The sequence below is a fragment of the Sediminibacterium salmoneum NBRC 103935 genome (assembly GCF_000511175.1).
Classification (GTDB): domain Bacteria; phylum Bacteroidota; class Bacteroidia; order Chitinophagales; family Chitinophagaceae; genus Sediminibacterium; species Sediminibacterium salmoneum.
Genome location: NZ_KI866530.1, coordinates 2,200,353 through 2,312,417, shown reverse-complemented (window position 1 = coordinate 2,312,417; position 112,065 = coordinate 2,200,353). Strand labels below are relative to the sequence as shown.

Below are 112,065 nucleotides of genomic sequence, written 5' to 3'. Positions count from 1 at the left end.
CTCAGCATCAAGTTTTTAACGCAACAATAGTTCTTTAAACTTTTCTTTTGGTGTTGACCAGTCAAGCGTTTTTCTGGGCCTTTCATTTAAGAGCTTTTGAACATGCTTGATTTCCTTCCTTGTAAACTTACTAAAATCAGTTTGTTTAGGGAAAAAGTCGCGGATCAACATATTAGTGTTTTCATTGGTTCCTCTTTGCCACGGGCTATGAGGATCACAGAAGTACACCTGCATATTTGTTTCTTTGGTAAAGAGTTTGTGTTCGCTCATTTCTTTACCTCGATCATAGGTTAATGTTACAGTCATTTGACTGGGTAATGTTTTTAGTTCTTTGGCAAATGCTTTTCTTACAGAAGGTGCATCCTTTGCTTTTAATGGTACAAGGATAACGGTTCTGGTAGTTCGTTCCACAATAGTCCCAATCGCACTTTTGTGATCTTTACCCATAATCAAATCGCCTTCCCAATGACCAGGTATGATTCTATCTTCTACTTCCTTTGGACGTTCATGGATACTAATCATATCAGCTATTTTACCCCTTGCGTCAGTTGCTAACTTGCGGTTCTTCCGTAAACGTTTCTTCTGTCTCAGATAGCTGATCAGCTCCTTGCGGAGTTCACCTTTGGGTAACATGTAGAGATAAGTGTAAATAGTTTCGTGACTGGCTTGCATATACTTCTTTGTTGGGTAACGCTTTTTTAACTCCATACTAATTTGCTGGGGTGACCAGCGGAGTTTCAGCTTCTCAACAATAAAGCTATACAGTTTTGGTGTTGTAGCAATCCTGCATTTATCATTCCTTCGCCGGGATAGATAATCCGCACAATGCTGAGCTAACCATGGCTTGTACCTACTTCCAATGTTGGTAAAATGCTTGACCTCTCGACTAATAGTGCTTACCTGTCGGTTTAAACTATTAGCTATGAATCGTAAACTTTTGCCCTGTGAAAGGTATTGGCCTATCATTTCCCTTTCATCGATACTTAACCTTTGATATTTATTCATTACAACAATTTAACTTAGTTAAACTGTTGCGTTAAAAACTTGATGCGAGTAACAATAGTTAATAAACAAACATAGAAAAATAAAATTATATATTAAAATTCTAATTTATTAGTGTAAACAAAAAATCTAGGTTTTTGCCTAATAAATGATTGAGATAAAAGGTACAATTTTATTTATTCAAAAATAAAAATGTACTGCTATGAAAAAATGGTCATATCTCACAGCTTTGTTAATTATACTTTTAGTTATTCATAATTCATGTTCCCCCAAAAAGGAATTAGATATACAGGAGAACTATGATCAAATAATTGATAGGTGGATTACTTTCGAAAAGAAAAAACTTAATTCAATAGAAAGTAATAACGTTGATGAAATAAAGAATAATATATCTTTTGATGGGGTTAAAAAAATTGTAACTAAAAATGATGTACATCTTTATATTTTTTACATAAATAAATTAAAAAATCAATTTTTAGTTTTACAAAAAAATGAAAAAGAGGTTACATTTCGAGGTATTTATTTAACAAATGAAATGGAAAACATTGAAAATGCACTCTGTTATGATAGTATTTCACCAAATACACAGTTAATCAAATTTGGACTCGATAGAAGACCAATAGAAGGTTGGTCAACTTATAAAAACAAAAAGATTAAATACTCTTCAACTAACTCACTTCAAAAATACCCCAAAGAGGCTATACAACGCGTATATAGAAATACAACCACGAATGATTGCAAGAACTTTTATTGGGTTACCTGGAATCAAGTGACTGGGGAAATTTTAAGTGTCCAATTTTTATATAATTCCTGTGATTATTTGCCTGTTATTGATTTTATAAATCCAGGAATCGGTATAGAATTAAGTGGAGGAAATTCTTTAGATGGAAGCATTTCTCAGCCTTGCATCGATGATTATAATGAATTAGTTCAAGATTTTCATAATGTTGTTGATAATTCTGTAACAACAAATAATTTTGAAAATATTTATACAGAAATCGCGACAGGAAGCTCACCAGATTTATTCCATTGGAACCCGAATCCTTGGACATGTTTTACTCCACCAATAGGGTCATGGAAACTCGTTTCTATTGAAAAAGGATTGACAAAAAGGATTGCTAATAATAAAAGAGCATTTCATTCACTCGAACATGTAGAAATTAGACTCGTGGGTTCAGAACCGCCTGCAATTGGAATTGAATTTTCTAGTGGGATTGGTACGCCAAGTTTCACACAACAATATGCAAATAATCATGAGGTAACATCTGCTGCAATGGAATTAAGCTTTAGTATTACCTTTACTTTTAAACCTGTTGGAAATTGTTTTATTATTAAAGATCTAGTTTCGGTCTTTGTAACACCTCGACACAAGAATATTATTGCATATGCTGGTTGGAATTTAAATAGTTTATAATATGAAACATCTTCAAATAGTTATAATAACAAGTATAATTTGTGTTTTATCATGTAATGCTAAAGACACAACCAATTATACATTGCAAATTATTAGTTCTTTTCCAGTAAATTTTGAGAAATCAGATACATTAATATCGGTAAAATATTTAAAGGATACTTTATTAATGCATTTTAATAATCATCATATTATGTATAGATTATCGGCAAATATGAAACTTGAAACTTTTGAGAATATAAATTATACTCAGCCTTATTTTATAAAGAGAGAAAATGAAAATATTGGCAAATATTATAAAAATGTAAATGCTCAAGACAATGGAATTACTTATAACGCAGATTCTCTATTATTAAACACAGGCTTTTATATTAAGCAAGGAAAAGAAGTGCCACTGCCAACAGAAAAAGATGGTTATCGTTTATTTGAAAATCGACTTAATTTTTCAAAAGACACGCTGACTAGTATTTATCTTTATGAAGAACAAGTAACAAACCCATCAATCCCAGACACAATCATGTTTGTTTATACTAATCGAATTCCTTCAATAAAAAACACATTATCTGAAAGAGTTAATGAGGAGTATAAGATGAATCTTCAAAGAATAAGTTTTTATTTCAAATCAATTTATTCAACTGAAATGAATGGGATAATTCCCCCCAGACAATTATTTATTGAACTTATTTACAAAGAAGCAGTCCTTTCACCCAACGAAAAATTGTTATTACAACATTATTTAAAACAAAATTAGTTATTCAACATCAAGGGCATCACCAGCATCAAAAGGTCTTCGCCTTCTGCCTGCTCAGTTGGTTTAATTAAACCAGCTTTGGTGGGCGTAGACAATTCCATTTTAACATCGTCGGTATCTGCTGCGTTCAGCATTTCAATTAAGAAACGCGCATTGAAAGCAATTTGTAAATCTTCGCCATCGTATTGACAGTTCATGCGCTCGTTACCTTCAAAGCTGAAGTCAACATCCTGCGCCGCCATCTGCAATTCTGCACCGGTAATATTCAAAGCCACCTGGTTGGTGCTCTTGTTAGAGAATACATTCACACGGCGCAGCGCATTCTGGAAAGAAGATTTGTTCACAATCAACTTATAAGGATTGTCTGCAGGAATCACCACTTTATAATCCGGGAATCTGGCATCAATCAAGCGACAAATCATATGAGTAGAACCATGCTTCACAAACAAATGATTGCTGTTATAGCTGATGGTTAGTTCGTCTTCATTATCAGGTAAAGCATTCTTCAATAAATTCAAAGGCTTCTTAGGCACAATGAATGAATCGGTTTTGGTAGCATGCGTATCGGTGCGCTTGTAACGAACCAGTCTGTGCGCATCTGTTGCCACAAACTGAACGCCGTCTTTACTCAACTCAAAAAATACACCTGTCATCGCAGGTCTTAAATCATCGTTGCTTACTGCAAATAAAGTTTTATTGATAGCTGTTAACAAAGCGCCGCTATGCATGCTAAAGCTGGTGGTATCATCTGCAGAGGGTTCTTTCGGAAAATTATCGGGGTTCTCTCCCATTACCTTGTATTTACCGTTGTCGCTGGTAATTTCTACGGCAAAGTTTTTATCAATGGTAAAAGTCAGGGGCTGGTCTGCAATATTCTTTAATGAATCCATTAGGATTTTTGCAGGAATACAAACCCGGCCATTGGCCTTGCTTTCTACATCCATCTGAACACGCATTACTGTTTCCAGATCGGTAGCCACTACATTTAATTTTTTATCTTCTATTTCAAACAAGAAATCTTCAAGAATCGGAAGTACGGTATTCGCATTAATTACACCACTGATCTGCTGCAAATGCTTTAACAGGGAAGAGGAAGAAACGATAAATTTCATATGAACGTTTTAATCTGGACAAACTTACTGTAAAGGGACGATATTTCACAAGCAATTTACACCCAAAATATCAGCCATTGTAGAAGTTGAGCCGGTCTATCAGCTCCTGGTATTTAATCTTGTTAATGGGCTTGACAATATAGTCGGTAACCCCGCTGTATTCCTTGGATCTCTGAATGTCGCAGTCGTCTACAGATGAACTTACCATATACACATAAATCGGCTTTTTAAACCGTTCCATTAACTTGTGGTATTCATCTAAAAACTGCCAACCATTCATGATAGGCATATTGATGTCTAAGAAAATCACATCCGGTAATTCCTGCTGACCACTTTCTACTTTCTCTTTAAAGAATCCAATGGCTTCACTCCCGTTATAAAAAGACAATATATTCTTGGCAAGTCCGGTGGACTCCAAAATTTTTCGTGAAGTAAACTGATAGATTTTATCGTCGTCTATCAAACAAACATTGTATTGTGTTACAGCCATTTTGTGCAGGACTTCAGTTTTACCGGGGGATATTTGGGGTCCTGAAACAAATATAATTACTTTACCTAAAAATACTAACAGTTGTTTTCAACGGACCCCAATAGCACCATCGAGAAAGCTTATATGAAGCTGAAGCACTACTGCGGCTACCAGGACCGTTGCCATCAGGAAGTAAAAGAAAAGCTGTACAGCCTGAAACTGAATAAAGCAACGGTTGAGCAACTGCTTTCCCGCTTAATTGAAGAGGATTATCTGAATGAGGAGCGATATGCCAAAGCCTTTGTGGGAGGACATTTCAGGCAAAAGCAATGGGGTAAAATAAAAATTGCCTATGCCCTGAAGCAGAAAAGAGTAAGCGAGTACAATATCAGAAAAGCCATGAGTGAAATTCCCGATGAGGATTACCTTTTGCTTGCCGAAAAACTGATAAAAACGAAATGGAATAGTTTAAAGAAAGACCAATACATACACAGGGTAGTTAAAACAAAAGCCTTTTTGCAGCAAAGGGGCTTTGAGCCTGCGTTGGTTCAATCCATTATTCAACAAATCCGATCTGCCCCATGAATCTTTATAAATTAATTGGACTGATTTTAATGATAGTAACGGGTACAAAGGCTCTGCAAGCGCAGTCAATAGGCCTGACTACAGAAAACGACGCCTATCTGTTAAAAAAAGAGGATGCCTATTATACCAACGGACTTTTTTTTCATTACAGTTATGCAAAGCCAGGGAAATTGACCTCCAGGCGCATTCACCAGTTTACCATCGGGCAAAAGATTTTCACCCCTTTGTTCAGAAATACCAGAACCCCCGCCGACATAGATCGTCCCTATGCCGGCTACAGTTTTGCTCAATTCAGCCAGACCCGTTTTTCAGGAGAAAAAACCGTATTTCAATGGTCGGGAACCCTTGGTATTATTGGTCCGGCATCAGGAGGTGAGGGCCTGCAAAACACCTATCACCGATGGTTGAATTTTGCCGAATTTAGGGGATGGAAGTATCAAATTAATAATCAGCTGGTATTAAACGCTGCGGCATTGTATGCATACCAAATGGTCAATACGCAGCTATTTAAGGGCATTCTTATTTCCGACGCACAATTAGGCACTGGTTTTGTGAGTGCGTCTATGGGAACCAAATGGGTGTACGGTTTGCTTAATTCGGCGCAGCAAAGTCAGCTTTGGAATGCAGCACAGGAAATCAAAGGCAATAACAAAAAAGAATTTTATATCTATTGGTATCCCAGGTTTACCTGGCAAGGTTATAATGCCACTATTTCCGGGGGGAGCAAAACTGCTGCGGATTCTTCTGTCAGGCTAACTCCGCATCGCTGGGTATTTCAGCATACCCTTGGCCTGGCATATAGCGCTGGCAGGTGGGCCGCACAACTGGAACTGGTGCATCAATCAAGGGAAACCCTGGAGCAGTTGAAAAAACATCGCTACCTGGGCCTGCAATTACAATATCGAATCCATTAACTTGCTGTTTCAAAACAGCCCTATGCATCCTTTATCTGTTACCCTGATACAAAGCAATTTACACTGGGAAAATAAAGAAGCAAACCTGAAGCAGTTTGCTGAAAAAATACAGCAAAAGACTGCGTCGGGACAGCTGGTGATCCTGCCCGAAATGTTCAGCACCGGATTTAGTATGAATCCTGCTCAACTGGCTGAAACCATGGAGGGTCCTACGGTTCAGTGGATGAAAGAAATGGCAGCTAAGCAGAAAATAATTCTGACTGGTTCGGTTATCATAACGGAAGAAGAAAAATTTTTTAACCGCCTTTTGTGGGTATTACCTAATGGAGTGGTTGCCTATTACAATAAAAGACATTTGTTTGCCTTCGCAGGTGAGGACCAGTTTTATGCTTCCGGAAATAAAAGATTCATTGCTTCTGTGAATGGCTGGAAAATTAATCTGCAAATCTGCTACGATCTGCGTTTTCCGGTTTGGGCAAGACAACAAATAACAGATACTCCTGAATATGATTTGCTGGTGTATGTGGCCAATTGGCCGGAGAGAAGAAACCATGCCTGGAAAACGCTGCTAACGGCAAGGGCTATCGAAAACCAGTGTTATGTAATTGGGGTAAACCGGGTGGGTGAAGATGCCAATGGCATTAATCATAGCGGTGACTCAATGATTGTGGATCCGCTGGGGCAGGTACTTTATCACAGTGCACAAGAGGAAGCCATTACTACGCACGTATTAAACCCGGATCATTTGCAGGATTGCAGAACCCGTTTTCCATTCTGGAAAGATGCGGATACATTTTCTATTTATCAACAAGATTTATGAAACAAATTGTAGCAGCAGAAAAATTATTTACGGGTACGGATTGGTTGTTGAATCATGCAATGGTGTTGGAAGATAATCAGGTTCATTCGATGGTGCCAATTGTATCGCTACCCGAAAAACCAGAAAAGGTATATCCTTATATTATTCCCGCACTGATTGATTTGCAGATTTATGGTGCAGGCGGACAGCTGCTAAGTGTTTTTCCAACAGAGAAAGCTTTGGCATTGTTGCAGGATTATTGCATCAAGGGCGGAGCAGCCTGGTTTCAGCCAACGGTTGCCACCAATAGTCATGAAGTAATTCATGCCTGTATTGATGCTGTAAGAAAGTTTAAGCAGACTCCCGGAAATCGTTGCATAGGATTACATGTAGAAGGTCCCTGGATCAATCCGGAAAAAAGAGGGGCACACTTAAGCGAATACATTTATCAACCCAATTTGGAACAGGTTGCTTCTTTGTTGGAGTATGGTAAAGGGGTTATTACCATGATTACGCTTGCTCCGGAAATGGTCAGTACCAATTTGGTTGATTATATACAATCCCGGGGCATTGTAGTTTCTGCAGGCCATAGCAATGCAGATTATGCAACGGCTACCCATGCTTTTAACCAGGGGATTACAACCGCTACTCACTTGTACAATGCTATGAGTGCACTACAACACCGCGCCCCCGGGATGGTGGGAGCCATTTTTAATCACCCCATGGTCAACTGCAGTATAGTACCGGATGGTTACCATGTAGATTTTGAAGCGATACAAATTGCTAAAAAGCAAATGGGCGAGCGATTATTCGCTATTACCGATGCAGTAACTGAAACCCAATCAGGTCCTTATCCGCATCAGTTGAATGGGGATAAATACGAAGCCAATGGTATTTTAAGTGGATCGGCCTTAACCATGCTGGCTTGCATGCAGAAATTACATTGGCGTGCGAATATTGAATTGGGAGAAGCCATCAGAATGTGTTCTTTGTATCCGGCGAGGGTAATTCAAAAAGAAGGTATTTCCGGAATGTTAAAGCAAGGCCAAAAAGCGGACTGGATTGCCCTTGATGCGCAATTGTCTTGTGTTAAAGCAGCAGAATAAACTAACTTTAGGTAGTAAATAAAACAACAAACATGAAAAAATTATTGGTACTGGCATTGGCTGCCATCTTCACTGTTAGTGCACATGCACAGGAAGCAAGTTGGAAACAAATGGAAGATTTTCACGGCGTTATGGGTAAAACCTTTCATGCTGCAGAAGAAGGTAATTTAAAACCCTTAAAGGAAAATGTTGCAACACTTGTGGCAAAAGCAAAAGCATGGGAGTCGGGTGCAGTACCTGCCGGATATGACGCAAAAGTAGCGAAGCCCATTTTGAAACAACTGGTTGCGAAATGCACAGCAGTGGAAGCAGCTGTTAAAGCAAAAAAATCTGATAAGGAATTAACTTCTTTAATTACTGCTACCCATGATGTATTTCATGAGATAAAAGAAAAATGCAAACCAGGAGAAAAACACTAATTGTTTTTTGATTGAATCATTTGCAGAATTGCCGCCATTTTCGGATCCCATCCTTCACGGATGGCAGTAGAGGATGGCGGTATTTTTATGTCCGGAACAATTCCGCTCCCCTTGGGACGGTTGCTATCTATTACCATTCTGTAAAGCGGTAACCGAACCCTGATATTGGTGTTGGGCAATGTGATATTAGGAATATGCATAGCCGAGTTTCCGTAATATCCACCACCGGATTCTTCCCCAACTACTTTAATATTATCCTGACCTTTCAATGCCCCTACAACCAGTGTGGCCGCACTAAATGTGTATCCGCCTTGTACCAGGTACACCTGACCTTTGAATGCATTATTGGTATTCGGTTGAAAATAGTGCCGCTCGAATCTACGGTAATGAATACTGCCGTCTTCTGCTTTATGTGCCCCCAGGTTCATGGCCAGCCAATACATCCAGCTATGCTGAATATGTTTTCCGTATTTTAATTTTCTATTGGTAGCCACAACAGAGTCGGCTACTTTAAATGGTTTGTTTGTCAGGTATCTGGTTAAATTGATACTGTTGCTGATTTTTCCCCCGCCGTTTTCTCTTAAGTCAATAATTAAGTGCTGAATATTTTCTTTCTTCAGTTTTTTAAAACTTCTTCTGAAAAAACTTTTGAGACTCCCTTTGCTAAAACTGGTAAGCCGCAGGTAAGCACTATGGGTAACTGTGTCGATACTTAATGAGCGAATGCTTAACAGCCGCATTTGTCTTTTTGAAATCTCTGGTCTTGCTATTGGTGGTTGAGGTCTTTTGATTAAACTGTCTCTGGGAACCGGCGAAAAGTTTCCCAATGATACGGTGTCGCTTTTTCCTTTTGAATCAAGAAATCCAATCAGGTAAGCACTGTCAAGTCCAAACACTTGTTTGTATAAATCCGGAAAACCATTGCTGATTACCTGATAGGAATGATTGACCGCATTGCCGTCATTGGAAATTTGTTGAAACAAACGGTTTCTGTACCAGGAAACGGGCAATCCATTGATTTGTTTGATAATGGTTCCCCTTTTAATGATGGAATCCTTAGTATATCCATTGCTTAAAACTACGGCACTGTCTTCCCAGAACTTTATCTGTAGCGGAAACCTGGGATAGCGGTATTGATTTAGATTTTTCAAAAAACTTTTGGAATACAATGTGCTGGTATGTCCGCATTTAATTTGTGCAACCCAGCCTGCAATCCTGTTTTTGAATGCTATTTCGTCGAGTGAATCGTTCAGGGAAATCAGCAGCCTGTTAAAACTACTGTCCAGTTCTTCTTTGGAAGTATGCCAATACAAACTCGGATGATTGGCTTCCAGAATTTTTTTTAACAGAATGGCATCTTCTTTTAATTCAGCAACAGGAAACTTGGATAAGGAACTAACTGATTTTTGGGCAATAACTGTTTGTGATGGAACAATTGTACGCATCAATAAAAGAAGCACCCATCCCATCCATAGCCGTCTGCTCATGTTTAAGAATTGAATGCATTCCAGCCCTGTGCTTTCAGATCAAAAGTATTACCCCCCTTGGTCAGCAATTTCACACCCTCCGTTATTTCAGTTGTGTAGCCGATTACACTGATTTCTTCGTTAAGTACAATTTTATCGTGATCTTCCTGGCGAATGGTAAAAATTAATTCATAATCTTCTCCGCCATTCAATGCACATACGGTTGGATCCAATCCGAATTTGAATGCTGCTTTTCTGCTGGCATCGGCAATGGGAAGTTTTTCTTCGTATATGCGCGCTCCTAAACCGGACTGTTTGCAGATATGCAATACTTCGCTACTGATTCCATCGCTTACATCCATCATGGCGGTTGGAACTATTTCATTTTTTCCAAAGAATTCAATGATGTCTTTTCTGGCTTCAGGTTTTAGTAAGCGACCCACTATATAACTCTCTCCTTCCAGGTCTGGTTGAATATTGGGATTCTCCTGGTAAATTTTCTTTTCTCTCTCCATAAGGGTTAAACCCAGATAAGCACCGCCCAGGTCCCCACTCACGCAAATTAAATCACCCTTTGATGCCGTACTTCTCTTGATGAATGTATCGGGTGCCACTTCACCAATGGCTGTAACAGAAATGATGAATCCTTTCTGTGAGGAAGAAGTATCCCCGCCAATTAAATCAACTCCGTATTTTTCACAGGCAAAATAAACGCCCTCATAAAATTCATTCAAGGCCTCTAAACTAAAACGATTGCTGATTCCGATACTCAGGGTTATCTGAGTTGGCGTTGCATTCATGGCATAAATATCGCTAAGGTTTACAACCACGGCTTTGTAACCCAGGTGCTTCAGCGGCGTATACATTAAATCGAAATGAATCCCTTCCAGTAATAGATCGGTGGTTACAACGGTTTGCTTACCAAAATGATCAATTACCGCCGCATCGTCCCCAACCCCTAAAATGGTAGAAGCATTCTGGGTTTCCGCATTTTTGGTAAGGTGTTCAATCAAACCAAATTCACCTAAACTCGCTATTTCTGTTCTTTGTTCCATACGTCTTTTTTATGATGACCTTTAATTTTCCTTTAGAATGCACCTCCATTCACTACTGCTACCAGCTCATCGTGAATTAAGCCGTTGGTTGCAATAATATGAGGCTGATAAGGAGAATAATAATTGCCTTTGAAGTCGGTTACTTTACCGCCCGCTTCTTCTACCATTAAAAATCCTGCAGCACTGTCCCAGGCCTGTAGTTTATGTTCATAAAATCCATCAAATCTTCCGGCCGCTACCCAGCATAAGTCGATGGCAGCACTTCCCAGTCTTCTTACCGGAACCCCCTTTCTGATTAATTTTTCAAAAACCTGCAAGGGTCCGTTAGGGGCATCCAGGTAGGTATAAGGGAATCCGGTAACCAGACAGCTTTTAATTAGTGTGGTCTTATTTCCTACCTGTATTTTTTTGTCATTTAAATAAGCACCTTGCCCTCTTTCGGCAAAGTAAAATTCATTCATAAATGGGTTGTAAACAGCGCCCAGTATCATTTCTCCGTCTTTTTCCACTCCAATGCTTACACAACAAATGGGTATGCCATTGGCAAAATTGACGGTTCCATCAATGGGGTCAATAATCCATTTATAGGTAGAATCCTGCTTTAACTCTCCGGACTCTTCACTTAAAATAAAATGATCTGGAAAAGCAGACTGAATGGAATCCATAATGGCTTTCTCTGCTGCATGATCAGCTTCTGTAACTAAATTATTGATGCCTTCTTTATTACTGATTACAAAACTTCCATTAAAAAATCTTCTGAGTTCAACAGCGCCCGCTTCCGTGGCTTTTAGTAAGGTTTCTTTAAGCATGAAGCAAAAGTAACCCAGATTCTGCATCTTTGAAATAATATTGTGTCTGCACTACTAACCATAATTATTGTAAACTATCGGGTATATCATCACCTGGATCATTGCCTTGCATCCATTCAGCGGTCTGGGCATTCTTTTCAGATTGATATTGTTGTGGTGGATAATGAGTACAGTCCGGAGGACCAGGCATTGCTTGCTGCAAAATATCCGGCTGTTCAATGGTTATCAGAAGCAACAAATATTGGTTTTGCCAAAGCTAACAATCGGGCTCTGCAACTGGTTAATACTGATTATGTTTTGTTTCTGAATCCGGATACCCTTCTTACTCCGGATGTTTTACAGCAATCCATTGAGTATTTACAGATTCATGTTGAAGTAGGGGCACTGGGTGTTCAAATGAAAAATATACAGGGAGCATTTTTACCGGAAAGTAAAAGAGAAATACCTACTATAAAAGGATCGGTTTTTAAATTAACCGGAATAGCTGATCGTTTTCCGGATTCACCCTTTTTTAACAGTTATGCATTGGGCCATTTGGATTCCGGTGGCGTGCACAAAGTGCCCGTACTGGCGGGTGCTTTCATGATGATGCCATCCGAAGTGGCCAAGCAGGCCGGGGGCTTTGATGAATCCTTTTTTATGTACGGCGAAGACATTGATATAAGCCTCAGAATTCTGGAACTGGGGAAAGAAAACCATTATCTGGGAACGGCTGTTATTACGCATATTAAAGGAGTCAGTTCAAAACAGAATCCCGATTATCTGAATCATTTTTATGGTTCTATGAAAATCTTTCTGGATAAATATCCGCATTTGTACGGAGGTAAATCAGGGATATGGCTACTTAAGATTTTTATTCAAACAATACTTATTGTTTCCCGCATAACTAAAAAGTATAAATAACCCTTTTCACAAAATATTTTATATAATTCATTTAGTTTAGCTTCGTAACTCAACTGTTAAAGAACGCATGCCAATCTTTGATCTCAAACTCCCCAATGCCATTTTGAGAGCCCTTCGGCTTCCTGAAAACAATCTCAGAAGAGAACAGTTAAGGGTATTGAAGAAGCTATTAAAAAAAGCCAGGTTTACTTCTTTCGGACAGCAGTATCGATTTGATGAAATATTATTGAGTAAACATCCGGGTAAAAAGTTTCAGGAGATTGTACCCACTTTTAATTACAATAAAATTTACAATGAGTGGTGGCATAAAACCATTGAGGGGCAATCGGATATCTGTTGGCCTGGCAAAATTAAATACTATGCCCTCAGCAGTGGCACCAGTGAATCTGCCAGTAAATATATTCCTATAACGAATGATTTATTAAGGGGCAATAAAATGGTGATGATTAAGCAGTTGCTAAGTCTTAGTAAATACGAAAATATTCCATACGCATCTATTGGTAAAGGATGGCTTACATTGGGCGGTAGTACTGAACTTCAAAAAGGACCCGGATATTTTGCCGGTGACCTGAGTGGTATTACTGCCAAGAAAGCGCCATTCTGGTTTCAGCCATTTTACAAACCCGGAAAAAAAATTGCCAAACAGAAAGACTGGAATAAAAAAATTGCGGAGATTGTTGATAAAGCTCCTCAGTGGGATATTGGTTTTTTAATTGGTGTTCCTGCATGGATTCAGATGTGTGTAGAACAAATTATTGAACGCTATAAACTCAATAACATTCACGAACTCTGGCCCAACCTGGCCTTCTTTGTACATGGCGGTGTAAGTTTTGAGCCCTATAAAAAAGGATTTGAGAAAATGCTGGGCAAGCCGATTACTTATATAGAAACTTATCTGGCCAGTGAGGGGTTTATTGCCTATCAGGATCGCCAGCATGCAAAGGGAATGCGACTGGTAACCAATGAACATATTTTTCATGAGTTCGTTCCTTTCGATGATAAAAACTTTACTGCAGACGGAGATATGATTGAAAATCCGGAAGCTTTAATGTTACACGAAGTGGAGGAAGGGAAAGATTATGCATTGTTAATCAGTACTACTGCCGGTACCTGGCGGTATTTGATTGGAGACACAGTTCGATTTGTAGATAAAGAAAGATCTGAAATTATTATTACAGGCAGAACCAAACATTTTCTGAGCCTGGTTGGGGAACACCTGAGTGTAGACAATATGAATAAGGCCGTGCAAATGGCATCTGACAAATTCAATATCAGCATTCCTGAATTTACGGTAGCTGGCGTGCCTTCCGGAAACTTTTTTGGCCATCACTGGTTTGTTGCCTGCAACGACAATGTAGACGTGAACTCTCTTTGTAATTTTATAGATGATTGTCTGAATGAATTAAACGACGATTATGCGGTTGAACGAAAAAGTGCACTCAGGGAAATAAAATTAACCGTACTGAAAGAAGATGCCTTTTTAAATTTCATGCTCAGCAAAGGTAAAATAGGAGGACAGCATAAATTCCCCAGGGTTTTAAAGGGTTCCATGTTACAGGACTGGTATCTGTTTTTAGAAAAGAACAACTAATGCGAAAAATTCTTATTGCCGCTTTATTCTTACTGAATCCAATATTCTTCCAGTTATCTTTTGCACAAAAGCAAAAAGAAAATTTATCTATTAAACACAAGGATCTTGTTGCTCCGGATACGGTGAATGTTTTGTTTACAACCACTCAGGGCAATTTTATTATTCAGGCATACCGAAACTGGGCGCCGCTGGCAGCAGACCGTTTTTACACTTTGGTCAAGCAACAGTTTTACACCAACAATTATATTTTCAGAGTAGAAAAAGACTATGTGGTTCAATTCGGTATTGCCGGCCGACCCAAGGAAGACAATAAATGGGATCAGCAGCGCTTGCCGGACGAACCAGTCAGAAAAAAACACCTCAAATCAATCGTTGCTTTTGCAAGAAGTGGTAAAAATACCAGAACTACACAACTGTTTGTGAATATGCAGGACAATCCAAAGTTGGATACAACCATGCGGGAAGGAGTTCACGGTTATCCCCCCTTTGGAAAAGTAATCAGGGGAATGGATGTTTTGTTTAAACTGAACGGGAAATACAGAAAGCAAATTCTACCGCTGCAGGATTCGGTTTATAAATGGGGAAACACCTATCTGGATAAAAAATTTCCGGGCCTGGATAAAATTATTAGCGCAACAATTATCCGCTGAAATAGCCCCAATCAGCTATTTTTGTAATTCAACTTTAATTGGTTTAGATGATTGCACCATTGATGAAGGGGCTGGTTTTAGGACTGATTCTGAGTATTTCAGTTGGCCCGGTTATTTTTGCCATCATCAAACAAAGCCTTGCAAACGGTCATAAAGCGGGTTATACTTTTGTTGCAGGGGTTTCAGCAAGCGATATCAGTCTGGTACTGGTTTGTAATTTGTTTACCAGCTTTTTCACAACGGCCTTGTCTCATAGCAATACCATTGCCATTGCAGGTAGTATTTTTTTAATTGGCGTAGGCATTTATACTTTTTTCTTTAAGAAGGTAATTGTTGATGAAGACAATAAAGTGGAAATAAAAAAATTCCGCAAAAGAGATCTGGCCGGAATTTTCTTGTCAGGATATTTTATGAATATGCTAAATCCTGCCGTCTTTCTTTTTTGGTTTGCGTGGACTGCGGCAATAACTGGTGATGCTGCGGGAACTCCTAATCCAACGCAATACAAATGGATTGTATTCATTACCTGCCTTGTTTTTGTTTTACTCGCAGATATTGCCAAAGTTGCCTTAGCAGGAAAATTAAGACAACGTTTGACACCTAAGAATCTTCACTTTATCAATAAACTTTCGGGGATTATCCTGATAGGATTTGGCGTTGCCCTTATTTGGGGTGTGCTTAATTTTGGGGACAAGTTGAAATAGGTTGTATCTTCCTCTTGAAAATATTTGTTGTGATTAAAAAAATCTGGAAGAAAACAAAACGCATCCTCTGGATACTCTTTCTGAGTTCACTTTTATATACCATTCTTTGCAGATGGGTTATGCCACCGGTTACCATGACCCAAATAGCCAATTCATTCGGATATGGACTCAAACGAGACTATGTTTCCTGGAATCAGATTAATCATTCGGTAAAGCTGGCCGCCATTGCCAGTGAAGACCAGGTATTTCCTGACCATAGTGGTTTCGACTGGGATGCCATTGAAAAGAGCATCAAGCCAAAAAAGAAAATAAAAAACCAGAATACCATTGGGTGGAGGCGCAAGTACCATTACTCAGCAAACAGCCAAGAATGTTTTTTTATGGCAGGGAGGATCCATCACCAAGTTTATTCGCAAAATACCAGAGCTGTATTTTACTGTATTAATAGAATGGGTCTGGGGTAAACAACGAATTCTTGAAGTATACCTGAATGTGATTGAAATGGGTCCGGGTATTTTCGGTATCCAGGCTGCATCCAGGCATTATTTTAAAAAAGATGCTTCTCAATTAACCCGTGCAGAAGCCGCTATGATCATAGCATCACTGCCCAATCCAAAAAAGTTTATCGTTAAACCTATGAGCCGCAGGGTAGCCTGGCGCTATCCGCAAATTCTGAAACAGATGAATAATATTGAGGGCGATGAAGATATCAAAGCCTTGCTACGATAATTGAAGGAAACGATTGGTTGCTTCAATTGCAGCAGCCGTTCTTTCTGCGTTTGTTCCACTGATCAAAGCCCAGGGCACTGGCTGGTTAATTAATAAGTCTTTGTAAATGGCAAACAATTCCTGTCTGGGTTTTTCGTCGGGATATTCTCTTAGTTCATCTTTTACCCAGGGCAGATCTGTATTGCATAGTAGATAGCCATCATATTTTCTTTTGATAATGGTATCCAGAATAAAAAAATCACAGGTACCGAAAACATATTCACTCCAGACCTTCATTACATACATATCTGTATCAACAAAAAGAAGTGAACCTTTATTTTCTTTCTGCACTTTTCGGGTATAGTTGTCTTCCAGTTCTAATTGACCCTTCGCAATCGTTAGTAAATCGGATGCACTGTAATCGGTTCCATTTTGCAATAGATATTCTCTTGCATATTCAGGGCACCACAATGTACGATAATGCTCAGCGAGTGCTTTGCTCAGTGTGCTTTTACCAGTACTCTCCGGACCTATGATAACTATTTTTTTAATTTCCTGCATGGCTGGCTTTTTTCTGCCAGCTAATTAAACCGGCAATCGCTAAAATGAGTAATACCACAAACTGTACACTGGTAAAAACATATCCTTTCGTAAAGTATAACGGAATAGAAGTAATATTTGTTGCTATCCACCAATACCAGCTCTCTACTTTTTTCCTTGCCATTAACCACATTCCGGTATAAGCTGTAGCACTGGCAAATGCGTCAGCCCACGGTATGGCTTCAGGCGCAAAGGAAACCTGCAGCTGTTGCAGAGAAAAAAACAATAAAACATAGAAGCCGCCAAAGAAAAATAGTTGTTCCGCCCACTCTTTGGACGAACTGAATTGAATCTTCAGCATTTTTTCTTGTGTCTGATTGTTTTTCTTCGTCCACAATATCCAGCCGTAAATACTCATGATGGTATAATACAAATTCACGCTAGCCTCGCCGTATAAATGCCCCTTTACGCTGAGATAGATATAAATAGTTGTGTTGATTAAACCAATAGGATAAACCCAGATATTTTCTTTTCTGCTAAACCATACACTGCCTATTCCTGCAAAAACAGCAATGAATTCCAACGGACCCGTTTGTTGTATCCCGGTAATAAAAGCATCGTAGACCTGGGGTATTGTCATTGCTGTTGATTTCTGGTAAAATAAAAAATGGAACCGTCTTTAAATTGCCATTCATTTGTTTGATGATAATGTTTGCGGATAAACGTATCGTCAATCAGGTCGTTGTTTTTTCCGTAGACAAACCAGACCAGATAGATATGGGGTGTTTTAAGGAAGTCGTTAATTTCTGAAGGAATATCTTTATGCGGCAAAGGATTGGCTTTTATATCAGCCAGAAAAAATACAGCATCGTTGGCATTGGAATAAATAGGTGCCTGGTATTGCTGATGATGACTTTTCATGAACTGTAATAGCGAAGAGCTTTTCCAGTGCATATCTGTGTAACCGGGTATACCAGCATAACCAATCCCCTCCCAATTAAAAGCATGTGTCTGATAATGATATTGGGCACCAGCTGTGTATCCACCTAAAAACACGGCTATTGACAGCCATTTTTTATACTGCGTGTTTTTGCTTATCCAGGAATAAAAAGAATGAGCAATCAGCATGATAATTGGAATGTATAAAGGAATTAATAACCGGCTGCTCAGGGTTTCGAAACGGGAAACACTTGCAATAAATAGCATGAACCCTCCATACACAAGAGTGAACAGGCTGATGATGGTAATCGGACTATTGTAAAACTGCTGCTGTATAAATCGGAAACCCAACAGTACAATAATCAGTAACAGCAAAAGGGTTCCGAAGATTATTAAAAGACTTTGATTTTCAGCATTGCCTAACGGGAACCAATATCCCAGCACATTTAAAAAATCTTCAAGGTTAGAAGTGAATGATTTAAGTGAAGTCTGACGTACCCCGGCAATGGTATCGGTAACCCAATAGTTTCTTAAGGTATTCAACAAGGGTAAGCTGGACCCTGTTATTCCAAAAACAAGGGCATGCTTTAATTTTAACTGCCAGTTCAATCTTGCATTAAACAGGATTAAAATGCCTCCTGTAATGATCCAGGTAACGCCCACGTAGCGAACCATGCAGGTGAAACTAACTATAAGAGCTGCCCATAGCAACCAGGACAGGGAATTGGTTTTCAGGTAGTGCAAAAAGGCAATCACAAAAAACAATCCCAAAACAAGAAATACTGTTTCGGACCATAACATCGAGTATACTTCCAGTATGCCGGGATTGCTCAGAATGAATAGTAGAATCAACAGTCTGAAACCACCTGATTGTATGCCGCATTCAGTTAGTAAAAAGCTGACTGCATAGAGTGCCGATGCAAGCAGGAAGGCGTTTAAACAGGGGGCTAAGATTAACAGGTTTGCACCCGACACCATTTTGATGCCTCCCAATAAAAAAGGATAACCCAATGGAAAATTCACCAGCGGGAGATTGTTGTAATCCGAAAAACGAAATGAACCGGCGAAATGATTAGCCGAACTTAAATAAGCTACCGAGTCTGGTGAAATACCAATTCCCCCTTTTGAAGTATAAAAAGCAATCCAAATGCAACCTATTGCAGATGCCAGCAAAGCATCCCAGTGACGGAGCAATAAAAATTGTATGGTCTGCTTCATGTAATGCAAGATAATGCACTACCGAGGTTTATTCAGCTTCAGCTACCACTTCTTTCACTTCAGGAATCATTCTCTTCATCATACCTTCAATACCTGCTTTCAGGGTAATCATAGAAGAGGGACAACCAGAGCAAGAACCTTGTAACATTAAGTTTACAACACCGTCGTTATAACTTTTAAACTGAATGGCACCACCATCCATTTCAACTGCAGGCTTTACATAGTTTTCAAGTAATTCCTTCACTCTCTTCACTATATCATCGTCGTCTGCACTTACAGTATTGCTGGCTTCCTGTTTTACCTTGGCTACTTCCTCCTCGTTTACAACGACCCCCCCGTTTTCCAGGTATTGTTTTAAAAACTCCTTGATGGTAGGTATAACATCCTGCCAGTCTTCTGTATCGGCTGTCTTGGTAAGGGTAATAAAATTACTAGCTATGAAAACGCTCCTGATAAAAGGAAAACTAAACAATTCCTTTGCCAGCGGCGAAGGTGCCGATAGGGTTTCATCTGCAAAATCAATGCTTTTTCCAGGATATAAAAGCTTGTTGGCTACAAACTTCATAGTCTCAGGGTTAGGCGTCATTTCTGTATAAATGCTGATGACAGGGTTGCCAGTCGTTATCATGGTATGCGTTTTTTAAATGTGAATCAGGTACAAATTTAAAACAAAAGGATGGGAGGGAAAGTTCAAAGCACCGAGTTTAACGGATTGTCCCTCTTATTTTTCGGATATCGTAAGTAAAGCCAATAAACAGACAAATTTTACGTTATCAGTAATGCATTTCGCCTTTTTTTAAGAGCAGCTAATGAAATAACCCATGCGAAACCTATTCTTTTTATGTATCTGGATGGTGTTTTCAAGCCAATTAAAGGCTCAGACCGATCCTTTTTTGCTTGGAATGACCCTGGGCGGGGGTGAAATCAATGAAAATCAATTGCCTGGCCACCTGAATGAACACTATCAGTATCCAACTGAGGAAGAGATAGATTATTATCATCAGAAAGGATTCAGGTTAATTACCATTCCATTTCGCTGGGAGCGGGTTCAAAAAAACCTGGGTGGAGATCTGGATTATGGTGAAATTGGGGAAATCCGTAAGGTAGTAACCTGGGCTTCGAACAGGAATATGCAGGTAATCCTTTCCATGTATAACAGTGGCAGGTACCGAAAATATGGAGTAGATTATATTGTAGGTTCTTATTCGGTAAGCAGGCAGGATTTTGCAGATTGCTGGAATAAAATTGCCAATGCCTTTGCCGGGTACCCCAATATATATGGATACAATTTAATGTCAGAGCCGCATGATATGCAGGCTTTCGATTGGCAAACTACGGCTCAATGGGCCATTAGTTCTATTCGACAGGCGGATCGGAGAAGCCGAATTATTATTTCCGGAAACAATTATGCAGCAGCTGAAAGCTGGCCCGATTATTCGGACGCCCTAAAATACCTGAATGACCCTCAGGACAAATTGGTGTACAATGCACATTGCTATTTCGATAACGACTTTACCGGAAAATATTTATTCTCCTACGATCAGAATCAGGCATGGGATTCTACCGGTATTCAGCGTGCAATGCCATTTGTGCAATGGTTAAAACAGAACAATAAAAGAGGAATGATTGGCCAGTTTGGGGTACCGGATACGGATGCACGCTGGTTAAATATCATGGATAAATTCCTTCAATATTTAAAATCAGAAAATGTAACTGCGCAGTACGGTTCATCCGGAAAAAAACTTTCGGGTAATCCGGTAAGCACTTATCCGTTGGCCAATGTAGAACGTCCACAGATAAAAGCACTGCAGTCTTTTCTGGATGCTTCCGCATTTTCCAATAAACCCTGGGTTGAAAAAACAGAAACGGTTTCCAATAACGATGCTGCAAAAAAAACAGAAGTGGAAACACCGCAGGAGCCACCCTCTTCCTTTTTGTTTTTACCTGGAACGGTTTTGCTGCCTCAGCCTAACGGTGGTTTATATAAACCAACCATTAAGTCGAATATCCGTGAAAAATCAGTAAGAACGGCGAAATACCGTAACCCTTAGTTCTCTCTTCAACGGCTTAGGAAACAATTCTAAGCTTAGCGTAATTCAACATGATTTTCTTTTCTCCGTTAACGCCAAAATCAATGGTCGCAACCGGATTATGAGCCGACCCTTCCATTGATTTTACAATACCAAAACCAAATTTCTGGTGTTCTACTTTTTGGCCGGCTTCTAAATTAGAAGTATCGCTGGGAGTAAAATCGGGTGATGGAATATGCGCCACTACTTTGGGTGCCAGCGGTTGAATGGGCATGTATTCAGGCTTGCTTCCTGCCGGTTTCTTAGCAGGTGGCGGACCATATTTCTGTGCAGCCTGTTGAGCAGAAGAGCCAAAACCCCTGTTCATTCTTTCAAAAGCCGATCCCCACTGTGAGGAGCCATGATTTCTGGCACCCCCGCCTGCATAGGATTTATCAATAGATTCTTCCGGCATTTCTTCTATAAAACGGCTGGGTTCATTTTGTACCAGTTGACCAAAACGATATCTTGAATTGGCATAGGTTAACCAAAGTCTTTCTTTTGCCCTGGTTACAGCTACATAAAACAATCTTCTTTCTTCTTCCAGTTCTTCCCTGGTATTAATGCTCATTGCACTTGGAAATAAAGTCTCTTCCACCCCACCCACAAATACACATCCGAACTCAAGACCCTTAGCTGCGTGAATGGTCATCAGTTTAACCACGTCATTATTTTCTTTGTCGTCATCTGCATCGGTTAACAGTGTAATCTGCTGCAGATAGGATCCCAATGATTTATCACCCAATTCTCCATCATCATTACTTGGACTTTCTGTCCATTCTTTGATAGAGTTGAACAACTCCTGCACGTTTTCGTATCTGGCAAGTCCTTCGGTGGTTTTATCATTGAAGAGTTCTTTTACCAGGTTCGTATGTTTGCCCACCTGTGTAGCCACATCAAAAGCATTATTATTGGTCAGCATACTTTGGAAATAGCGGATCATGGTAGCAAAATTTTGTAATGCTTCCAGTGTTCCTGCTCTAAAACCAAATTCACCTGCCCTTACAACCACATTAAATACCGGGATATTTTGTTCATTAGCAATGATGACTAATTTTTCAATCGTCGTTTTTCCAATACCTCTTACCGGATAATTGATGATTCTTTTTAGTGCTTCTTCATCATTGGTATTTACAATTACTCTTAAGTATGCAAGCAAATCTTTGATTTCCTTGCGTTGATAGAAACTTACACCACCGTAAATACGGTAGGCTATTCCCATTTTTCTCAGACTTTCTTCAAAAGATCGGCTCTGCGCATTGGTTCTGTAAAGAATGGCAAAGTCTTTATTGTAATAATGATTGCGGAGTTTTTGTTCCTGTATGGTATCAGCAACAAACTTCCCTTCTTCATTATCGGTTAGTGTTCGTACTAATTTTATTTTTTCACCTTCCTGGTTTTCAGTCCAGAGATTTTTAGGAATTTGTCCTTTGTTGTTTTTAATAACCTGATTGGCAACCTTTAAAATCTGCTGGCTGCTTCGGTAATTCTGTTCCAGTTTAACCACTTTAACATCGTCGTAGTCTTTCTGGAATTGTAAAATATTTTCAATCGTTGCACCCCGGAAACTATAGATGCTCTGTGCATCATCACCCACTACACAAATGTTTTCATGGGCAGCAGCCAACAGTTTACTGATCTGATACTGTACCGGATTCGTATCCTGGTACTCATCAATCAGCAGGTATTTAAATTTGTGCTGATACTTGTGCAATGCCTCTGGAAAATTATTCAGCAACTCATACATTTTCAACAAGAGATCATCAAAGTCCATTGCGCCATTCTTAAAACAACGTTTGGCATAAGCGGCATATACCTGAGCAATAGCAGGACGGTTGGCTCTGGCATCTTCCTGTTGAATAGCATAGTCTGTTGCATATTCTGCAGGTCCCACCAATGCGTTCTTTGCAGAAGAAATACGGTTGCCCACAATATTGGGCTTGTAATGTTTATCGTCTAAATGTAATTCGTTGATTACTGTTTTTAATACAGATCGGCTATCATCAGTATCGTAAATGGTGAAATTACTGGGGTACCCCAATTTCTGAGCTTCTGCCCTTAAAATACGTGCAAACACGCTGTGAAAAGTACCTACATAGAGGTTTCTGGCTTCTGAGTTACCAAGAATTTTTTCAATTCTTTCCTTCATTTCAGCAGCAGCCTTATTGGTAAATGTAAGCGCTAATATATTGAAAGCATCTACGCCATTTGCCATCAGATGAGCAATACGAGTAGTAAGTACTTTGGTTTTTCCGCTTCCTGCACCGGCCACAATCATCAGTGGTCCCTTAATATGAGTGACTGCTTCTCTTTGAGAGTCGTTTAATCCATTCAAATAATCCTGCATACAAATCAATTCAGGTGCAAGATACTCTCTTAACCTGTTTTATTAGGGTGAATTCCCGTATAATGAAGAATAAGTTTAAATAATTCTGAAGGGATAAAAGGTTTTACTACTATATCGTTAATGCCGGTATTTTTAATCCGGTCTTCTATTTCCCGTGGTAGGCTGGCAGTAAGGGCAATAATGGGAGTTTTTACTCCTCTTTCCCTTAAAATTCTGGTAGCTTCATACCCATCCATTATGGGCATATGCATATCCATTAGAACAATACTGTGTTTTTGTTCATCAAAAAGCTGAATAGCTTCCTGACCGTTTTGTGCAATGTCTATTGAAGCCCCCCATTTGCTTAAAAATGTTTTGGCAACCAGAATATTAACCTCGTTGTCTTCTACCAGTAAAACGGTTTTACCCTTTAATGGTTTCGTTTCTTCAGCTGGCATTTCATGAACAACTTCTTCTTGATGAACAACCTGAGTAGGTAAAATAGGGTAACTAATTTCAAAATAGAAACATGATCCCTTGTTGGGTTCACTTTTTAATTTTAGTTCCGCTCCTTGTAATGCCAGTAATTTTTTACTGATGGCCAGCCCAAGACCGGTGCCTCCAAAATTTCTGGAAGTACTATTATCAGCCTGCGTGAATTGCTCAAAAATCAATTGTTGTTTTTCCTGTGCAATTCCAATTCCGGTATCTTCTACTTCTATTAATAACCGGAGCCTCAATTCGTCTCTGCTGAGGACGGACATTTTCAAAGCCACATGCCCTCTCTTGGTAAATTTAATTGCGTTGTGAATCAGGTTTCCGATAATCTGGCTGGTTCTGGTAGGGTCTCCGATAACTTTTACATTCAGCCCATCGTCCAAGACCAGTTTCAAAGCAATGCCTTTCTCTTTTGCCAGTGTTCCAAATCCTGCAACCAGATTTTCAGAAATGGTTTTCAAATCCATTTCAATGGTTTCAAATCCTATTTTTCCCGCTTCAATTTTATTGAAATCCAGAATATCATTAACTATAGACAATAAGTTTTTGGCTGAAAACAGCAACACATTCAGTTGTTCTTTTTGTTCATCTGATGGCTTCTCCATGAGCATAATATTGGTCATACCCAGAATAGAATTCAAAGGAGTTCTTATTTCATGCGACATGGTGCTCAGGAAATCATTTTTTGCTTTCAGCCCCATCTCTGCCTGTTTTTTGGCTTCTTTTAAAGTAAAGGCAAACCGATGAGAAAGAATTAAAGACTGACAAAAGAAAAAACTGATATAACCTATGAAAAGCACAAATCTTGGCGGCTGAATAACATTGAAATATTTTAAATTAATCAGTATAAAAATGATTAATAAAATGGCTGTGCTCATCAACGCATATTTGGCACCCAGCTTTTTATTAAAATAGGCTTTGATATAAATATAAAAAGCATGGGCAATTACTGTAAACATGACAATCAGAAAGGGATTCAACAGTTGGGTAAATATGCCTGGTGGAAATAATAGTACTGTTAAACAAAGTAATCCGGCCATAATGGCTTCTATTCTGATTAACCATTTATTGGTCTCTTCCGGAAATAAGTACTTGGTATAAAACATAAAGAAAATCACACTGACAAATAAACTCAGGTATTCCAGATGAACCCCGATAATCCATGGATAATTGGGGAACAAACTGTGCAATACATAATTATCTGAACCAACAATCCGATAACTATAGGCGATACAGAATAATGAGAAATATAAAATGACCCGGTCGTGTTTTCCAAAGTAAAAAAGACCAATGAAAAAAAGCCCTCCCATTAAAATGGCACCCGCCAACAACAAATCAAATCCTTCTTCAGAAGCTTTTTCAGCCGTTAGTTGTGTTGTGCTACCAATAACAATGGGTTTATAGGGCCCTCCTTTGGAATGTCTGAAATTGGCAACCTGCAGAACCAGAGAAATCGTGTCTGTGATGGGCAAACTAATTACTTGTTCAACCCATTTTTCCACGGTAGTTTCCTTGGTTTTTCCCGGTTTCCCTGCTGCTGCAAAAGGTTTGCCATTAAGAAAAAGTTGAAAGGAACAATAGGTATCCGGAAGCTGAATGGAGAGATCTTTTTGTTTTTCAGGATCCAGTAAAATTTTCAGGGAATAGGTAGCAAACCCTTTTGCCGGCAGTGGCTGATTATTTAAAATGGTATTATCCCATCTTTCAGGAAAAAAAGTGAAGACCTTTGGTTGGGTTCTTATATCATCCGGGCTTAGCAATTGATTCCAGTAAAAGCCCCAGTTTCCGTTTAAAGCAAAAGGTTGTTCCTGTAAATCTTTTTTTCTTAAGTCAATAATTCCTTTGTCAATCGGTTGAGCCTGTGCATAAAAAAATAGAACTGAAAAAAAGAACAGCAGAGAAATTCTGTAGATATGTAATGGCTTCCTAGAGCTGCAAGACATGGATTTTAATTGACAATTCAATTTATGATTAAAATTTTACATAAAAAAAGCGCCGGAGAATCCTTTCCCCGGCGCCCATATAGTAATTTGTTAAAATTCTTATTTCTTTCTTTCCAGCAGTTTAAAGAACTGATCTAATTGAGGTAAGATAACAATTCTGGTTCTTCTGTTGGTGGCTCTTCCTTCAGCAGTTGTATTGTCTGTTAAAGGCACATACTGACTTCTTCCTGCTGCAGTCATGCGCTTGGGGTTCATACCGTAAGATTCCTGCAGGATTCTTACTACAGTTGTTGCTCTTTTAACACTCAGGTCCCAGTTATCAATCATTCCACCACCTTTAATCAATGGAATAGAATCTGTATGACCTTCTACCATGAATTCAATTTCAGGCTGAGCGTTTAGTACTTTGGCAACCTTACCAAGCACGTCTTTAGCACGGTCAGTTACATCATAACTACCACTTTTAAATAAAAGTTTATCGGAGATGTCTACATAAACAACCCCCTTATCTACTTTAATATTAATGTCCTTGTCGTCCATATTACCCAGTACCCCTTTCAGGTTCATCACCAGGGCCATATTTAAAGAGTCTTTTCTGGCAATGGAACCCTGTAAATCCTGAATATATAAGTCTTTGGCACCAATGTTTTCAAGTGATCTTCTGATGCTTTCAGCCTGAGCTCCGGTTACAACTGATAAATCTTTCAGTTGATTTAAAACCATGCTATTGGTTTGTTTTACATAATCCAATTGAGTATTGGTTGTACCCAGCTGTGCTTCAACAGATTGCTTCTGAGTTTGCAGATTACTAATCTGATTTTTGGCTTTGTTAAATTCCTCTTCCAGATTTCTGTATTTTCCCTGCAATTCTGCATATGCTCCATTTAATTCGCCATACCTGGCTTCGGCTTGTCTCAATTGTTTCGGGCTAACGCAGGCAAATAAGCTAACAGAGGCAAGAGCTGCTAAAGTGTAGAATTTCATTTTCATTGGTCTTACATATTATTGGTCAATTGTTGGTACAAACGGAATCTCATACCAATTATTGTGCCGTTACTAAATAAGTTAAACGGGTGCAAGTTACACAAAAACCACTTTGACCGATTCGTTATACCAATTGTTGTAGAAGTCTTTGAATGTTTCATCCAACACTTTGCGCTTGATTTTTAAAGTTGGTGTTAAAATTCCATTCTGAATCGTCCACTCTTCGGCCATAATAATCAATTTAGCCAACTGTTCATGGTGTTCCAGTTCTTTATTAATGCGCTCCAATAGCTGGTGCAGATGATCTTGTAAATTTGTTTGCGCCAGACTTTTGGCCTGCTCGGAAAGGGTGCACAAAAGCAAAGGAGCAGGCATTCCCCATCCCACCACACAGGCCTGAGCAATCATGGCATCGGTTAGTACTTTGGATTCAATGGGCGCTGGTGCCACATATTTACCCTTACTTGTTTTAAACTGGTCCTTGATTCTTCCTGTAATAGAAAGGTATCCCTCGTCATCTATACTTCCTTCATCGCCTGTTTTTAAAAACCCATCTTCAAACATTTCTTCAGATAAAACAGGCTCTTTGTAATATCCCAGCATATTGGCTTCGCTTTTTACCAAGACCTCTTTTTGTTCACTTAATTTAACCTCCACACCCGGATAGGACTGTCCTACTGTTCCGAATTTGCAGGCGCCTTTCCTGTTGGAATGAGACAAGGCAGAATTCTCTGTCATCCCATAAGCTTCCTGAATTTCCATTCCCAATGCCTTATACCAGCTGAGGACGGCAGGATTGATGGGAGATGCACCTGTGAACAAATGTTTGGCTCTTCCAAGGCCTAATTTTTTGCGGATCAGATTCTTAATCAATACCGAAACCAATGGTACTTTAAGTAATCTGCTCAGTTTTTGCTGAGGCATTTTGCGTAAGATCTCTTCCTGAATTTTTTCCCAGATTCTGGGTACTGCCAAAAAAATCGTGGGTTGGGAATATTGCAGATTTTTAGAAAAACTATCCATGGATTCTACAAAATGGATGCAGCTTCCTGTAAATATTGCCCCACATTCTACCAGCATTCTTTCCGCCACATGGCAAAGGGGCAGGTAAGAAAAAAACACTTCATTGGCCAATGGGGGTGTGCTTTCCAGAAATGAATAAACTGCAAAAGACATGGTATGATTGCTATGCATTACTCCTTTGGGAGCACCTGTAGTTCCTGAAGTATAAATAATACAGGAAAGATCTTTAGTGTCTTTTTTTACAGGCTCACCCAAAGGCTGGGTTGCTGCCACCAGATCGTTCCAGTTTAAACAACCTACATTAAAATAGAAAGGAAAACTGATTTGTGTTAATGTATCCGGAATGCCCATTCTGATGATTTCCGGATTGTCTAGCTTTCCTACAAAGATGGCTTTGGATTCACTATGCAAAAGAATTTCATTGACTGCATTGCTGGTGATATTCGGATACAGCGGAACGGAAACCATGCCTGCCATATTGATTGCCAGATCGGCCATAATCCAATGTGCACAGTTCTTGCTGAGAATAGCCACCTTATCACCTGGGTTCAATCCTGATTGCAATAGCCAGGCCGCCATTGATCTTATTTCTTTTCCCGCACTGGCCCATGAAAAATCCTGATAGACGCTTTTTACAGGTTCGGATAAAAAGAGTTTATTGGGCTGTACTTTTTCGTAATGGCAAAAACGGTCAATAATGGTAGGAAAAGGTTGACTCATATGGTTTAGGGGGATTAGTGATCTAAATGTTTCAGGCCGTATTCTGGTATCTTACCTTCCTTGTCGGCAAAAAAATGTATGATTTTTTTAAAGTCTTCTTCCATATTACCGGTTGGCAGGAAGGGTTCGCTGAAACTGATTTCTTTTCTACCGAAATCCAAACCGGCTAATACAATGGGTACACCTGCTTTTAGTGCAATATGATAAAAACCAGTTCTTAATTTATCTACTTTTTTTCTGGTACCCTCAGGGGATAATGCCAGAACAAACTGATCGCGGATCCTGAATTGTTCTGCAACCTGATCAACTACATTGTTATTGCTGAATCTATCAACGGGAAATCCCCCCATTTTTCTGAAGAAAAAGCCAAATCTTCCTTTGAATAATTCCGCCTTGCCCAGAAAATTAAGATGGTATAATTTGAGCTTACTTCTAACTGCTAGTCCAACTACAAAATCCCAGGCACTGGTATGAGGCCCTACGGCTATCACACATTTTTTCAGGTGATAGGGAAATTCACTACGAATTTTCCATCCCTGCATTTGCAGAAATAGGTTCCAGCATATACGCATAGCAATCGGTTGGGAAAATCAAGATAGAAAAAAAATAGAATTGTTCCTAAAATTTTAAGTGTCGGGCACTTGCATAAACCGAGTGGGTCATACTGTCCCAGCTGGCGAACCATTGCATGATGATGGTGGATCCATCCTTCTTCAACATTCTGTTCTCGAAGTCTTTTAATTCTATTCCGCGTTTTATCTGTGAAAAGGCTTCAAATGTTTTTCTTCTGTCGTCTTCCAGCACAAAATCTATAATATCTTTTCCCACTAACTCCCAGTCTTCGTATCCCCATAATTCTTCTACCTGTTTATTAATTCTTACAAATTCTCCCTTAATATTTAATACACACAAAATATCAAGTGAGGCATCCAGAATTTTTTTCAGGTCTCTCAAAGATTTTTCCAGTTCCAGTTCTTCAGCAACATTTTCGGTAATGTCGTTAATCAACGCATAAATTCCGGTTATTGCACCTTCTATTTTAATAGGAATATAGGTGATAATGCACGTTAATTGCTTATTCCTGACAGTTTGAACTTTGCATTTGAACTTTTGTGTTGTCCCTGATTTTACCAGGTTGAATATTCTAAAAACAGTACCCATTTCATCTTGAAGCAGAAATGGAAATATACTTTCACCGTTTAATTTAGTTTCAGGACATTCTAATAAAAGCGGCAGTTGATTGTTCATGGAAGTTATGTTTCCTTCTAAGTCTAACGAACAAACCGCGTAGGGGTTTTGATCAAAAAGTAAATAATAAGGTTGATCAGATTTCATAAAATTAATTTACCTCAATCAAGAACAACAAATCTCTTTTATAAAAAAGATGTTATTGTAACAAATCTAAACGATTTCTGCAAAATCAGTTTGCATATTGATTATAAAGAGCTGGGAGTTTAACAAAACCGTTTTTTATACAATATGTGATTAATTCTGATTTATTCTTTACTTCAAATTTTTCTAGAAAATAGGCAAGATATTTTTTGATAGACGGGAGACTTTTATTCATTATCAATGCAATTTCTGAGTAACTTAAATCAGCAGCATTCAATAACAAAAACTGGCGTTGTATTAAAGTAAGTTCTGGAATTTTTTTATCAATTATTTGATTTGTTGAACTTGATAGTTTTAATTCTTTCCCTTTATTAAAAAGCAAGTCGTCAATATATGTTGAATTTAAAATTGTATAATCTAAAGCCTCTCTGAAAACACTTCTATTTCCATAAGCTTGTTTATATATAGCTGAGTTAGGACTTGTAAAGTGCTTGCTAATAAAACTTCTGGCTCCTTCATTAAGAACTTCAGTAACTAGTGCTTTATTACTATGTGAGGATACACCAATTATCTTAATAGAGGGATAAGTTCGCGAAATATAACTTGTTAAAAGTAAACCATCTATTTTGGGTAGTTCAATATCTAATAGTAGTATATCTGGAAGTTTTTTGGCAAGGTTCAAATTTAGCAGCAACTCAAAACCATCAGAAGCATCAATAATTAGTTTTGAGTTTTTAACTTTACCGATCTCATTTTTAATCAATAGCCTATAGCGCTCATTGTCTTCTACTAAACCTATCTGTATCATAAAAGCTTATAAAGACCAAAAATAACATAAATAATTATTATATGTAAATTTTGCATATTCGATTATCCAAATGGATAAGTTTTTAAGCTACTAGAAGAAATATTCATTTGGATATATATAAAATAGATAGTACTATTTATTTTCATTTTCTACTAATAAAACAAATCGAATGATTTCAAAAAGGGTCTTTAAATCACTATTCTTTTTAACTATTGTATTATCTGTTGCATCTTGTATTAAACAAACATTCATGCCACAAGATGAATTTTATGTTGAAAAAACATGGATTAAAGAAAATGGGAAAAACTATAAAGAAGGAATTCTTTATATGTATACTAAAGAAAAAGTAAACAAGTGTTAACATTAGATTGGTCAACTACAAAAAAAGCAATCATTAATAATATTTCATATACAGAGGTAAAATTTGTAGAAGGTTTAAATCACGAGCATGATAAGGGCATTAAAAGTTCAAATAGTTCAGTTTCAACACAAATTCAATTTAGTCTTGTTTTTAGAAAAGTTAGTGATAAAATAGAGTCTGTTATTAAATATACTATTCCTAATGCAACCTTGGCTTTTTCAGATAGTGTTAGAAAGGGTACTATAGAAAGCTATCACACTTTTGACGGAAAAGTGTTAGATGTCTGGTTTACTGATTTTTCAACAAACAAAGTGATGAAGCGCAAAGAAATGCAAAATCAATCATTTTCAAACACTTCAATCCGTCAATTAGAACAAAAAATAAGGTCCAGAAATGTTAATGATCCAGAATCGTTGTGTTATAATACAACAGAAAGCCAGTATGTATATTCTTGTATCAGTTTAGGGGCAAGTGCTGCTGGAGATTATAACATTGAGTGTGGTTGGAGGTATATTGGAGAAGTTACATCTACATTTTGCTTTTCAGGGTCAGGAGGAACTGAAACTTGGCCACCTACAAGTGGTGGTGGAAGCGGAAATTCTAATGGATCTACAACTCCTTCTATCCCTCCAAAATCACCCTGCCCAACTTCTAAAGAGGCTTTAAAAAGTGCATTTCCAGCTGGTAATTAATGATGCTTCTTTGAATTCTTTAGCAAATCTTATAAATGAGTATGGCGGCAAGTTTGGTATAGACAATGAAAATAAACTACGTCATTTTTTGGCTCAAGCTGCAACTGAAACTGGCGGTTTTACTTCATTGCAAAGGTCAGAAAATCTAAATTATTCTTCTGCAACTCGTTTAGCTAATATTTATCCTAAGCACTTTTCATTTATTGATCCATTGAGAAAAAATCCAAACAATTATTTACATAACTCTGAAAAACTTGCAAACTTGGTTTATAGAAATCGATATGGAAATGGAAGCGAAGCATCTGGAGATGGTTTTCGATACAGAGGTAGAGGAATTTTTCAATTAACTTTTAAAGATAACTACCAAAATTTTCAGGATTATTATAATTCAAATTTTTCTTCTAATCTTGATTTACTAAATCACCCAGAGACCTTAGTAAGTAATGATCCTATAAGTGTGATTTCGGCCTTGTGGTATTTTAAATCAAGAGTATTATCTGAAATTTCAATTAATTCGAATACTCTTGTTGAACAAGTGACAAGATTAGTAAATGGGAAATTGAATGGGATAAATGAAAGGAAAAGTTATTATAATAAAACTAAGATCTATATATTCTGTCAATAAAAAATTTTATTAATTCATGAAATTTAAAAAAACAATTACATCCGCGTTATTAATCGCTTTTATTCTTATGCTAACTTTTGGGTATTCTAAGTATAGGGAGATAAAGTATTTTTTTTCTCCTCAAACACCACAATATTTAGTAGATGAGCAAACTAATATTATTGCAACATGGATATCTGAAGATGATTCTAATTATAAACTTGAGTTTAAAAACGATGGCACTTGTATTGAGTATTATGGATCTTTCGTTTCAGGTACTTTTAATTATAATATTTCAAATACTACACCACAATGCAGCATTTCTGTTTTAGTTGATCAAGAGCAGGAAACCAGTTATTTACAGTTAGTTAGTTCTGATGGTTCAACATATTGTTATGAAATAAATGGCGTGGGTGAATTATTGTCTCTTACAAAAGTAGGAACTGCAGAACTTTCTGTTTTTTTTAAATAGATTATCTTTTTATCTTTAAATAAAAACTATGTTTGATTTTAAAAAAATATTTCTCTTTTCAATGTTGTTTTTAGTAGTTAATGAAAAGCTTCATTCTCAAAATATAAACTCTGAAAGAAAATTAATAGTTGGCACTTGGATTTCAACTGAAGGAGATTGGGTTTTTATTTTTGATAAAGATTCTTCTTGCAAAGAATATATGGCCAAACAATTAATATCCAAATACTATTATAAGTTAACACCAGCTAATTCTTATTGCGGAAAAATTGCTAAAGTAAATCTTAATGACGAATCAATAAGCTATTTGCAATTAAATAATTTTGAAACAAAGGAAATTACTTGTTACGAAATTAATGGTATAGGAACTAAAACTCTAAGCATTACAGAGTACATGATGCCAGAACCAGCATTATTTAGACGAAAAGTTGCAAAAACAATTCCAAAAAAATAGTCGTTTTTTGCAGAAACATATTTTGAATGGGAGCCGATACTCGCAAAATCATCATTATTGCCGCACCTTCCGGATCGGGTAAAACTTCTATAACACGCTATCTGTTACAGCAGCACCCCCTCCTTTCCTTGTCTATATCGGCTGCTACCAGAAAACCCAGAGGGGAGGAAAAAGACGGGGTTCATTATCATTTTATTTCGGAAGCGGAGTTTAAACAGAGAATTGAAGAAAATGCATTTGTAGAATGGGAAATGGTATATGAAGGAAGTTATTACGGCACATTAAAGGCTGAATTGGAAAGAATCTGGAATCTTGGTAAAATTCCCATCCTTGATATTGATGTAAAAGGAGCCATTCATTTACAAGATCAGTTTCCCAATCGTTGCCTGTCTATTTTTATAGAACCCCCTTCAGTAGAAGAATTAAAGAAAAGACTGGAAAGCCGGGGTACGGAAACACCGGAGAGCCTGGCAAACCGGGTGAATAAAGCCAGTTATGAGCTTTCTTTCAAAAGTCATTTTCACAAAAATATTCTGAATGACAATCTGGAGAAAGCTTGCAAAGAAACAGAAGAAGTAATCAAAGAATTCCTCGGTTGGTAAATTGCTTTGGCTTAAATTGAGTCTCTAAGCTTTTATCTATGTCATCATTTGCCAACAGAACTGTATTTATTACCGGTGCCAGCAGAGGGATCGGAAAAGCCATTGCTTTAAGACTGGCCAAAGAAGGAGCCAATATTGTAATTGCAGCCAAAAGTGTAGAAGAGGACCCCCGACTGGGAGGAACCATTTATTCTGCTGCTGAGGAAGTGGAAGCCGCTGGTGGTAAAGCACTGGCTGTGCAGGTAGACATCAGAGACGAAGCACAGATTGCTGCAGCCGTACAGCAGGCAGTAGATAAGTTTGGGGGGATTGATGTTGTCATTAACAACGCATCCGCTATTTCTTTAACCAACACCGAAAAAACAGAGGCAAAGCGATTTGACCTGATGCAAAGCATTAATGTAAGAGGGACTTTTTTAGTTGTAAAACATTGTTTACCCTGGTTAAAAAAAGGGAACAATCCGCATATCATTACCTTATCACCGCCAATTAGTTTAAAACCTAAGTGGATGGGTGGACATATTGCTTACACGCTTACCAAATACAATATGAGTATGCTGGCATTGGGATGGGCTGCAGAGTTTAAGAACGATGGCATTGCCTCCAATGCACTATGGCCTAAAACAACCATTGATACAGCAGCGGTAAGAAACCTGCTGGGTGGTGAAGCTTTGGCCAAGATGAGTCGTACACCGGAAATCATTGCTGACAGTGTTTACTATATACTTTCTAAAACAGGACTGGCCTATACGGGAAATACCTTCATTGACGAAGAAGTTCTTGCCAAAGAAGGTATTTCTAATTTAGATCAGTATGCAGTTGTGCCCGGAGGCCAATTGTATCCAGATTTATTTGTTGATTAATCTTCGAATCGTTCAGGTCTCATCTGAGGGAACAGCAACACATCCTGAATGGAAGCCTGGTTGGTCATCATCATGCACAAACGGTCAATACCAATTCCAATTCCTGAAGTAGGCGGCATGCCGTATTCAAGGGCGCGTAAAAAGTCGTAGTCGATAAACATGGCTTCATCGTCTCCTCTTTCCATCAGCTTAACCTGTTCTTCAAAACGTTCACGCTGGTCAATTGGGTCGTTTAATTCTGTATAGGCATTGGCCAGTTCTTTTCCATTAACCATTAATTCAAATCGCTCAACCAAACCTGGTTTACTGCGATGCTTCTTGGTTAAAGGACTCATTTCTACCGGATAGTCAATTATGAAAGTTGGTTGTACATAAGTATGTTCACTGGTAGCACCGAAAATTTCATCAATCAGTTTTCCCTTTCCAATAGTTGGAGGCACATCAATTTTTAATTGCTTGCAAACTTCTCTTAAGCCAGCTTCATCCATTCCGCTTACATCAATGCCGGTATTCTCCTTAATGGCATCGTGTATGCTGATTCTTTTAAATGGCGCTTTGAAGCTTACGATTTTGTCTCCTAATTGTACATCCGTAGTTCCGTGGATGGTTAGGGCAATCTTTTCGAATAACTGCTCGGTTACTTCCATCATCCAGATATAGTCCTTGTAAGCAGTGTACCACTCTAATACCGTGAACTCCGGATTATGGGTTCTGTCCATTCCTTCATTTCTGAAGTTGCGGCTGAATTCATATACCCAGTCAAAACCACCTACAATCAGACGCTTCAAATACAATTCGTTGGCAATTCTTAGGTAAAAAGGAACGTCCAGGGCATTGTGGTGCGTAATAAAGGGACGGGCAGCAGCTCCTCCCGGAATAGCCTGCAAAACCGGGGTATCTACTTCTACTGCTCCATGTGAATTCAAAAATTCACGGATGGTATTGATGATTTTGGTTCTTTTAACAAAAGTGTCTTTTACATCGGGGTTGATGATAAGGTCTGCATATCGCTGACGATACCGAAATTCCGGATCGGTTACGGCATCAAAAACATTTCCTTCTTCATCTCTCTTTACAACCGGGAGTGGTTTTAAAGACTTGGTGAGTAGGGTTAATGTTTGCGCATGTATAGATGTTTCGCCGGTCTTGGTAATAAAAGCAAAACCTGTACACCCGATGATATCTCCCAAATCCAATCCGTGTTTTACAACCGTATCCCAGAATGACTTGTCTTCTTCCGGACAAATATCATCTCGTTTTACATACAATTGAATGATGCCTTTACTATCCTGAATCTTGATAAAGAAAACTTTTCCTTTATCATTCATGCTCATAATTCTTCCTGCCACACAAAGATTGGTAAACTGATCTTTGTTTTCTTCAGTGTAATTATTTTTGATATCAACAGAAAAACTGTTGACAGGATACAATGGTGCGGGAAACGGATCAATCCCTGCGGCCTGCAATTTTGCAAGCTTCTCTCTTCTGATTAATTCTTGTTCTGAAAAATGTACTTCGCTCATAAATTGGTTGTTCAAATTGATACAAAACAAAAGTCTCGCAGAAGCGAGACCTTGTATATGGATGGGTTAGTAAGTACAGGGAAACGCGTTTCCCTACACAATATTAAAAAGACTTTTAACTTATACAAAAATTTTTTTGAACAATTTTATTAACATTTTAAGCTCAAATGTGAATTGAGAAAGAATTTAAGTGTTTGATCATTTCATTTTTCCGAAGACAATTTTCATTTTAAAATCAATCTGTTTTTTTCTTGTTCGTCTGAAACATATATGAACACAGTGTTTCAGCCAAATGAAAATTAATTTATAAAATGATATCTTCATTTTGTTTCCCCTTTTTGCACTGGAATTTTGAATGACTTTTCAGCCAACCGATTTTAAAAAAAAATTTCGGAAAAGCTTGTCTTACTACCTTTATCACCTCAAAAATTCACTCAAATGAAGTTTCCGTCTCCTGTTTCCGTTTCCTGGATGTCTGATTTTCTGAATGCAAAAATTGCTGGAAATACCCAAGCAGAAATTTTAGGCATCAACGAAATTCATCGTGTAGAAAAAGGAGACATGGTCTTTGTTGATCATCCAAAATATTATGATACCTGTTTAAACAGCGCAGCTGATTTTATAATCATCAATACGGCAGATGTAAAAATTCCTGATGGCAAAACCATTTTTATTGTTTCAGATCCTTTTGAATCTTACCTGAAAATTGTACAGCACTTCAGTCCATTTTTACCGGCAACAAAATCAATTGATGATTCATTAGTTGTTGGGGAGAATACGATAATTATGCCCAATGTATTTATTGGGAAGCATGTAGTTATCGGAAACAATTGTATCATTCATCCGAATGTTACCATTCACGATAATACCATCATTGGAAATGATGTTATTATTCAGTCGGGAACCGTTATTGGTGGTGACGCATTTTATTACAACACTAAAAAGAACAGATCAGTCTGGTATAAAAAAATGTTGAGTTGTGGTAATGTTGTTCTGGAAGACTTTGTTGAAATAGGAACAGGATGTATGATTGACAGAGGGGTAACAGCCGAAACCAGAATTGGTTTGGGAACCAAACTGGACAATATGGTTCATATTGGTCATGATGTAACGGTAGGGAAAAATTGCTTGTTTGCTGCCCAGGTGGGTATTGCCGGTGGTACCATTATAGAAGACGGGGTTACTTTATGGGGGCAGGTTGGTGTAAGCAAAACACTTACCATTGGAGCCAATGCTGTAGTGTTGGCCCAAAGTGGGGTTCCCTCTTCTTTGGCAGGAGGTAAAACTTATTTCGGATATCCTGCAGAAGATGCTTCCATCAAACGCCGTGAACTGGTCTGGATCAAACGAATTCCTGAACTCTGGAAAAAAGTGATGGAATCATAATTGATACTTTGCCCTGAATTCAGCACAGATTCTATCAATAGATGTTTTAAGAGGGGTATACGAAAATTCAGGAATGGATGTAAGTAGTTTTGAATTGTTGAAAACCACTTTTGCCTGAGCTGTTTTGGCAGTCTCTTTGGTTAGCAAGGGATCTTTTCCGGTAAAAAATGCCTTAATGGCTTCCCATCTCCATACAATACCTGCTAACAGAGGGGTTACTTTTTTGTGCGGCGGTTTCTTGTTAAAGCCAGCTGCAATCAACCCAAAAATATCTTTATAGCCAGTGTTGTGGCCGCTTAAAATAAATCGTTCGCCATTCGCTTCACTGTTCATTAACAGATACATGGCTTTTACTACATCCATTACATCTACAAATCCGCTGGTCCCTTCGGTATACCATGGAAATTCTTCGTACGATGATTTGAAAATGCCGGATGATCCTCCGTTCCAATCTCCGCTCCCTAGAATAATAACAGGGTTAACTACTACCACAGACAAACCCTCACTCATTCCCCGCCATACTTCCATTTCTGAGAGGTATTTGCTTTTGCCATACTCACTGTTACTGGTTTCAGGGGTCCAGTTCATTGTTTCATCAATTGGTTTGTCTTCCCTGATTCTACCGAGAGCAGCAACCGAACTAACAAATAGTAATTTCTTCACCCCACTGTTGATGCAGGCGTTTACCACATTGGCAGTGCCTTCTACATTGGTGTGAAACATGGAAGCTTTCTTTGCCGGATTAAAAGAAACAACGGCTGCGCAATGATATACCTGCTCTACATGCTGCAAGGATTCTTCTAATGCTACAACATCCAGAATATCTCCTTTTATCCATTCCACACCTTCTGTTCCAGCTATTTCAGGGGGATTGTTTCTATATAATGCTTTAACTGAATGACCTTCCCGGATCAACTTTTGCAATAAGTGTGATCCTACCAGACCGCTGGCACCTGTTACTAAAATCATTGCTCACATTTATTACAGGTTCCGCTAATCACCAAATCGGTTTGAGCAGCTTTAAATCCTTTGGGTAGTTTTACTTTAGGAACATTGACTTCATCAATACAGTAAGTTGTTCCGCAATCATCGCAAATAAAATGAACATGATCGTCGTGGTGATGTCCAGCCCCACATTCGTCTTTGCACAAAGCATAGCGAACAGAATTGTCCGCAGTAGGTATGGTGTGTATGATTCCTTTTTCTACAAAAGTTTGTAAGGTTCTGTAGATAGTTACACGGTCAAATTCTTCACTGCTTTTTTGTTCAATATCACCGTGAGCCATTGCATTTCCGGATTCCCAGAAAAGTGCGAGGATTTTTTTTCTTGCCTCAGTAATGCTTAGGTGATTCTTTTTTAATATGTCATTGATTTTATCCTGCATATTGCCCCTAAGGATTATTGTTAAAGATACCGTTTACAAAATTACTGTTAGCAGATCGCTCCTGTAATAATTCTCTGATATCTTTCTTTAATTTTTCTATTTCATCTTTTTTTAGACCATCATAAATCTGAGAACGAACTTTTCCATCTTTATCTACCAGGGCAAAAAACTGGGTATGAATAAACTGGTCTTCAATTTTTTGAACACTGTTCTTGGGATCGTCCAATAAATAGGCGGCTCTTGCCATTTGGTATAAACTGTCTTTTCTGCCCGTTACCATCACCCATTTTCTGCTGTTTACCTGCATAGAGTCTGAGTATTTTTTTAATTTGGGTACAGAATCTGTTTCCGGATCACAGGTATGAGATAAAATCAAGAAATCAGGCTCGGCCTGGAATTCATCATAAATCTCCTTCATGTTTTTGTTCATCTTTGGACAGATACCCTTACAGCTGGTAAAAAAGTATTCCACTACGGTTACCTTGCCTAATAAATCACGGTCATTAAAGGGCAGACCTTCCTGTGTAGTAAATTGAAATGGTTTAACATAGCTAATTACAGATAACTTTTTCTTCCATTTATCAGTACCTCTGAATAGGAAAAAATAAAATCCACCCAGTAAAACCAGAAAAAACCCCAGATAGGCCAATACTCTCTTACTCATATGCTTATATTAATGCTGTAAAGGTAATACCATTTTACAACAAATATTTTGCAACAAAGTTGCATTGTTGTAGTTTTGCAGACGATGAAGTTTAAAATCAACTGGGATGCATTGGGAATTGTTGCTTCTGTGGCCTGTGCCATACACTGTGCCCTGCTCCCCCTTTTTTTAAGCAGCCTTCCCCTGTTTGGTGTAAATATTATTGAGAATATTCAATTTGAATATTTCATGATTGGCCTTGCTTTCTTATTAGGCACGTATGCTTTATACCATGGATTTAAAAAACATCATCATAGCTGGTGGCCTGTTGCTTTGTTTACAGCAGGCATACTTTTGCTCCTATTAAAAGTAAATTTTCATCAGTTGGAATGGGTTTTACTGGTTCCTTCTGTTGGATTTATTGTGGTTGCCCACTACCTGAACTTTAAACTTTGCAGAAAACACGATCATGCGCACAGCGATGATTGCTCACATTAACTGAAAAGGGTTATCTTTAAGTATAAAGTAAAAGTTTAATGAAAACTGCCCAACTTCAATTTGGTTCGGGAGAATGGATTATAGGGGAATTGCCGGAAAACTTTCCTGCTGATAAAACACAACTGGTTCTGGTATTTGGTTCAGGTGAACTGGTTACCAACCAATCAGTCTTTTCTTCAATTAAAGAAAAGTTTCCAAAAGCTGATATTGTTTCCTGTTCTACTTCCGGTGAAATTTTGCACAAAGAAGTGTATGATGATACAGTTGTAGTAACAGCTATTTATTTTGAAAAAGCAACCACACAGGCTGTTTCAATAGACATTTCGCAATCGGTTGATAGTTATGAAACAGGAAAAACCCTGATGGGAATGCTGAGTCAGGATAAACTGGTATCTGTATTTGTGATATCAGAAGGCTCTTTTATTAACGGTTCCGAATTAGTAGCAGGGTTTAATGCTGTCAATCCAAATAATATTCCTGTAACAGGTGGACTGGCGGGGGATGCTGCAAGATTTGAAAAAACTCAGGTTGGATTAAACACGCCAGCTAAGGAAGGAACAGTTGTTGCAATAGGATTCTATGGGGCAGGATTATTGGTAGGCCATAGCTCTTTTGGTGGATGGGATGAATTTGGAAAAGAGAGGGTAATAACCAAATCTGTAAAAAATGTATTGTATGAAATTGATGGTCAGAAAGCCCTTGATTTGTACAAAGAATACCTGGGACCTTATGTAGACGAGCTACCGGGATCTGCACTTTTATTTCCTATTTCTTTACGTACAGAAGACAGTTCCAAAAACCTGGTAAGAACCATTTTAAATGTGAATGAAGCGGATGGATCAATGATTTTTGCGGGTAATATGCCCGAGGGAAGTAAAATGCGGTTGATGAAAGTAAATTTTGAAAAAGTAATCAATGGTTCTTCTGTTGCTGCAACTACAACCGCATCTATGCACGATAACAATAAAGCTGATCTGGCCATATTAATTAGTTGTGTCGGGCGCAAATTGATTTTGCAGGACAGAACTTCTGAAGAAGTGGAAGCGGCTCAGAAAGTATTTGGTGAAAGTACTGCTATCGCTGGCTTTTATTCTTACGGAGAGTTATCCCCTTTTAATCCTGGTTCTAATTGTGAACTCCACAATCAAACCATGACGATTACAACATTTACTGAATTATAACGCTGTTTCAATGCCTCATCATAGCTTACTTAAAAAGCAGATTTCACAGTTTCTAAATGACGCTTTGGAGAACAATCCAGCCTTGGCTTCTTTTCTGGATGCTGTTAATAAAAGTTACAACTCATTCGACAGAGACAGAAAGATTACGGAACATGCATTTGATGTAAGCGAAAAGGAATATCAACGTGCAACCAAAGATCTGCAGACGCAAAATGAAATAAGACAGCAATCTATTTATAAATTAAAGCAGGCAATTAAGTCTCTGGATCCTGCTGCACCGCAGGAATTTGATGAAGACAGCGACGACCTGATTGATATTATTTCTTTTCTGGAAAAACAGATTCTCAAAACAAAACAGCTGGAAGCAGATTTGATTCATGCCAAGGAAGTTGCTGAAAAAGCAGCACAGGCCAAGAGTGAGTTTCTGTCTGTTATGAGCCATGAAATCAGAACACCACTGAATGCAATTATTGGCACCATCATGTTGCTTCAATACCAGGATCTGGCGCCAGATCAGAGAGAGTTGCTGAACGTGATGGAGATTTCTTCAGAGAATTTGTTAAGCCTGATTAACGATGTATTAGATTTCAGCAAACTAGAAGAGGGCAAAATCATATTCGCAGAGCGAAATGTAAATGTGTTGCATTTCCTCAAGAATATTAAAATGGCCAATCAGGTAAAAGCGGAAGAAAAAAGAAACAGAATTAAGATTACCTACGACGACGATATTCCAGAGTTTCTGGTTTGTGACGATGTAAGACTGGGCCAGATTTTAAACAATCTGATTTCCAATGCGGTTAAGTTTACCAAAGACGGTACCATTACCATACGGGCAGAACTGGTAGCAAATAATAAACAGGATGTGGATTTGATGTTTTCTATAGAAGATACCGGAATTGGTATTCCAAAAGAAAAGCAACACCTGGTCTTTGAAAGATTTACCCAAGCCAATAACAATATTACCAGGGAGTTTGGAGGATCCGGACTGGGCCTTACCATAATAAGACGACTCTTGCAGCTGCAGGGCAGTGAAATATTTTTAGAAAGTGAACCTGGTGTGGGATCTAAGTTTTACTTCACACTTAAATTCAAGAAAAGCAATACTGAAATAAGAGAAGAAGCAAAACAAAGTGGTACAGAAAACAAACCCGATTTAGCAGGTAAAAAGATTCTGTTGGTAGAAGACGTAGAGTTCAATATCATGGTTGCCCAACGTATGCTCAAGAACTGGAATGCAGAAGTAGATCTTGCTGAAAACGGGTCAGTTGCGGTGGAAAAAGTAAAGCAAGGAAATTATGATCTGATATTAATGGATATTCAGATGCCCGTAATGGATGGATATACAGCTACCAGAAATATCAGAATGTTCAATACCACTGTTCCCATTATTGCGCTAACCGCTTCTGTTATTACAACCGATATTGAAGCAAAAGCTATTCAGATAGGAATGGACGGGTGTTTATCCAAACCATTCAATCCCAACACACTCTATACAATCATCATGGACAACATTGCGCCATCAGTATAATCAATCAGATGAGTAAATCTATGGGTGGTACCAAACTCCGATTTTGGTATGATTTGTTCAGGGAATCATTGAACAGCGAACACAAGGACTTTACTAAAGGAAGCTTAAGAAAAGCCATTTTTTTACTGGCTGTTCCTATGATTCTTGAAATGTGCATGGAGTCTGTGTTTGCAGTGGTAGATATTTTTTTTGTGAGTAAACTAGGCTCTGCTGCCGCCGCAACGGTTGGTTTAACAGAGTCGGTACTAACCATTATTTATTCTTTAGCCATTGGTCTTAGTATGGCAGCTACTGCAATGGTGGCCAGAAGGGTCGGTGAAAAAAATCATGAAGCAGCAGCTGAAGCAGGTGCACAAACACTGATTATCTGCATCGTCATCAGTATCATCATCAGCATCATCGGCGCTTTTTATGCAGCAGATATCTTAGAATTGGTAGGTGCTTCCCCTGAAATCCTGAGCATTGGTTCTTCTTATGTTTCTATAATGCTGATTGGGAACCTGGTTATTATGTTGCTGTTTTTAATTAATGGAATATTCAGAGGAGCAGGTAATGCAGCCATTGCTATGAAAAGTTTATGGCTGGCTAATCTTTGTAATATTATTTTATGTCCTGTAATGATTCATTTTTATGGTTTAACAGGTGCGGCAATTGCAACCACCACCGGAAGGGGTATTGGTGTAATCTATCAATTGTACAATCTTCAGAAAGGCAAGGGAATCATTCAGATGAAATGGAATCATTTTAAGCCAATCTGGTCGGTAATTGTTTCAATTGTAAATATTGCTTCAACTGGTGCCCTGCAGTTTATTATAGCATCTGCCAGCTGGATTTTCATGGCGAAAATTATTTCAGGATATGGAAGCGATGCCATTGCAGGTTATACCATCGCTATTCGCCTGATTATATTTTTTCTGATGCCTGCCTGGGGACTAAGTAATGCAGCCGCGACCCTCGTAGGACAGAATTTGGGAGCAAAACAAATAGAAAGAGCGGAAGCTTCAGTTTGGAAAACAGCAAAGTACAATGCAGTTTTTATGGGAGTCGTTTCAATTTTGTTCATAACTGCCGCTCCCTTCTTTGTAGGATTGATGAGCCATGAGCCAATGGTAATTGCCACCGGAACAAGCGCACTTAGAATTATCAGCTTTGGATATTTATTTTATGGAGTTGGAATGGTAATGATGAACGCTTTTAACGGTGCAGGAGATAGCAGAACGCCAACACTTATAAATTTTTTCTGGTTCTGGATCTTCCAGATTCCGGTAGCTTATTATTTATCAGGCGCTGCCAATTGGGGAACCAATGGTGTTTTCTGGGCCATTGTAATTACTGAAACGGCCGTGGCCATTACCGGCACCTTCTTATTTAAAAGAGGCAGATGGAAAACCATTCAGATTTAGAACCATCCCCGCTTTCTGAAAATAAATACCATCACTAGCGGAACCATAATCATTAAACCGGTGGCAATATAAAACCCATTGCTTTCATGTGCATAGGGAATGATATCGAAGTTCATTCCAAATATTCCTCCAATTACAGTGGCAGGAGCCAGTAAGCAGGTAACAATTGCCATTACTTTCATTACCTCATTCATTTTCAGGTTCACATTACTTACATACAGGTCGTGTAGGTTAAGCATCATATCCCTGTAGCTTTCTGCCAGGTCATTTGCCTGAACAATATGATCGTAAATGTCTTTAAAATATTTACGGGTTCTTTCTTCCAGCAGTTGACTATCTGTTTTCACAAACCCATTTACAATATCTCTCACAGGTCCTACATTTCTTTTCAACACAATCAGTTCTTTGCGCAGTGCATTGATTTCTGCCAATGACCTTTTGTTGCTACTCCGGATAATCCGCTCTTCCAGTAATTCTATTCTGTCCCCAATTTTATCCATCACCAGATAATAGTGATCTACAATCATGTCAATTAATGCATAACATAAATAATCAGCCCCACTCTGTCTTAATTTAGAATCACTGAGTTTTAATTTTTCACGCACTCCGTCGAAAACGTCTCTGCTGGCGTCTTCCTGATAGGTAATTACATAGTCTTTCCCCAGAATAATACTGATTTGTTCTGTTTCAACTGTGGCAGTCTGCTCATTGAAGTATAGCATATTTAGCAAACAATACAATACAGGATGTATTTCATCTATTTTAGGTCTTTGACCCACGCTTAAAATATCTTCTGCAATGAGATAGTGAATCCCGAAATGATTGCACAAAACTTCAACTTCTTTTTTTCTGATACCATCCACATTAATCCAGCTGATACGACCGTTGTCTTTGAACTGTTCACAGGATTCAATTCTGTCAAAACTGCTCTCCTTAATTTCCTCTTTATCGTAATCAAAAACGGAAACCACAATATGATCGGCCTCCTTTCTTTCCGGAGTAACCGTTGGGTTTACTTTAAAAATATCTCTGGTACGCCTGGTATTAAATAACGCAAGCGGATTCAATAGTTTTAAATACTGGCTTCCTGTCATAGATTGAAGTTAATTAAAATGAGGTATTTAATACCTTTGCCCATAAACTGAGTAATGCCTTTATTAAACCTTGCCAATTTTAAACCCCCGTTCCTGCAATACAATGGGCATTGGCAAAGCATTTACCCCAGCTTGTTCAGAAAAGTTGCCTTTAGGTATGCAAGAAGAGAAAGGCTTGAATTACCGGATGGTGATTTTCTCGATCTGGACTGGTCTGTGTCGGAAAGAAAATCGGACAAATTGGTTATCATTACCCATGGTCTGGAAGGCGACTCAGGAAGGCATTATGTAACCGGCATGGCCAAAATTTTTAGTGCCAATGGATACGATGCGTTGGGTTGGAATTGCAGAAGTTGCAGTGGGGAAATGAACAGACTGGTAAGGTTTTACCACCATGGAGATGCCAACGATTTAAGGGCCGTAATAAACCACAGCATTCATCAGTATGGCTATAAACATATTGTTTTAATAGGGTTCAGCATGGGAGGAAGTTTAACTTTCAGAGCCATTGCCGAAAAACCTTCAACAGTTCCTGAGCAGGTAAAGAACGCCATTGGCTTTTCTGTTCCCTGTAGTTTAAAAGGAAGTGTAGATGCTTTGTCTACTTCAGAGAATCGGATTTATTTAAACCGCTTTTTAAAAAAACTGGGAAAGAAAATAAAATTAAAAGCAAAATTGTTCCCTGATCAGATTGATGCAACAGGATATGATCATATCAAAACATTTATTGAATTCGATAACCGGTATACAGCACCCTTGCATGGATATGAAAATGCTTTGGACTTTTATGAGAAAGCCAGCGTAGGTCCTATATTACATCAGGTGGCCGTTCCTTCTTTGGTAGTACAGTCGGTTAACGATCCTTTTCTATTGCCTAACTGCATGCCCATAGAAACAGCTGCGCATCATCCTAATTTATTTCTGGAAATGCCCAGACAAGGAGGACATTGCGGATTTATGATCAGAGGCCAGTCTTATACCTGGGCCGAAATCCGCGCATTGTCTTTTGCAGAAGATAACACCATTCTATAAAGGTCTGATCCAGATATTTCTGAAGCTAACCGGATTGCCTCCATCCATTCCATGATCCTGTATAATCAGTGATTCCTTGTCTGCGTGATTTTTATAGGAAGCGGGGCCAATCCATTCTGTGCCACCTAAAATGGTAACATTGTTCTGTACCAGTACTCCATTGTGGAATACAGTGATAGTGGCGGGTTGCTGTAATTTTCCATCAGAGAAGAAGCGGGGAGCATTGAATATAATATCATAGCTCTGCCATTCTCCTGGTTTTCTGGATGCGTTTACCAGGGGAATATGTTGCTTATAAATACTACCTGCCTGACCATTTGAATAAGTTGGGTTATTATAGGAATCCAATACCTGCAACTCGTATTTACCCATCAGAAAAATACCACTGTTACCTCTGCTCTGACCATCACCTGCAATGGCAGCGGGCGTTCTCCATTCAATGTGCAACTGGCAACTGCCGAACTTTTCTTTGGTTTCAATATCACCGGCTCCTTTTACCACATTTAATATTCCCTGCGCATCCAGTTTCCATCCGGGAAGTCCACCGCCTTTTTTCTGAAAGGCATTCAGGTTTTTACCATTGAATAAAACAATGGCATCGGAGGGAGCATCACTGGCTGATTTTCCCGGACTTACCATAACAGGCACGGGTTCCCATACTTCTGTTTTTTTAGATTCTTTAACCAAACTGTCTATGTTGGGCTTTTTTTGACCATAGCTGCTGCTGACCAATAGCATACCTGTGATGGTGGCAATAACGGTGTATTTCATGATTCTAATATCGTGAAAAAACGCTGAATAATCGTAATAATACTATTGTGAATCCTTAATTATCGTAAGAATTTAGATATCCCTTTTCACTAAAAACTAATTTTATGCAAACAACGATTACCGTTTTCATCGCCGATAATCAAATGATGTACAAGCTTGGTTTAAAAACAGTACTCCAGGCTTTCCCCACTATTAAACTGGTTGGAAACAATGAGTTTAAAGATAATTGGGTAAATGATATAGTAGAGGCCAAGCCAGATGTAGTATTAATAGATCTGGAATCTGACTCCCCGGAAATTACCAAACATATATTGATTCATTCACCCGAAACAGCTGTGATATTTTTATCTTATCAGATTACACATCAGTTGATGTATCAATTACTGGAAGCAGGAACAATGGGCTTTGTTTCCAAACAAGCCAGGGAGGCAGAAATCATGGAGTCTATACAGACCTGTTATGCGCACAAACATTATTTCTGCAAAATCAGTGCAGAGTGTTTAAGTTATATTGTAAGCAATAATTATCAATTACCTACAAAGGTTTCCGCCAACTTTACTGAACGGGAACTTCAGATTATTGAACGCATTTGCAATGAAAAAACCAGTAAGGAAATTGCCAGTGAGTTACACCTGAGTAAGCGAACGGTAGAAGGACACAGAATCAGAATCATGGGTAAACTGGGGGCCAAATGCAGCGCAGGAATTGTTACCTATGCTATACAGAATGGCCTTTATCACCATGCCTGAAATTAGTTCCAGCCACCTCCTAAGGATCTGTATAAGTTGATTAAATAAACAAATACAGTTTTCTTAGAGTTGATCTGATCCAGCTCGGCTTCCAGCACACCTCTTTGTGCAGTTACTACTTCCAGATAAGTAGCTGCACCACCCATATACAAATCATTGGAAGAAGCTACAGCTGCCTGTAAGCTCTTTGTTTCCTGTACTTTAAGGTCATAGATTTTATTGTACTGATCAATCCCGCTTAGATTGGTTTGTACTTCGTGGTAGGCATAAATAATATGCTTTCTGTACATTTCAAATGCTCCCTGTTGAGCGGCACTTGCCAGTTGATAATTTCCTTTCAACATGTTTTTGCTGAGCACCGGGGTAACCAATCCTCCCAACAATCCATAAGTTAATGACTGAGGACTAAACAATACCGAAGATTTAAAACTATTCAAGGCAGTGTAGGCACTGATATTCAAAGAAGGCAGGAATGCTTTTCTGCTCGATTCTACTTCGGCTCCGGCGGCTTCCAGTAAGTATTCTGCTTCTTTAATATCCGGTCTGTTCGCCAGCAATTGAGCAGGAATGCCAATTTGTATAGCTGCAGGTAATTGTAAGTCGGTAATTCCAACCCCTCTTTTAATTTTGAAATCGTATTTGCCGGAAATAGCACTTAATAAATTTTCAGTTGCGGTAATCCTTTGCTTCATTACATTCAGCATACTCTTGGTGCCCAATAATTGCGCAGTAAATTGCTGTACTGCTAATTCTGTAGCTCTTCCGCCTGCTTTTTGAACTTTTACTATTTCAACTCCATTTTCCTGAAGCTTGATATTTCGTTGTAAAATTTCCAGTTCTTTATCCAAAGCCAGTAATTCGTAATACAATTCTGCTACCTGTGCTACCAATTGGGTGGTTACCCATTTTCTTGCCTGTTCAGTTGCAAGGTATCGGTTTAGGGCTGCTTTTTTCTGATTAGACAATTTGCCCCAGATATCTGCTTCCCAGCTACTCCTGAAACCCAGAAACATATCGGGCATATTCAGTGGTATCTGTTGATCTTTCCGAATATTCGGTGAAAGGTTCATATCATAGTTACCCAAACCATTCATGGTATAGTCTCCGAATTTGTCAACCCCGGTAGATACTACCGCATCCAGTCCGATTTTTGTTAAGCCCTGTGCTATTCCCAAACCTGCTCTTGAAGATGCAATTCTTTGAACTGCAATTCTGATATCCGCATTATTGGCAATGGCAGTATCAATCAGTTCCTGTAAAGAAGGGTCAGGAAAAAAAGTTTTCTTAGGAAGGGTTGCAATACTTGCACTATCTGTTGATTGCTGAAAAGCCGCAGGAAGTATCTCAGATTTATTGATGGTTACAGGTTTGGGCATGGCACAGGAAATAGCCATGATTGTAATACCTGTATATAGTAAAAATTGAAAATTATTCTTCATAATATATTTTCTATCTGTCTGATAATTGTTCAGGATGATCAATCACCGGCACTACTGTAGCCGGACTTTTCTTTTTGGAAAGTTTTTCGGAAAGCTGTGCAAAAATTACATAGAGGCCTGGTATAATCACCACCCCGAATATGGTTCCAAACAACATTCCTCCGGCAGAAGCTGTTCCAATAGAACGGTTTCCGATAGCACCTGCACCCGATGCAATCACCAGCGGAATCAATCCTGCAATAAATGCAAAAGAAGTCATTAGAATGGGTCTTAAACGAGACACAGCTCCTTCTTTAGCAGCTTCCATAATGCTGAATCCCTGTGTTCTTCTCAGCATGGCAAACTCTACAATCAGAATGGCGTTTTTACCCAATAATCCAATCAGCATAACCAGGGCCACCTGTGCATAAATATTGTTTTCCAATCCCAAAGTTTTCAATGCCAGGAAGGCACCAAAAATTCCTGTGGGTAAGGATAAGATAACCGAAAATGGCATAATGAAACTTTCGTATTGAGCAGAAAGAATCAGGTAAACGAAAATTAAACATACCAGGAATATTACGCCAGCCTGACCACTGGAGGCAATCTGGTCTCTGGTAATACCAGACCACTCATAACTGAATCCACGGGGTAGTTTTTCTTTGGCTACCTGCTCAACCGAAGCAATGGCTTCACCACTACTAAATCCTTTATTGGCATCTCCGTTTACCATGGCAGCATTGTACATATTATACCTGGTTAACTGCTCTGGTCCGTATACTCTCTCCAGTTTAATGAAAGTAGCATAGGAAACCATTTCGCCTCTATTGTTTTTAACATACAAATTCATTAAGTCGTTTGGTTTAGCCCTGAAGTTGGGATAGGCCTGAACCATTACCTTATACATCTGCCCAAATCGGATAAAGTTGGTTGCGTAATAACTACCAATTAAAGTTTGCAGGTCGGTCATGGCATTATCAACTGTAACTCCTTTTTTGGCTGCCATATCATAATCAATATGGATCATGTATTGGGGAAAGCTAGGATCGAATCCGGTATAGGCAGAACCTACGACACCCGCAGCTTTAATGTCTTCAATTAATTGATTGGTTACCGCTGCAGTTTGCTGCAAATCACCTGTACCGGTTTTATCAATGATGCGCAATTCAAATCCACTGGTATTACCAAATCCTGGTACCGTTGGCGGAGGCATGAATTCAATATTGGCATCTTTAATATTACTGGTCTTATCTCTTAAAACAGGGATTAATTCAGCAACCGTCATGTCCCTTTCCTTCCAGGGTTTCAGGTTAATCATCATCATACCATAGGAAGCACCTGCAGCTTCTGTGATTAAACTATACCCGCTTAATGTTGTGATATTTTCAACAGCAGGAATATCTTTAATGGCTTTCTCCAATTGAACTAATACGTTTTCTGTTCTTTCAACAGTTGCACCGGCCGGTGCGGAAACGTTTACATAAATAATACCCTGATCTTCTGTTGGGATAAAGCCGCTGGGTAATACCTGATTAATTCCGGCAGTACCAACAAAAAATACCGCCAGCATTCCCAGGGTTACCAGTTTTCTTCCACTGATCCAGGTTACAATCTGTTTGTACTTTGATTCGGTTTTTGAAAATCCATTGTTAAATGAATTGAAAAATCTGCCCAATAGATTTTTTCTCTTGGGTTGTCCGTGTGTGTTTTTGATAAGCAATGCACAAAGTGCCGGTGTAAGTGTTAAGGCATTAATACCTGAAATTACAATAGACACGGCCAGTGTTAAAGAGAACTGTCTGTAGAATACTCCTGCAGATCCACTCAGAAATGCAGCAGGTAAAAATACAGCAGACATTACCAGCGTAATGGCAATAACCGCACTCGCAATTTCTTTAATAGCAGCCAATGTAGCATCCATTGCATTCAGGTGCTGTTCTTCCATTTTAACATGGACGGCTTCTACTACCACAATGGCATCATCTACTACAATACCAATCGCCAATACCAATGCAAACAGCGTTAAAAGATTAATGGAGAATCCCATCACCTGCATGAATGCAAGCGTACCAATCAATGCCACAGGCACGGCCAATGCAGGTATCAATGTTGAGCGGAAGTCCTGAAGGAAAATAAATACAATAATGAATACAAGGATAAATGCTTCAATTAATGTTTTCAATACTTCTTTAATAGAGGCATCCAGGAACCTGGATACGTCATAGGCAAAATTGTATTTCATGCCGGGAGGAAAAGAAGTTTCCTTCAATTCGGCCATTCTGGCTTTTACTTTGGTAATTACTTCTTTTGCGTTGGAGCCGGGTCTCTGTTTTAACATGATGGAGGCCGAAGGCTTACCATCTGTTTTAGAAATCATGCTATAGGTCATGGCACCAAACTCAATATCAGCAATGTCTTTAAGGTATAAGATAGATCCGTTGTTCTCTGCTCTTACAACTACATTCTTGTATTGATTGGGTTCAAAAAATTTACCTGTATATCGCAAGATATATTGCAGACTCTGTGGATTCATTCCGGAGCTTTCACCGGTTTTACCAGGGGCAGCTTCTACGTTCTGGTTTCTTAGTGCATCTACTACGTCCTGAGCAGACACGTTATAAGCCAGCATTCGATCAGGCTTCAACCATACGCGCATGGAATATTCTTTCTGTCCCATGATTTCTGCAAAACCTACCCCATCAATACGTTTTAACTCCTGCAGAATATTAATATCAGCAAAATTGTAAATGAATTGTTCATCAGCAGCCGTATCCTCACTCATTACATTGAGATAGAGCAACATACTGTTTACGTCTTTCTCGGTGGTAACGCCCGCTTTAATTACTTCTTCCGGAAGCTCATCCAGAACGGTACTTACCCTGTTCTGAACACTTACGGCAGCAACGTCAGGGTCAATTCCCACTTTAAATGCTACGGTAATTAAAGTAATCCCGTTGTTACTGGAAACGGAAGACATGTACGTCATTCCAGGCACACCATTGATGGCCCTTTCCAATGGGGTTGCAACGGCTTTGGCACAAACTTCCGCATTGGCACCGGTATACTTTGCAGTAACGGTTACAGAAGGAGGAACGATATCCGGGAACTGGGTGATGGGTAAAGTAAATAAGGACAATACTCCCAGTAAGGTAATTATAATAGAAATAACCAGTGAAAGGACTGGCCTTTTAATAAAAGTTTCTAACATGATTCAATTAGTTGATGGTTAAAGCAGTTTGCATTAAGCTGTCTAAATTCATTTTGACAGGTTTAATTTTTGCACCCTGGCGGATACTTTGTACACCTTCGTAAACAATTTTTTCACCAGGTTTCAATCCTGCTTCAACTATATAATATTGTGCAACTCTTCTGCCAGGTTTAAATGCCCTTGTTTGAACCATATTGTCTTTGTCAACAACAAAAACAAAGGTTTTATCCTGGATTTCAAACGTTGCTTTTTGGGGAATAATAATCGCATTGTCAACTTCTGTAGTTAGTCTTGCTTTACCAGAAGCACCATGCTTTAATAACTTATTGGGATTCGGGAATCGGGCCCTGAAAGCAATAGCACCGGTATTTTCATTGAATTCACCATCACTGGTTTCAATTTTACCGGTATACGCATATTCAGTACCATCTGCTAACATTAAATGAATCAGGCGTTCCTCTTTTAAACCTTTTGTAATTGATTTTCTGTAACGTAAGTATTCGTTTTCTGAAATATTAAAATAGGCAAATACATTGTGTACATCTGATATGGTTGTTAAAAGTGCACCCGGATCAATTAAGCTTCCCATTTTTAATGGAATTCTGTCGATGATACCGTCGAATGGGGCCTTTACAAAAGTGTAAGAAAGCTTGGTTTCTGCACTGGTTTGAGCAGAAAGCGCTTCTTCTATTTTTGCCTTGGTTGCAGCAACTTTTGCAGCAGCCAATTCAAATTCAGTTTTTGAAATCACATTTTTCTCAACCAGAATTTTTGTTCTTCCCAGTTCCAGTTCAGCTGCTTTTGCTTCTGCCATTGCATTAGACACGGCAGCTTTTGCTCTGGCCAGTTCAGTCTTGTATTCAAGGTCATTAATTTGAAACATGGGCTGTCCTTTTTTCACTTCCTGGCCTTCATCCACGAAGATTTTTTCAAGAAAACCCTGCACCCTTGCCCTGACTTCCACATTTTTCACCGCCTGTATATCGGCAACATAATCTGTTTGTAAAACAGTATCTTTTTGCACCACTTCCACCACTGGTAAACTGGGAATCAGCTCTGCTGTTCCATTATTTTCCTTGTTTCCACATGCTGCTAATCCAAAAACACTAAAGATTAATAAAGGAGCTATACCTTTAATAGGGCTTGAAAAGGTGATTTTCATGTCTTATTTTGAGTTGAATAATCTGCAAATATACCATTTTAATGTTTTTTTAATCCCTGCTTTTATAAATGGTGGTTTTGAGCTTGTTTTTTCGGTGAAATCTGGTTTTTGATACTATTTGCTTAAAACCTGATCTTATTAAATTAAAATTGGCATATAACAGAACAGATGATATTTTTATACTATGAGCTTTATTGAACGTATTAAAACAAATTCTAAGCTAAAGAAATGGGTTTACTGGATGATGGTCCCGACAAACAGTCCAGGTTGCAGACTTTGGGTAAGGTTCTTCATTAACCCTTTTGTTCATAAAGTTTCCCGTAAATCGGTGGTTAGAGGAAACGCCAGACTGGATCTGGCACCCTGGAAAATGTTTTTCCTGGGTAAGAATGCGGTAATTGAAGATTTCTGTTGTGTTAATAATATGGTAGGCGATGTTTATATTGAAGAGAATGTTCATGTTGGTTTAAGCAATACCATTATTGGTCCGGTAACTATTGGAGCCAATACCATCATGGCACAGAACATTGTTCTCTCCGGATTAAATCACGGATATGCCGATCCGGATATTCCAATTAAAAACCAAAAAGAAACCACATCGCCAATTGTTGTTCAGGAAGATTGCTGGATTGGTGCCAATGCAGTAGTTGTTGCAGGTGTAACCATTGGTAAACATTCTATTGTAGCTGCAGGTTCTGTTGTAACTAAAAATGTTCCTCCTTATTCAATTGTTGGAGGAAACCCTGCAAAAATTTTAAAACAATACAACAGCGAAACAAAGAATTGGGAGAAGTCTTCTTAGGAATTATCTTGCGCATCCTATGACGGCCATATTGATATTTTTAGTTTTACATTGGTACTTATCTCTTTTCGGACAAACCTTCTATCTGCACAGATACGCAGCACACAAGATGTTCACTATGAATAAATTCTGGGAAGCCTTCTGGTATATTTATACCTGGGTTACTCAGGGAACTTCGTATTTAAATGCCAGAGCCTATGCCATTTTGCATAGAATGCACCATGCTTACAGCGATACCGAAAAAGATCCGCATACACCTCATTTTTTCAGAGAGGTTTTTTCTATGATGTGGCATACAAAAAAAGTTTATCACGGTGTATTAAAAGGAACCATGCCCATTGAAAAAAAATTCGATAAAAATTTTCCGGTATATCCTGTTATTGATAAAATAGCGGATAGCTGGTTCACCAGAATTTTCTTTGCCGCTGGGTATGTTGTTTTCTATTACTTCTTTGCAACCGAGTGGTGGATGTATTTGTTTTTACCTATACATTTTTTAATAGGACCTATTCAGGGTGCTGTAGTAAACTGGGCTGGCCACAAATATGGTTACAGGAATTATCCTGGTGAAAAAGACCATTCAAAGAATACGCTGATCATTGATTTCCTGATGATGGGCGAATTATTCCAAAACAATCACCACCATGCAGGTGCAAGACCCAATTTTGCCAATAAGTGGTGGGAGTTTGATCCTTGTTATCCAATCATTAAGGTATTTCACCGGCTGGGAATGATTAAACTGGTTCCCATTAAAGCAAATAATTAATCACGGGTCCAGATTTCATAAATGGCATCACCTTTAGAGCTCATGCCACTATGGTGCCATTTGCCCTCTTCTATTTTTGCTGAAAACTGTAAGGAAGCGCCCACTCTGCTGCTATCTCTGCTAAAGAATTCAATGTTCTCAGTGTATTTACCATTGATAAATTGATAAGTGCCTCCCCCTGTTCCGGAAAATTCACCCGTTTCAATATTAATAGCAAACCACTGAAAACGTGTTCCGCTAAGTAATTTATAAGTTCGTCTGGCTCTCAACGGGTTTTCTGTAATTTGTTCTCCGGTTTTTCTTCCGCTCATTCGCCAGTTACCGGCTAAAGCGTTTTCTCCCTTATCAATTGATTCCAGGCTTTTGGTATTAAAAGGTATTTCCCTGGTTTTGCCCACTACCGATTTATCTCTTGAATCAAAATGTGTCAACACCATTAATTTGTTTCCTTCTTTTGTATAGGGCCCTCCCCAGGTATATTCAAAAGCTTTGGTGCTTACATTGAATTTGGTTTCTACAAAATATCCGTCCATTAAACTATAAACAATATCAGGGTTTTCTTTACTTCTGAAAGAACCCTTTATGGTTTGCTGTGCCTGAGATTCAAAGCCAATGAAAAGGGTAAGCAGAACTGCGAAGATTGTTTTCATGTTATTGGTTATTTTCAAGTTTCATTAATAAATCGGTTTGTATATCATTACCCAGGGTAAATAAGTGGCTGCCAAATACTTTGAAACCATATTTCTCATAAAAACGAATGGCTTTTTCGTTCTTCTCCCAAACACCCAGCCAAATGTAAACCGGCTTCATTTTGTAGGCAATTTCAAGAGCAGCATCCATTAAAAAAGCCCCCATTCCCTTACCAAGATATGGTTTTAACACATAAATCCTTTCAATTTCAAAAGCAAGTGGGTCAGTTAATTCCGTTTGCGCAGAACCCCAATTCAACTTAAGATATCCAGCTGCTTCATTGTTTCTTTCACCAAAATAAAATGCAGATTCCGGATTCTGTATTTCTTTAGATAATTTATCTATAGAAAGCTGCTCGTGAAGGTACTTATTCAGGTCTTCAGCAGAATTATGCATTTCAAAAGTTTCTTTGAAAGTAGTTCTGCTGATTTCCTGTAAATCATGCAGGTCGGAGAGCACTAATTTTTTTAAAGTGTAAATACTCATAACTGATTCTGAATAAAAAACTGGATGGCCTGTTCTTTTTGGGATTCACTAATATCTGCCATCACAATTTTTCTGGCGTATTCATTATTTAGGATTACGGTTTTACGAATCCTGTTAAAATCTGTAATGGGTATCTGGGCAACCAATAAACTTTCTTTTTGTTTCCATGCTTCCGCATCAATAATCATATCAGCCTGTCTTCCGTTGATACCCAACTGATCAATTAATTTTTTCCGGTATTTTGTTTTATAGCTGGTTACTAGCTGTGCTTTTGACAGTGTATCATAAGCATTGTTCTGATTTAGCTGGGTAATGGCACATCCACTGGCATAAGCCCTGTTTAGGATAGACTTTGCCTTATCTCCTGTAATGGAAATGGCTTTGTACTTTTTAAGCACTTCCTGATTTACTTCATTCACTGTAACGAAAGTATCATTGGTATTTGCCTCAATTTTAATTTTTTGTAAGGTTGCCCAGTAGTTGATTTGCCCAACTTTATTCGCAGTCTCTTCCGAAATACCTAATTCCTTCATCAGAAACTGTTTTTCACAATATCCGAAAAGTTCAAGCTGTTCTTCAGGTGTCCAGGATTGAGCCCAAACACGACCCTGGTTTAATACCAGGAAGCCAATCAGGCATAGAAATACTTTTTTCATATGTTCCTATTTAATTAGTCAATCTTATTAGTGTAGCTTTGATGTAATGTTCGAAGTATTTTTTTCTCAGGTTAAAGATAAAGTCTTGATTTCCGAACAGGAACAAAACCTTGTTAAAACCTTTTTTTCACCCAAAAAGATAAGAAAAAAGCAATATTTATTGCAAGAGGGAGACGTATGTAAGCACCTAGCATTTGTTGAAAAAGGACTATTACGCTCTTATAGCGTAGATGAAAAAGGTACGGAGCATATGATTCATTTTGCCTGGGAGGGATGGTGGATGGCTGATATTCTCAGCTTTCTTTCAGTGGAACCATCCACCTATTTTATTGATGCCATAGAGGAATCAGAATTGTTACTGATCAGCTTTCAGGGCTTTGAAGAAATGCTTTTAAAAGTGCCGGTAATGGAACGGTACTTCAGAATCTTGTTCCAGAACAATATCATCTCCAAAGAACGAAGATTAATTCAATCGCTTGCTTATTCTGCGGAAGAAAAATATTTGCACCTCTTAGCCAATAATCCAAAGCTGGTTCAGAAAATCCCCCAGAATTTAATAGCATCTTATCTGGGCATCACCCCGGAAACGCTCAGTCGTATCAAACGGAAAATAACCCAATAGACAATGGTTTGATTGATATAGGTCAATACTATTTCTTGTTTTATCTCAATGGCAACAAAATAATGGCAAGCTAATTTTGCATTTCAATTAAGAAAGATGCAGTATAATAATATTGTAGCTATACTGGGTGCTAATTCAGATGTAGGTCAGCGAATTGCCAATAGTATCTCCGGACAATACCCTGTTTTATTAATGGATGCCGACAAGGAAGCATTGAATAAGGTACAAAAAGCCATTCAGGCCAATAATCCTGCTGCCAATATTACCCTACTTGAATGCAGTAAAGAAGCTTCCTGGGAGGCCGATATTGTTATCATTGCTGTTGAAAAAGAAGCCGAGCAGCAATTGATTGCAGAAAGAATTAATGAATTCACCACTTGTAAAATTGTAATTCAAATACGCCCGGAGAACAATTCAATGCAGCATCTTCAGCATAAACTTCCCTATGCCAAGTTCATGTTAGTAGACTGGGGAAATACAGCAGCTATTGTAGAAGGGAAAGATGAAATGGCCTTGTCTGTTACAGGAGAAATTATCCATTTGTGTGGATTGAAACCCATTTTTAAAAAGTCATTAATTTAATCAATATATATATGAGCAGTAGTGTTTTATTTACGCCTTATCAGTTGGCAGATTTAACGTTGAGTAACAAAATAGTGATGGCCCCAATGACCAGAAGCAGAGCAGACAATGCCGGGGCTGTTCCCAATGCATTAATGGCAGAATATTATGCACAAAGAGCTTCTGCAGGGTTAATCATTACAGAGGGCGCTCCGGTTAGCACCTGGGGTGTGGGATACATTAATGTGCCGGGAATTTACAGTGAAGAACAGGTAGAGGGCTGGAAGCTGGTTACCAAAGCTGTTCATGAAAATGGAGGCAAGATCTTTGTTCAATTGTGGCATGTGGGCAGAATGTCTCATCCTGATTTTCATAATGGAGCATTACCATTGGCGCCGTCAGCCTTAAATCCCAATGAAAAGTCGTACACAAAAAATGGTTTTACCGATACAGTAGCTCCTCGTGAAATGACGATTGCAGATATTAAGCAAACGGTTCAGGATTTTAAAAATGCTGCAGCCAATGCCATTAAAGCAGGTTTTGACGGAGTTGAAATTCACGGAGCCAATGGATATCTTTTGCAACAATTTTTTAATGCTACTTCTAACCAGAGAACAGACGAATACGGGGGTACGGTTGAAAACAGAGCAAGAATCTTGTTTGAAATTCTGGATGCATTCAAAGAAGTAATCGACTATAAAAAAGTAGGACTTCGTTTAAGTCCAAGCTTAAACGGATTGTTTGGAATTGCTATGGACGAAACCACTATTCCAACCCACGAATACATCGTAAAGCGTTTAAATGATTATGGTCTGGCTTATTTGCATTTAACAGAGCCTTTTGTGCCGGTAGATCATTTGCCTTTTGCTGTTACAGAAGTAGCCAAGCATTTCAGACCGCTTTACAAGGGCACTTTAATCATTAACAGAGGATTCAATAAAGAAACAGCAACTGCGGTATTGGAAGCCGGAGATGCTGATTTGGTTGCCTTTGGTGTTCCTTTCATTGCTAATCCTGATTTAGTAAAAAGATTTGAAACAGGTGCTGCATTAAACGAAGTAGATACACAAACATTTTATACACCCGGCGAAAAGGGATATACCGATTATCCTTTTTTAACCGCTTAAATAATTATAATGGAATCATTACAGAATAAAGTGGCATTGGTAACTGGTGCCGGAAAGGGAATTGGAAAAGCAATCGCCATTGCATTGGCAAAGGAAGGTGTTCATGTTGGACTAATGGCAAGATCAGAAATTGACCTGCAGCAGGTTGCAGCAGAAATTACTGCCTTAGGGGTTAAATCGATTATTGCAACTGCAGACATCAGTAATATTAACGCAGTAAATTGGGCAGTTGAAAAAGTAGAAGCTGCACTAGGCCCAATTGATATTTTAATTAATAACGCCGGAACCGGAACTTTCGGAAAGTTTCTGGATCTTAGTCCGGAAGTATGGGAGCAACAGGTTAAAGTAAATCTGTTTGGTGTGTATTACACTACCAGAGCCGTTTTACCACAAATGATGAAACGCCTTACAGGAGATATTGTAAATGTGTCTTCTACTGCCGGATTAAGGGGAGCGGCAACCACCAGTGCCTACAGTGCTTCTAAGTTTGGTGTAATGGGATTAACAGAGTCCCTAATGCAGGAAGTAAGAAAGTACAATATCAGGGTTACAGCAATGGCTCCCAGTACAGTGGTTACAGAATTGGCCCACTCTGCTAATTTAATTAACAATAATGAAGAGCGCTTGATGCATCCGGAAGATTTTGCAGAATTGATTATTGCACAATTAAAATTAAACAGAAGGGTTTTTGTAAAAGAGAGTTCAATTTGGTCTACCAACCCTTAAATTTATGCATCCTATCACCCTAAAGCGGTAAAGATGCACCCATTTAAATATCTTTTATTTAGCCTGAGTCTGCTTTTGATTCACCTGCCTGAGGCAAGTGCGCAATATTCAAAAGCAGACTCTTCTATTTTAGCCATAATGAAGGAAACCCCAGTTATGGGATTGTCTGTAGCAGTGGTTAAAAACAATAAAGTGGTTTTCACGAATGCATATGGATATAAAAATGAACAAACCCGTGAACAGCTATCTACCAGTCATCTGTTCAGAATTGCATCCATCTCCAAATCATTTACTGCAACAGCCATCATGCAGCTGATTGAGAAAAAGAAAGTATCCCTGGATGACGATATCAGCCCACTCGTTGGATTTATTGTACGAAATCCTTCATTTCCCGAGCAGCCCATCACTTTAAAAATGATCTTGTCTCATCGTTCTTCTATCAATGACAGTCAGGGATATTTTAGTCTGGATGCCATTAATCCGGCCAAAAATGCTAACTGGAGAAAATGTTACAACTCCTACGCTCCGGATTCCGGATATCAGTATTGTAACCTGAATTACAATATGGCAGGTGCAATATTAGAAAGGATTTCAGGAATACGATTCGATAAATACATACAACAAAATATTCTGCAACCACTCAGCTTATTCGGAGGATATAATGTAGATGAATTTGATAATGAGCAGTTTGCACAGATTTACGACTACAACAGAGACTCAGCAAAGTTTATATTTTCTTCAGGCGCTTATGCATCCCGTAAAAAAGAACTTGAAGCTTATACGCTTGGCTATTCAACCCCCATTTTTTCTCCAACCGGGGGCATGAAAATATCCGCCCCTGATTTGGCAAAGTATATGATGATGCACGCTAATTACGGTAAGTATAAGGGTGAAAGAATCATTGCAAAGAGGAGTTCCAGGAAAATGCAAACCATGTATTCTGAAAAAGAACAATATGGATTGGCATTGTCAAAAACATCTAATTTAATAGAAGGAAAAACACTGGTTGGGCATACAGGTTCCGCTTATGGATTGTATAGCATCATGTTTTTTGACCCCAAAGAAAAGTTTGGTATAGTTGTTATTACCAACGGATCTGATCCGGCGTACGAAAATGGATTCAACAAAGTACTAAGAAAGGTTGCCAATATATTGTATGAAAATATTGTGATTCAGTAAACGATGGTGTATCCGGTAATTGACTTTTCTTTTTCCCCTGATTTGAGTTTAACTATTCCGGATCCGGATAAATTAAAAGCAACCTATGAAACATTGCTTTTGAATAATACCGAAACTGAATTTCCATTCTGGGCAAAATGCTGGCCATCTTCTCTGGCAATGCTTTGGTTTTTGAAGAGATATCCGGATTTAATTCGTGAGAAACAGGTATTAGAACTGGGTGCTGGTATTGGATTGCCTTCTTTCTTTGCTGCCAAAACAGCATCTTCAATAATCATAACCGATTATGCCAAAGAGGCTGTGGAGCTGATGCAAATAAACATTGATGCTCTTGGATGTAAAAATGTAAAAGCATTGGAACTGGATTGGAATAATTATGCCGGAGATATTCCCGCAGATATTCTTTTGCTAAGTGATATAAATTACGATGAGAGGGATTTTGAATCATTAAAATTAATAGTGAATTCTTATTTGGAAAAAGGGGTCACTATTTTATTAGCAACCCCTTACCGCATTAATGCAAGTTCTTTTGTTACCTATTTTTCTTTGTTCATTCAGGAACAGGAATTGATTGCGGTTCAAAATGAAGGAACGGAAGTAACGATAGGGTTATTTGTATTGAAATATAAGGGGGAATAAAAAAGCAACAATAAATGCCCAGCCACCATAGACAGGCAAGTAAGAAACAATTGTGTTGGCAACTTCTTCAATGGCATCTTTCTTTTTAGTTGCTTTAACCAGTTTAAAGAAAACCAAAATAAGATTGGTAAATATAATCAGGTTGGCACCCAGTACGGCTATCCTGTTTGCACTGACGCCAAATTCCGATAGTCTGAAGAGAATAGCAGACAAGGCTATTCCATTCACAATAATGGTAACTGTTGACAGCAGCAGTAACAGAATCGTATTTATTCTATTATCTTTTAGTTTGTTGGCTTCAATAACCGAGAATAGAATCAAAGCCATCACCCCTATCAATACCAGATTGAAAATGAGTAAAAAATCTCTATTACTGTAAATACTTTTACCTGTTGCGAATAAGGTAATCGTAAAGATGGTGAGCATGATTAATACCAGGGGTGTGAAAATTTTGGCAATCAGTGGCGTTATTTTGTTTACCAATCCTGCATTGTTTTCTACCAGATAACTGGCAATTAAGGGAACGGCAGATAGACCTGTTATAACCACATAGTTAAAATAAAATGTTTCAATCTTAACTTCAATCAGGTTAAACATGCCAATGGTTAATGCGGAAAAAATAAATCCGGAAATTACTAGCATTGCCGACATTACTGCCAGATTGCTGTTATATATCAGATATTCAATTTTTAATTTTGAATTTTTTACTTCTCCTTTTATGTAAATAAAACCCAGTATTGTCCATGCAAGAATAGGCATATGCATGCAGGCCAAAATCAGAGAATCATTTGATTCAACTGAAGGCAATAAGTTCATGTACACCCATGAAAGAATTATAACCACTAATGCGATAGCTGCTTTTTTAAAATCGATTTCTTTTTTCCAGATAAAGTAGGCCATTAAAGTAGGAACTATAATGAATGACAGGTTCTTTGCGTAATATTCGTCTTCTGTCAGTCCAAAAAACTGAGGTATTTTAGCTATAAACGTTGCAATGATAATCCCGCAGGAAATAAGAAACAATTCTACATATTGTTTGCTGGATAATTTTATGGTCTTGTTTTCCATTTTAAAGTGTTTGTCTGATTAATTTTTCAAGTGCGTTGATATGCTCTTTAAATGCTTTTTTACCTTGAGCCGTAACTGAGTAAGTTGTATTTGGTTTTTTTCCAATGAATTTCTTTTCAACTTTTATATAGGCCATTTTTTCCAGGGCGGTAATATGACTGGCTATGTTTCCATCTGTAACTTGTAGCTGCTCTTTCAGACTAACAAAATCAATCTCATCTGCTACCATTAAAACAGACATGATGCCCAAACGAACCCTACTCTCGAAAGCCTTATTCAAATTTTCTATTCGGTTTTTCACTTTTCGTTTTTATAGTAGATAATGAGTCCAAATACAATATGTAAAAACCCAAACCCTGTTGTCCAAATTATTAAACCATGGGCAGTAAAAAATGAACCCAGTAGTCCGAGTGCAATCATACATATACCCAAATAGCGCATCAGATCAATGGTGTATTTGCCTGCGTTCAGCATACCCATTCCATAGAACAGAAGGGTAGCAAGTAGTACCAATTCAATATGACCCTGCACTAATAGAATCGCACAATATATACCTCCAGCCAGTAATGGTATCGAAAAGTTCAATAACATTCTTCTCGCAGTTAAATCGAATGGACTTGCCCCTTGTTTTTTGGCATTCACCGCAGATAAATAGGCTGAAATTCCGAAAGCGAGCAACAATAAAATTCCCAGATTAATCAGAATTAGTATTCCTTTTTCTGTTAATGATTCTGTTGATGCTGACCATATGTCTGCATAAGATATAGGTTCGCCCAAAGGGGTTTCCAATATAGTAAAGGTGATGAAACTGCTAATCAGGGCAAGCAGACCTGCAATTGCTCCGGAAAGGCCACTCAAGGCTGAAAATCTGGAAGAGCGTTCCATTAGCCTTTTAATGTCTTGTATGGCATCCAGCTGTTCTTCTTGTTTGCTCATTTTGATATATTTAAAAGTACTTTGAAATACAAAGTAAAAGCGTTTTTCTAATCTTGCCAAATTTTTCTTTACTGATTTCGTAAACGGAATTCCTGTTTGCGTTAGTCTGCTTAAACACCTGCGCTTAGTTTCGCGACTCAATTATAAAAGTATCAATGAGCAAGGCTTCAACCAAAATGCGTGTTTACCATCGTTATCTGGGATTTTTTCTGGCAGGAATCATGGCCATTTATTCTATTAGTGGTATAATTCTTATCTTCAGAAACACGGATTTCCTAAAAAAGGAAAAGCATAAAATAACCATTGTAGAACCTAATCTTGATGAGGAATCTTTGGGCAAGGCAATTAAGGTGAAGGAGTTGAAGTTTTTGAATAAAGAGGGCGACATGGCATTTTTTAAGCAAGGGAGCTATCAAGTATCAACAGGAAAAGCTAGTTATACTGTAAAGGAATTGCCTTTTATTATCAGTAAGATGAATAATTTTCACAAAGCCAACACCAAGCATCCCTTGTTTTATCTCAATATATTTTTCGGTGTGTCGCTAATGTTTTTTGTAATCTCTACTTTCTGGATGTTTGCACCAGGCACCCGAATTTTTAAAAAGGGGATCTTATTTACAATTGCTGGCGTGATTCTTACTTTGGTACTACTTTTTGTATGAGAAAAATATAGCTTTATTTAGCCTGCTGATTTATAAAAGATAATTTATCCCAATACCCTCTTTGGTAAATGATTTTATCATTTTCTATCCAGAAAAAGCCACAGCCCCTTAAGCCTTTAGGGTCCTTCCACTCCAGCATACCCACATTGCCATCTTCAAAAATATTTTCCACAATACAAACCATTTCAAATTGCTCAAACTCTTGTTTAAACATTTGCTTAATATTTTCTTTACCACTTACTATACCATTGGGTGTTTGATGATTTGTACATTCTTCTGCATATAACTCAGCAAGTCCCTCAAAATCATATTGATTGAACAATTCAACCCATTGTTGTAGAATTTCCTTTGGTCTCATATTTGTGAATTAATGATCATAGCTTATTACACGAGAGATTTTCCAATTCCCCTTATCATTTTTCCAAATCATCAAGAACTTGAAAGTGCCAACTTCTAGCTTCCCGTTTTCAATATGACTGAACTGATGACTACCCACTTCAATGGCACCGTATCCTTCTATGGGATGAACTTCGAGCGATTCTTTAATAAGGCTTCTGGTAAGTGTATATTCTCTGTTAAATATGGATTGGAAATTAGTGAATACTTTTTCAAAATCAATAAGACCACCATTATCTTGATACCATTCAAGATCTTTAGTAAAATAGGTTTTCATCTGATTCAGATTTTTTGAATTGTAAGCAGCAAACAATTCACTATCCAATTGTGAGATTTTTTTGTATAGTACAGATTCTTTATCTGTTATCTTTTTTTCATTATTATTCTGAGCAAATGAACAGAAACAAAATGAAAGGCAAATAAATAATACGATGGTTCTTTTCATTAGCACAATTTAGTAAGATGTTACCAATTTCATATATTCAATACTCTGTTTTAAAGCATCATAAACATCAATGGCAGAGGTATCCATCTCTAATACAAACCATTCACAACCAGCAGGAGCCGATTCAAAAATCGCAGGAAGATTTAGTGTCCCTTTTCCTAAAGGAGTCATTGGGTCCGGGTTATCACTAATTAGGTTTTGATTAAATTCTGCCGGGCCATCTTTTATATGCATAAGTTTAACCCTGTCCCCGAATTGTTTTATGATTTTATCTGGTTGATGCCCGGCTACTTTTACCCAATAAATATCAATTTCAAAAAAAATATCTTTATCTAGTTCTTCTAATAAAACCTCAGCATCAAGTTTTTAACGCAACAGTTTAACTAAGTTAAATTGTTGTAATGAATAAATATCAAAGGTTAAGTATCGATGAAAGGGAAATGATAGGCCAATACCTTTCACAGGGCAAAAGTTTACGATTCATAGCTAATAGTTTAAACCGACAGGTAAGCACTATTAGTCGAGAGGTCAAGCATTTTACCAACATTGGAAGTAGGTACAAGCCATGGTTAGCTCAGCATTGTGCGGATTATCTATCCCGGCGAAGGAATGATAAATGCAGGATTGCTACAACACCAAAACTGTATAGCTTTATTGTTGAGAAGCTGAAACTCCGCTGGTCACCCCAGCAAATTAGTATGGAGTTAAAAAAGCGTTACCCAACAAAGAAGTATATGCAAGCCAGTCACGAAACTATTTACACTTATCTCTACATGTTACCCAAAGGTGAACTCCGCAAGGAGCTGATCAGCTATCTGAGACAGAAGAAACGTTTACGGAAGAACCGCAAGTTAGCAACTGACGCAAGGGGTAAAATAGCTGATATGATTAGTATCCATGAACGTCCAAAGGAAGTAGAAGATAGAATCATACCTGGTCATTGGGAAGGCGATTTGATTATGGGTAAAGATCACAAAAGTGCGATTGGGACTATTGTGGAACGAACTACCAGAACCGTTATCCTTGTACCATTAAAAGCAAAGGATGCACCTTCTGTAAGAAAAGCATTTGCCAAAGAACTAAAAACATTACCCAGTCAAATGACTGTAACATTAACCTATGATCGAGGTAAAGAAATGAGCGAACACAAACTCTTTACCAAAGAAACAAATATGCAGGTGTACTTCTGTGATCCTCATAGCCCGTGGCAAAGAGGAACCAATGAAAACACTAATATGTTGATCCGCGACTTTTTCCCTAAACAAACTGATTTTAGTAAGTTTACAAGGAAGGAAATCAAGCATGTTCAAAAGCTCTTAAATGAAAGGCCCAGAAAAACGCTTGACTGGTCAACACCAAAAGAAAAGTTTAAAGAACTATTGTTGCGTTAAAAACTTGATGCTGAGAACTTCATAAACAAATTTTCCATCTACTTTATTTCTAAACTCCCACCAATGATTGTGTAAGCCAAAACTCAACCCATTTGCTTTTGCAAATTTGTTTGCATTATTGTAGATTTTAACAAGCTCTCTTGTTCCTTCTATGCTACTATATAGCTTGTCTTCCGGCCACCCATGCCATATCATGTTTTTACAATTAAACACTTTGGCTGTTTCTAGAAATGTTTTCTGATACTCTCCAATCGGAAGTTCAATATGACAAGAACTTACCTTTAAATTATTTTCATTCAAAACTGCAGCTGCTTGGTTCAGACTAATTCCTTTAGGCCAAAATGCTGTTTCAACATTTTCAAATCCCAGTTCAGATAATTTTTTAATTGCGCCTTTAAAGTCTTTTGCAATATGATCCCTGATTGTATACAATTGAACAGACATTTTCTTTTTTTGGCTTAATCCCAAGAAATTAAAATTCTCAGGCAAACAAGTCCCCATTATACCCATTGAAGTTAACTGTAAAAAGTCTCTGCGTGTTTTCATAAATTGTATTATAAAAATATCCTACAGGCGTTAATTATCCTAACCTTTTCAGAATCATCAATCCCACTTCCCAATTTGTATGACCAGAAGCGACATTTATATGCCCTGCTTCTCCAATATTTATAAATTCACTACCCCAACTGGAGGCAAAATATTTAGCCCTATCTAAAGAAACCCAAATATCATTTGAACTTGCCACTACAATAGAGTTGAAGCCTAATTTTTCCAGTGGGATGGGTGAAAAACCTTTTGTAGGAAAAGTATAGTTGGGTGCCTCTAAATCACTTGGAGCAACTAGCATAGCCCCCTTAATTTCCCTTTTATACTTTACTGCCCAATGTGCTATTGCAGAACAGCCTAAACTGTGTCCTATCAAAACGATGGAGGATGGCTCAAATGAAGTTACCATATCATCAATATTTTTTATCCAGTCTTCGCAGGCCGGAGTATCCCAATCTGATTGTTGTATTCTGGTGAAATTTGGAGCGGAGTTTTCAAAATAGGTTTGCCAATGATCCGGATCTGAATTTCCCAGTCCAGGAACAATTAAATAATTTGTCATATCAAGTATTTAAAATTCTTTTTTTCTGGCTCTTGCAATTAAATCCGTATCAATTAACTCTAAAGACAAAACCATATCCTTAACAGTTTCCTTTTTATCAGACACTGCGGTATAAGATAATACACCTGGCTCTTGTTTTATGGCTGCGTTCATTTGCTCTTGCAAGGCAGATTTATATTGTTCCAGTTTGTTTCCATCTACTTTAATTTTTGCAATTCTATAGATGGGTTTTGTGGTCTGTGCTTTTGAATCAACCGAAAGCAGGATTATTATTCCAGTAATGAAGAGCAAAGAAAGAATATACTTAGTCATAACTTGATAAATTAAAAAATGATTTCTCCACAAGGAACCATTACCATATCTGTACCAGCTGTAATCTTGTAAAATAACTTTTTGTCCTTTAATATGTATTCTGCCCTGACAGGCCATTTTGATTTATGGATGAAAACTACGCTATAAAGTAAATGATTTTTAAATGGAGAAATTCTAAAATTCAAATACTTTAACTCACCTAACTCATAGTTTAAAAGAGATGGTATATTCTTAAGACCATAATCAAATTCTTCTATTTTGTCAATGGTCATCGTAGACTGAGGCATGATAACTTTTGCGTGAGACTCTTTTGATTCAAAGGGGATGCTTGTTGGAAATTTTATTTTTAAATCCAGAGGAGATGGTGAGTCATTACTTACATTGGTCCAAAAAATGAAATAATTGTATTCTTTTCCTTTATAATTAACGACTCCACCTCCCTTAGGTAAACTATTTGTAATAGTTATTTTCTTTTTGTTTGAAGCGGTGTAATCAATTTTAGAATACACCCAATTCTTTTTTTGAACAGATTGTCCAATTAAGTTTAGCGAGAGAAAAAACAAAAGGAAGGCTAAATACTTTTTCATAAAATAAAAAAGGGTTACGCCTTACAAGTATAAGCCTTTTACTTTGATATTGCTCCCCTTTTCGACGAGAGATACAACTAAAGTCTCATCATAATTTTAGTGATAATTAAGAGTTTGAAGAGTTGAACTCTATGCGCCCTTAAAAGAAGTATTTTTTAAATACCCCAGTAAGTTATTGAATCAAATACGTTCCAGATTTTAAAAAGCTATAATAAGTTAATAAAATAACTACAACCGATTAACCATTATTAACCTAATTCCCATCTTTCTTAACCGTATCTACATAAGCATCAAGTTAGCTTTGGCCCAAACATTTAAATATGTGGAAAATTGCACTACTCTTATCACTAATCACCTCTTTTACAGTAAACGCACAAAAACAAACAATATCTGGTAAAATCTTTACCCAACTAAACAAAACACCTTTAGCTTATTCTACAGTTTCATTAGTCAATAATAAAGATTCTAGTATCCTTTTTGTAACCATCAGCGATACCACCGGACGATTCACCATTCCAATATTCACTTCCGGAAATCTATCGCTATCCATTTCTTATACTGGATATATTCCCTTTTGGAAAGATGTCATTATTCAGAAAAATCAATCGCTCGCTTTAGATACGATTTTCCTTCGGGAAAGATCTTCAATGGATAGCATAGTCGTAACAGCAAAACGTCCTCCGGTTGAATTTAATAAAGATACCATCCAGTTCAATACTGAAAATTTTAAAACACCTCCAAATTCTGTAGTTGAAGATATGCTCAAACGTATGCCAGGCTTCACTGTAGATAGTGATGGAACAATTCGCTTCAACGGTAAGGTTCAACGAAAAGTAATGGTGAATGGAAAAGAATTCTTCTCGGGAAATCCTAAAATGGCTACTCAAAACCTCAATGCAGATTGGATAGATAAAGTACAAGTCTACGAACGAAAGTCAGACAAGGCTCAATTCACTGGTATGGATGATGGACAAACCGAATCAACAGTCAATCTTGTTTTGAAAAAAGATAAACTCAAAGCTGTTTTTGGAAGGGCTTCTGTAGCAAGTGGAACTAATGAACGAATTGATGCACAAGCCACCATAAACCAGTTCAACACAGATAAACAGCGCTCATTCATAGGTATGGCAAACAATGTCAACAAACAAGGATTTGCGCTTTCAGATATACTCAGTTTTAATCAGTCAATGCTGAAATCAGGAATTATAAATGCTGGTGATTTTGGGCTACCAGTTGCAGATATGGGATTCCAACAACAGGGTATCGCCAATACCTATGCAGGCGGATTGAACATAAATGAAAGTTGGAATAAAAAAACTGATCTGAATGCAAGCCTGCAAATAAGCGACATTCAATTACAGACGGATAAAACTACACTCAGAAACAATTTATTTCCCGGAAATAACTTTATCTATGAAGCGAATTCACAAAATGAAAGATCAACAAAGCAACAACGTTTCAATGCTACAATTGACCATAAGTTCGACAGTTTTCATTCAGTTCGTATCATTCCTCAACTATCCTTTCAACAAGAAGCTAACCAATCGCTAAATACATTTAAAACGTACTCGGCAGATAATCTGCCTTTAAATAACGGATACACAGAAAACAATATAAATATTAACAGAGCTGTGTTTAACAATAATGTCCTGCTTAGAAAACGCTTTAGAAAAAGGGGAAGAACGTTGTCTTCGAATATTATTTTTGGATATAACGATGACAGATCAACTGGCAAACTACTAACGGAAAATCAATTCTATACTTTGGGTATTCCATCACGTGATTCTTTGTTTAGTCAAATGAATACATCATCAGTTCAATCTTATCAATTCAACAGCTCATTAACCTTCACTGAACAAGTAGGCAAAAGAACATTGATTGAACTAACTGGCTTTTATAATACTACCAATGGAGGCAGCGACAGGCAGACTATGGATTATAATAATCAATCCGGAAAATTTGATATCCCGAATAACGCACTATCAAATGTCTTTAACATAAAACAAAATGCATCTGGTGGTACACTTAGATTTAGATCTAACTTTAAGAAAATAAATGCAGGTATCGGTGTAACCTTACAGAGATCCATCCTACACAGTGAAAATATAACATACGGCAATAGGATCGGCCAATCCTTTACCGATATTCTGCCAACAGCTAACCTTCGCTATACCCTAAATGCAAAAACAAGTATGTTGATCACATACACAACCAATACGCAAATGCCATCTGCATATCAATTACAGCCTGTAGCGGACATCTCGGATCCCCTGAATATCTATAAAGGAAATCCAGAACTTAAGCGATCGTACATACAGTCAATAAACGCTAACTTTTCGAATATCAATTTGCCGAGAGCCAGAAATATATTCCTGATGACATCAATAAATAAAACAAATAATGCGATTGTACAATCGGATGTTATTGATGCGAATGGACGAAGAATTACATCGCCTGTTAATGTAGATGGTCTGATTACTGCATTTGCAAATATCAACGCAGGATTAGGGATCCGTCAATTAAAATCAAATATATCCATAGGTTTAGGCATAAACCATAATGAAACATTTACATTCATTAATGGCCTTAAAAACAAACTCATTAATCAATCCATAAGTCCAAGCTTGACTTGGAATTTCACACTTGAAAACAAATTACTAATCTATGCTTCTGCAAGATGGAATATTACCAAAGCATCCTACTCTCTTCAGCCTTCATTAAATAATCGTTTCCTTCAACAATCATACAATTTTGAAATGACTAATTATTTACCGTTTAACATTCTCTTGAAAAATAATTTAACGTACACGATCAATAGCGGAAGAGCTTCCGGATTTAATACTAAAATTCCATATTGGACAGCATCTCTTTCAAAAAGCTTTTTGAAAAACAATCGAGGCGAAATAAAATTAACAGCTCTTGATTTACTGAATCAAAATGTGGGCGTAAGCAGAGTTGCCAATCAGCAATTTGTTGAGGACACCAGATATAATGTATTAAGAAGGTATTTCATGGTATCTTTTTTGTATATCCTCAACAAAAGTGGTAAAAATACGAGTGGAGTAGTATTTACAGCTAATTAAAAGCAAAGGACCTTCGTCCTTTGCTTTACTTTATTAATTTCCACTTTTAATTTGAATAGGGCCATTGCGCATGTTTTCAATAACTTTTTTTGTTTCGTTTACATACTCATCTTGTGTAACCTTACGTCCTTTTTTAGGTTCTTTTAGCTGATTTGTATTATCTAATTTACGATATTCCTCTGCCAAAAATACAGTTGCCCCATTATCGAAGTCTAGCTCCATAATAACCCCTGGAAGGCCAGAATAATTTTCTGGTCCTGCAGGTGAACTGAGCTCAAGCGCATACCAAGCAATTACCACCATATCTTCCTGTTTTGGAGGTTCTGGACTAACATTACTAAGTGGATTCATAATTCGTGCTCCAGAACGAAACGCTTTGTAATTAGTTGTTGCTTTTTTGCATATATAACCTGCGATTGTTTTCGTTTCATCCGTCAACTTCCAATCATATTTTCTTATGGTATCCTGAATTAAATAGGCATTGCCAAACAAATCCGTTGCAGTTAGTTTTTTATTTTCTCCGAAATTAAGATAAGTTTCAGAGGTTCCACCTCCCAGATTGATTGCCATTCCATTTCTATTATTAAAAGGATCGGGAGCTTCATCCTTAGGCATTATTTTATACAGCGACTGCTGTTCCGTGAAAAGTAGCATATGCTTGCTCGACCTGAATTCTGGTATCATAGCACGCATCTCTTCAATAACGCTTCGGTGCATATTCTGCTTACGTTCATAAATAACTACACCTTGGTTTTTTTGAGCTAACAAACTCGAACTTAATATTAGTCCGATGGTGAATAACGATAATTTCATAAAATATATTTTTGAAACAAATCTATCCTATACCCTTGTTAGCTGCAGTTGAAATAAGGTTAATTAATGTTAAGAAGTTGATTCAGTATAATGGCTGATGTACCTTTAAATGGTGAAAAGAATTCTTTTATCGCTGTTGCTGATGATCTTTACCATTTTGTTGGTAGCCCTAGGACAGACCTACTGGTTGTTCAAGCTCTATGATCATGAATTTGACAATTTTAAAAAAGGAATGAATGCACAATTCAGGACGAGCTTCCATGAATTACAACGTGTTCGCTTTTTAAAAGACAGTTCTTTATTCAGTCACGTATTGGACACGTTATACTTTGAGGCTGAAAAAAAGAAAATCACGAAAAAACAAGCAGAAAGTAAAATATTGCTGAATGTGGATGGATTAAATTTTACAGATACTTCTTCCACAAAAAAGCTAAATGATATAAAACCAGAAAATATTAGGTCCATAAGCATTGTCAATTCAAAAAATCAACCGCTTCCACCAGAATTTTATGAATCCATAATTCTTAAATCCAGTGACAACAGCGAAACTGATTCCATTAAAAAATTAAAAGAAATAAGGACTCAAGGCCTGAATATTTCACTGCTCAAAAAAAATCAAGTTAATGAGCCTTATTTAATTGGAATTCCAATTCAAGAAGATAGTCTCTTAACAAAAACGAAAATATTTCCCCCAAAGACCTTAAAATACCAACAGGATTATAAGGCTAAGTTTCCGATAATACAGGTAATCTCCAATAATAAAACATTAAACGACTCTATCCCTCTTACAGATATAAGACGATATTTCTATAAATCACTTTCCCCTAATCAACAAAAAATAAACTATCAGGTTGTTCGGAAAAGATGGAATCGAATCGAATTACCCAATATCGACCTCACGCGAGATACGCTAAAGGGATTTATCTCATCCCCACAGTTATCGGGTATTCAAAAAACATTCAGCTATCAGATTCTATTTCCGGATGTACAAGATTTTATAATCAAACAAATGAGTGGACAGATATTTGGATCTATACTGATGACATTAATTCTCACTACTGCATTTGCTTTCATTTACCATACGCTGCGCAGGCAAAAAAGACTGTCAGATATCAAAAATGAATTCATCAGTAATATTACACATGAACTTAAAACGCCAATAGCTACGGTTCATGTAGCACTGGAAGCATTACAAAATTTTAACGCCATAGATGACCCTAAAAAAACCAAAGAATATCTTGATATTTCGATATCAGAATTAAACAGATTGGAACTTCTTGTAGATAATGTTCTCAAAAGATCTATGCTTGAAAAAGAATCCATAAAATTAGAACTATCGACCATAGATCTACATCAAATTCTAAAGAATGTACTTCAAACATTAAAACTTCAATTTGAACATAGCGGAACTCTCGTCAGTATTAAGAAAGTAAACGATTATTTTATGACAACTGGCGATCAACTTCATATAGAAAGTGTAATTTATAACCTCTTAGATAATGCTCTAAAATATAGTAATGACAATCCTGAATTAAACATAAAGCTTTACAAAGAAAATAATAATATTGTTTTATCTATTCAAGATAATGGTATAGGTATTCCAAAAGAGTATAAGGATAAAATATTTCAACCATTCTTCCGCGTTCCAAATATGGACAGACATAACGTAAAGGGTTATGGTTTGGGGTTAAGCTATGTAGCTCAGATCATCAAACTACATAATGGGACAATCAACGTATCTGAAGGATCTAATAAAGGAAGTGTTTTTACGATCAAATTACCAATAGTATGAGTGCAAAAATTTTATATGTAGAGGATGAACTGTTTCTAGGAAAAATCGTAAAAGAAACACTTGAAAGCAGATGCTTTGAAGTATTTATGGAATATGACGGAGCATGCGTTATAGATGCATTTAAAAAATATGACCCCGACATCTGTGTATTAGACATCATGCTTCCTAATAAAAGTGGATTTGAACTTGCAAAAGAGATACGCAACATTAATCAGCATGTTCCCATTATTTTCCTGACAGCCAAAACGCAAACTGAAGATGTAGTTAATGGGTTTACACTAGGAGGAAATGATTATATCCGTAAACCTTTTAGCATGGAGGAACTTATCGTACGTATGGAAAATTTGCTTAAAGTTAAGAAGCCGGTTGTAAATGGTAATGATGAACTGTATATTGGCCGCTATCGTTTTCAACAACAAAGACAAGTATTGGAGATAGATGGCAGGCAAAAGAAACTATCATATCGTGAAGCAGAGTTGCTGAAATTCCTTTATCTTAATAAAGAAGACATTATAAACCGAAGAGAATTATTAAATCATATTTGGAAAAACGATTCATTTTTCAATAGCCGAAATCTTGATGTGTATATCACTAAATTAAGAGGCTATTTAAAAGATGATTCCAAAATAGAGATTATTACCATCAAAGGGGTAGGCTATCGGTTTGTCGTATAGGATAGTAACAGATTTTTTAAATAATCGTGTTTATAAGTTATTACCCAAATATGAATTGAGTAGACAAAAAGTAGTCAATAGAACTCTCATGCCTGATGGAGGAAAAGAAATTCAATTTAATATCCCTTTCTAACTATTTTATATTTATGAAGGTAAACACAAAAATCACTTTTTAAAAGTATTTGAATGGCAGTTGCCGCATTAGTTCTTTTTCAACTCCTCAATCAGCACAGGAAAAAATGTATCAAAAGTTTGATATTTTTCTCTATTTTTTTCATAATAACCTAAAATCCCAACCACTGCATTTACCATACCAAATCCATTTGAAATTTCTTCTTTTAAATTGTCTTCAGATTTGGATTTCCCAAAATATTGTTCTGTTATTTTAATAGTAGTAGCTCTCAATACTATTTCATTAAAAACATAGCGCCATTCATCATATCCATTTTTATTTCCAGTTTCCCTAAGTTCTTTAGTATAGTACCTATCCTTTATCGTTTCAATTTCTTTGATGTATTTGTCTGTTATTGGATTTACAAATGAATGTCCAAATTCGTGCAAAACCATATCTGTTTCCATATAATCTTTATCAAAATAAGGAACAAAATCAATCTCACCATTGGGCCCAATTATTGAGAATATTTCCTTTTTCTTATTTAATGAAATCATTTCAACATTGAAGCCGCCGGTGTGAAGGAATGGAGAAAGTATTAAATTATAAGAATCTAATCTCTTTCCATAATACTCTTCTAGATAGAAGGGGAGTTTGTTTATTGTATTTGACTTATTTACTTGATTAATTACCTTGTCATTAACAACCGAGACTTTTGTTAGAAATTTTTGAAAAGTTGAATCGTAATAAAACTTTATCATTTCTCTTTTAAATTCATAAAGCAAGCTGTCATTTTCGGAGAATTTTGTAGACTCTATCGTAGACTTAACCTGACTTAATTCCGGGAAAGAGTCAAATTGCATAATCCATTCTACTATTTTATTCCCTACAAAATCAGAACTATTAACTAATGAATCAAATAATTGAACAGCCCTATGATTTTTTAGTTCGTTAAAATCTTTTTTTAGCGACCTCTTGTATACATTGTCGTGTGGACCAATTAAAAAGTAATTATTTAAAAATGCAATTGAGTATATGGTTTCAATTTTGTCATCAATTTTTATATTGAGTTTGGTTGTTTGAGCAAAATTATTAGATTGTAACACTAATATGTAAAGCAGAGTTAAAAGTATTTTTGACATAGCCTTAATTTGATTATTTACATATTATATAACGTATAGGGAACTTTTATGTTACTTTAGGATGTTGTTAAAAATGAAAAAGGGTCATACTATCAAAGTATAACCCTTTTTCATTTTTTCCGCTCCCCTTAATGACGAAAGAAGCAGCTATGATTCGATGATTAAGGCTATAATTATATGAAAATTAAAGAGTTGAACATCTTGTGAAATTGCATGAGGTTAAATCCCATCTTGTTTTTCTTCTTTCTTCTTGGGAGCTTTGTATGCTCTTTTTATTACTTTCAAATCCTTAAAGTAACCTATGGTTGCAATATCAACATAAAGGCCAACTCCACCTTTTTTAACATTACCCAACATTTTATCAACGATAAAAGAAGAATACTTCATATTATTTATAAACATCTCCGCAGTTTCGCCATTAACTTCAATTCTCATTGTTATCCATTCTTTCAAAGCAACGGGTGCAGAACCTTCATAAGAACCTGGAGGATAATTCTTTCTTAATGTTTCAAATTTAAAATTAGGATATGAGAAATATTGAACAGCGTGGTTTCTAAATATTTGACTGGTTGCTCTACCAACTTTTGGTCGTAGATAAATTGACTCAAATGCTGAATCATTTGGAGCAATTCTATAATACAAACCAATAAAACCTGCAGCTGGAGGATAAGGTGATGGGTCTTGGATTTGACTATACATTTTAACCTCAATAATCCCGTTTTCAAAATCATCTATTCCAACTAATTTTGCATAATGCTTTTCATCCACAGTTGCTTCTAATCTATTAGCATCAAAAGGTAATGAATGCAAGTCTCTCTCGATTTTAAGGACATTTTCTCCTTGAAATTTAATAACTGAACCTGTTACATTATGTAATTCAAATTCTTGTTTACCGAACCTTAATTTAGTTTGCGCAAAGTTTGTTGATGTTATTAGTAATTGGATAATTACTAATGATATAATCTGTTTACTATTTTTCATATTAGAATAACTTTTCAGCTGGTGGTGTTGCACCTGCTAATCTTAAATAAACTGTTGTTTGACCACGATGATGTGTTTGATGTTCAAAGCATTTATTTATTGCTTGTTCTCTACTCATATCAAACTGACCGAATAACTTAATATGTTCTGCAAGTTTTGAATTAGGATATTTTTCAATTGCATTTATAGCAAAATCATAGGCTGCTAATACTTTTGCTGTAACAGATGCCTTATTTGTGTCGTTTGATTTTTCCAAATCTGACGCTGTTGGTTTCTCGTCAGTTGCAGAAGCAACAAACCCATAAATTGCATCACTCAAGTGTAAAACCTGACCAGAAAACGTACGCATTTCTTTTGTTGGCTTCAATGAATAACCATTTTCTGGCATTGCATCTAAATACTCTTTTGTATAAGCCTTCGCTCTTTGCCACTCTTTAACAAGTGTTTCACTTGATGTCTGTGCTTGTAAATTCCCCATAATTAAAATTGTTGTTAACAGTGTTAAAATATTTTTCATCGCGTTTATTATTTTGTTCAATACAAAACTAACTTACATAGTTTATATTTGTAACCAAATAAGTAAAAACCAGTAACCTTATGGTAACCACAAATTTTAATTCAAGATTTATTGACAACCCATTAAATTGTCCCGTAACAAGAGCAATGAGCATTATTGGTGGGAAATGGAAACCCATTATACTAAACTGTATTGGGGACAAGCAAATACGTTTTGGTAAATTAAATCAGATTATCCCCTCAATTTCTAACAAAGTGCTCTCGAGTGAACTAAAAGAAATGGAGAATTTTGGGTTAATTAAAAGGGTTGAATACACTGAAATGCCTCCAAGGGTTGAATACTCACTTACAACGGCAGGCAAAACATTACTACCTATTCTACACGAATTAGCATCGTGGGGGAATACGAATACCGCTAAGAAGATAATTAAGGAGTTTGCTTGATTTTTTAAAAAAGATGCAGCACACCTAAATCATTGATGTACAAAGAAAAAGCCATCATTTCTGATGGCTTGTCTAGTTTGGCTCCCCCTTCAGGACTTGAACCTGAGACCCTCTGATTAACAGTCAGAAAATTAAGAATTTCACTTCGTTGCAGACTATTGCAAATCGTTTCATAAATCATTGTAAATCAATTATGTGTAAAAATAAACATTCCTCATAGTTGCAATCAGTTTCTTATTGTAGGTATATTTGTGGTGCAAATCGTGGTGCAAATTTTAAATTAACAGACTAAGTAACATGGATAAATATAAAGCAACGGCAACCTTTTTTTTAGATAAGCGCAGAGCCAATTCAGATTCAAAATTTCCAATCAAGCTTACTATCTATCAGCGTCCAAACAAGAAGCGGTACAGTACTGAAATTTCATTATCGGAAGAGGAGTGGAACAGAATAAACGGATTGAATTTGAAAGATGAAAACTTAAAACGGATTAAGCTGGAATTGCACGGTATTTTAGCTTATGCCAATAAGATTATTGAAAAATTAAAGCCATTCACTTTTGAGGACTTTGAATCTAACTTCTTTTATCAGGCACCAGTAAATACCAATCAATCTGTTGAAAAGGCTTTCGATAAGTATATAAATGAGCTTGCCAGCCAGGGTAGGATTGGCACAAGGAGTTCATACAATACTACCAAAAACTCCCTTTTACAGTTTCAGCCTAAATTGCTTTTCACTGATATCACCCCTGAATTCTTGATTAAGTACGAGGATTTCATGCAAAAACAAGGGAAGTCTCCGTCCACTGTAGGCATATATTTAAGACAATTGAGGTCAATTTTCAATAGAGCAATATCAGAGGGGATAGTTAAGCAGGAACAGTACCCATTCAAAAAGTTTGAGATCCCTTCGTCAAGAAATGTTAAAAAGGCATTGAACGACGAACAGCTTGAAAGATTGCTAAAATATTTACCTAATACAGATACCCAGCAGAAAGCATACGACTTCTGGGTTTTAAGCTATTTGAGCAACGGGATGAACATGACAGATATTTTGCATTTAAAAAAGGTAAATCTTGAAAAGACCTTTTTATACTTTAACAGACAAAAAACCATTCGGACAAAGAAACGTGATTTGCGTCCAATAAAAGTCCCACTTCATGAAAGAGCTTTATCGATTATTAATCGTTGGAGGTGTAACAATAAAAGCAATATTTACCTATTTCCCATACTGGAAACAGACTTGTCTCCGGTAACAATAAAGAATCGAACACAAAAGTTCATAAAACTGGTTAATCAAGGAATGGAACAAATACGCCTGGATTTGAAGATTGAAACGAAAATTGGAACTTATGTTGCTCGTCATTCATTTGCTACCCGCCTTATGCGTAAAGGGGCATCAACCCAATACATAAAGGATAGCCTCGGTCATTCATCAGTAGCCGTAACTGATAATTATTTGGGTGACTTTGGGGATTTAGTGAAAAATGAGTTTTCAGTTATGCTAACGGATTTCTCCTAGTTAAACTGATCACCAGGCCATAGTCGTTGCATTTCATTGCACATTCATTCATATTTTTTGCAGAAATAAAATTTTGTTTTTTTCGGGAGAATAAGTACTTAATTTTACAGGAAATTTATGATAAGGTACCAAAATCGGGCTTACCACCCTGGGATGATACAAAATATAAGCACATAGGTGTTTATATAGAATACTGTTGAAGTGGCTATGAGTTAAATACAATTCTTGTTCGATTGGGCACCTGTTTCCCAGACGTTTTCAAAAAAACGGAACTCCACCTATTCTATTCAAATAGATGTAATTGGTGGGACAGAACGAAATTCCTCGCTGTTCATTTCTCAATTAAATTTATGAGAGAAATGGATGCCCGCTCCCTTAAAAAGGGAGTCAAAATACATACGTGCTAATAGTACCGGAAGAATCAATGACCTTATTATAGAAAATTAGGGCATTTGAAAAGCTGCAAAATTTCTTACCGGTAAGTGTTTCCAAATTATATAAGTTATCTGCTAAACGGATTATACCTGTCTATAAACCTATATGGGTTATTAGGTATATTTCAAAAAGCAGGATAAGCGATAGTGGATAAAACCAGATAGGCAATGTGTCTATCATGAATTGCAGCATAGTGTATTAATGGCAATTTGAATTTTATGAAAAACATGGAACACTCATTCCTTATAGAGGAAGACAAAACATATAAACTTGATACCGGAAGAATCAATGACCCAATTATTGAATACTTGGGCATGTGTGAAGCTGCAAGATTTTTATCGGTAAGTATTTCCAAATTACAAAAAATGTCCGCTAAACGGATTATACCTGTCTATAAGCCTACGGGTGGTAAGGTATATTTTAAGAAACAAGATTTGATTGACTATATAGAGTCTGGTAGGCAAAAATCAATTTATGAGGTTGAAAGTGAAGCAATACGTGAAATGGCAAATAATACCAGATCGCTTAAAAAAGTAATTAATAAATAAATGAACTAAATGATAAAAGAAAATTTACCAATCACTTTCTCAATAGCAGAAGTGGCTAAAATGACTAGGTTTCCTGAAGGGGAACACAAATTATTTGAATGGCTACGTAAGTACGGCTATTTATTGAAGAACAATGAACCATCCCAGTATCAAATTAGTAGAGGCTGGTTTGTGTATACATTCAAAGACATCCATTTAGGAAACCAGCAAAGAGGTGTACCTGTAAGCAGAGTGACAATTAAAGGTTTGGCAGGTCTAGAAAGAGTATTCGAGAGGTACTTTCCAGTCTGTAAACCCTGCAATCAAATGAATTAAATCACATGAATTAGAGGGGGGATGATATTGTCCTCCCTAATTCAACAAATCAATTTTCAATGGATAATCAACAAAATGAATACAATCTGCTTATGGCGATAAACAATACACCGCCTTTAATAAGAAGTACAATCAACCTAATGGAAACTCCACAAGAGAAGTACATGGCTCTGTATGCTATATCTGTAATAACTGGTGCTTTAATGCCTAATGTATGGACTAATTATGATGGTAAAGTGAACCACCCCGCATTAATGCTGATGGTATCCTTTCCACCTGCTGCAGGAAAAGGGAAACTAGCACTGCTTCCACTTGTTTTGAATAAGATCAACGAGGAGCTAAGAGTGAACAACAATATGCTAATGAAACAGTACAAAATGGATGTAAGGGAGTATGAAAAGAACAAGAAAAGTGGAAATGCGACACACCCGCCAGAAAAGCCACGCTTAAAATTACTACTTATACCAGCCAATACTACCTCATCAAAGCTTACTGAGCAGCTAGCAGAAAATAATGGAGAAATGATGGCTTTACTCTTTGAAACTGAAACCGATGCGCTAACCAATATGATGGGTAATAAGTTTGGTGGTGATAATTCAATGATATTTCGAAAAGTTTTCCATCATGAGCAAATCAGCCAAATGCGTAAAAGCAACGGTGAGCATCTAGAAGTAATGAACCCCAAAATGGCTATTGTACTTACTGGGACCCCTTCTCAGGTGCCTAAACTGTTTCATTCAAACCAAGATGGGCTGCTATCAAGATTTATGATGATATCTGGCACAGCCTCCTTAGTATGGAAGGACGTTCAACCATGTGATAGCTGTGTACCCCTTAATAGGCTATTTGAAGGGCAGGCTGCAGATTACTATAAAATTTATGACTTCTTCAAAGACAGGAATGTAGAAGTAAAGTTTACAAAAGAACAATGGAACCTTTTGAACAAAACAGGTGCTGTACGTCTAGAGCATAGCAATCATGAAGGGGGGGAGAATGCAACAAGTATTGCTAAACGTCATGGTAATATGACTGTAAGGATTGCTTCCATATTCTCTGCATTAAGATATTTTGAAAGTAACCTATCTACTGCAGTCATTGTATGTAGCGATGAGGATTTTAAAATAGCAAATTGGATGGTTGAACAGTCTTACGAAAGCTGCATTGAACTGTTCAAGGATCTTCCTGGTGAAACAGATGATGCAAGTGATCGAGTAGAAGAGGTGTATAATATGTTGCCTAGTAAATTCAAGCCAAAAGAGCTAGCTCCTCTTTTTAAAACACTTGATCTGTCAAAAAGGACAATGGAACGAATATTATACAGGCTAAAATTATCAGGTAAGTTAACCTCGATTAAAAAAGGTGAATATGAAAAAAAGCAAGTGGCGGATGTGTCAGAAGGCGGATTATTATAAATAGAACTAAAATGAAATGGAATGAATGGGTTTAGTGAAAATGTGGCTGCAAATGGGCGGTGAGATATAGATTAAAAGAAGTAAACGGTACACTTACGTTAACAATGCCAAAGGAATACAGAAGTGAAGGAAATAATACAATTAAAAAACATAATAAAGTAAAATAATAATGTCAGATTATAAGCACAATAGACTAGAAATAAGAGGGTCTAAAAGAAATGTAACACTAATTAGGAGGTTTTTATCATCAGGGAAAAAGGATGATGAAGGAGTTTTTATACCCGATATGAACCAAATAGCAAAACACCAAAAAGCAAATGAATTAATTGATTGCTGTTTGGTTTCAGATACTTGGTATGAAAGTACATCTGTAGTCAACTTTTTAACAATTGATGGTGATGGTCTAGGGTTGGCAAAAAAGTTATCTAAGAATTTTAAAAACTTAGTATTTGTGTTAGACTATGATTTAGAATACCACCTTCCTGATTACCGCAGAGTATTTCTGGAAAATGGAGAAATTAAACAATCTTTCATTTGTACTGAAGAGGAAACTGAATTTGAGGAAACTAAGGAAATAGCAGCAACATATTAAAAACATCCGGAGCACCTAAATATTAGCTCTGCTCCGGTTAAATTATAAATTATGGCAGAAAAATCAACGATACAATGGACGGACAATACGGTTAACTTTTGGCGTGGATGTCAAAAGGTTAGCCCAGGTTGTAAATACTGTTATATGTATAGGAATCAAAGTTATCATGGAATTGATCCTAAGAAAATAACTAGAAGTAGTGATACTACTTTTTATCAGGCTTTAAAATGGAAAGAACCAAAACGAGTTTTTACAAACAGCCTTTCAGACTTCTTTCTTGTAGAAGCAGATGAATGGCGCAATGATGCATGGAAGGTAATTGAATCAACCCCACAACATGAATGGCAAATTCTTACAAAGCGACCAGAATTAGTAATGGATCGTTTACCAAAGAATTGGGGTGAAGGATGGGATCAGGTAATTCTAGGTGTAAGTGTAGAAAACCAAGATTATTTCTACCGAGCTCATGAATTATCATTAATTCCAGCTTCAAGAAAGTTCCTTTCAATTGAACCATTGATTGGCCCAATCAATATATTAACTAAGATAGAAGGGTCTAGACCAATAGATGCCATTGACTGGGTAATCATAGGTGGTGAATCGGGTAATGATTTTGGAGATTATAGATACCGTAAATGTGAAATCGAGTGGATTGAAAAAATCATTGAAGATTTAAAAGCAGAAGCACCGCATGTAAAAGTATTTGTAAAACAACTTGGCACTTATCAAGCAAAGCAGCTAAAACTAAAAGATAGACATGCTGGGGAAATTAATGAATGGCCAACAAAATTAGGTCATATAAAAATTAGAGAATTTGCAGATTCTATTTTGACAGGTATCTCTTAAAGAATAAACAGGGCAGTCTAGAAATCTATTCTGCCCTCATTTTAAATAAAAAAATAAATATATGTCAACACACTTATATAATGAATTAGAAATCAAAGCAAGCCATGAAGATATGCGCAGCTTGCTTAGAAAAGTAGTAAATCAAAGTAACAACAAGTTTGAATTAAAGAGTGATATATGGGAGGCAGATTCTGCTGCGTGTCATTCTTGGGATGATGGTGAAGAGTGTAATTACGACCTTTCAAGATATGGTGATCAAATGATATTAAGGGCTGAGTTTAATAGTAAAAATGTCCCTCCATATTATTGGGCAGAAAAAGTTGCAGAACAATTTCCTGATATTAAATTTTCATTGATTTCTTCAGCATTTGATTCTCCTAACTTTTTAATTAGGTATAGTAGAGAAGGTGGGCTGGAAGGAATGAAAAATTATAGACTCCTCATTAATTGGTATGATTGCTTTGAAGTAGAAACAAATGAAAATGGCCAATATTATTATATTGATTCAAGAGAGCCTGTAGAATTTACGCAAATACCCAAACTAATTCGGGTGAGTAAGTTAAAATACTGTAAGGACAATTTATCCTATACAGATAGACTATATGTGTGGTTGCTGAAAGCGTACATAAATAAGATAAAATCCATTTTATTCTATCTGAAAAACAATGGAATAGTGAATACTTGGCAAGACAGAAAATCGATTTTCAAAAATTTAAGCCGTTACGTTTACTAATACCACATAAATAATCAGTAGTAAAGAACAACAGCTACTGGTTATCAAGTTGTTTAGTGTCATGGATGAAGGTCAATTTTAATTTTTTAGGCCAAAAATTATCTCCAGTAATAAGTAAATTAAAATTATAATTTTTTGTTGATGATAAAAGAGTTCTTGATTTTGTTTTATTATTTTCATCAAAGAAGCCCTGTTCAGATGCAATTTCAATTGCGTTTTGAGGATCTTTTTTATGGTATCTAATAAAATTCAAATCCTGCTCTTCTCCCTGATTAATATCGATTAATGGAGAATTTTTACCCTCTATACTTTTTGACCAAGACAACATTCCTCCCGCAACTTTTGCATCTATACAAAAAATCTCAATTCTGCTTTCTTTAATAATATCGTTATTGTAATTATCAATTGAAACCCTTGCAGTTACTTTTTTTAAAGTAGCTAAGGAGCGATTGCGAACTCTAATATTAAAAACAGTATAACCGATGGTCTCATTTCGTTCTTCGACTTTTATATCAACAAAGCAACAATTTAATAATCGCAAGCCAAAGTAACTGGTTAATGGAATTGCTATACTTGTTATTAGCCCTCCAATTACGCCAGCTAAAACAGTTTCATTAAATGCCATAATTTTCACATTGTCGCTTTTAAAAAGAAAACAGTGATTTTTATCAATTTTATAGGAATTAATAAAAATTTAGAAATCTATTCTTTTTTCATAAATGCTTTGAGCATTGCTGGGGTTATACCATGTTTTTTAAAAAACCTATCAGTGGTTAGTCTTTCGCCATATTTCTCTAGGATTGAACGGTCTTTATTAGTAAATTCAAGGAAATTCAAATAAAATTCTTGAGATTTCATTTGCGGTGTTCCATAATATTTCATGTGTGCAATTAGTGGGGGATAATACTTTATGTAATTAGCTTTGGTTTCTCTAAAAAAAGATAAATAAATATTTTTATAATTTAGCTCTACATCAACTTCCTTCAGCATAGTTAGTTCTTTTTCTATGTTTTCTATTGTCAATAAAACACTATTATAACTATTATTAAGTTGTTGATTATACTGTTCTTTAGTTCCTTTCCAATTAGTAACATCCATGCTGTATTCCAAACTTTTCTTTGAATTATAATAATTTTGAAATTGTATCATACAAGTTGCTATAAAAGAAAGTTCGGCATTGTTTCTTTGACCCAATAGTGTAGTTAATTCAAAAAAAGAAAATAGAATTATACAAATGAATTTCATCTTACTTGCTTTAAAATGTTCAAAATAGATATACTCAAGTTTTTCTTATCCGTATTTCAATATGAGTTTGCCACAAATGGCTATGGGGAGATAATAATTTCCTCACCATTTAATTAGAAACAATATGGGATGTAATTTTGTGATTTGTTGTTATTGATTTTTACAATTTTTGAATGAGGGCTTCTTTCTTCATCCAAAAAAGAAATTATGTTAAGGTTAAGATCGCTTTGTCATAAAGTTTTTTCCAATAACCTTCGGCTTTACATTCGTAAGGATTTCGGAGCATTGAACCTATAATTTTGCAAAACGGATGTTGGCTGTAGTTTTTATGTCTTATAGTAATTTCATCCACTTATTTTTTTGAATGTTCTTCTAACCACTTTATGGCTTCTTCATTCTTCAAATCAGCCGCCTTTCTAATGTTTTCAAATGCGAGTTCATTTTCCCCCTTTTCATAATGCTGTTCGCCTTTGTATAAATAAGTCATAGAAACAACTTTCTTTAAATCCTTGTTATCAGGGTTGATTTTTTTTACTTGATCATAACAAGCAAAAGCGTAGTTATATTGTTCCTTGTCAGCATAGTTAACACCAAGAACTATCCAATCTGTTTCTGTCCGCCAGTCAACAAGATTAAGGTCTTCCAATTCATTATGTTCTGGTAGTTTTTCTTTAATTGCATTACCAACTTTGTAGTTTTCAGTTCCTGACCTAGGCAAGTCAATATTACCAGTATCAATAAAAGACATATCAAGAAAAACACTGACGCCATTCAAGTTATCTGCTCGTTTATCTTTGTCTGGAACTGAGTACATCGGCTCTTTCAAGTTGAAATAATCAAAAGTAAATAAGATTGCCTTTCTAATGTAATTTTTCGGAACAGGAAGAATACTATCCGGCTTGAACATGCCGTTATAGTCATTCTCCGATAAAACTTTTCCATAAGCAGAAATTATTTCTTGAGAAAATGGATAGCAATACAAGTCGTCCAACTTCCATCTTAAAGGGAACTTTATATCATCAAGTGAAAGTGTAGCAAGTAATGATGTCTCAATTTCATCTTTTTTACGACCAAACATATCTCTGCTTTCAACTTCATTTATTGTCTTAAGCCAAAGTAGTTGAAGATTTATTTCTTGCCTTCTTTTCCAATCACCCGAAAAGTTTGCTTGGAGTAACTCTTCATCAAGTTTTTTCTTGATTTTCAGGTAAGGAGAATTGCTTTCCCTTTTCGTCTTCATGAAATTCATCAAAAGTCCAGTGATTATTAAACCTCCAATGATGTAAAGTATTGTCATTTTTCTGTCGTTTGAAGTTGTTCAACTAAAGCACTATTGTTCGCTTATATTCTGTCGCGCAAAATTGCATGAAACGTTGACGGCTTGCTGCTGTGCTGGAATTCATTGCTCGTCCAGCCCTTCACCGCAGCCAATTTGAAAAACTGAAGTTGAAGTTATGAACTAAAGCTGAAAATTGAACGTCGAGCCAGAACTGAAGATGATAGCGACTTGCAGCTGATTGTTACTACGTCCGCCAGCATAGCAGCAAACCAATTGTTATATGACGGCTTTTGTCAGCACTCAATGCTTCTTGAAAATATAGATTATTTTGTACCGAAATAAATAACAAAATATTGCCTCGGAAGCTAATGACCTGTCAATTAGTACTTTTTTTAATTGGTCACGAGCTGTCATTGATAAAATCTGAGATATAGCCATAGAACCAATAATTATTCTCCATTCCCACGTCAAGTAAAAGAAAGATAGAATAAAAGCAATTCCACATAAACCACTCATCTTCCTTCCGTATGGATTACTTGGTGATGTCGAAAGCATGCCTAATATAACAGCTAGTACTCCCCAAAGAAATATAAATTCTTTATAGATAAAAGCTAAAATAATATTAATAATGGCTACTATTAATAATCCAACGAAAGCAATTGAATGCACTTTATTGTCCGCTTTTGTTCCGAATTGCTCCATAATGTCGCTCTTATATTTTTTCAGTTCAATTGTAACTTTTTTGTCTCGGTAATCCACTAAAAAATCATCATAAGTCGGATAAGGCATATTTGTTAGCTTAGATAATTTGTAGGGGATGTCTTGTTTGAGAATATTTGTTTCAATTTCTTTTATTATTTCTTCGACTTCATTTTGGTTCTGACTCATTAATAATAATTTATGTTATATAATATTTTTTGTCATGACTATTTTGATATTTGTGAGGGTGTTGTTAAGCTGGCATACAACGTCTGGGGCTTAACGCAGTTTGGGAAAAATTATTCCTACAGCTCGCTTGGCCACTACAATCCCGATTAGTTGCAGCCAAATTAATGAAGCTAGGTCATAAATCGTGAAACTGATGGGCCATATTCCAAAACCCAACTTTTGCCAAGCCATATGTTGTGTGCATGACCTTCTTCTTGTAATTTTTGTTCTACCGATTTTAATTTTCGTCCTTAATTCTGAAATAGATATTTAACGATTGTTGAAACTTATTTATCTTTTCGTAATAGCGATGTTTTTGAGAAATAATTTTATTCCAACGGTCAAAAAGATAGCTTAAAAGTATGGCAACCATTCCTGTTCCTCCCATTAAAAGAATTCCATAGCTTCCTTTAATGTCTTGCCGAATTACGTAGATGCAAACTGCTATCAAAAGTCCGTAAGTAAAAATCAACTTTATAAAACCAAATTGAAATCTACTATTGTACTCTTTAAATTCAGCTTGAGTTATTGCAAAGTCTTCTGGCGTCGGATGAGAATAGTCTTTACCATATTTTTCTGTGTAAGGATAATGTTTGTATTTATTTGAATAATCGTCTAATTTTTCTAAATAGGGATAAAGTCCTTTAAGCCCTATCAGCAGAATACCGCCGACAAATAGTCCAATGAAATAACCTATAGTCAAACCAGCCTTTCCAATATATTTTTCTGTCAACAGGGCTATGCCCATGGCAACTGCAACTATAGCTAATTTCAAACCGATGAAACCGATAAAAGAAATGAGAAACGTTATAAACGACAGCAAGTAATATTTAAACTTCTGTCTCATGTTATTTGTTTCTTGTGTCACTTTGATTACTGAATAATTTACAAAGAATTATTTCTAAAAATTGAAATGTGACGCTTTAGGATTGCACACAACGGCCGTGGCTTTACGCAGGTTGGGGAAGGAAAGTTCCTGCTGCTGGCTTGGCCACTACTGACGCGATTAGTTAAAGCCAAATTACTGAAGTTGATTAATTCCAACAAAGCTAATTGGCCACTACTGAACCCCCAACTGGCGTAAAGCCAGTTGTTAGTCGCATACGGTTATTTTATAGTGAGATTTTTTTTAACAATTAAGTACAATGCATTTTTTAATGCTTCGGTACCATCTGCCCATGTTTTAAATTGACTTTTGTAATGCTTTACCATATTTAAGAATTTCCTACCAGAATGTAGAGTTTGACTTTCATTCATGGATAAGCTATATTGTAATACAATTGCATCAATGACTTTCTCAAGCGTAGCCTCTTTGGCGACTAAATTTTTATTATTTGAGTGCATTCTCAAGCTAATTTCAAAGTAAGCCAACTTACAATAAGTCAAGTCGGAAATATCAGAGTCGATTATTTCACCGTAAAAGTCTATGCAGTTGTCATAGAATATCTTTAATGAGGCGCCCGCTTTAAAAAGACCTGCAAAATCAAAATCATCTTGATTGTTCTTATCATCAACATAAACAGCACCATTTCTATATGTTACCATGAAGGGTAAAGGACCTTTTACAAGGTTTATAAACTCGAAATAGTTTCCATGCCTTATAGCTGAAAATTCTGTTTTAAACTTTGAAATTCTTTTACCCGACTTTATTACTTTGAGCATATAACCAACAGCAGCTTCAATAATTAATATTTCATTTTTGATTTCCAAATGAGAAGTTTGTGGCTTAAGTTCGGGGCTTGTCGCAGGGCTGGAATAGTTGCTATGTCAGCCCTGCAACTGAAGCCGATTAAAATTTCTTATGATGAAGTTAACAACTAAGGGCCAAAATAGAATTCTTTCAGCCCGACATAAGTTGATAGTTGTAAAACTGATGATTGTTATTCCGTCCGCGAGCTTTGCGGCAAACCTTTTGTTAAAGGTTCGTGCTTCTCACATTAATACTCCACTACTATTGAGGCTTAGTCATTCTTGTCGCAAATTTAGCTTGCATTTTTTTCTTGAATAGCTCTCCGGTTGGGTCATGTTGAAAACCCTTAATCCCTTCCTCAGTCCCTAATATGAATCGCTCTGCTTGATTATATTGGAATTGATTGTTTGTTTCTGCAACAACTCCGGATACAATTGAAAATTCTGACATTCTGCCAAGCATTGTAAGATTATTATTAAGTTTATCACCCCAAGGTCTTAGTTGCAATAGATGGCAATCATCGATTGGAAGCGTTAATGTATTGTTAGGATCAATTAAAATTGGTCTAACACTAAGATTTTCTCCTCGAAATGAAACTGGGTTGTCGCTTGTCACTATTAAGTCTTCTGTTTTTACAATTGTAACCACGTCATTTACAACCCGCATGCGTGTCAACTCGAATATTCTTTGAACAGCAGTCAGTGCAATCATTTGTCTGTCCTTAGTACGATTTTCTTTTTGCAGGTCTTCTAATGATTTGCCTACTATTGAAACTTCTTGTTCGCCAAAAAAAAATGAATCTATTTCATTTGCTCTGGATAAAAGGTAAGCCTTTTCTAATGTTTCATCTATCAATTTATTATATCTAGCATTCCAAATATTATTTCGATAGAACATTGACACGACGAAACTGATGATCTCGTACCGTTCTTCCATTGTTATTGAGTCCCGGCTATCATCAACAAGAATTTTATGTATTTTATTGTACTCTTTTTCAAATAATTCATTGTAAAGGTTTTCAATCATTTGCCTTTCGTTTTCTGTAGCACCTTCAAGCAAATACAAATCCGTTTCTACGCAGATGTTTTTAGTTTTTGGAGAAAATATCTTTCCTGATTGCTTTTCTAAAGCACAGATATAAAATTCATCACCTCGTTGTTTAGCAAACTTTTCCAAGTAGACTTTAGGAACATAGTGCATTCGTCTTGTCTCTGTCATCTATAAAATTATGTTGAAAGGCGGACTGCTCAATAGCATGACCGCTAACAATTAAATATATCCTACTCCCAATAGAGAACAAAGGAAATAAGCATTAAGTGTTATTGTTTTAACGTTAAACTTTTTGTGTTGTTGTTACATAAATACGTTTATACATTTGTTATTGTCTTCAAAGCAAAGCTCCCTGAGTCCCATTTATGAGCTTATAGGATCAGAATTTAAATACAAACGAAACAATTGGGGGAGGAACAATTCGGGTACTATGAATGTAGTATTTTATTTTTAATTATCAAAACCAATTGGCCAATAAAAGCAGGGTTAACTATGAAATTCAATTAACCCCGCTTCGACTTTTTTATTTTGATTTATTCGGCAATACTAGCATATGAGATACGTGTATTTGCAATTCGCATTTAGAGTATGCGTTTTCAGGGCAAGCGATTTTATTTAGTATAATCCCTTCTAATATTACTTCTTTATCGTCCATCCAAGATTTGCTTAATTGTTCTGCAATTCGCCCATATGCATAGCACCTATACCATTGTAAGTGTTTAATTGGCACTAAGAATTTAAAATTGTTACTTGGTAAATGGGAAAATGAAAATTCAGCTTTACTAATTCTACCCTGAAATTCTTCAATCCGTATTCTCTCTATTTTACCAGATAAGTGTACTTTATTCATTTTGATTGATTTGTAAAGGAGCCTCAGCCAATCGTGAAGCTCCTTTGGTTAATTACTATAGATCTCCGTTATCAGCAAAGCTGTAATAGCCTTTATCAACTCCTGATAGAATGATGTGGTCGTTCACTCTTATATCCACAAAAGCAGCTGCATTAGCCAATTTTCGAGTTAATGCTAGATCTGCTTGCGATGGCTTTAGAGTTCCACTAGGGTGATTATGCGCAATTATGATTGCTGTTGCTGCAACTTTTAAAGCTGTACCGAGTATAATTCTAGGATCAACTACGGTTCCAGTAAGGCCACCTTTTGAGACCTTATAAACACCAATAATCTTGTTTGCATTATTTAAATACATAACAACAAACTGCTCTTGAATGCCCATTGTTTCTTGAGTGAAGAAGGGAACGAATTCTTCGTAAGCTTTTAGTGAGTTTTCGATTACTGGTTTTGCACCTTTTGTAGGGGAATAGCTGATGGTTATTTCAGCTACTTTAATCAATTTTTCCATTGTGTTTATTTAATTAGCCCCCTCCTATTAGAAGAGGGCTAATAGGTTAATTAATCCAAGAACCAATTAGCTTGTTTATTCTCCAAGCCAAATCTGATACGTTCCACGAAGTGGTAGGCATTTACACCTCTGTCTAAGAAGTTATCTATGTAGCTGCTTTTATTAGCACCTGTAAATAGATTATACAACTTCCAGAGATTGATGTTACCATTGCTTTCTCTGCTAAAGCTATTGTCTTTATAATAGTCTTTGCATACTGCAGCAATCTGCGTATCACCCAATTGTAACTGTGGGATTTGATTCTTCAGTTGATTCGGTAGATGCCCATACATCCTACACTTACCTATTAGAGTGGCAAACTGGTGTTCAGTTAATGAATAGTCTGGCAAAAGCTGCATTTGACTAATTTGATAGTTTACATTGTATCGTTCTATCAAATTCTGTGTGCAGGCTTTTAACATGCCTATGCAATCAACTTCTATTCGATCCATGAATCCATCTGTCCAAACACATAGGTTGGTACATACCTGGTTCTTGAATCCAACGAACACTTTAAAATGCTCATCACTTCCTTTCTTACCATACAGATTATCCTGACTGTAGGACTTAACTCCTCCAATCGTTAAGGATAGATTATTACCATTTATATCTGTATCAATAGAAGGGATTTCAATGATGAATGCCATCCTTTCATAATAGAGTGTTTTCTCCCAATCGTTGAGCTCATTAGCAGGTTTATTTCTTGCCTCCGGCACTCTTCCTTTGATGGGATGAGAAACTCTAACAATGGGCTTTAAAATGTATTCTCCTTTGTAGGCTTCCCATACAACTGATTCTACCACATCAATAAAGTCGTTGTGGCTGATTAGTGGCTCATTATCCTTTGCATATACTGGGATTATATGAGTACTTCTCATTTCTTCAATTGTAATAGGTAATGTATTGGCTACAATAAATTGCCTATTAGGAGTGTCTTCTAATGGCTCATCATTAAATGATGGTCTTATGACGAGGTCTGGTTGATATAACTGTATTTCCTGCATTGGTATTAGCTTTTGAGTTATTAATTGATTTATCCCTTAATGGAGCTGTAGCTAGTTGCTGTTTCTTAGCCTGATAATTGGGAGTTAATGATTCGTTGTATTGAGGGTATGTATTGTATAGCTTCAGCAGTTCTCCTAAACTCATACACTGTTCAATACGAACTTTAACATCAATCTCAGTGACCACTACCTTTTCACACCAGTCTTTAATGAGTTGACCAGTTTCAATGGAAAGTTTAGCGGGTGGCTTTTGAAAGAATAGCCCAGTCCTGTCTTTAGAGGATACTGCATGATTCTGCATATCCAAATCAAACACTAGGGTAAAATCATACTCTAAGCCATCTCGTTGCACTCCTTTTAACCCAACCTTTTCTGGTACTTGCTTATTATTCTTCTCTACCAGTATATAGTCTTGCTTACACCTAATAGTGGCTATTACATGACTTGGTGATTGAAGAATTGCTTGTACCAGTTCATTGTGCATAGGTGTGATCTTGCCCCAGTTGGTAAAGGAATTACCTTGTAGTGAGGCATGATATTCTATTAAGTACTCCCAACTATGGGTCATGGAATCAATGATGATGACTTCCATCCCCTTTTCTTGGCAGACCTTAATAGCACTTATGTACTTATCAGGCGTAAATGGAGCATCTAAAGGAATTACATTATACTCTCCTAGATGGTCATACAAATCTGCTGAATGGTTCTCTGTATCAATGACTGCTATTTTTGTCCAGTCTCCACATAAACCAAACGCAATGAGTAAGGAGGAATACGTTTTTCCTCCTCCTGAGGGTCCCTGCAAACCCATTTTAATTTTTATGTTTGTTCTGCAGGCTTTTCTTAACTTCATACATTAATAATTTGTATTGTTTACAAATAGAAAAAGCAGGGCTCTCGAACAGCTCTGCTTTTTTCGTTTACATATACGCATGAAGTGGCTACCCATCCCTAATCTCTTGGGACAGGCACATAACAAGTGCTTTCATAAATGAATGTTTAAAAGTGATATGTAGACAAATGCCTCTGCAGTGGCAATTTGGAATAGCTTAAACACGGGGGATACCCAAACACTCTCAACATTGAGTGGGGGTATCACTGGGAGTGTACTCTAGAAAGTGGGATAAAGAAAAATCAGAGGGGGGTTGAAATACCTACCTCAATATCGGGTACTATAAAGGGTATGCGCTAGTTTAAACAGAATTCAAATTCCATTGAATTGTATAGTTCCTCTAATAACATAGCAGCTCGCTGCGGGGTAATTATTTTCTCCGCAAGAAGGTAAAAAATCATGCTGCGTATTTCATTCTTCATGCAATAGAAGTCTACAAAATCCTATGGTTTCAATATCGTATTTTCACTAGAACCACTCCGTTTTTTAGCGGTTTAACTATATAATGTTTAAATATTCCATATTTGAAATATCAGGAGGTAGTTATTCTTATTAAAGCTAAACAGTCATCTAGTTTAAGCTTTTTCTGACCTTATGTTTCTGATTGAGTACTACTTTAAATCCTTTTAAATAGCTATTCTAAGGACATTCCGTTGAAATTAGCCTTTTAGTCTCAATTAATATTAAAACTGTTTTATTTAGTATTCAATTAAGTTTTTGTTTTTTTGATTATTTTTATTGGTTATTTTCTTATTCTAAACTTAAAATCTATTTTAGGTAAACTTCAAAACCCCAATTAATTAGATGGTACCTGTTTATAAATTAACAGATTACATTGAAACCGATTTTAACGGGTATAAGCAATTAACTAGTTTTTATCACTTTTGTCGTGACTTTTCAAATACTACAATACATATTGATTTTTATGACCTTAAATGGGTGGATGCAAATCTTTCTTCCTTATTTAATGCTATGTTATATAAACTTAGTAAAGAGCAGAATTTAACATTTGCAGCTGACTTGCAGTTTGTAAGGAGTAAGTTTGATATTCTTTTTCGAAATGGTTTTTTTTCTGATGGAACAGATGCTGATGATATACAAAGAAGCACTGTTCCAAATAAACAGTTTGAATGCAATGATAAAGATGGGTTCTGTGGATATATCAAAGAACAACTAATCAAACATAGAGGTATGCCATGGATGGTTCCAGAAATTGTAGAACAGATTCAAGATGATCTGTTAGAAATATTCTGCAATTCTAATCATCATGCTAACACGAAAGACCCCTTTTTCATTGCTGGGCAGTATTATCCCAAAATCAAGACACTAAAATTAACTATGGTTGATATCGGAGAGGGTTTTTTGCCGAAAATACACATCGCTACACAAGGAGAAATTAAAACAGACCTTGATGCTATCCTTTGGACACTATTAGGTAATAGCACTAAGTTATATTTTGACCAAACACCTGGCAGCCTGGGTTTGACTAGTATGTATAAATATGTACAGAAAAACAGGGGTAATCTAGATATTATTTCTGGGAACGGGTATTGGTCTTCTTCATACGATAACACATTGGCTTTCAAGGGTGGTCGTGTTCTTTTAACTCCCTTTGTAGGTACAACAATTAATCTTTTTTTTAGGCAATAGGGCTTTTTTTATTTGATTATTGGTATTAATTTTGTTATCTTATATCCATATATTGTGAAAAATGAGGTATTCGTACACAACTTTTTTTACAAAAACTGCGTTTATATTATATGAAAATCCTTGTTTCTGATATTTTAAAAAGCACAATTGCTGCATTCCATAACGAGGGATTACAAATATTCCCTCTGTTAGAACAGTTTTATAAACAAGGCGAAAAGGTTGAACTCTCTTTTGAAGGTATCGAGCGCTGTTCCACTCAGTTTTTAAATGCATCAATCGGGAAAATGTATCTTATTTACGAACCTGATGTAGTCGATAGCATAATCATACTTAACCCAGGAATGCTCTCTAATCTTTTATCAAAAGTTGAAGAGGTGAGATTCAATGCAGTTATGTCAAAAAATGACATGACACTTGTCACTGCTCAATAACGGATGGCATATAATGTCGTCCATATAGATAGTGTTATTAATCTTGGTCCTGCCTATTTCTTTGATGCAAATCTTTGGTTGAAAATATTAAAACCCCCAATTAATCTTTCAAGGAGGGACGAGAAATATCTTTCGTTCGTTGAACGATTTAAAAAAGACCCCAATCAACCGAAAATTATTATTACCGCCTTTCTACTCTCTGAAGTAATAAATCGTTATTTGCATGACGTTTCATATAAGCGATTTTGCCAAAAACAGAAACAAGATTCTCCTCCTAAATCATATTATAAACAAGTTTATCGAGTATCGAAAGATTACAAAAATGATTACATTAATATTTGTGATGATATTGATTCATTTAGCTCAATTTTTATATTAGTAAGTGACGATCTTGGTGGCAAGATAGGCCTTGCTCAAATTTTACAAAGTCCAATGCTTTCTCTTGATTTCAATGACCAATATTATTATTTACAAGCAAAGACAAATGGATATCCAATAGTTACGGACGATGGAGACTTTTATGTGGAAGACGTCCAGATTTTAACTTACAACCAGACATTAATTGAGCGTGTAAAGTCTGCCATAGAAATAAAACGCCCATAATTTTCTAGCAGTTTTGATAATTTGTCAAATTTTGACTGGTTGACTTGGTTAGTTGAAGTTGCAAAATCATTAAAATTAATAAATCAAGTATTAAAAGGTCTATGATATACTATTAATGTTATTTATTTTTGATATATAATTAACTTTTATGGGAATTGATCGACAACCAACTTTATTGCATTGGAATTATTTTTTAGCAATTGAAGAGGATTTAGCAAAATTGTCTCGATATGTCGATTTTATTGGAAATAATGATTCTACTTTTTCGCTAGAAATAGCAAGAATTCTTTTTGCAGCGTCTTCAGAAGTAGATGTTGTTTTGAAACAATTATGTTTGGTTATAAATCCAGCTTCAAGCGCTGAGAACATTAATACATATTTTAATGAAATAACACCAGCTATTCCTACTTTTTGCGGATTTAAGGTCTTAATACCAAGATTTGGTTTAACACTTGAACCTTGGATTGATTGGAAAGCTGCGGCTTCACCTGAATGGTGGAAAGCATATAATAAAGTTAAGCATGAACGTCATATTCATTTTGATAAAGCTACCCTAAAAAATTGTCTGAATTCAGTTGCAGCTTTATATATATCATTGCTTCATTTATATAAAACTGAGGCAACAAATGGTGATTTGATGCTCTTACCTCAATTATTTAACGTAACTGATGCAAATTTTGGAGGTACGGGAATGGGACGATGGGGTCATTATTTTAGGTATAACATTTAGTTCATGAATTCCATTTGCCTTTAAATTGGCTATAAAAACTGTAATTCTTCTATTGGGTTCTTTTAATATTTATTTGATTCTTAAAATCGGTTACTATCCTCGGGTTTTAAAAATTGTCCATAATTAATAAAGATATTAAACCCAAAAACCAAGAATATAAAGATTCAGTATTCGCACAAACTATTCAAGCATTGGAGACGATAAGGCTCATTTTGTGGTGCAAATCGTGGTGCAAATAAAAAAGCCACTCAAGACTAATCGTCGTAAGTGGCTGATTTTTTAAGCTCCCCCTTCAGGACTTGAACCTGAGACCCTCTGATTAACAGTCAGATGCTCTAACCAACTGAGCTAAGGAGGAATTTCCCCTTTCGGGGTTGCAAAAATAGGGGATTATCTATTCCTACAAAAAAATTCCATTAAAAATTCGCAAAAAAGCCCTTTTTAAAGCCAACAAAAATTCCATCCGGCCCCTGTTTCACCGGGTAGGTTTTTAAAAAGTACCCTTCACCACTGGTGTTGCGGCCATTCTGCAAGGAGAACCGGTATCGGTGCAGCGGGCAAACCACATTCCCGGCAGGATCTATAAAACCGTCTGCCATTATACCACTGGCATGCGGGCATTTGTGGGCAAAGGCAAAAATCTGAGAATCCTTAACTGCTAAAGTGAGTTTCTTGCCATCTGCTTCTACAATGCACATCTGGTTGCTCTGCCAGGGCAGCTCATTCGCTGAATCGGCGATTTTAATCCAACTATAATCGTTTTCTTCCAATTAGTACAGCATGGTTTTGTAGGGATAGCGGATGGTATACAGTTCCCGGACCTTCTCAAGAATTATATCTCTTAATGCATCCAGGTTTTGTTTTTCCGTTGCTGATACAAATACACAGTTCCCATTGGTGGCTAAATCCCACTTGTCTTTCAGGTCCTTTAATATTTCTTCTTTCACCGAATCTTCCAGCCACTCATCAAAGTTCTTCTGAACGTATAGATCCATTTTATTGAAAATGGTCAGCATGGGCTTTTCAAATGCCTTTAATTCCTGGAGGGTTTTGTTTACAACACCAATCTGGTCTTCGTACTGGGGGTGCGAAATATCCACTACGTGTAGTAGTATATCTGCTTCCCTAACTTCGTCAAGTGTGCTTTTGAAACTCTCTACCAGGTGGTGCGGAAGTTTTCTGATAAACCCTACTGTATCACTCAATAAAAAAGGCGTATTCTCAAAAACCACTTTGCGCGTGGTGGTATCCAGTGTGGCAAACAGTTTATTCTCTGCAAATACTTCACTCTTGCTTAACACGGTCATCAGTGTGCTCTTGCCCACATTGGTGTAGCCCACCAATGCTACTCTTATAAATTCGCCTCGCTCTTTCCGTTGCGTAAAAGACTGTTTGTCAATTTCGCTCAAACGCTTGCGCAGTAAAGCTATCTTGTCTTTTACAATACGACGGTCTGTTTCAATTTCAGTTTCACCAGGACCTCTTGTACCAATACCACCTCCCTGTCTTTCCAGGTGTTTCCACATCCCTTTTAGTCTGGGTAGCAAATACTGATACTGGGCAAGTTCTACCTGCACTTTTGCCTGAGCGGTTCTTGCTCTGCGCGCAAAAATATCCAGGATTAAATCGCTTCGGTCAATGGTTTTAACATTGAGTTCCTTTTCAATATTGGAAATCTGAGAACCGGTTAATTCATCGTCGAAAATAACAAGGGTAATATTCTTACCGTTCAGATAATCTTTAATTTCCTCAAGTTTCCCTTTTCCTACAAAGGTTCTGCTGTCGGGGTGTGCCAGTTTTTGGGTAAAACGTTTAACGGTTTTTGCACCTGCTGTTTCCGATAAAAATGCCAGCTCATCCAGGTATTCTTCTGCCTGTTCTGTAGTCTGATCTTTTAAGATCACACCCACCAGAACGGCTTTCTCCTCAACGGAAATCAGTTGTTTTTTTTCTATCAATGGGTTGAATTATAATCCGCTAATTGAAATACCTAATGAAAATCTGTTCATAGAAGGGCCAGCACCGTCTTTTAAAACCGAACTGATATAGTAGCTTCCCTGTAAACCGATAATACCATATCCAACACGACCTGTGATAGCCAGTGAGGTTCCGTTGAAATATTTTTTGGTTACTTCTTTCTGAACAAAGCTATTACCATAAACAGTTTGGTTGTTTTTGTCAACCAGGTTTTTACCCTTGGTATGTGCTCTTAAAAGAGTACCCAATTTGGCACCAATTGCGAATTTCCAGGACTTGGCCGGATTTTCCGGATTGGTGTAGTAACGCAGTTCAACGGGTATTTCAAGGAAGATATTGGTTACTTTAAATTTATCAAAATGGTTGATGCTATCTGCAATAGTAAAAGGAAGACGAGCCGCATTTGCTTTGATATTAACGTTTACGTTATCAAAGAAAATATTGCTGGATCCAATACCTGCACCGTAAGACAGACTTAATTTCTTATTGTTTTTAAATGGCTTGTCGAACATTACATAGAAGTTGAAATGTCTGCTAAAACCATTTCCGGTTCTTACGCTGTCGGGTCTGTTTGTCCAGCTGTCAGAACCATATTGAATCATAAAGTGGTCTTTGGAACGTCCACTCAGGTCAATTTTACTCCAATCTTTTTTTGTTGTTTCAGTGGTTTGAGCAGCAGCCTCAAGGCCTACAAGCGTAGCAATTAATAGAAATATTCTTTTCATTTTGGTTGATTGCAAGATTATTCCCCTTGCAAGGCTGCAAAAATAATCAAAATGAATGCATCCGATTGGTTAAAAATTAGTCAAATGGGGTTATAATGCAGGGTATTTTCACAATTTTCACGATAAACGCCATATAAAATTTATATTTATGGCTCGTAGCACGTAAAACGAATTGGATGAACACGGATTTTTTAAAGGGAAAAAGAATTTTAATAGCAGAAGACGACTTTGTGAATCAAAAGTTGATCACACACTCCTTAAACGTTACTGGAGCCAGCTTTGACATTGCCGGTAATGGTGCAGAAGCTATTGAAATGCTCAAGCAAAATCCCTATGACCTGATTTTGATGGACATTAATATGCCTGAAATGGATGGATTTGAAGCCACTCAAATCATCAGGGCTGAGATTAATAAGGAGATTCCTATTATTGCTATGACCGGCTGGAGCAGCAGGGCAGAAGGCGACAAGTTTACCCGTATGGGCATGAATGCCTGTCTGGCAAAGCCATTTGGACTGGAAGCATTATATAAAACCCTGGATGAAATATTCAATGCACCCCCTCCTGTAAAACCCAATAATGCCAATTTTGGGGTAAAAGCACCAGATACCGTTTCTACGGTTGCCGTTGATTTAGACATGCTGAATGAACTGGCAGAAGGTGATAATGAATACAAAACTACCATCATCAACATGTTTCTGGAAAGTATGCCGGAAAGCATACAGAAAATGGAAGATGATATGGCGGCTGAGAACTGGGAAAACTTTTACAAGTCTGCTCACTACGCAAAATCCTCCTTATCTGTAGTAAGGGTCCCAGACATGCATACATTGGCCAATACAATGGAAGTAAATGCCAAGAAACTGGAAAAGCTGGAAACCATACCCCCTTCTTTGCAATTGTTTAAAAAGTACTTCGAGTTGGCCAAAGATGTATTACACGAAGAGATCAAAAAACTCGGAGCTTAATTAGTTTACTTAATTATATATCATTTTGAATTTTAGAGAACTCGGTTTAACTGAAAAACTGCTGGAGGGGATTGATGCCATGGGCTATGAAACAGCCACTCCTGTTCAGGCGCAGGTGATTCAACCCATACTTGAAGGGAGAGATATTATTGCATCTGCACAAACCGGAACGGGCAAAACGGCGGCATTTTTATTGCCGATTATTCATAAAATGTTGACGCAGCCACATTCGGCTCATCATATTAATGCCTTGATTATTGTTCCAACCCGAGAACTGGCTATTCAAATTTCTGAGACCATGGAAGGGCTGGGTTATTTTACCGATATAAGTTGTATTGCTGTATATGGAGGTGGTGATGGAAGTTCATTTACTGCTGAAAAGAAAGCATTAAGTAGCGGGGTGGACATGGTGGTTTGTACACCTGGCAGAATGATTGCTCATTTAAATATGGGCTATGTAAAAATGCAGGAAGTACAATATCTGGTATTGGATGAGGCTGACAGAATGCTCGACATGGGCTTTCATGATGATCTCATGAAAATCATATCCTTCCTTCCCAAACAAAGACAAAGTCTTTTGTTTTCTGCAACCATGCCTCAGAAAATGAGAGAGCTGGCCAGAAAATTATTGAATAATCCTGCTGAAATAAATATTGCAGTTTCTAAACCACCGGAGCAAATATTGCAACAGGCTTATGTGGTATATGAGCCACAAAAGATTCCGCTGATTAAATATGTGTTAACACACCAAACATATACCCGCGTCATTATATTCTGCTCTAAAAAGCAAAATGTAAAACAACTCGCTTCTGAATTAAAACGTGCTAAATTATCTGTAGAAGAAATTCATTCTGATTTAGTACAAGACAAGAGAGAACAGGTGTTGCAGGATTTCAGAAACCGAAAACTAAAAATTCTGGTAGCAACAGATATTCTCAGTCGCGGAATTGATATTGAAGAAATTGAGCTGGTAATTAACTACGATGTACCCAATGACGGAGAAGATTATATACATCGTATTGGAAGAACAGCCCGTGCTGCCACTTCCGGCACAGCTATCACTTTTATCAGTGAACCAGAACAAAGAAAGTTTTTGCAGATAGAAGAATTATTGGGTAAACCTGTTGAGAAAATTCCTGTTCCAGAATCTTTTGGGGCCGCTCCGGAATATGCGCCAAGAGCATCCAGACCAGGCCAGTTAAGAGGGAATCGCCCTTCACATAAAGGCGGTTCAAATCAGTCCAGACCTAATCAATCAAGGCAAAATCAAAATAGACCAGGTCAACAAAATAGAATACAACCAGGAAATAGGCAAAAACCTACAGAGAATAAAGATAAGCCGGGCACCAATTAATCTACGAACTTGAGACAAACCGGTTTGGACACAGCAATTCGTTTTTTGGTATCGGTTAATTTCCCTGTTTGAATATTTCTTTTGAATACCACTACCTCGTTGCTGTTTTGATTGGCAGCCAATAAGAATTTTCCTGTGGGGTCTATGGCAAAATTCCTTGGTGCCAGACCTAGCGTTGGTTCTGATCCCACCCATTGCAACCAGCCATTTTGCCCAATTTTAAAAATAGCCAGGTCATTGAAGTCGGCCCGGTTGGAAGCGTATAAAAATTTTCCATCGGGTGATACATGAATATCAGCAGCGCCTGATTTTTTATCAACTCCCTGCTCAAACATATTAACCTGTTGTAGTTTTTTAAGAGAACCTTTAGTAAGGTTCAATACAGTTACAGAACCCGTTAGTTCCTGAACAGCATATACAATGGGTTTGGTGGGATGAAAACTGATATGTCTTGGGCCATCACCCGGATTGCAATTGAACACTGAAATAGGTTTTTGCGAAACTGGACGAGTATTGTTCAGGTTTAAGCCATACACGCTAATCTGATCAGTGCCCAAATCCTGTACCAATAAATATTTTTCATCGGGAGAAATAAAAGCAGAATGCACATGTGGTTTGTCTTGTCTTGATTTATTGGCACTACTACCATTGTGCTGAATGTTTTGTATCGCATTGCTGAGGCTGCCATCGGCTTCAATTCTCATCACGCTGAAATTGCCTCCGGAATAATTAGACACAAATACATAACGACTTTTGGAATCTATACTAATATGACAAGGATGATCTCCACCACTTAATACCGTATTGAGTAAGTGAAAATTACCGGATACTTTATCGAACTGATAAGCGGATACTGCACCCAAACCATTCCCTAATTCGTTCACTGCATATATATTGGGTTTACTTGCTGCGATTGCTAAAAAGGAGGGATCTGCTGCTGCTGTTTTACTGATTAGCTCTGCAGAACCATTGGCATTGAATTGGTAATAGTAAATACCATCGGCTACAGCTCCGTCGGTATAACTGCCAATCAATAGTCTCTGACTGCCGGGTTTCTGTGCAGTAATCGAAAAAAAAGGAATAACGGTAATAATGAGGTTTAGCAATCCTTTTATTAATGGTTTCATGGCGAGCATTTCAATTGTATTGATATGATAAATATCGGCCTTTCCTGGCAAACCCTGATTGTTACATATGTTACTGAACAGGCTTTTTATCCATTCTACTTTTGTGTTCTTAAAATTGGAATTATGAGATTATTGTCAATGTTTTTAGTGTCATTGCTCGGATTTCTTAATGTAGAAGCTCAGCAATTGCCTACAACAATCCAACTGGAAGAAGCATTAAGTCTGGCGCAAAAAGCCAATCAGCAAATCAAAATTGCTCAGATAAATCAGCAGATTGCCAGCGCCAACGTAAAGCAAACCGAAGCACTTTGGTTGCCGCAGCTGAACTTTTCGTACACAGCTATGAATACCAATAACCCATTGAATGCATTTGGATTCAAGCTTCAGCAGGCAAATGTTACTGCGGCTGATTTTAATCCGGCATTATTAAATAATCCGGGTGCTACACCCAACTATCTTACTCAATTAAATTTACAACAGCCCATTATTAATATGGATATGCTTCAAATGCGTAAGGCAGCTGAGCAACAAGTACAGATAAGTTCATTGCAAACTAAGAGAACAGAAGAAGCGGTAAAGATGCAGGTTACACAATTGTATCTGCAATTGAATTTTTTGTATCAGGCACTTGATGTTGTAAAGAGCGCCCTAACTACTTCCCAGTCAATTTATCAGTTTACCAAAAACAGATTTGATCAGGGGCTGATGCAAAAATCTGATTTGCTGAATGTGGAAGTACAGGTTAAAAATACTGAAACCCGTTTGAATGAGCTTTATTCTAATATAGCGCAGACTTCGGATCAGTTGAGTCTGATGATGAATAAACCACAAGGGGTAATATATAAAACCAAAACTGTATCGCTTGATTTTGCAAATGAACTAGTTCTAATTATTCCAACAGATAGAGCAGATTTAAAAGCTATGCAAACAGGCTTAGGTGTTTATGATATTGCAATAAAAGGTTCAAAAATGAGCTGGTTGCCCAGGTTGAATGCCTTTGCTAATTATCAGCTAAATGATAGAAAAGCATTAGGCTTTAATGCCGGCTCCTATTTTGCCGGTATTCAATTGTCCTGGGATATAATGAAGGGGAATCAGACAAAAAATAAAATTGCTTCTCAAACGATAGAAAAGGCTAAGCTACAGGAACAGTTGGCTGCAAGAGTGAATCAGGAACAAACAGAACTGCAAAATACAATTCGGAAAATTAAAGATGCGAGATATAAATATCAGCAACTCGAAACCTCAATAACACAGGCCGACGAATCATTAAGAATACTTCAAAACAGGTATCAGCAAGGATTGGTTAGCACCAATGATATCCTGCTTGCTCAAACGCAGCTTTCTCAGCAAAAATTACAGCAGGCAGAAGCCAAACTGATGGAGCAGGCGGCTATTAATTATCATGAATTTTTAACTACAGTTAAGTAAAATATTAAAACCACTAAAATGAAAATAAATAACAAATTAATCATTGCTGGAGCTATTATAACCGTTTTTACAGCTACTGCCTGTGGAGATAAAAAAAATGCAGAGACTGTAGTTTCTGAAGCACCTGTTGAAGTTGTATTAGCAAATGCCGGCACCAATGTTACAAACGGAAATTTTGAAATTTCCGGTCAAATAGAAGGCATTCAATCAGCCAATATTTCTACCCGGATAATGGGTACAATTACCAGTATGCGGGTAAAAGCAGGAGATATAGTTAAGCAGGGTCAGGTATTATTTACGATTAATGCCAGTGATATTAAAGCCAAGACGGCGCAAACAGAAGCCATGATCGCTCAGGCAGAAGCTGCATTTAAAAATGCACAAAAAGATTACGAAAGATTTACTGCTCTTTATAAACAACAGAGTGCTACTGCTAAGGAATTGGAGCAAATATCCTTACAGTATACTTCTGCGAAAGCAAACCTGGATGCGGCAAAGCAAATGAAAAACGAAGTCAATGCAAATTTGGCATATACTACTGTAACCGCTCCTTTTTCGGGAGTGATATCTCAAAAGAATGCTGAAGCCGGTAGCATAGCCAGTCCAGGTATGCCTATTTTAACTTTAGAGCAAACCGGTAATTTACAGGTAAGTGCAATGGTGCCGGAAAATTTAATTGCAAGCATATCAACCGGTCAATCGGTTGATATGTATGTGCAAGCTGTTAATAAGAAAGTGAAAGGAAAGGTAATTCAGGTAAATCCGTCATCTCAATTTACTGGAGGGCAATACATTGTAAAAATCAGCTTGCCTCAGGCAGACATGAAAAGTTTTTATTCAGGCATGTATGTAAATATAGTGGTTCCGGTTACGGAAAAAATAGCAGTAGAAAATCTGAACAAGACCATTAGTGTTCCGGAAGCCAGTATTATTTACAAAAACCAGCTTACAGGTATTTACACAATTACTGCTGAAAACACAGCCCTTTTAAGATGGGTAAGATTAGGGAAAAATCAATCTGGTCAGATTGATGTTTTATCTGGGCTTTCTGATGGTGAAAAATATATTGTGAGTGCCAAGGGAAATCTTTATAACGGAGTACCTGTATCGATTGCAAAATAATTGCCAAAGCATTTAAACAAATGAAAATGGAAAAAGGATTATCAGGAAATATAGCAAAAGCATTTTTGCAGTCCAAACTTACGATTCTGCTGATGGTCGCCTTCTTACTTATTGGCGGTTATAGTACTTTATTAATGCCAAGAGAAGAAGAACCTCAGATTCAGGTTCCCATGGCTGATATTTTTATTGCCTATCCGGGAGCGAGTCCAAAAGAAGTTGAAACAAAAGTATCTGCTCCTCTAGAAAAAGTAATTTCTAATATAAAGGGGGTAGAATATGTTTATTCCACATCAATGAGTGGCCAGACCATGCTGATTGTTCAGTTTTTGGTGGGGGAAGATGTTGAACGTTCACTCGTAAAGCTCTATAGTGAAATCATGAAGAATATGGATAAAATGCCGCAAGGTGTTTCTATGCCTTTGATCAAAACCAGAGCTATTGATGATGTTCCCGTATTTGGATTGACACTTTGGGGTGAAAAATATGATGACTATCAGTTGAAACAGGTGGCTCAGGAATTGTCGAATGAATTAAAAAAATCCAATGATGTATCTGATATCAATATTATTGGAGGAAGAGCTAAAGAAGTAAAAGTGCTTTTGAATAAGACTTTAATGGCAGCCAATCATGTTGACTTTTTATCCATATCTAAAGCCATTGGTGGTGCGAATACGCAATCTCAAAGCGGCAGTTTTTATAGAAACGACAGCTCTTTTTCAGTGCTGACTGGTAATTTTCTTAGCTCGGCCGAAGACGTGGCTTCATTGGTGATTGGTATGAACGGCGGAACACCGGTTTATTTAAAGCAGGTTGCAACTGTTGCAGAATCTCCTGCAACTTCCAGTCAATATGTATTTTATGGTTACGGTCAGGCAGATACGGCTGGAATAAAAAAGTTCTCTGCTTCTTATCCGGCGGTAACATTGGCTATTGCCAAGAAGAAGGGTGCAGATGCCATGAAGCTTTCTGATAATATTTTATCCAAAGTAGAATCCCTTAAAAAGGATTTGATTCCCTCAGATATTCAGGTAACGGCAACCAGAAACTATGGTGAATCTGCTGCTCATAAAGTATCTGAATTATTATTCCACTTATTCATCTCCATTGTTGTAGTAACGCTATTTGTAATGCTGGCCATGGGCTGGAGAGGTGGTTTGGTAGTATTTCTTTCTGTACCAGTAACTTTTGCATTGACTTTGTTTAGTTATTATGCAATGGATTATACACTGAACCGGATTACATTATTCGCATTGGTGTTTATTACAGGTATTGTGGTGGATGATTCCATTATTATTGCCGAAAATATGCACCGTCACTTTAAGATGCGTAAGCTGCCGCCTTTGCAAGCGGCTATTTATGCCATTAATGAAGTGGGTAACCCAACCATACTTGCAACCTTCACCGTGGTGGCAGCTGTACTTCCAATGGCATTTGTTTCCGGACTAATGGGTCCTTATATGAGCCCAATGCCAATTGGAGCATCTATTGCTATGTTACTTTCATTGATTGTTGCCTTAACCTTAACTCCCTATTTAGGATATATTTTCTTAAGAGAAAAGGAAAAACGCAGCGGTGAAAATCATTCACATGGAAGTCATTCACTTGAAGCATCAGGCATCTATAAAATCTATAACTCATTCATTCAGCCCATGCTGGAAGTAAGATGGAAGCGATGGGCATTTATCATGGGTACTGTAGTTGTATTATTAGCCAGCATGTTATTGTTTTATACAAAATCAGTAGCTGTTAAAATGTTGCCCTTTGATAATAAAAATGAATTTCAGGTAGTTATTGATATGCCAGAAGGAACTACGCTTGAAAAGACCAATGCAGTAGCAGCTGAAATAGCGCAGTTTGTATCCAAACAACCGATGGTGAAAAACTATCAGGGTTATATAGGAACAGCTGGTCCAATTAGTTTTAACGGATTGGTTAGACACTATGATTTAAGAAGAGGTGATAATGTTGCCGATATACAGGTAAACCTGATTGATAAGGAAGAGCGCTCTTTGCAGAGTCATGATATAGCTAAGTCTATGCGTGAACCTATTCAGAAAATTGCTGCCAGGTATCATGCAAACGTAAAAATTGTTGAAGTTCCACCAGGTCCTCCTGTTTTATCTACATTGGTAGCAGAAGTATATGGCCCTGACTATAAACAACAAATTGAGATTGGTAGACAAATTGAACAACTATTTCGTAAAACACCTGATGTAGTGGATGCTGACTGGATGGTTGAAGACGATCAGTTTGAATACAAGTTCACAGTTGATAAAGAAAAAGCCATGCGCTACGGCGTTGCAACTGCGCAAGTAAATGCCATCGTTGCCGGCGGACTTTCCGGAATGCCGGTTGGGGTAATCAATGCACCTAATTCTTTTTCGCAAACGCCTATTCGTTTACAGTTAAAAGAGGAAGACAAAGCTGGTGTGAATGAGATTCTTGGCCTGACTGTTACCGGAATGCAGGGCAATACAGTAAGCCTGCGAGATATTGTTACTGTAAACAGACAAGTGAAAGATAAAAGCATTTATCGTAAAAACCAGAAAGAAGTTGTGTATGTAATGGCCGATATGGCTGGTGACTTGGAGAGCCCATTTTATGCTATTTCTAAAATGTCTGATAGTGTTTCTTCTCTTAAAATACCAGCAGGTTTTACCATTAAAGAAGAATATACAAAGCAGCCAGAGACGCAGGATCAGTATTCACTAAAATGGGATGGAGAGTGGCAGATTACCTACGAAGTATTCAGAGATTTAGGAATTGCTTTTGCTGCCGTTATCCTGATTATCTATATGCTGATTGTAGGTTGGTTTCAGAATTTTACAGTACCGGTAGTTATGCTTGCCGCTATCCCATTGAGTTTGGTCGGAATTATTCTTGGGCACTGGATGATGGATGCTTATTTTACCGCAACCTCTATGATTGGTTTTATTGCACTGGCTGGTGTAATGGTGCGAAACTCAATTTTATTGATTGATTTTATCAATATCAGGCTTAATGAAGGCATTCCTTTGAAACAAGCAATTATTGAAGCTGGTGCGGTAAGAACTACGCCTATCTTATTAACTGCTGGTGCAGTTGTATTGGGTGCTGTCATCATCTTGTTTGATCCAATTTTCCAGGGATTAGCCATTTCCCTGATGGGTGGAACTATTACATCAACATTTTTAACCTTATTGGTTGTGCCATTGCTTTATTATAAAATGATGCGCAATAAAGTAAAATAAAATTGACATGAAATTATTAATTATAACAGCTGTAAAGGAATGCAGCAAATCCGTCGAGAAAATATTGAAAGAAGCTTCTGTTTCCGTCTTTAGCGTAACAGATACCATGGGTGTTAAAAACAGTCCCGATGATTATATCCTAGATGACTGGTTTGGTTCAGATGATGGAAACAAATACGATTCTGTATTTATTTTCAGTTTTTGTAAAGATGAAGCAGCCAACCAGGCACTAAGTTTAATAGATGCCTTTAACGCTAAAGCCTCTGAAAATGAGTTTCCAATCAGAGCTTTTATAGTACCCGTAGAAAATTCAACAAAATAATCATTATGAAAGAAAGAATTGTTAGAACAGTCGCAGGTGTATTTGTGTTGACCAGCATAAGCCTTGCGTATTTTGTCCATATCAACTGGCTTTTATTGGCGGCATTTGTAGGTTTAAACCTGCTGCAATCCTCTTTTACCAAGTTTTGTCCTCTAGAATGTATACTAGAAAAAGCAAATATTTCTAAATAAGAAGTAAAACTGATGTACCTTGGTATTTGCCATTCACTAGTAATATGAATTTAGAAAAGAGGGATAAGTTAGCAGATAAAAAGCGCTCGTTAAAAACTCGGTTATTAGTTGAATCAAAAATCAAGGCTTTAGAAAATTGCTGGTTGAATTGGTTTAAACAGGTAAATGAAAAGATTAAAAGTTGTGAATTGATCTGTCTGGACTGGGTTCAAGATTCAGAGTTGCCATTTTGGGATAGTTTTTTAAATCATGCACCCTGGACAGAATTTTCTGATTTAACTAAGTTTTTGAAAGTCGGAAGTGAACCAGTAATTCTGGAATTACTTTTCAAGAATCATCCTGGTGTTTTGCCGCTAAGATATCTGCCGGATGCTCCAGTTTTAAAAACCAATGAGGCACCTGCTGCAATATTTTCTCAGATAGTTATGCAAAACCAAATAACGCAACAACCAGTTTATGTATTTTTTGTTCGTATGTCTCCTGTAATAAAAATGGACTTGTATGATATAATGAATTCGCCGGATTTGAATGAGCTTTTGCCAGAGGAAGAAGACATGGTTATTATGTCTTTGGATGGTAACTGGATTATCTTCAAATCACTCGAACAGGAATGGGTTTATAGAAATTCATTAGAAATTCAATAGAAATTAGCCCATAATCATTATTTTTGCCACCCTTTAAGAACAGCAATGTTCTTCGGGCCTATAGCTCAGTTGGTTAGAGCACCTGACTCATAATCAGGGGGTCCCAGGATCATGCCCTGGTGGGCCCACTTGAAAATCAAGCAGTTACGAACGAAAGTTGGTAGCTGCTTTTTTTATTTGCATACTATTTGCATGCCTTTTTTGATAATCATCACGAATTTTGGTCTGGAAGTATATGAAAGTAGACAGAAAACTAATATAACCGTGTGTATGTAAGAGGGTCTCAGGTTCAAGTCTTGGAGGGGGAAAGTAAGAATCAGCCGCTTACGACAAACAGTCTTAAGTGGCTTTTTTTTGCACCACTTTTTGGTCCACAATTTTTTTCCAAAAATTAATACCAGATTTTCAATTTCGTAACAAGCACTTGTGTCTGTAACGCCAATTGGATTATAATTACCCTAAAAATCAAAAAGTTTTATATAGAGTATAATGAAAATTTAGAATTGAATAGTCAGATTAAATTTTTAAATTTATTTCAGAGAAATACTTCAAAAAGTATGAAAATGAGGGTATTGATTTATTGCTTATTAATTTGCAATCTTTGCAAGGGCCAAGCTCCAGATTTAACTAACTGGAAATTAGACACACTACCATTAGAAGATAGAATATACAAAGCAAATAATTCAGATAATAATTGGTTTTTTGAAAAATCTGGTAATGTTTGGGAAGTAAAAAGAAAGGCTAATAGATTAGAAAGGGGGGATAGTCTGCCTGTATTAAGTAAAAGAATAAGGAAATTAATCGATTCAATTAAAGGAATTAAGTTTTTTAAGAAAATATCTTCTGGTTATTTAATGGGGGTTAATAATGGTGAGTTTGGAGGGGGATTGTATTATATTGATTTATCAAGAAGAAAGCTGCGTGAAATTCACCAAAGTTTTAGAATTCAAGAAATTTTTGAATTTCAATCAAAAGTGTATGCATCTGTAGGTGTATATAATGGTCAAATAATTGAAATTTATGAGGAAAATGAGCATTGGAAATACAAATCTGTATGTATTTTAATTGGAACACCAAG

At 37.1% G+C, this 112,065-nt stretch carries 118 protein-coding genes, 2 tRNA genes and 2 pseudogenes; 63 read left to right on the top strand and 59 right to left on the bottom strand.

Going from position 1 to position 112,065, the window contains the following annotated elements:
• Positions 1-15: 15 nt before the first annotated feature.
• A complete protein-coding gene (locus P767_RS0110865; protein ID WP_026750616.1) occupies positions 16-1,005 on the bottom strand; it encodes an IS30 family transposase in 990 nt (329 codons plus the stop codon).
• A gap of 199 nt (positions 1,006-1,204) precedes the next feature.
• On the opposite strand from P767_RS0110865, the gene P767_RS0110860 reads away from it, so the two are divergent.
• Positions 1,205-2,416, top strand: a complete 1,212-nt coding sequence (locus P767_RS0110860) for a hypothetical protein (RefSeq protein WP_026764515.1) — start codon at positions 1,205-1,207, stop codon at positions 2,414-2,416.
• A 1-nt stretch (position 2,417) separates the two neighbouring features.
• Entirely contained in the window at positions 2,418-3,164 is a 747-nt protein-coding gene (locus tag P767_RS0110855; RefSeq protein WP_026764514.1) for a hypothetical protein, read from the top strand.
• Here the strand turns inward: P767_RS0110855 and dnaN are convergent.
• Both dnaN and P767_RS0110845 read right to left on the bottom strand, forming a co-directional pair.
• Positions 3,161-4,276 (bottom strand): DNA polymerase III subunit beta, encoded by a 1,116-nt coding sequence (gene dnaN / locus P767_RS0110850; protein WP_026764513.1) that lies wholly within the window; start codon positions 4,274-4,276, stop codon positions 3,161-3,163. The genes P767_RS0110855 and dnaN overlap by 4 nt on opposite strands.
• Positions 4,277-4,346: 70 nt before the next feature.
• Entirely contained in the window at positions 4,347-4,766 is a 420-nt protein-coding gene (locus P767_RS0110845; RefSeq protein ID WP_037351754.1) for a response regulator, read from the bottom strand.
• An 81-nt stretch (positions 4,767-4,847) separates the two neighbouring features.
• Between P767_RS0110845 and P767_RS0110840 the strand changes: the two genes are divergently transcribed.
• The 5 genes from P767_RS0110840 to P767_RS0110820 are packed head-to-tail and all read left to right on the top strand — an operon-like array spanning position 4,848 to position 8,568.
• The gene (locus P767_RS0110840) at positions 4,848-5,330 is read left to right on the top strand and encodes a regulatory protein RecX (RefSeq protein ID WP_037351753.1); all 483 of its coding nucleotides are present in this window, start codon (positions 4,848-4,850) and stop codon (positions 5,328-5,330) included.
• Positions 5,327-6,244, top strand: a complete 918-nt coding sequence (locus P767_RS0110835) for a lipid A deacylase LpxR family protein (protein WP_026764510.1) — start codon at positions 5,327-5,329, stop codon at positions 6,242-6,244. Before P767_RS0110840 ends, P767_RS0110835 begins: the two co-directional genes overlap by 4 nt.
• Positions 6,245-6,266: 22 nt before the next feature.
• Positions 6,267-7,064 (top strand): amidohydrolase, encoded by a 798-nt coding sequence (locus P767_RS0110830; protein ID WP_026764509.1) that lies wholly within the window; start codon positions 6,267-6,269, stop codon positions 7,062-7,064.
• A complete protein-coding gene (gene nagA / locus P767_RS0110825; RefSeq protein WP_026764508.1) occupies positions 7,061-8,149 on the top strand; it encodes an N-acetylglucosamine-6-phosphate deacetylase in 1,089 nt (362 codons plus the stop codon). The genes P767_RS0110830 and nagA overlap by 4 nt, the downstream gene beginning before the upstream one ends.
• A 32-nt stretch (positions 8,150-8,181) precedes the next feature.
• The gene (locus P767_RS0110820) at positions 8,182-8,568 is read left to right on the top strand and encodes a hypothetical protein (protein WP_026764507.1); all 387 of its coding nucleotides are present in this window, start codon (positions 8,182-8,184) and stop codon (positions 8,566-8,568) included.
• Here the strand turns inward: P767_RS0110820 and P767_RS16810 are convergent.
• Genes P767_RS16810 through P767_RS0110805 form a run of 3 tightly spaced genes read right to left on the bottom strand, consistent with a single transcriptional unit; the run spans position 8,565 to position 11,898 of the window.
• Positions 8,565-10,055, bottom strand: coding sequence for a S41 family peptidase (locus P767_RS16810; protein WP_084799922.1), 1,491 nt, complete (start codon positions 10,053-10,055; stop codon positions 8,565-8,567). The genes P767_RS0110820 and P767_RS16810 overlap by 4 nt on opposite strands.
• Before the next feature lie 2 nt (positions 10,056-10,057).
• Positions 10,058-11,089 (bottom strand): thiamine-phosphate kinase, encoded by a 1,032-nt coding sequence (gene thiL, locus P767_RS0110810; protein WP_026764506.1) that lies wholly within the window; start codon positions 11,087-11,089, stop codon positions 10,058-10,060.
• 32 nt (positions 11,090-11,121) lie between these two features.
• The gene (locus P767_RS0110805; RefSeq protein ID WP_037351749.1) at positions 11,122-11,898 is read right to left on the bottom strand and encodes an inositol monophosphatase family protein; all 777 of its coding nucleotides are present in this window, start codon (positions 11,896-11,898) and stop codon (positions 11,122-11,124) included.
• Positions 11,899-11,940: 42 nt separating this feature from the next.
• Between P767_RS0110805 and P767_RS16805 the strand changes: the two genes are divergently transcribed.
• The 6 genes and pseudogenes from P767_RS16805 to P767_RS16800 all read left to right on the top strand — a co-directional run bounded on the left by P767_RS16805 (position 11,941) and on the right by P767_RS16800 (position 16,475).
• Positions 11,941-12,801 carry a glycosyltransferase family 2 protein gene (locus tag P767_RS16805; RefSeq protein ID WP_051417304.1) on the top strand — a complete coding sequence of 287 codons (861 nt, stop codon included), beginning with the start codon at positions 11,941-11,943 and terminating at the stop codon, positions 12,799-12,801.
• A gap of 67 nt (positions 12,802-12,868) precedes the next feature.
• Positions 12,869-14,392, top strand: coding sequence for a GH3 family acyl-acid amido synthetase (locus P767_RS0110795; protein WP_026764504.1), 1,524 nt, complete (start codon positions 12,869-12,871; stop codon positions 14,390-14,392).
• On the top strand, positions 14,392-15,042 hold the full coding sequence (locus P767_RS0110790; protein WP_051417303.1) for a peptidylprolyl isomerase: 651 nt from the start codon (positions 14,392-14,394) through the stop codon (positions 15,040-15,042). The genes P767_RS0110795 and P767_RS0110790 overlap by 1 nt, the downstream gene beginning before the upstream one ends.
• 47 nt (positions 15,043-15,089) lie before the next feature.
• The gene (locus P767_RS0110785) at positions 15,090-15,746 is read left to right on the top strand and encodes a LysE family translocator (RefSeq protein ID WP_026750734.1); all 657 of its coding nucleotides are present in this window, start codon (positions 15,090-15,092) and stop codon (positions 15,744-15,746) included.
• Positions 15,747-15,865: 119 nt separating this feature from the next.
• Positions 15,866-15,985, top strand: a pseudogene (locus P767_RS19000) (monofunctional biosynthetic peptidoglycan transglycosylase); the annotation flags it as partial.
• An 88-nt stretch (positions 15,986-16,073) separates the two neighbouring features.
• Positions 16,074-16,475, top strand: coding sequence for a transglycosylase domain-containing protein (locus tag P767_RS16800; RefSeq protein ID WP_262506402.1), 402 nt, complete (start codon positions 16,074-16,076; stop codon positions 16,473-16,475).
• On the opposite strand, the gene P767_RS0110770 is transcribed toward P767_RS16800, so the two are convergent.
• The 4 genes from P767_RS0110770 to P767_RS0110755 are packed head-to-tail and all read right to left on the bottom strand — an operon-like array spanning position 16,467 to position 19,779.
• A complete protein-coding gene (locus P767_RS0110770) occupies positions 16,467-17,015 on the bottom strand; it encodes an AAA family ATPase (protein ID WP_026764500.1) in 549 nt (182 codons plus the stop codon). The two genes, P767_RS16800 and P767_RS0110770, sit on opposite strands and share 9 nt — an antisense overlap.
• Entirely contained in the window at positions 17,002-17,634 is a 633-nt protein-coding gene (pnuC, locus tag P767_RS0110765; protein WP_026764499.1) for a nicotinamide riboside transporter PnuC, read from the bottom strand. The genes P767_RS0110770 and pnuC overlap by 14 nt, the downstream gene beginning before the upstream one ends.
• A complete protein-coding gene (locus P767_RS0110760) occupies positions 17,631-19,151 on the bottom strand; it encodes a hypothetical protein (protein ID WP_026764498.1) in 1,521 nt (506 codons plus the stop codon). Before P767_RS0110760 ends, pnuC begins: the two co-directional genes overlap by 4 nt.
• Positions 19,152-19,179: 28 nt before the next feature.
• Positions 19,180-19,779: a NifU family protein gene (locus tag P767_RS0110755; RefSeq protein WP_026764497.1), complete on the bottom strand. Its 600-nt coding sequence runs from the start codon at positions 19,777-19,779 to the stop codon at positions 19,180-19,182.
• Positions 19,780-19,972: 193 nt separating this feature from the next.
• Here P767_RS0110755 and P767_RS0110750 point away from each other — a divergent pair, with 193 nt between their 5' ends.
• Positions 19,973-21,202, top strand: a complete 1,230-nt coding sequence (locus tag P767_RS0110750; protein WP_084799919.1) for a glycoside hydrolase family 5 protein — start codon at positions 19,973-19,975, stop codon at positions 21,200-21,202.
• A 16-nt stretch (positions 21,203-21,218) separates the two neighbouring features.
• On the opposite strand, the gene P767_RS0110745 is transcribed toward P767_RS0110750, so the two are convergent.
• The 7 genes from P767_RS0110745 to P767_RS0110715 form a co-directional block, all read right to left on the bottom strand.
• A complete protein-coding gene (locus P767_RS0110745) occupies positions 21,219-23,567 on the bottom strand; it encodes an ATP-dependent helicase (protein ID WP_026764495.1) in 2,349 nt (782 codons plus the stop codon).
• A 29-nt stretch (positions 23,568-23,596) separates the two neighbouring features.
• On the bottom strand, positions 23,597-25,987 hold the full coding sequence (locus P767_RS0110740; RefSeq protein ID WP_051417302.1) for an ATP-binding protein: 2,391 nt from the start codon (positions 25,985-25,987) through the stop codon (positions 23,597-23,599).
• A gap of 99 nt (positions 25,988-26,086) precedes the next feature.
• Positions 26,087-26,977, bottom strand: coding sequence for an OmpA family protein (locus P767_RS0110735; protein WP_026764493.1), 891 nt, complete (start codon positions 26,975-26,977; stop codon positions 26,087-26,089).
• Between the two features lie 90 nt (positions 26,978-27,067).
• Positions 27,068-28,714: an AMP-binding protein gene (locus tag P767_RS0110730; RefSeq protein ID WP_026750742.1), complete on the bottom strand. Its 1,647-nt coding sequence runs from the start codon at positions 28,712-28,714 to the stop codon at positions 27,068-27,070.
• A gap of 14 nt (positions 28,715-28,728) precedes the next feature.
• The gene (locus P767_RS0110725; protein WP_026764492.1) at positions 28,729-29,286 is read right to left on the bottom strand and encodes a 1-acyl-sn-glycerol-3-phosphate acyltransferase; all 558 of its coding nucleotides are present in this window, start codon (positions 29,284-29,286) and stop codon (positions 28,729-28,731) included.
• Positions 29,287-29,332: 46 nt separating this feature from the next.
• Positions 29,333-30,049: a PAS domain-containing protein gene (locus P767_RS0110720; protein WP_026750744.1), complete on the bottom strand. Its 717-nt coding sequence runs from the start codon at positions 30,047-30,049 to the stop codon at positions 29,333-29,335.
• Between the two features lie 85 nt (positions 30,050-30,134).
• Positions 30,135-30,854: a response regulator transcription factor gene (locus P767_RS0110715; protein WP_026764491.1), complete on the bottom strand. Its 720-nt coding sequence runs from the start codon at positions 30,852-30,854 to the stop codon at positions 30,135-30,137.
• A 169-nt stretch (positions 30,855-31,023) separates the two neighbouring features.
• On the opposite strand from P767_RS0110715, the gene P767_RS18525 reads away from it, so the two are divergent.
• The 7 genes from P767_RS18525 to P767_RS0110675 are packed head-to-tail and all read left to right on the top strand — an operon-like array spanning position 31,024 to position 34,899.
• Complete coding sequence (locus tag P767_RS18525; RefSeq protein WP_172637539.1) at positions 31,024-31,215, top strand: hypothetical protein; 192 nt, start codon at positions 31,024-31,026, stop codon at positions 31,213-31,215.
• The gene (locus tag P767_RS0110700; RefSeq protein ID WP_026764490.1) at positions 31,209-31,907 is read left to right on the top strand and encodes a hypothetical protein; all 699 of its coding nucleotides are present in this window, start codon (positions 31,209-31,211) and stop codon (positions 31,905-31,907) included. Before P767_RS18525 ends, P767_RS0110700 begins: the two co-directional genes overlap by 7 nt.
• A 10-nt stretch (positions 31,908-31,917) precedes the next feature.
• Complete coding sequence (locus P767_RS16795; protein ID WP_157611491.1) at positions 31,918-32,532, top strand: glycoside hydrolase family 19 protein; 615 nt, start codon at positions 31,918-31,920, stop codon at positions 32,530-32,532.
• A 16-nt stretch (positions 32,533-32,548) separates the two neighbouring features.
• Positions 32,549-32,983 (top strand): hypothetical protein, encoded by a 435-nt coding sequence (locus P767_RS0110690; RefSeq protein WP_026764489.1) that lies wholly within the window; start codon positions 32,549-32,551, stop codon positions 32,981-32,983.
• Between the two features lie 28 nt (positions 32,984-33,011).
• Positions 33,012-33,434 carry a hypothetical protein gene (locus tag P767_RS0110685; RefSeq protein ID WP_026764488.1) on the top strand — a complete coding sequence of 141 codons (423 nt, stop codon included), beginning with the start codon at positions 33,012-33,014 and terminating at the stop codon, positions 33,432-33,434.
• A gap of 26 nt (positions 33,435-33,460) precedes the next feature.
• A complete protein-coding gene (gene gmk, locus P767_RS0110680) occupies positions 33,461-34,036 on the top strand; it encodes a guanylate kinase (protein ID WP_026750750.1) in 576 nt (191 codons plus the stop codon).
• 38 nt (positions 34,037-34,074) lie between these two features.
• A complete protein-coding gene (locus P767_RS0110675) occupies positions 34,075-34,899 on the top strand; it encodes an SDR family oxidoreductase (RefSeq protein WP_026750751.1) in 825 nt (274 codons plus the stop codon).
• On the opposite strand, the gene lysS is transcribed toward P767_RS0110675, so the two are convergent.
• On the bottom strand, positions 34,896-36,422 hold the full coding sequence (lysS, locus tag P767_RS0110670; RefSeq protein WP_026764487.1) for a lysine--tRNA ligase: 1,527 nt from the start codon (positions 36,420-36,422) through the stop codon (positions 34,896-34,898). The genes P767_RS0110675 and lysS overlap by 4 nt on opposite strands.
• A 438-nt stretch (positions 36,423-36,860) precedes the next feature.
• On the opposite strand from lysS, the gene P767_RS0110660 reads away from it, so the two are divergent.
• Complete coding sequence (locus P767_RS0110660) at positions 36,861-37,808, top strand: UDP-3-O-(3-hydroxymyristoyl)glucosamine N-acyltransferase (RefSeq protein ID WP_026764486.1); 948 nt, start codon at positions 36,861-36,863, stop codon at positions 37,806-37,808.
• On the opposite strand, the gene P767_RS0110655 is transcribed toward P767_RS0110660, so the two are convergent.
• The 3 genes from P767_RS0110655 to P767_RS16790 are packed head-to-tail and all read right to left on the bottom strand — an operon-like array spanning position 37,803 to position 39,857.
• Positions 37,803-38,777, bottom strand: coding sequence for an NAD-dependent epimerase/dehydratase family protein (locus P767_RS0110655; protein WP_026764485.1), 975 nt, complete (start codon positions 38,775-38,777; stop codon positions 37,803-37,805). The two genes, P767_RS0110660 and P767_RS0110655, sit on opposite strands and share 6 nt — an antisense overlap.
• Positions 38,774-39,193, bottom strand: a complete 420-nt coding sequence (locus P767_RS0110650; RefSeq protein ID WP_026750755.1) for a Fur family transcriptional regulator — start codon at positions 39,191-39,193, stop codon at positions 38,774-38,776. The genes P767_RS0110655 and P767_RS0110650 overlap by 4 nt, the downstream gene beginning before the upstream one ends.
• A 7-nt stretch (positions 39,194-39,200) precedes the next feature.
• Positions 39,201-39,857, bottom strand: a complete 657-nt coding sequence (locus P767_RS16790) for an SCO family protein (RefSeq protein WP_037351744.1) — start codon at positions 39,855-39,857, stop codon at positions 39,201-39,203.
• 84 nt (positions 39,858-39,941) lie between these two features.
• On the opposite strand from P767_RS16790, the gene P767_RS0110640 reads away from it, so the two are divergent.
• Genes P767_RS0110640 through P767_RS0110625 form a run of 4 tightly spaced genes read left to right on the top strand, consistent with a single transcriptional unit; the run spans position 39,942 to position 44,446 of the window.
• Complete coding sequence (locus tag P767_RS0110640; RefSeq protein WP_026764484.1) at positions 39,942-40,334, top strand: MerC domain-containing protein; 393 nt, start codon at positions 39,942-39,944, stop codon at positions 40,332-40,334.
• Between the two features lie 38 nt (positions 40,335-40,372).
• The gene (locus P767_RS0110635; protein ID WP_026764483.1) at positions 40,373-41,515 is read left to right on the top strand and encodes an FIST signal transduction protein; all 1,143 of its coding nucleotides are present in this window, start codon (positions 40,373-40,375) and stop codon (positions 41,513-41,515) included.
• Between the two features lie 10 nt (positions 41,516-41,525).
• Entirely contained in the window at positions 41,526-43,043 is a 1,518-nt protein-coding gene (locus P767_RS16785) for an ATP-binding protein (protein WP_051417300.1), read from the top strand.
• A gap of 8 nt (positions 43,044-43,051) precedes the next feature.
• Complete coding sequence (locus tag P767_RS0110625; RefSeq protein WP_026764482.1) at positions 43,052-44,446, top strand: MATE family efflux transporter; 1,395 nt, start codon at positions 43,052-43,054, stop codon at positions 44,444-44,446.
• On the opposite strand, the gene corA is transcribed toward P767_RS0110625, so the two are convergent.
• Positions 44,443-45,540: a magnesium/cobalt transporter CorA gene (gene corA / locus P767_RS0110620; protein WP_026764481.1), complete on the bottom strand. Its 1,098-nt coding sequence runs from the start codon at positions 45,538-45,540 to the stop codon at positions 44,443-44,445. The genes P767_RS0110625 and corA overlap by 4 nt on opposite strands.
• A gap of 54 nt (positions 45,541-45,594) precedes the next feature.
• Here corA and P767_RS0110615 point away from each other — a divergent pair, with 54 nt between their 5' ends.
• Positions 45,595-46,572 carry a YheT family hydrolase gene (locus tag P767_RS0110615; RefSeq protein WP_026764480.1) on the top strand — a complete coding sequence of 326 codons (978 nt, stop codon included), beginning with the start codon at positions 45,595-45,597 and terminating at the stop codon, positions 46,570-46,572.
• On the opposite strand, the gene P767_RS0110610 is transcribed toward P767_RS0110615, so the two are convergent.
• On the bottom strand, positions 46,567-47,343 hold the full coding sequence (locus tag P767_RS0110610) for a 3-keto-disaccharide hydrolase (protein WP_026764479.1): 777 nt from the start codon (positions 47,341-47,343) through the stop codon (positions 46,567-46,569). The genes P767_RS0110615 and P767_RS0110610 overlap by 6 nt on opposite strands.
• A gap of 104 nt (positions 47,344-47,447) precedes the next feature.
• Here P767_RS0110610 and P767_RS0110605 point away from each other — a divergent pair, with 104 nt between their 5' ends.
• Positions 47,448-48,092 (top strand): response regulator transcription factor, encoded by a 645-nt coding sequence (locus P767_RS0110605; RefSeq protein WP_026764478.1) that lies wholly within the window; start codon positions 47,448-47,450, stop codon positions 48,090-48,092.
• A 2-nt stretch (positions 48,093-48,094) separates the two neighbouring features.
• Here the strand turns inward: P767_RS0110605 and P767_RS0110600 are convergent, their stop codons facing one another.
• The 3 genes from P767_RS0110600 to P767_RS0110590 are packed head-to-tail and all read right to left on the bottom strand — an operon-like array spanning position 48,095 to position 53,880.
• Positions 48,095-49,531, bottom strand: coding sequence for a TolC family protein (locus P767_RS0110600; RefSeq protein ID WP_026764477.1), 1,437 nt, complete (start codon positions 49,529-49,531; stop codon positions 48,095-48,097).
• 10 nt (positions 49,532-49,541) lie between these two features.
• Entirely contained in the window at positions 49,542-52,718 is a 3,177-nt protein-coding gene (locus P767_RS16780) for an efflux RND transporter permease subunit (protein WP_051417299.1), read from the bottom strand.
• 7 nt (positions 52,719-52,725) lie between these two features.
• Entirely contained in the window at positions 52,726-53,880 is a 1,155-nt protein-coding gene (locus P767_RS0110590) for an efflux RND transporter periplasmic adaptor subunit (RefSeq protein WP_051417298.1), read from the bottom strand.
• Between the two features lie 184 nt (positions 53,881-54,064).
• Between P767_RS0110590 and P767_RS19065 the strand changes: the two genes are divergently transcribed.
• Together P767_RS19065 and P767_RS0110575 are read left to right on the top strand one after the other, a co-directional pair.
• A complete protein-coding gene (locus tag P767_RS19065; RefSeq protein WP_026764475.1) occupies positions 54,065-54,682 on the top strand; it encodes an acyltransferase in 618 nt (205 codons plus the stop codon).
• Between the two features lie 19 nt (positions 54,683-54,701).
• Positions 54,702-55,448: an acyl-CoA desaturase gene (locus tag P767_RS0110575; RefSeq protein ID WP_026764474.1), complete on the top strand. Its 747-nt coding sequence runs from the start codon at positions 54,702-54,704 to the stop codon at positions 55,446-55,448.
• Here P767_RS0110575 and P767_RS0110570 read toward each other — a convergent pair.
• From P767_RS0110570 to P767_RS0110560, 3 genes are read right to left on the bottom strand one after another with little or no spacing between them, the layout of a single operon-like run.
• Positions 55,445-56,098, bottom strand: a complete 654-nt coding sequence (locus P767_RS0110570; RefSeq protein ID WP_026764473.1) for a hypothetical protein — start codon at positions 56,096-56,098, stop codon at positions 55,445-55,447. The genes P767_RS0110575 and P767_RS0110570 overlap by 4 nt on opposite strands.
• 1 nt (position 56,099) lies before the next feature.
• A complete protein-coding gene (locus P767_RS0110565) occupies positions 56,100-56,624 on the bottom strand; it encodes a GNAT family N-acetyltransferase (protein WP_026764472.1) in 525 nt (174 codons plus the stop codon).
• Positions 56,621-57,280, bottom strand: a complete 660-nt coding sequence (locus tag P767_RS0110560; protein ID WP_026764471.1) for a hypothetical protein — start codon at positions 57,278-57,280, stop codon at positions 56,621-56,623. The genes P767_RS0110565 and P767_RS0110560 overlap by 4 nt, the downstream gene beginning before the upstream one ends.
• A 46-nt stretch (positions 57,281-57,326) precedes the next feature.
• On the opposite strand from P767_RS0110560, the gene P767_RS0110555 reads away from it, so the two are divergent.
• From P767_RS0110555 to P767_RS0110530, 6 genes are all read left to right on the top strand, one after another.
• Positions 57,327-57,902 carry a Crp/Fnr family transcriptional regulator gene (locus P767_RS0110555; protein WP_026764470.1) on the top strand — a complete coding sequence of 192 codons (576 nt, stop codon included), beginning with the start codon at positions 57,327-57,329 and terminating at the stop codon, positions 57,900-57,902.
• A gap of 96 nt (positions 57,903-57,998) precedes the next feature.
• Positions 57,999-58,484, top strand: coding sequence for an NAD-binding protein (locus P767_RS17705; RefSeq protein ID WP_051417297.1), 486 nt, complete (start codon positions 57,999-58,001; stop codon positions 58,482-58,484).
• 11 nt (positions 58,485-58,495) lie between these two features.
• Positions 58,496-59,590 carry an alkene reductase gene (locus tag P767_RS0110545; protein ID WP_026764469.1) on the top strand — a complete coding sequence of 365 codons (1,095 nt, stop codon included), beginning with the start codon at positions 58,496-58,498 and terminating at the stop codon, positions 59,588-59,590.
• Positions 59,591-59,599: 9 nt separating this feature from the next.
• Positions 59,600-60,316, top strand: coding sequence for a 3-ketoacyl-ACP reductase (locus P767_RS0110540; protein ID WP_037351740.1), 717 nt, complete (start codon positions 59,600-59,602; stop codon positions 60,314-60,316).
• 33 nt (positions 60,317-60,349) lie between these two features.
• On the top strand, positions 60,350-61,495 hold the full coding sequence (locus P767_RS0110535) for a serine hydrolase domain-containing protein (RefSeq protein ID WP_026764467.1): 1,146 nt from the start codon (positions 60,350-60,352) through the stop codon (positions 61,493-61,495).
• A gap of 3 nt (positions 61,496-61,498) precedes the next feature.
• The gene (locus tag P767_RS0110530; protein ID WP_026764466.1) at positions 61,499-62,134 is read left to right on the top strand and encodes a class I SAM-dependent methyltransferase; all 636 of its coding nucleotides are present in this window, start codon (positions 61,499-61,501) and stop codon (positions 62,132-62,134) included.
• Here P767_RS0110530 and P767_RS16770 read toward each other — a convergent pair.
• From P767_RS16770 to P767_RS0110515, 3 genes are read right to left on the bottom strand one after another with little or no spacing between them, the layout of a single operon-like run.
• Positions 62,105-63,202, bottom strand: a complete 1,098-nt coding sequence (locus tag P767_RS16770) for a hypothetical protein (protein WP_051417296.1) — start codon at positions 63,200-63,202, stop codon at positions 62,105-62,107. The two genes, P767_RS0110530 and P767_RS16770, sit on opposite strands and share 30 nt — an antisense overlap.
• 1 nt (position 63,203) lies before the next feature.
• The gene (locus P767_RS0110520) at positions 63,204-63,503 is read right to left on the bottom strand and encodes a winged helix-turn-helix domain-containing protein (RefSeq protein ID WP_026764465.1); all 300 of its coding nucleotides are present in this window, start codon (positions 63,501-63,503) and stop codon (positions 63,204-63,206) included.
• Complete coding sequence (locus P767_RS0110515; RefSeq protein ID WP_026764464.1) at positions 63,500-64,138, bottom strand: hypothetical protein; 639 nt, start codon at positions 64,136-64,138, stop codon at positions 63,500-63,502. Before P767_RS0110515 ends, P767_RS0110520 begins: the two co-directional genes overlap by 4 nt.
• 155 nt (positions 64,139-64,293) lie before the next feature.
• Between P767_RS0110515 and P767_RS0110510 the strand changes: the two genes are divergently transcribed.
• Complete coding sequence (locus P767_RS0110510) at positions 64,294-64,800, top strand: membrane protein (protein WP_026764463.1); 507 nt, start codon at positions 64,294-64,296, stop codon at positions 64,798-64,800.
• A 13-nt stretch (positions 64,801-64,813) separates the two neighbouring features.
• On the opposite strand, the gene P767_RS0110505 is transcribed toward P767_RS0110510, so the two are convergent.
• The 3 genes and pseudogenes from P767_RS0110505 to P767_RS0110495 all read right to left on the bottom strand — a co-directional run.
• Positions 64,814-65,158: a nuclear transport factor 2 family protein gene (locus tag P767_RS0110505; RefSeq protein WP_026764462.1), complete on the bottom strand. Its 345-nt coding sequence runs from the start codon at positions 65,156-65,158 to the stop codon at positions 64,814-64,816.
• Between the two features lie 9 nt (positions 65,159-65,167).
• Positions 65,168-65,641, bottom strand: coding sequence for a nuclear transport factor 2 family protein (locus P767_RS0110500; RefSeq protein ID WP_026764461.1), 474 nt, complete (start codon positions 65,639-65,641; stop codon positions 65,168-65,170).
• A 9-nt stretch (positions 65,642-65,650) separates the two neighbouring features.
• A pseudogene (locus P767_RS0110495) lies at positions 65,651-65,977 on the bottom strand (sugar phosphate isomerase/epimerase family protein); the annotation flags it as partial.
• A gap of 65 nt (positions 65,978-66,042) precedes the next feature.
• On the opposite strand from P767_RS0110495, the gene P767_RS0110490 reads away from it, so the two are divergent.
• Positions 66,043-67,032 carry an IS30 family transposase gene (locus P767_RS0110490; protein ID WP_026750616.1) on the top strand — a complete coding sequence of 330 codons (990 nt, stop codon included), beginning with the start codon at positions 66,043-66,045 and terminating at the stop codon, positions 67,030-67,032.
• Here P767_RS0110490 and P767_RS0110485 read toward each other — a convergent pair.
• The 4 genes from P767_RS0110485 to P767_RS0110470 all read right to left on the bottom strand — a co-directional run bounded on the left by P767_RS0110485 (position 67,018) and on the right by P767_RS0110470 (position 69,039).
• Complete coding sequence (locus tag P767_RS0110485; protein WP_157611486.1) at positions 67,018-67,476, bottom strand: sugar phosphate isomerase/epimerase family protein; 459 nt, start codon at positions 67,474-67,476, stop codon at positions 67,018-67,020. The two genes, P767_RS0110490 and P767_RS0110485, sit on opposite strands and share 15 nt — an antisense overlap.
• A 136-nt stretch (positions 67,477-67,612) precedes the next feature.
• Entirely contained in the window at positions 67,613-68,140 is a 528-nt protein-coding gene (locus P767_RS0110480; protein ID WP_026764458.1) for an RBBP9/YdeN family alpha/beta hydrolase, read from the bottom strand.
• A gap of 9 nt (positions 68,141-68,149) precedes the next feature.
• Entirely contained in the window at positions 68,150-68,452 is a 303-nt protein-coding gene (locus P767_RS17700) for a putative quinol monooxygenase (RefSeq protein ID WP_051417295.1), read from the bottom strand.
• A gap of 11 nt (positions 68,453-68,463) precedes the next feature.
• Positions 68,464-69,039, bottom strand: a complete 576-nt coding sequence (locus P767_RS0110470) for a hypothetical protein (RefSeq protein ID WP_026764457.1) — start codon at positions 69,037-69,039, stop codon at positions 68,464-68,466.
• Positions 69,040-69,359: 320 nt separating this feature from the next.
• Between P767_RS0110470 and P767_RS0110465 the strand changes: the two genes are divergently transcribed.
• Complete coding sequence (locus tag P767_RS0110465; RefSeq protein ID WP_026764456.1) at positions 69,360-72,122, top strand: outer membrane beta-barrel protein; 2,763 nt, start codon at positions 69,360-69,362, stop codon at positions 72,120-72,122.
• A gap of 33 nt (positions 72,123-72,155) precedes the next feature.
• Here P767_RS0110465 and P767_RS0110460 read toward each other — a convergent pair whose 3' ends face one another.
• Positions 72,156-72,935: a GLPGLI family protein gene (locus P767_RS0110460; RefSeq protein WP_026764455.1), complete on the bottom strand. Its 780-nt coding sequence runs from the start codon at positions 72,933-72,935 to the stop codon at positions 72,156-72,158.
• Positions 72,936-73,044: 109 nt separating this feature from the next.
• Between P767_RS0110460 and P767_RS17695 the strand changes: the two genes are divergently transcribed.
• Together P767_RS17695 and P767_RS0110450 are read left to right on the top strand one after the other, a co-directional pair.
• Positions 73,045-74,727 carry a sensor histidine kinase gene (locus tag P767_RS17695; RefSeq protein ID WP_084799917.1) on the top strand — a complete coding sequence of 561 codons (1,683 nt, stop codon included), beginning with the start codon at positions 73,045-73,047 and terminating at the stop codon, positions 74,725-74,727.
• The gene (locus P767_RS0110450; RefSeq protein WP_026764454.1) at positions 74,724-75,401 is read left to right on the top strand and encodes a response regulator transcription factor; all 678 of its coding nucleotides are present in this window, start codon (positions 74,724-74,726) and stop codon (positions 75,399-75,401) included. The genes P767_RS17695 and P767_RS0110450 overlap by 4 nt, the downstream gene beginning before the upstream one ends.
• Positions 75,402-75,602: 201 nt before the next feature.
• Here P767_RS0110450 and P767_RS0110445 read toward each other — a convergent pair whose 3' ends face one another.
• The 3 genes from P767_RS0110445 to P767_RS0110435 form a co-directional block, all read right to left on the bottom strand.
• Positions 75,603-76,655 carry a DUF4932 domain-containing protein gene (locus P767_RS0110445; protein WP_084799916.1) on the bottom strand — a complete coding sequence of 351 codons (1,053 nt, stop codon included), beginning with the start codon at positions 76,653-76,655 and terminating at the stop codon, positions 75,603-75,605.
• A gap of 219 nt (positions 76,656-76,874) precedes the next feature.
• Positions 76,875-77,636, bottom strand: coding sequence for a LamG domain-containing protein (locus P767_RS16755; RefSeq protein WP_051417293.1), 762 nt, complete (start codon positions 77,634-77,636; stop codon positions 76,875-76,877).
• Between the two features lies 1 nt (position 77,637).
• Entirely contained in the window at positions 77,638-78,153 is a 516-nt protein-coding gene (locus P767_RS0110435) for a DinB family protein (protein WP_026764452.1), read from the bottom strand.
• Positions 78,154-78,233: 80 nt separating this feature from the next.
• Here P767_RS0110435 and P767_RS0110430 point away from each other — a divergent pair, with 80 nt between their 5' ends.
• The 8 genes from P767_RS0110430 (at position 78,234) to P767_RS0110380 (ending at position 84,998) form a co-directional block, all read left to right on the top strand.
• Positions 78,234-78,596 carry a winged helix-turn-helix transcriptional regulator gene (locus P767_RS0110430; protein WP_037351737.1) on the top strand — a complete coding sequence of 121 codons (363 nt, stop codon included), beginning with the start codon at positions 78,234-78,236 and terminating at the stop codon, positions 78,594-78,596.
• Between the two features lie 297 nt (positions 78,597-78,893).
• Positions 78,894-80,117 (top strand): site-specific integrase, encoded by a 1,224-nt coding sequence (locus P767_RS0110420; RefSeq protein WP_026764450.1) that lies wholly within the window; start codon positions 78,894-78,896, stop codon positions 80,115-80,117.
• A gap of 653 nt (positions 80,118-80,770) precedes the next feature.
• Complete coding sequence (locus P767_RS16750) at positions 80,771-81,100, top strand: helix-turn-helix domain-containing protein (RefSeq protein ID WP_051417292.1); 330 nt, start codon at positions 80,771-80,773, stop codon at positions 81,098-81,100.
• A 9-nt stretch (positions 81,101-81,109) separates the two neighbouring features.
• A complete protein-coding gene (locus P767_RS0110400) occupies positions 81,110-81,415 on the top strand; it encodes a phage antirepressor KilAC domain-containing protein (RefSeq protein ID WP_026764449.1) in 306 nt (101 codons plus the stop codon).
• Positions 81,416-81,474: 59 nt separating this feature from the next.
• Complete coding sequence (locus P767_RS0110395) at positions 81,475-82,827, top strand: DUF3987 domain-containing protein (protein WP_026764448.1); 1,353 nt, start codon at positions 81,475-81,477, stop codon at positions 82,825-82,827.
• 169 nt (positions 82,828-82,996) lie between these two features.
• Positions 82,997-83,419: a hypothetical protein gene (locus P767_RS0110390; protein ID WP_026764447.1), complete on the top strand. Its 423-nt coding sequence runs from the start codon at positions 82,997-82,999 to the stop codon at positions 83,417-83,419.
• Positions 83,420-83,470: 51 nt separating this feature from the next.
• A complete protein-coding gene (locus P767_RS0110385; protein WP_026764446.1) occupies positions 83,471-84,265 on the top strand; it encodes a DUF5131 family protein in 795 nt (264 codons plus the stop codon).
• Between the two features lie 61 nt (positions 84,266-84,326).
• The gene (locus P767_RS0110380) at positions 84,327-84,998 is read left to right on the top strand and encodes a hypothetical protein (RefSeq protein WP_026764445.1); all 672 of its coding nucleotides are present in this window, start codon (positions 84,327-84,329) and stop codon (positions 84,996-84,998) included.
• Positions 84,999-85,032: 34 nt separating this feature from the next.
• Here the strand turns inward: P767_RS0110380 and P767_RS0110375 are convergent, their stop codons facing one another.
• From P767_RS0110375 to P767_RS0110320, 11 genes are all read right to left on the bottom strand, one after another.
• Entirely contained in the window at positions 85,033-85,623 is a 591-nt protein-coding gene (locus P767_RS0110375; protein ID WP_026764444.1) for a hypothetical protein, read from the bottom strand.
• A 77-nt stretch (positions 85,624-85,700) separates the two neighbouring features.
• Positions 85,701-86,192 (bottom strand): hypothetical protein, encoded by a 492-nt coding sequence (locus P767_RS0110370; protein ID WP_157611484.1) that lies wholly within the window; start codon positions 86,190-86,192, stop codon positions 85,701-85,703.
• A gap of 403 nt (positions 86,193-86,595) precedes the next feature.
• Entirely contained in the window at positions 86,596-87,540 is a 945-nt protein-coding gene (locus P767_RS0110365) for a tetratricopeptide repeat protein (RefSeq protein WP_026764442.1), read from the bottom strand.
• Between the two features lie 282 nt (positions 87,541-87,822).
• Positions 87,823-88,410 (bottom strand): hypothetical protein, encoded by a 588-nt coding sequence (locus P767_RS0110360; RefSeq protein ID WP_026764441.1) that lies wholly within the window; start codon positions 88,408-88,410, stop codon positions 87,823-87,825.
• Between the two features lie 277 nt (positions 88,411-88,687).
• Entirely contained in the window at positions 88,688-89,296 is a 609-nt protein-coding gene (locus P767_RS0110350; RefSeq protein WP_157611482.1) for a hypothetical protein, read from the bottom strand.
• 260 nt (positions 89,297-89,556) lie between these two features.
• Positions 89,557-90,159, bottom strand: coding sequence for a hypothetical protein (locus tag P767_RS0110345; RefSeq protein WP_157611480.1), 603 nt, complete (start codon positions 90,157-90,159; stop codon positions 89,557-89,559).
• Positions 90,160-90,400: 241 nt separating this feature from the next.
• A complete protein-coding gene (locus tag P767_RS0110340) occupies positions 90,401-91,357 on the bottom strand; it encodes a DUF4238 domain-containing protein (protein WP_026764438.1) in 957 nt (318 codons plus the stop codon).
• Between the two features lie 355 nt (positions 91,358-91,712).
• Positions 91,713-92,039 carry a hypothetical protein gene (locus P767_RS0110335; protein ID WP_026764437.1) on the bottom strand — a complete coding sequence of 109 codons (327 nt, stop codon included), beginning with the start codon at positions 92,037-92,039 and terminating at the stop codon, positions 91,713-91,715.
• Between the two features lie 55 nt (positions 92,040-92,094).
• Complete coding sequence (locus tag P767_RS0110330; protein ID WP_026764436.1) at positions 92,095-92,547, bottom strand: JAB domain-containing protein; 453 nt, start codon at positions 92,545-92,547, stop codon at positions 92,095-92,097.
• Between the two features lie 50 nt (positions 92,548-92,597).
• Positions 92,598-93,590 carry a DUF3871 family protein gene (locus P767_RS16745; protein ID WP_037351734.1) on the bottom strand — a complete coding sequence of 331 codons (993 nt, stop codon included), beginning with the start codon at positions 93,588-93,590 and terminating at the stop codon, positions 92,598-92,600.
• On the bottom strand, positions 93,538-94,443 hold the full coding sequence (locus tag P767_RS0110320) for an AAA family ATPase (RefSeq protein ID WP_026764435.1): 906 nt from the start codon (positions 94,441-94,443) through the stop codon (positions 93,538-93,540). The genes P767_RS16745 and P767_RS0110320 overlap by 53 nt, the downstream gene beginning before the upstream one ends.
• An 843-nt stretch (positions 94,444-95,286) precedes the next feature.
• On the opposite strand from P767_RS0110320, the gene P767_RS0110310 reads away from it, so the two are divergent.
• From P767_RS0110310 to P767_RS0110295, 4 genes are all read left to right on the top strand, one after another.
• Entirely contained in the window at positions 95,287-96,132 is an 846-nt protein-coding gene (locus P767_RS0110310) for a hypothetical protein (protein ID WP_026764434.1), read from the top strand.
• A 110-nt stretch (positions 96,133-96,242) separates the two neighbouring features.
• Entirely contained in the window at positions 96,243-96,563 is a 321-nt protein-coding gene (locus P767_RS0110305; RefSeq protein WP_026764433.1) for an STAS-like domain-containing protein, read from the top strand.
• A gap of 3 nt (positions 96,564-96,566) precedes the next feature.
• Positions 96,567-97,166, top strand: coding sequence for a hypothetical protein (locus tag P767_RS0110300; RefSeq protein ID WP_026764432.1), 600 nt, complete (start codon positions 96,567-96,569; stop codon positions 97,164-97,166).
• Positions 97,167-97,314: 148 nt separating this feature from the next.
• Positions 97,315-97,896, top strand: a complete 582-nt coding sequence (locus P767_RS0110295) for a hypothetical protein (RefSeq protein WP_026764431.1) — start codon at positions 97,315-97,317, stop codon at positions 97,894-97,896.
• A gap of 284 nt (positions 97,897-98,180) precedes the next feature.
• Here the strand turns inward: P767_RS0110295 and P767_RS0110290 are convergent.
• The 4 genes from P767_RS0110290 to P767_RS0110275 all read right to left on the bottom strand — a co-directional run bounded on the left by P767_RS0110290 (position 98,181) and on the right by P767_RS0110275 (position 100,598).
• Positions 98,181-98,254: transfer RNA gene (locus P767_RS0110290), tRNA-Asn, on the bottom strand.
• Between the two features lie 58 nt (positions 98,255-98,312).
• The gene (locus P767_RS0110285) at positions 98,313-98,666 is read right to left on the bottom strand and encodes a Rieske (2Fe-2S) protein (protein ID WP_026764430.1); all 354 of its coding nucleotides are present in this window, start codon (positions 98,664-98,666) and stop codon (positions 98,313-98,315) included.
• Positions 98,667-99,854, bottom strand: a complete 1,188-nt coding sequence (gene hflX, locus P767_RS0110280; protein WP_026764429.1) for a GTPase HflX — start codon at positions 99,852-99,854, stop codon at positions 98,667-98,669.
• A gap of 9 nt (positions 99,855-99,863) precedes the next feature.
• Positions 99,864-100,598, bottom strand: coding sequence for an outer membrane beta-barrel protein (locus P767_RS0110275; protein ID WP_026764428.1), 735 nt, complete (start codon positions 100,596-100,598; stop codon positions 99,864-99,866).
• Positions 100,599-100,774: 176 nt separating this feature from the next.
• Between P767_RS0110275 and P767_RS0110270 the strand changes: the two genes are divergently transcribed.
• Both P767_RS0110270 and P767_RS16740 read left to right on the top strand, forming a co-directional pair.
• Positions 100,775-101,566 (top strand): response regulator, encoded by a 792-nt coding sequence (locus P767_RS0110270; protein ID WP_026764427.1) that lies wholly within the window; start codon positions 100,775-100,777, stop codon positions 101,564-101,566.
• Positions 101,567-101,591: 25 nt separating this feature from the next.
• Positions 101,592-102,920, top strand: coding sequence for a DEAD/DEAH box helicase (locus P767_RS16740; RefSeq protein ID WP_051417290.1), 1,329 nt, complete (start codon positions 101,592-101,594; stop codon positions 102,918-102,920).
• Here P767_RS16740 and P767_RS0110260 read toward each other — a convergent pair.
• Positions 102,917-104,047: a lactonase family protein gene (locus tag P767_RS0110260; RefSeq protein WP_037351732.1), complete on the bottom strand. Its 1,131-nt coding sequence runs from the start codon at positions 104,045-104,047 to the stop codon at positions 102,917-102,919. The genes P767_RS16740 and P767_RS0110260 overlap by 4 nt on opposite strands.
• 123 nt (positions 104,048-104,170) lie before the next feature.
• On the opposite strand from P767_RS0110260, the gene P767_RS16735 reads away from it, so the two are divergent.
• The 8 genes from P767_RS16735 to P767_RS18520 form a co-directional block, all read left to right on the top strand.
• A complete protein-coding gene (locus P767_RS16735; protein ID WP_071840123.1) occupies positions 104,171-105,478 on the top strand; it encodes a TolC family protein in 1,308 nt (435 codons plus the stop codon).
• 18 nt (positions 105,479-105,496) lie between these two features.
• The gene (locus P767_RS0110250; RefSeq protein WP_026764425.1) at positions 105,497-106,600 is read left to right on the top strand and encodes an efflux RND transporter periplasmic adaptor subunit; all 1,104 of its coding nucleotides are present in this window, start codon (positions 105,497-105,499) and stop codon (positions 106,598-106,600) included.
• A 26-nt stretch (positions 106,601-106,626) separates the two neighbouring features.
• Positions 106,627-109,830 carry an efflux RND transporter permease subunit gene (locus P767_RS0110245; protein ID WP_026764424.1) on the top strand — a complete coding sequence of 1,068 codons (3,204 nt, stop codon included), beginning with the start codon at positions 106,627-106,629 and terminating at the stop codon, positions 109,828-109,830.
• Between the two features lie 7 nt (positions 109,831-109,837).
• A complete protein-coding gene (locus P767_RS0110240) occupies positions 109,838-110,152 on the top strand; it encodes a hypothetical protein (RefSeq protein WP_026764423.1) in 315 nt (104 codons plus the stop codon).
• A 5-nt stretch (positions 110,153-110,157) separates the two neighbouring features.
• Complete coding sequence (locus tag P767_RS17975; protein ID WP_172637538.1) at positions 110,158-110,343, top strand: YgaP family membrane protein; 186 nt, start codon at positions 110,158-110,160, stop codon at positions 110,341-110,343.
• Between the two features lie 44 nt (positions 110,344-110,387).
• Positions 110,388-110,987, top strand: coding sequence for a hypothetical protein (locus P767_RS0110235; protein ID WP_026750793.1), 600 nt, complete (start codon positions 110,388-110,390; stop codon positions 110,985-110,987).
• 54 nt (positions 110,988-111,041) lie between these two features.
• Positions 111,042-111,115 (top strand) — tRNA-Ile (locus P767_RS0110230).
• Between the two features lie 435 nt (positions 111,116-111,550).
• Positions 111,551-112,065 (top strand): hypothetical protein (locus P767_RS18520; protein ID WP_172637537.1); only part of this gene is annotated, 515 nt, incomplete at its 3' end.

Bases quoted from the DNA above. Each gene is read 5' to 3' on its own strand.
- P767_RS0110865 (WP_026750616.1), bottom strand. From the start codon at position 1,005: ATGAATAAATATCAAAGGTTAAGTATCGATGAAAGGGAAATGATAGGC.
- P767_RS0110860 (WP_026764515.1), top strand. From the start codon at position 1,205: ATGAAAAAATGGTCATATCTCACAGCTTTGTTAATTATACTTTTAGTT.
- P767_RS0110855 (WP_026764514.1), top strand. From the start codon at position 2,418: ATGAAACATCTTCAAATAGTTATAATAACAAGTATAATTTGTGTTTTA.
- dnaN (WP_026764513.1), bottom strand. From the start codon at position 4,276: ATGAAATTTATCGTTTCTTCCTCTTCCCTGTTAAAGCATTTGCAGCAG.
- P767_RS0110845 (WP_037351754.1), bottom strand. From the start codon at position 4,766: ATGGCTGTAACACAATACAATGTTTGTTTGATAGACGACGATAAAATC.
- P767_RS0110835 (WP_026764510.1), top strand. From the start codon at position 5,327: ATGAATCTTTATAAATTAATTGGACTGATTTTAATGATAGTAACGGGT.
- P767_RS0110830 (WP_026764509.1), top strand. From the start codon at position 6,267: ATGCATCCTTTATCTGTTACCCTGATACAAAGCAATTTACACTGGGAA.
- nagA (WP_026764508.1), top strand. From the start codon at position 7,061: ATGAAACAAATTGTAGCAGCAGAAAAATTATTTACGGGTACGGATTGG.
- P767_RS0110820 (WP_026764507.1), top strand. From the start codon at position 8,182: ATGAAAAAATTATTGGTACTGGCATTGGCTGCCATCTTCACTGTTAGT.
- P767_RS16810 (WP_084799922.1), bottom strand. From the start codon at position 10,055: ATGAGCAGACGGCTATGGATGGGATGGGTGCTTCTTTTATTGATGCGT.
- thiL (WP_026764506.1), bottom strand. From the start codon at position 11,089: ATGGAACAAAGAACAGAAATAGCGAGTTTAGGTGAATTTGGTTTGATT.
- P767_RS0110805 (WP_037351749.1), bottom strand. From the start codon at position 11,898: ATGCTTAAAGAAACCTTACTAAAAGCCACGGAAGCGGGCGCTGTTGAA.
- P767_RS0110795 (WP_026764504.1), top strand. From the start codon at position 12,869: ATGCCAATCTTTGATCTCAAACTCCCCAATGCCATTTTGAGAGCCCTT.
- P767_RS0110790 (WP_051417303.1), top strand. From the start codon at position 14,392: ATGCGAAAAATTCTTATTGCCGCTTTATTCTTACTGAATCCAATATTC.
- P767_RS0110785 (WP_026750734.1), top strand. From the start codon at position 15,090: ATGATTGCACCATTGATGAAGGGGCTGGTTTTAGGACTGATTCTGAGT.
- P767_RS0110770 (WP_026764500.1), bottom strand. From the start codon at position 17,015: ATGCAGGAAATTAAAAAAATAGTTATCATAGGTCCGGAGAGTACTGGT.
- pnuC (WP_026764499.1), bottom strand. From the start codon at position 17,634: ATGACAATACCCCAGGTCTACGATGCTTTTATTACCGGGATACAACAA.
- P767_RS0110760 (WP_026764498.1), bottom strand. From the start codon at position 19,151: ATGAAGCAGACCATACAATTTTTATTGCTCCGTCACTGGGATGCTTTG.
- P767_RS0110755 (WP_026764497.1), bottom strand. From the start codon at position 19,779: ATGATAACGACTGGCAACCCTGTCATCAGCATTTATACAGAAATGACG.
- P767_RS0110750 (WP_084799919.1), top strand. From the start codon at position 19,973: ATGCGAAACCTATTCTTTTTATGTATCTGGATGGTGTTTTCAAGCCAA.
- P767_RS0110745 (WP_026764495.1), bottom strand. From the start codon at position 23,567: ATGCAGGATTATTTGAATGGATTAAACGACTCTCAAAGAGAAGCAGTC.
- P767_RS0110740 (WP_051417302.1), bottom strand. From the start codon at position 25,987: ATGTCTTGCAGCTCTAGGAAGCCATTACATATCTACAGAATTTCTCTG.
- P767_RS0110735 (WP_026764493.1), bottom strand. From the start codon at position 26,977: ATGAAAATGAAATTCTACACTTTAGCAGCTCTTGCCTCTGTTAGCTTA.
- P767_RS0110730 (WP_026750742.1), bottom strand. From the start codon at position 28,714: ATGAGTCAACCTTTTCCTACCATTATTGACCGTTTTTGCCATTACGAA.
- P767_RS0110725 (WP_026764492.1), bottom strand. From the start codon at position 29,286: ATGCGTATATGCTGGAACCTATTTCTGCAAATGCAGGGATGGAAAATT.
- P767_RS0110720 (WP_026750744.1), bottom strand. From the start codon at position 30,049: ATGAAATCTGATCAACCTTATTATTTACTTTTTGATCAAAACCCCTAC.
- P767_RS0110715 (WP_026764491.1), bottom strand. From the start codon at position 30,854: ATGATACAGATAGGTTTAGTAGAAGACAATGAGCGCTATAGGCTATTG.
- P767_RS18525 (WP_172637539.1), top strand. From the start codon at position 31,024: ATGATTTCAAAAAGGGTCTTTAAATCACTATTCTTTTTAACTATTGTA.
- P767_RS0110690 (WP_026764489.1), top strand. From the start codon at position 32,549: ATGAAATTTAAAAAAACAATTACATCCGCGTTATTAATCGCTTTTATT.
- P767_RS0110685 (WP_026764488.1), top strand. From the start codon at position 33,012: ATGTTTGATTTTAAAAAAATATTTCTCTTTTCAATGTTGTTTTTAGTA.
- gmk (WP_026750750.1), top strand. From the start codon at position 33,461: ATGGGAGCCGATACTCGCAAAATCATCATTATTGCCGCACCTTCCGGA.
- P767_RS0110675 (WP_026750751.1), top strand. From the start codon at position 34,075: ATGTCATCATTTGCCAACAGAACTGTATTTATTACCGGTGCCAGCAGA.
- lysS (WP_026764487.1), bottom strand. From the start codon at position 36,422: ATGAGCGAAGTACATTTTTCAGAACAAGAATTAATCAGAAGAGAGAAG.
- P767_RS0110660 (WP_026764486.1), top strand. From the start codon at position 36,861: ATGAAGTTTCCGTCTCCTGTTTCCGTTTCCTGGATGTCTGATTTTCTG.
- P767_RS0110655 (WP_026764485.1), bottom strand. From the start codon at position 38,777: ATGATTTTAGTAACAGGTGCCAGCGGTCTGGTAGGATCACACTTATTG.
- P767_RS0110650 (WP_026750755.1), bottom strand. From the start codon at position 39,193: ATGCAGGATAAAATCAATGACATATTAAAAAAGAATCACCTAAGCATT.
- P767_RS16790 (WP_037351744.1), bottom strand. From the start codon at position 39,857: ATGAGTAAGAGAGTATTGGCCTATCTGGGGTTTTTTCTGGTTTTACTG.
- P767_RS0110640 (WP_026764484.1), top strand. From the start codon at position 39,942: ATGAAGTTTAAAATCAACTGGGATGCATTGGGAATTGTTGCTTCTGTG.
- P767_RS0110635 (WP_026764483.1), top strand. From the start codon at position 40,373: ATGAAAACTGCCCAACTTCAATTTGGTTCGGGAGAATGGATTATAGGG.
- P767_RS16785 (WP_051417300.1), top strand. From the start codon at position 41,526: ATGCCTCATCATAGCTTACTTAAAAAGCAGATTTCACAGTTTCTAAAT.
- P767_RS0110625 (WP_026764482.1), top strand. From the start codon at position 43,052: ATGAGTAAATCTATGGGTGGTACCAAACTCCGATTTTGGTATGATTTG.
- corA (WP_026764481.1), bottom strand. From the start codon at position 45,540: ATGACAGGAAGCCAGTATTTAAAACTATTGAATCCGCTTGCGTTATTT.
- P767_RS0110615 (WP_026764480.1), top strand. From the start codon at position 45,595: ATGCCTTTATTAAACCTTGCCAATTTTAAACCCCCGTTCCTGCAATAC.
- P767_RS0110610 (WP_026764479.1), bottom strand. From the start codon at position 47,343: ATGAAATACACCGTTATTGCCACCATCACAGGTATGCTATTGGTCAGC.
- P767_RS0110605 (WP_026764478.1), top strand. From the start codon at position 47,448: ATGCAAACAACGATTACCGTTTTCATCGCCGATAATCAAATGATGTAC.
- P767_RS0110600 (WP_026764477.1), bottom strand. From the start codon at position 49,531: ATGAAGAATAATTTTCAATTTTTACTATATACAGGTATTACAATCATG.
- P767_RS16780 (WP_051417299.1), bottom strand. From the start codon at position 52,718: ATGTTAGAAACTTTTATTAAAAGGCCAGTCCTTTCACTGGTTATTTCT.
- P767_RS0110590 (WP_051417298.1), bottom strand. From the start codon at position 53,880: ATGAAAATCACCTTTTCAAGCCCTATTAAAGGTATAGCTCCTTTATTA.
- P767_RS19065 (WP_026764475.1), top strand. From the start codon at position 54,065: ATGAGCTTTATTGAACGTATTAAAACAAATTCTAAGCTAAAGAAATGG.
- P767_RS0110575 (WP_026764474.1), top strand. From the start codon at position 54,702: ATGACGGCCATATTGATATTTTTAGTTTTACATTGGTACTTATCTCTT.
- P767_RS0110570 (WP_026764473.1), bottom strand. From the start codon at position 56,098: ATGAAAACAATCTTCGCAGTTCTGCTTACCCTTTTCATTGGCTTTGAA.
- P767_RS0110565 (WP_026764472.1), bottom strand. From the start codon at position 56,624: ATGAGTATTTACACTTTAAAAAAATTAGTGCTCTCCGACCTGCATGAT.
- P767_RS0110560 (WP_026764471.1), bottom strand. From the start codon at position 57,280: ATGAAAAAAGTATTTCTATGCCTGATTGGCTTCCTGGTATTAAACCAG.
- P767_RS0110555 (WP_026764470.1), top strand. From the start codon at position 57,327: ATGTTCGAAGTATTTTTTTCTCAGGTTAAAGATAAAGTCTTGATTTCC.
- P767_RS17705 (WP_051417297.1), top strand. From the start codon at position 57,999: ATGCAGTATAATAATATTGTAGCTATACTGGGTGCTAATTCAGATGTA.
- P767_RS0110545 (WP_026764469.1), top strand. From the start codon at position 58,496: ATGAGCAGTAGTGTTTTATTTACGCCTTATCAGTTGGCAGATTTAACG.
- P767_RS0110540 (WP_037351740.1), top strand. From the start codon at position 59,600: ATGGAATCATTACAGAATAAAGTGGCATTGGTAACTGGTGCCGGAAAG.
- P767_RS0110535 (WP_026764467.1), top strand. From the start codon at position 60,350: ATGCACCCATTTAAATATCTTTTATTTAGCCTGAGTCTGCTTTTGATT.
- P767_RS0110530 (WP_026764466.1), top strand. From the start codon at position 61,499: ATGGTGTATCCGGTAATTGACTTTTCTTTTTCCCCTGATTTGAGTTTA.
- P767_RS16770 (WP_051417296.1), bottom strand. From the start codon at position 63,202: ATGGAAAACAAGACCATAAAATTATCCAGCAAACAATATGTAGAATTG.
- P767_RS0110515 (WP_026764464.1), bottom strand. From the start codon at position 64,138: ATGAGCAAACAAGAAGAACAGCTGGATGCCATACAAGACATTAAAAGG.
- P767_RS0110510 (WP_026764463.1), top strand. From the start codon at position 64,294: ATGAGCAAGGCTTCAACCAAAATGCGTGTTTACCATCGTTATCTGGGA.
- P767_RS0110505 (WP_026764462.1), bottom strand. From the start codon at position 65,158: ATGAGACCAAAGGAAATTCTACAACAATGGGTTGAATTGTTCAATCAA.
- P767_RS0110500 (WP_026764461.1), bottom strand. From the start codon at position 65,641: ATGAAAAGAACCATCGTATTATTTATTTGCCTTTCATTTTGTTTCTGT.
- P767_RS0110490 (WP_026750616.1), top strand. From the start codon at position 66,043: ATGAATAAATATCAAAGGTTAAGTATCGATGAAAGGGAAATGATAGGC.
- P767_RS0110485 (WP_157611486.1), bottom strand. From the start codon at position 67,476: ATGTCTGTTCAATTGTATACAATCAGGGATCATATTGCAAAAGACTTT.
- P767_RS0110480 (WP_026764458.1), bottom strand. From the start codon at position 68,140: ATGACAAATTATTTAATTGTTCCTGGACTGGGAAATTCAGATCCGGAT.
- P767_RS17700 (WP_051417295.1), bottom strand. From the start codon at position 68,452: ATGACTAAGTATATTCTTTCTTTGCTCTTCATTACTGGAATAATAATC.
- P767_RS0110470 (WP_026764457.1), bottom strand. From the start codon at position 69,039: ATGAAAAAGTATTTAGCCTTCCTTTTGTTTTTTCTCTCGCTAAACTTA.
- P767_RS0110465 (WP_026764456.1), top strand. From the start codon at position 69,360: ATGTGGAAAATTGCACTACTCTTATCACTAATCACCTCTTTTACAGTA.
- P767_RS0110460 (WP_026764455.1), bottom strand. From the start codon at position 72,935: ATGAAATTATCGTTATTCACCATCGGACTAATATTAAGTTCGAGTTTG.
- P767_RS17695 (WP_084799917.1), top strand. From the start codon at position 73,045: ATGGTGAAAAGAATTCTTTTATCGCTGTTGCTGATGATCTTTACCATT.
- P767_RS0110450 (WP_026764454.1), top strand. From the start codon at position 74,724: ATGAGTGCAAAAATTTTATATGTAGAGGATGAACTGTTTCTAGGAAAA.
- P767_RS0110445 (WP_084799916.1), bottom strand. From the start codon at position 76,655: ATGTCAAAAATACTTTTAACTCTGCTTTACATATTAGTGTTACAATCT.
- P767_RS16755 (WP_051417293.1), bottom strand. From the start codon at position 77,636: ATGAAAAATAGTAAACAGATTATATCATTAGTAATTATCCAATTACTA.
- P767_RS0110435 (WP_026764452.1), bottom strand. From the start codon at position 78,153: ATGAAAAATATTTTAACACTGTTAACAACAATTTTAATTATGGGGAAT.
- P767_RS0110430 (WP_037351737.1), top strand. From the start codon at position 78,234: ATGGTAACCACAAATTTTAATTCAAGATTTATTGACAACCCATTAAAT.
- P767_RS0110420 (WP_026764450.1), top strand. From the start codon at position 78,894: ATGGATAAATATAAAGCAACGGCAACCTTTTTTTTAGATAAGCGCAGA.
- P767_RS16750 (WP_051417292.1), top strand. From the start codon at position 80,771: ATGAAAAACATGGAACACTCATTCCTTATAGAGGAAGACAAAACATAT.
- P767_RS0110400 (WP_026764449.1), top strand. From the start codon at position 81,110: ATGATAAAAGAAAATTTACCAATCACTTTCTCAATAGCAGAAGTGGCT.
- P767_RS0110395 (WP_026764448.1), top strand. From the start codon at position 81,475: ATGGATAATCAACAAAATGAATACAATCTGCTTATGGCGATAAACAAT.
- P767_RS0110390 (WP_026764447.1), top strand. From the start codon at position 82,997: ATGTCAGATTATAAGCACAATAGACTAGAAATAAGAGGGTCTAAAAGA.
- P767_RS0110385 (WP_026764446.1), top strand. From the start codon at position 83,471: ATGGCAGAAAAATCAACGATACAATGGACGGACAATACGGTTAACTTT.
- P767_RS0110380 (WP_026764445.1), top strand. From the start codon at position 84,327: ATGTCAACACACTTATATAATGAATTAGAAATCAAAGCAAGCCATGAA.
- P767_RS0110375 (WP_026764444.1), bottom strand. From the start codon at position 85,623: ATGGCATTTAATGAAACTGTTTTAGCTGGCGTAATTGGAGGGCTAATA.
- P767_RS0110365 (WP_026764442.1), bottom strand. From the start codon at position 87,540: ATGACAATACTTTACATCATTGGAGGTTTAATAATCACTGGACTTTTG.
- P767_RS0110360 (WP_026764441.1), bottom strand. From the start codon at position 88,410: ATGAGTCAGAACCAAAATGAAGTCGAAGAAATAATAAAAGAAATTGAA.
- P767_RS0110350 (WP_157611482.1), bottom strand. From the start codon at position 89,296: ATGAGACAGAAGTTTAAATATTACTTGCTGTCGTTTATAACGTTTCTC.
- P767_RS0110340 (WP_026764438.1), bottom strand. From the start codon at position 91,357: ATGACAGAGACAAGACGAATGCACTATGTTCCTAAAGTCTACTTGGAA.
- P767_RS0110335 (WP_026764437.1), bottom strand. From the start codon at position 92,039: ATGAATAAAGTACACTTATCTGGTAAAATAGAGAGAATACGGATTGAA.
- P767_RS0110330 (WP_026764436.1), bottom strand. From the start codon at position 92,547: ATGGAAAAATTGATTAAAGTAGCTGAAATAACCATCAGCTATTCCCCT.
- P767_RS16745 (WP_037351734.1), bottom strand. From the start codon at position 93,590: ATGCAGGAAATACAGTTATATCAACCAGACCTCGTCATAAGACCATCA.
- P767_RS0110320 (WP_026764435.1), bottom strand. From the start codon at position 94,443: ATGAAGTTAAGAAAAGCCTGCAGAACAAACATAAAAATTAAAATGGGT.
- P767_RS0110310 (WP_026764434.1), top strand. From the start codon at position 95,287: ATGGTACCTGTTTATAAATTAACAGATTACATTGAAACCGATTTTAAC.
- P767_RS0110305 (WP_026764433.1), top strand. From the start codon at position 96,243: ATGAAAATCCTTGTTTCTGATATTTTAAAAAGCACAATTGCTGCATTC.
- P767_RS0110300 (WP_026764432.1), top strand. From the start codon at position 96,567: ATGGCATATAATGTCGTCCATATAGATAGTGTTATTAATCTTGGTCCT.
- P767_RS0110295 (WP_026764431.1), top strand. From the start codon at position 97,315: ATGGGAATTGATCGACAACCAACTTTATTGCATTGGAATTATTTTTTA.
- P767_RS0110275 (WP_026764428.1), bottom strand. From the start codon at position 100,598: ATGAAAAGAATATTTCTATTAATTGCTACGCTTGTAGGCCTTGAGGCT.
- P767_RS0110270 (WP_026764427.1), top strand. From the start codon at position 100,775: ATGAACACGGATTTTTTAAAGGGAAAAAGAATTTTAATAGCAGAAGAC.
- P767_RS0110260 (WP_037351732.1), bottom strand. From the start codon at position 104,047: ATGAAACCATTAATAAAAGGATTGCTAAACCTCATTATTACCGTTATT.
- P767_RS16735 (WP_071840123.1), top strand. From the start codon at position 104,171: ATGAGATTATTGTCAATGTTTTTAGTGTCATTGCTCGGATTTCTTAAT.
- P767_RS0110250 (WP_026764425.1), top strand. From the start codon at position 105,497: ATGAAAATAAATAACAAATTAATCATTGCTGGAGCTATTATAACCGTT.
- P767_RS0110245 (WP_026764424.1), top strand. From the start codon at position 106,627: ATGGAAAAAGGATTATCAGGAAATATAGCAAAAGCATTTTTGCAGTCC.
- P767_RS0110240 (WP_026764423.1), top strand. From the start codon at position 109,838: ATGAAATTATTAATTATAACAGCTGTAAAGGAATGCAGCAAATCCGTC.
- P767_RS17975 (WP_172637538.1), top strand. From the start codon at position 110,158: ATGAAAGAAAGAATTGTTAGAACAGTCGCAGGTGTATTTGTGTTGACC.
- P767_RS0110235 (WP_026750793.1), top strand. From the start codon at position 110,388: ATGAATTTAGAAAAGAGGGATAAGTTAGCAGATAAAAAGCGCTCGTTA.